General features: G+C 44.6%; 120 protein-coding genes and 1 pseudogene (2 of these 121 only partly in view). 114 read left to right on the top strand and 7 right to left on the bottom strand.

Translation table 11 applies throughout. The annotated features are described in order from the left end of the window. From fliI to SFC25_RS04010, 93 genes and pseudogenes are all read left to right on the top strand, one after another. Positions 1-179, top strand: partial view of a flagellar protein export ATPase FliI gene (gene fliI / locus SFC25_RS04470; protein WP_411214120.1) — the 3' portion only. The gene continues 1132 nt to the left of window position 1, outside the view; 179 of the gene's 1311 nt are visible here — the last part of the coding sequence; the start codon falls outside the window, past its left edge; its stop codon occupies positions 177-179. Between the two features lie 4 nt (positions 180-183). After that, on the top strand, positions 184-630 hold the full coding sequence (gene fliJ / locus SFC25_RS04465; protein ID WP_095217659.1) for a flagellar export protein FliJ: 447 nt from the start codon (positions 184-186) through the stop codon (positions 628-630). A gap of 3 nt (positions 631-633) precedes the next feature. Continuing rightward, on the top strand, positions 634-1278 hold the full coding sequence (locus tag SFC25_RS04460; protein ID WP_411214119.1) for a MotE family protein: 645 nt from the start codon (positions 634-636) through the stop codon (positions 1276-1278). Then, positions 1271-2650 (top strand): flagellar hook-length control protein FliK, encoded by a 1380-nt coding sequence (locus tag SFC25_RS04455; RefSeq protein ID WP_411214118.1) that lies wholly within the window; start codon positions 1271-1273, stop codon positions 2648-2650. Before SFC25_RS04460 ends, SFC25_RS04455 begins: the two co-directional genes overlap by 8 nt. Continuing rightward, positions 2647-3090 (top strand): flagellar hook capping FlgD N-terminal domain-containing protein, encoded by a 444-nt coding sequence (locus SFC25_RS04450; RefSeq protein ID WP_095223122.1) that lies wholly within the window; start codon positions 2647-2649, stop codon positions 3088-3090. The genes SFC25_RS04455 and SFC25_RS04450 overlap by 4 nt, the downstream gene beginning before the upstream one ends. Positions 3091-3113: 23 nt before the next feature. Further along, on the top strand, positions 3114-3938 hold the full coding sequence (gene flgG / locus SFC25_RS04445; RefSeq protein ID WP_411214117.1) for a flagellar basal body rod protein FlgG: 825 nt from the start codon (positions 3114-3116) through the stop codon (positions 3936-3938). 38 nt (positions 3939-3976) lie between these two features. Next, positions 3977-4195, top strand: coding sequence for a flagellar FlbD family protein (locus tag SFC25_RS04440; RefSeq protein ID WP_411214116.1), 219 nt, complete (start codon positions 3977-3979; stop codon positions 4193-4195). Beyond that, positions 4185-4598, top strand: coding sequence for a flagellar basal body-associated protein FliL (gene fliL, locus SFC25_RS04435; RefSeq protein WP_411214115.1), 414 nt, complete (start codon positions 4185-4187; stop codon positions 4596-4598). The genes SFC25_RS04440 and fliL overlap by 11 nt, the downstream gene beginning before the upstream one ends. 32 nt (positions 4599-4630) lie before the next feature. Further along, positions 4631-5632, top strand: coding sequence for a flagellar motor switch protein FliM (gene fliM / locus SFC25_RS04430; protein WP_411214114.1), 1002 nt, complete (start codon positions 4631-4633; stop codon positions 5630-5632). Beyond that, a complete protein-coding gene (gene fliY, locus SFC25_RS04425; protein ID WP_411214113.1) occupies positions 5625-6761 on the top strand; it encodes a flagellar motor switch phosphatase FliY in 1137 nt (378 codons plus the stop codon). Before fliM ends, fliY begins: the two co-directional genes overlap by 8 nt. Positions 6762-6787: 26 nt before the next feature. Then, a complete protein-coding gene (locus SFC25_RS04420) occupies positions 6788-7150 on the top strand; it encodes a response regulator (RefSeq protein ID WP_095217667.1) in 363 nt (120 codons plus the stop codon). 16 nt (positions 7151-7166) lie between these two features. Beyond that, the gene (locus tag SFC25_RS04415; protein WP_411214112.1) at positions 7167-7850 is read left to right on the top strand and encodes a flagellar biosynthetic protein FliO; all 684 of its coding nucleotides are present in this window, start codon (positions 7167-7169) and stop codon (positions 7848-7850) included. Then, positions 7843-8508 carry a flagellar type III secretion system pore protein FliP gene (fliP, locus tag SFC25_RS04410; RefSeq protein WP_095223129.1) on the top strand — a complete coding sequence of 222 codons (666 nt, stop codon included), beginning with the start codon at positions 7843-7845 and terminating at the stop codon, positions 8506-8508. Before SFC25_RS04415 ends, fliP begins: the two co-directional genes overlap by 8 nt. Positions 8509-8530: 22 nt before the next feature. Then, positions 8531-8800, top strand: coding sequence for a flagellar biosynthesis protein FliQ (gene fliQ / locus SFC25_RS04405; protein WP_038560224.1), 270 nt, complete (start codon positions 8531-8533; stop codon positions 8798-8800). A 4-nt stretch (positions 8801-8804) separates the two neighbouring features. Then, on the top strand, positions 8805-9584 hold the full coding sequence (fliR, locus tag SFC25_RS04400) for a flagellar biosynthetic protein FliR (RefSeq protein WP_411214111.1): 780 nt from the start codon (positions 8805-8807) through the stop codon (positions 9582-9584). Then, a complete protein-coding gene (gene flhB / locus SFC25_RS04395) occupies positions 9585-10664 on the top strand; it encodes a flagellar biosynthesis protein FlhB (protein WP_411214110.1) in 1080 nt (359 codons plus the stop codon). 18 nt (positions 10665-10682) lie between these two features. Further along, positions 10683-12716 carry a flagellar biosynthesis protein FlhA gene (flhA, locus tag SFC25_RS04390; protein ID WP_411214109.1) on the top strand — a complete coding sequence of 678 codons (2034 nt, stop codon included), beginning with the start codon at positions 10683-10685 and terminating at the stop codon, positions 12714-12716. Further along, positions 12713-13816: a flagellar biosynthesis GTPase FlhF gene (gene flhF, locus SFC25_RS04385; RefSeq protein WP_411214108.1), complete on the top strand. Its 1104-nt coding sequence runs from the start codon at positions 12713-12715 to the stop codon at positions 13814-13816. Before flhA ends, flhF begins: the two co-directional genes overlap by 4 nt. Beyond that, on the top strand, positions 13809-14693 hold the full coding sequence (locus SFC25_RS04380; protein WP_411214107.1) for a MinD/ParA family protein: 885 nt from the start codon (positions 13809-13811) through the stop codon (positions 14691-14693). The genes flhF and SFC25_RS04380 overlap by 8 nt, the downstream gene beginning before the upstream one ends. Further along, positions 14665-15741 carry a protein-glutamate methylesterase/protein-glutamine glutaminase gene (locus tag SFC25_RS04375; protein WP_411214106.1) on the top strand — a complete coding sequence of 359 codons (1077 nt, stop codon included), beginning with the start codon at positions 14665-14667 and terminating at the stop codon, positions 15739-15741. Before SFC25_RS04380 ends, SFC25_RS04375 begins: the two co-directional genes overlap by 29 nt. After that, positions 15732-17732, top strand: a complete 2001-nt coding sequence (locus SFC25_RS04370) for a chemotaxis protein CheW (protein WP_411214105.1) — start codon at positions 15732-15734, stop codon at positions 17730-17732. The genes SFC25_RS04375 and SFC25_RS04370 overlap by 10 nt, the downstream gene beginning before the upstream one ends. Before the next feature lie 12 nt (positions 17733-17744). Further along, on the top strand, positions 17745-18215 hold the full coding sequence (locus tag SFC25_RS04365) for a chemotaxis protein CheW (protein ID WP_411214104.1): 471 nt from the start codon (positions 17745-17747) through the stop codon (positions 18213-18215). Next, positions 18215-18859: a chemotaxis protein CheC gene (locus tag SFC25_RS04360; RefSeq protein WP_411214103.1), complete on the top strand. Its 645-nt coding sequence runs from the start codon at positions 18215-18217 to the stop codon at positions 18857-18859. Before SFC25_RS04365 ends, SFC25_RS04360 begins: the two co-directional genes overlap by 1 nt. After that, entirely contained in the window at positions 18849-19346 is a 498-nt protein-coding gene (locus SFC25_RS04355; RefSeq protein WP_411214102.1) for a chemotaxis protein CheD, read from the top strand. Before SFC25_RS04360 ends, SFC25_RS04355 begins: the two co-directional genes overlap by 11 nt. Before the next feature lie 50 nt (positions 19347-19396). Continuing rightward, a complete protein-coding gene (locus SFC25_RS04350; protein ID WP_411214101.1) occupies positions 19397-20173 on the top strand; it encodes a FliA/WhiG family RNA polymerase sigma factor in 777 nt (258 codons plus the stop codon). A gap of 37 nt (positions 20174-20210) precedes the next feature. Continuing rightward, a complete protein-coding gene (locus SFC25_RS04345; RefSeq protein ID WP_411214100.1) occupies positions 20211-20654 on the top strand; it encodes a DUF6115 domain-containing protein in 444 nt (147 codons plus the stop codon). Between the two features lie 190 nt (positions 20655-20844). After that, positions 20845-21585 carry a 30S ribosomal protein S2 gene (rpsB, locus tag SFC25_RS04340; protein ID WP_095223141.1) on the top strand — a complete coding sequence of 247 codons (741 nt, stop codon included), beginning with the start codon at positions 20845-20847 and terminating at the stop codon, positions 21583-21585. Between the two features lie 82 nt (positions 21586-21667). Continuing rightward, entirely contained in the window at positions 21668-22549 is an 882-nt protein-coding gene (gene tsf, locus SFC25_RS04335; RefSeq protein ID WP_411214099.1) for a translation elongation factor Ts, read from the top strand. A 65-nt stretch (positions 22550-22614) separates the two neighbouring features. Beyond that, on the top strand, positions 22615-23340 hold the full coding sequence (pyrH, locus tag SFC25_RS04330; RefSeq protein ID WP_411214213.1) for a UMP kinase: 726 nt from the start codon (positions 22615-22617) through the stop codon (positions 23338-23340). Further along, positions 23340-23897 (top strand): ribosome recycling factor, encoded by a 558-nt coding sequence (gene frr, locus SFC25_RS04325; RefSeq protein WP_411214098.1) that lies wholly within the window; start codon positions 23340-23342, stop codon positions 23895-23897. The genes pyrH and frr overlap by 1 nt, the downstream gene beginning before the upstream one ends. A gap of 146 nt (positions 23898-24043) precedes the next feature. Beyond that, positions 24044-24808, top strand: coding sequence for an undecaprenyl pyrophosphate synthase (gene uppS, locus SFC25_RS04320; protein ID WP_411214097.1), 765 nt, complete (start codon positions 24044-24046; stop codon positions 24806-24808). A gap of 15 nt (positions 24809-24823) precedes the next feature. Beyond that, positions 24824-25648, top strand: a complete 825-nt coding sequence (locus SFC25_RS04315; RefSeq protein WP_411214096.1) for a phosphatidate cytidylyltransferase — start codon at positions 24824-24826, stop codon at positions 25646-25648. A gap of 25 nt (positions 25649-25673) precedes the next feature. Further along, on the top strand, positions 25674-26819 hold the full coding sequence (dxr, locus tag SFC25_RS04310) for a 1-deoxy-D-xylulose-5-phosphate reductoisomerase (protein WP_411214095.1): 1146 nt from the start codon (positions 25674-25676) through the stop codon (positions 26817-26819). 15 nt (positions 26820-26834) lie between these two features. Beyond that, positions 26835-28091, top strand: a complete 1257-nt coding sequence (gene rseP / locus SFC25_RS04305; protein WP_411214094.1) for an RIP metalloprotease RseP — start codon at positions 26835-26837, stop codon at positions 28089-28091. Positions 28092-28106: 15 nt separating this feature from the next. Then, positions 28107-29804 carry a proline--tRNA ligase gene (locus SFC25_RS04300; protein WP_411214093.1) on the top strand — a complete coding sequence of 566 codons (1698 nt, stop codon included), beginning with the start codon at positions 28107-28109 and terminating at the stop codon, positions 29802-29804. A gap of 80 nt (positions 29805-29884) precedes the next feature. Then, entirely contained in the window at positions 29885-34177 is a 4293-nt protein-coding gene (locus SFC25_RS04295) for a PolC-type DNA polymerase III (RefSeq protein ID WP_411214092.1), read from the top strand. 280 nt (positions 34178-34457) lie between these two features. Next, positions 34458-34931 (top strand): ribosome maturation factor RimP, encoded by a 474-nt coding sequence (rimP, locus tag SFC25_RS04290; protein WP_411214091.1) that lies wholly within the window; start codon positions 34458-34460, stop codon positions 34929-34931. A 14-nt stretch (positions 34932-34945) separates the two neighbouring features. After that, a complete protein-coding gene (gene nusA / locus SFC25_RS04285) occupies positions 34946-36052 on the top strand; it encodes a transcription termination factor NusA (RefSeq protein WP_411214090.1) in 1107 nt (368 codons plus the stop codon). A 15-nt stretch (positions 36053-36067) separates the two neighbouring features. Then, positions 36068-36340 (top strand): RNase P modulator RnpM, encoded by a 273-nt coding sequence (gene rnpM, locus SFC25_RS04280; protein ID WP_411214089.1) that lies wholly within the window; start codon positions 36068-36070, stop codon positions 36338-36340. Then, positions 36337-36654 (top strand): L7Ae/L30e/S12e/Gadd45 family ribosomal protein, encoded by a 318-nt coding sequence (locus SFC25_RS04275; RefSeq protein WP_411214088.1) that lies wholly within the window; start codon positions 36337-36339, stop codon positions 36652-36654. Before rnpM ends, SFC25_RS04275 begins: the two co-directional genes overlap by 4 nt. A gap of 4 nt (positions 36655-36658) precedes the next feature. Next, positions 36659-38815 carry a translation initiation factor IF-2 gene (infB, locus tag SFC25_RS04270; RefSeq protein ID WP_411214087.1) on the top strand — a complete coding sequence of 719 codons (2157 nt, stop codon included), beginning with the start codon at positions 36659-36661 and terminating at the stop codon, positions 38813-38815. Then, positions 38812-39090, top strand: a complete 279-nt coding sequence (locus SFC25_RS04265; RefSeq protein WP_411214086.1) for a DUF503 domain-containing protein — start codon at positions 38812-38814, stop codon at positions 39088-39090. The genes infB and SFC25_RS04265 overlap by 4 nt, the downstream gene beginning before the upstream one ends. A gap of 30 nt (positions 39091-39120) precedes the next feature. Beyond that, positions 39121-39471: a 30S ribosome-binding factor RbfA gene (gene rbfA / locus SFC25_RS04260; RefSeq protein WP_411214085.1), complete on the top strand. Its 351-nt coding sequence runs from the start codon at positions 39121-39123 to the stop codon at positions 39469-39471. A 74-nt stretch (positions 39472-39545) separates the two neighbouring features. Beyond that, positions 39546-40466 carry a tRNA pseudouridine(55) synthase TruB gene (gene truB / locus SFC25_RS04255; RefSeq protein ID WP_411214084.1) on the top strand — a complete coding sequence of 307 codons (921 nt, stop codon included), beginning with the start codon at positions 39546-39548 and terminating at the stop codon, positions 40464-40466. After that, positions 40453-41391: a bifunctional riboflavin kinase/FAD synthetase gene (locus SFC25_RS04250; RefSeq protein ID WP_411214083.1), complete on the top strand. Its 939-nt coding sequence runs from the start codon at positions 40453-40455 to the stop codon at positions 41389-41391. The genes truB and SFC25_RS04250 overlap by 14 nt, the downstream gene beginning before the upstream one ends. A 138-nt stretch (positions 41392-41529) precedes the next feature. After that, complete coding sequence (rpsO, locus tag SFC25_RS04245; RefSeq protein WP_366249628.1) at positions 41530-41799, top strand: 30S ribosomal protein S15; 270 nt, start codon at positions 41530-41532, stop codon at positions 41797-41799. Between the two features lie 137 nt (positions 41800-41936). Next, positions 41937-44063 (top strand): polyribonucleotide nucleotidyltransferase, encoded by a 2127-nt coding sequence (gene pnp, locus SFC25_RS04240; RefSeq protein WP_411214082.1) that lies wholly within the window; start codon positions 41937-41939, stop codon positions 44061-44063. Positions 44064-44178: 115 nt separating this feature from the next. Next, positions 44179-45132: a polysaccharide deacetylase family protein gene (locus SFC25_RS04235; RefSeq protein ID WP_411214081.1), complete on the top strand. Its 954-nt coding sequence runs from the start codon at positions 44179-44181 to the stop codon at positions 45130-45132. A 40-nt stretch (positions 45133-45172) separates the two neighbouring features. Then, on the top strand, positions 45173-46387 hold the full coding sequence (locus SFC25_RS04230; RefSeq protein ID WP_411214212.1) for a M16 family metallopeptidase: 1215 nt from the start codon (positions 45173-45175) through the stop codon (positions 46385-46387). A 16-nt stretch (positions 46388-46403) separates the two neighbouring features. Further along, positions 46404-46634 carry a YlmC/YmxH family sporulation protein gene (locus SFC25_RS04225; protein ID WP_038560328.1) on the top strand — a complete coding sequence of 77 codons (231 nt, stop codon included), beginning with the start codon at positions 46404-46406 and terminating at the stop codon, positions 46632-46634. 152 nt (positions 46635-46786) lie between these two features. Next, positions 46787-47665 carry a dipicolinic acid synthetase subunit A gene (gene dpaA / locus SFC25_RS04220; protein ID WP_411214080.1) on the top strand — a complete coding sequence of 293 codons (879 nt, stop codon included), beginning with the start codon at positions 46787-46789 and terminating at the stop codon, positions 47663-47665. A gap of 14 nt (positions 47666-47679) precedes the next feature. Next, a complete protein-coding gene (locus tag SFC25_RS04215) occupies positions 47680-48270 on the top strand; it encodes a dipicolinate synthase subunit B (RefSeq protein WP_095223164.1) in 591 nt (196 codons plus the stop codon). A gap of 118 nt (positions 48271-48388) precedes the next feature. Next, positions 48389-49438, top strand: a complete 1050-nt coding sequence (locus SFC25_RS04210; protein ID WP_411214079.1) for an aspartate-semialdehyde dehydrogenase — start codon at positions 48389-48391, stop codon at positions 49436-49438. Between the two features lie 9 nt (positions 49439-49447). Further along, positions 49448-50659, top strand: a complete 1212-nt coding sequence (gene dapG / locus SFC25_RS04205) for an aspartate kinase (protein ID WP_411214078.1) — start codon at positions 49448-49450, stop codon at positions 50657-50659. Positions 50660-50694: 35 nt separating this feature from the next. Next, positions 50695-51558, top strand: a complete 864-nt coding sequence (gene dapA / locus SFC25_RS04200) for a 4-hydroxy-tetrahydrodipicolinate synthase (RefSeq protein WP_411214077.1) — start codon at positions 50695-50697, stop codon at positions 51556-51558. Positions 51559-51657: 99 nt separating this feature from the next. Continuing rightward, positions 51658-52392, top strand: a complete 735-nt coding sequence (locus tag SFC25_RS04195; RefSeq protein ID WP_411214076.1) for a ClpP family protease — start codon at positions 51658-51660, stop codon at positions 52390-52392. Further along, complete coding sequence (locus tag SFC25_RS04190) at positions 52389-52598, top strand: YlzJ-like family protein (RefSeq protein ID WP_411214075.1); 210 nt, start codon at positions 52389-52391, stop codon at positions 52596-52598. Before SFC25_RS04195 ends, SFC25_RS04190 begins: the two co-directional genes overlap by 4 nt. Positions 52599-52750: 152 nt before the next feature. Next, on the top strand, positions 52751-55063 hold the full coding sequence (locus SFC25_RS04185; RefSeq protein WP_411214074.1) for an FtsK/SpoIIIE family DNA translocase: 2313 nt from the start codon (positions 52751-52753) through the stop codon (positions 55061-55063). A 214-nt stretch (positions 55064-55277) separates the two neighbouring features. Next, complete coding sequence (locus tag SFC25_RS04180; protein ID WP_411214073.1) at positions 55278-56357, top strand: BMP family lipoprotein; 1080 nt, start codon at positions 55278-55280, stop codon at positions 56355-56357. A gap of 152 nt (positions 56358-56509) precedes the next feature. Continuing rightward, positions 56510-58042: an ABC transporter ATP-binding protein gene (locus tag SFC25_RS04175; RefSeq protein WP_411214072.1), complete on the top strand. Its 1533-nt coding sequence runs from the start codon at positions 56510-56512 to the stop codon at positions 58040-58042. Continuing rightward, positions 58042-59085, top strand: coding sequence for an ABC transporter permease (locus tag SFC25_RS04170; RefSeq protein WP_411214071.1), 1044 nt, complete (start codon positions 58042-58044; stop codon positions 59083-59085). The genes SFC25_RS04175 and SFC25_RS04170 overlap by 1 nt, the downstream gene beginning before the upstream one ends. Before the next feature lies 1 nt (position 59086). After that, positions 59087-60040, top strand: a complete 954-nt coding sequence (locus tag SFC25_RS04165; RefSeq protein ID WP_411214070.1) for an ABC transporter permease — start codon at positions 59087-59089, stop codon at positions 60038-60040. A gap of 163 nt (positions 60041-60203) precedes the next feature. Beyond that, positions 60204-61490, top strand: a complete 1287-nt coding sequence (gene yfmF / locus SFC25_RS04160; RefSeq protein ID WP_411214069.1) for an EF-P 5-aminopentanol modification-associated protein YfmF — start codon at positions 60204-60206, stop codon at positions 61488-61490. Continuing rightward, positions 61483-62772, top strand: a complete 1290-nt coding sequence (gene yfmH / locus SFC25_RS04155; RefSeq protein WP_411214068.1) for an EF-P 5-aminopentanol modification-associated protein YfmH — start codon at positions 61483-61485, stop codon at positions 62770-62772. Before yfmF ends, yfmH begins: the two co-directional genes overlap by 8 nt. Before the next feature lie 2 nt (positions 62773-62774). Then, positions 62775-63488, top strand: coding sequence for an elongation factor P 5-aminopentanone reductase (gene ymfI, locus SFC25_RS04150; protein WP_411214067.1), 714 nt, complete (start codon positions 62775-62777; stop codon positions 63486-63488). A gap of 78 nt (positions 63489-63566) precedes the next feature. Next, positions 63567-63827 carry a DUF3243 domain-containing protein gene (locus SFC25_RS04145; RefSeq protein ID WP_095223178.1) on the top strand — a complete coding sequence of 87 codons (261 nt, stop codon included), beginning with the start codon at positions 63567-63569 and terminating at the stop codon, positions 63825-63827. 162 nt (positions 63828-63989) lie between these two features. Next, positions 63990-64745 carry a DUF3388 domain-containing protein gene (locus SFC25_RS04140; protein WP_038560384.1) on the top strand — a complete coding sequence of 252 codons (756 nt, stop codon included), beginning with the start codon at positions 63990-63992 and terminating at the stop codon, positions 64743-64745. 28 nt (positions 64746-64773) lie between these two features. Then, positions 64774-65709 (top strand): helix-turn-helix domain-containing protein, encoded by a 936-nt coding sequence (locus SFC25_RS04135; protein ID WP_411214066.1) that lies wholly within the window; start codon positions 64774-64776, stop codon positions 65707-65709. A 74-nt stretch (positions 65710-65783) separates the two neighbouring features. Continuing rightward, complete coding sequence (pgsA, locus tag SFC25_RS04130) at positions 65784-66362, top strand: CDP-diacylglycerol--glycerol-3-phosphate 3-phosphatidyltransferase (RefSeq protein ID WP_411214065.1); 579 nt, start codon at positions 65784-65786, stop codon at positions 66360-66362. A 1-nt stretch (position 66363) separates the two neighbouring features. Continuing rightward, positions 66364-67611 (top strand): competence/damage-inducible protein A, encoded by a 1248-nt coding sequence (locus SFC25_RS04125; protein WP_411214064.1) that lies wholly within the window; start codon positions 66364-66366, stop codon positions 67609-67611. A 165-nt stretch (positions 67612-67776) separates the two neighbouring features. Continuing rightward, entirely contained in the window at positions 67777-68820 is a 1044-nt protein-coding gene (gene recA / locus SFC25_RS04120; RefSeq protein WP_411214063.1) for a recombinase RecA, read from the top strand. Between the two features lie 218 nt (positions 68821-69038). Next, positions 69039-70601 (top strand): ribonuclease Y, encoded by a 1563-nt coding sequence (gene rny / locus SFC25_RS04115; protein ID WP_411214062.1) that lies wholly within the window; start codon positions 69039-69041, stop codon positions 70599-70601. Positions 70602-70678: 77 nt separating this feature from the next. Beyond that, positions 70679-71476 carry a TIGR00282 family metallophosphoesterase gene (locus tag SFC25_RS04110; protein ID WP_411214061.1) on the top strand — a complete coding sequence of 266 codons (798 nt, stop codon included), beginning with the start codon at positions 70679-70681 and terminating at the stop codon, positions 71474-71476. Between the two features lie 155 nt (positions 71477-71631). Then, a complete protein-coding gene (locus SFC25_RS04105; protein ID WP_093726526.1) occupies positions 71632-71892 on the top strand; it encodes a stage V sporulation protein S in 261 nt (86 codons plus the stop codon). 104 nt (positions 71893-71996) lie between these two features. Beyond that, complete coding sequence (gene miaB, locus SFC25_RS04100) at positions 71997-73556, top strand: tRNA (N6-isopentenyl adenosine(37)-C2)-methylthiotransferase MiaB (protein ID WP_411214060.1); 1560 nt, start codon at positions 71997-71999, stop codon at positions 73554-73556. After that, entirely contained in the window at positions 73556-73918 is a 363-nt protein-coding gene (locus SFC25_RS04095; RefSeq protein WP_411214059.1) for a YlbF/YmcA family competence regulator, read from the top strand. Before miaB ends, SFC25_RS04095 begins: the two co-directional genes overlap by 1 nt. 176 nt (positions 73919-74094) lie before the next feature. Beyond that, positions 74095-74670, top strand: coding sequence for an outer spore coat protein CotE (cotE, locus tag SFC25_RS04090; RefSeq protein WP_366249648.1), 576 nt, complete (start codon positions 74095-74097; stop codon positions 74668-74670). A gap of 114 nt (positions 74671-74784) precedes the next feature. Beyond that, on the top strand, positions 74785-77379 hold the full coding sequence (mutS, locus tag SFC25_RS04085) for a DNA mismatch repair protein MutS (protein ID WP_411214058.1): 2595 nt from the start codon (positions 74785-74787) through the stop codon (positions 77377-77379). 12 nt (positions 77380-77391) lie between these two features. Beyond that, positions 77392-79227 (top strand): DNA mismatch repair endonuclease MutL, encoded by a 1836-nt coding sequence (mutL, locus tag SFC25_RS04080; protein WP_411214057.1) that lies wholly within the window; start codon positions 77392-77394, stop codon positions 79225-79227. Between the two features lie 110 nt (positions 79228-79337). Further along, positions 79338-79733 (top strand): annotated as a pseudogene (locus SFC25_RS04075) (M23 family metallopeptidase); the annotation flags it as partial. Beyond that, positions 79728-79964 (top strand): peptidoglycan-binding domain-containing protein, encoded by a 237-nt coding sequence (locus SFC25_RS04070; protein ID WP_411214211.1) that lies wholly within the window; start codon positions 79728-79730, stop codon positions 79962-79964. The pseudogene SFC25_RS04075 and the gene SFC25_RS04070, both read left to right, overlap by 6 nt. Positions 79965-80000: 36 nt before the next feature. Beyond that, entirely contained in the window at positions 80001-80456 is a 456-nt protein-coding gene (locus SFC25_RS04065) for a Dps family protein (protein WP_411214056.1), read from the top strand. Between the two features lie 64 nt (positions 80457-80520). Further along, positions 80521-81477 (top strand): tRNA (adenosine(37)-N6)-dimethylallyltransferase MiaA, encoded by a 957-nt coding sequence (gene miaA, locus SFC25_RS04060; protein WP_411214055.1) that lies wholly within the window; start codon positions 80521-80523, stop codon positions 81475-81477. A 35-nt stretch (positions 81478-81512) separates the two neighbouring features. Then, positions 81513-81746, top strand: coding sequence for an RNA chaperone Hfq (gene hfq / locus SFC25_RS04055; RefSeq protein ID WP_038560416.1), 234 nt, complete (start codon positions 81513-81515; stop codon positions 81744-81746). A 142-nt stretch (positions 81747-81888) separates the two neighbouring features. Then, a complete protein-coding gene (locus SFC25_RS04050; protein ID WP_411214054.1) occupies positions 81889-82809 on the top strand; it encodes an AAA family ATPase in 921 nt (306 codons plus the stop codon). 152 nt (positions 82810-82961) lie between these two features. Continuing rightward, on the top strand, positions 82962-84560 hold the full coding sequence (locus tag SFC25_RS04045; protein ID WP_411214210.1) for a spore germination protein: 1599 nt from the start codon (positions 82962-82964) through the stop codon (positions 84558-84560). Positions 84561-84572: 12 nt separating this feature from the next. Continuing rightward, positions 84573-85685: a GerAB/ArcD/ProY family transporter gene (locus SFC25_RS04040; protein ID WP_411214053.1), complete on the top strand. Its 1113-nt coding sequence runs from the start codon at positions 84573-84575 to the stop codon at positions 85683-85685. Then, positions 85660-86805 (top strand): Ger(x)C family spore germination protein, encoded by a 1146-nt coding sequence (locus SFC25_RS04035; RefSeq protein ID WP_411214052.1) that lies wholly within the window; start codon positions 85660-85662, stop codon positions 86803-86805. Before SFC25_RS04040 ends, SFC25_RS04035 begins: the two co-directional genes overlap by 26 nt. A 127-nt stretch (positions 86806-86932) precedes the next feature. Next, a complete protein-coding gene (gene hflX, locus SFC25_RS04030; RefSeq protein ID WP_411214051.1) occupies positions 86933-88174 on the top strand; it encodes a GTPase HflX in 1242 nt (413 codons plus the stop codon). Positions 88175-88176: 2 nt separating this feature from the next. Then, entirely contained in the window at positions 88177-89424 is a 1248-nt protein-coding gene (locus SFC25_RS04025) for a methionine gamma-lyase family protein (protein ID WP_411214209.1), read from the top strand. Positions 89425-89521: 97 nt separating this feature from the next. Next, entirely contained in the window at positions 89522-89914 is a 393-nt protein-coding gene (locus SFC25_RS04020) for a MerR family transcriptional regulator (protein WP_411214050.1), read from the top strand. A gap of 16 nt (positions 89915-89930) precedes the next feature. Further along, positions 89931-91265, top strand: a complete 1335-nt coding sequence (gene glnA / locus SFC25_RS04015) for a type I glutamate--ammonia ligase (RefSeq protein WP_411214049.1) — start codon at positions 89931-89933, stop codon at positions 91263-91265. Between the two features lie 175 nt (positions 91266-91440). Beyond that, entirely contained in the window at positions 91441-92091 is a 651-nt protein-coding gene (locus SFC25_RS04010) for an alpha/beta family hydrolase (protein ID WP_411214048.1), read from the top strand. A gap of 110 nt (positions 92092-92201) precedes the next feature. On the opposite strand, the gene SFC25_RS04005 is transcribed toward SFC25_RS04010, so the two are convergent. Next, positions 92202-92582, bottom strand: a complete 381-nt coding sequence (locus SFC25_RS04005) for a TetR-like C-terminal domain-containing protein (RefSeq protein ID WP_411214047.1) — start codon at positions 92580-92582, stop codon at positions 92202-92204. 144 nt (positions 92583-92726) lie between these two features. Between SFC25_RS04005 and SFC25_RS04000 the strand changes: the two genes are divergently transcribed. Continuing rightward, positions 92727-93485 carry an SDR family oxidoreductase gene (locus SFC25_RS04000; protein ID WP_411214046.1) on the top strand — a complete coding sequence of 253 codons (759 nt, stop codon included), beginning with the start codon at positions 92727-92729 and terminating at the stop codon, positions 93483-93485. An 86-nt stretch (positions 93486-93571) separates the two neighbouring features. On the opposite strand, the gene SFC25_RS03995 is transcribed toward SFC25_RS04000, so the two are convergent. Further along, a complete protein-coding gene (locus SFC25_RS03995) occupies positions 93572-93793 on the bottom strand; it encodes a DUF2188 domain-containing protein (RefSeq protein ID WP_411214045.1) in 222 nt (73 codons plus the stop codon). A gap of 186 nt (positions 93794-93979) precedes the next feature. Here SFC25_RS03995 and SFC25_RS03990 point away from each other — a divergent pair, with 186 nt between their 5' ends. Continuing rightward, entirely contained in the window at positions 93980-94366 is a 387-nt protein-coding gene (locus SFC25_RS03990) for a hypothetical protein (RefSeq protein WP_411214044.1), read from the top strand. A gap of 387 nt (positions 94367-94753) precedes the next feature. Here SFC25_RS03990 and lexA read toward each other — a convergent pair whose 3' ends face one another. Next, a complete protein-coding gene (lexA, locus tag SFC25_RS03985) occupies positions 94754-95383 on the bottom strand; it encodes a transcriptional repressor LexA (RefSeq protein WP_411214043.1) in 630 nt (209 codons plus the stop codon). A gap of 282 nt (positions 95384-95665) precedes the next feature. Between lexA and SFC25_RS03980 the strand changes: the two genes are divergently transcribed. From SFC25_RS03980 to SFC25_RS03920, 13 genes are all read left to right on the top strand, one after another. Further along, complete coding sequence (locus SFC25_RS03980; RefSeq protein ID WP_411214042.1) at positions 95666-96325, top strand: YneB family resolvase-like protein; 660 nt, start codon at positions 95666-95668, stop codon at positions 96323-96325. A 42-nt stretch (positions 96326-96367) separates the two neighbouring features. Then, the gene (locus SFC25_RS03975; RefSeq protein ID WP_411214041.1) at positions 96368-96592 is read left to right on the top strand and encodes a DUF896 domain-containing protein; all 225 of its coding nucleotides are present in this window, start codon (positions 96368-96370) and stop codon (positions 96590-96592) included. A 126-nt stretch (positions 96593-96718) separates the two neighbouring features. Beyond that, positions 96719-98722 carry a transketolase gene (tkt, locus tag SFC25_RS03970; protein WP_411214040.1) on the top strand — a complete coding sequence of 668 codons (2004 nt, stop codon included), beginning with the start codon at positions 96719-96721 and terminating at the stop codon, positions 98720-98722. A 157-nt stretch (positions 98723-98879) separates the two neighbouring features. Then, complete coding sequence (gene sirA / locus SFC25_RS03965) at positions 98880-99278, top strand: sporulation inhibitor of replication protein SirA (RefSeq protein WP_411214039.1); 399 nt, start codon at positions 98880-98882, stop codon at positions 99276-99278. A gap of 43 nt (positions 99279-99321) precedes the next feature. Next, positions 99322-99543, top strand: a complete 222-nt coding sequence (locus SFC25_RS03960) for a YneF family protein (RefSeq protein ID WP_095223217.1) — start codon at positions 99322-99324, stop codon at positions 99541-99543. 378 nt (positions 99544-99921) lie between these two features. Beyond that, positions 99922-100332, top strand: a complete 411-nt coding sequence (locus tag SFC25_RS03955) for a YndM family protein (RefSeq protein WP_411214038.1) — start codon at positions 99922-99924, stop codon at positions 100330-100332. Positions 100333-100735: 403 nt separating this feature from the next. Further along, positions 100736-101491 (top strand): nucleotidyltransferase domain-containing protein, encoded by a 756-nt coding sequence (locus SFC25_RS03950; protein WP_411214037.1) that lies wholly within the window; start codon positions 100736-100738, stop codon positions 101489-101491. Positions 101492-101693: 202 nt separating this feature from the next. Then, positions 101694-102107 (top strand): YndM family protein, encoded by a 414-nt coding sequence (locus SFC25_RS03945; RefSeq protein ID WP_411214036.1) that lies wholly within the window; start codon positions 101694-101696, stop codon positions 102105-102107. A gap of 88 nt (positions 102108-102195) precedes the next feature. After that, entirely contained in the window at positions 102196-102891 is a 696-nt protein-coding gene (locus SFC25_RS03940; protein ID WP_411214035.1) for a cytochrome c biogenesis CcdA family protein, read from the top strand. A gap of 54 nt (positions 102892-102945) precedes the next feature. Beyond that, the gene (locus SFC25_RS03935; RefSeq protein WP_411214208.1) at positions 102946-103419 is read left to right on the top strand and encodes a Na(+)/H(+) antiporter subunit B; all 474 of its coding nucleotides are present in this window, start codon (positions 102946-102948) and stop codon (positions 103417-103419) included. Continuing rightward, complete coding sequence (locus tag SFC25_RS03930; RefSeq protein ID WP_411214034.1) at positions 103388-103753, top strand: response regulator; 366 nt, start codon at positions 103388-103390, stop codon at positions 103751-103753. The genes SFC25_RS03935 and SFC25_RS03930 overlap by 32 nt, the downstream gene beginning before the upstream one ends. 29 nt (positions 103754-103782) lie before the next feature. Continuing rightward, positions 103783-104256 (top strand): CcdC family protein, encoded by a 474-nt coding sequence (locus SFC25_RS03925; RefSeq protein WP_411214033.1) that lies wholly within the window; start codon positions 103783-103785, stop codon positions 104254-104256. A gap of 187 nt (positions 104257-104443) precedes the next feature. Next, a complete protein-coding gene (locus tag SFC25_RS03920; RefSeq protein ID WP_411214032.1) occupies positions 104444-105550 on the top strand; it encodes an ATP-binding protein in 1107 nt (368 codons plus the stop codon). A 40-nt stretch (positions 105551-105590) separates the two neighbouring features. On the opposite strand, the gene SFC25_RS03915 is transcribed toward SFC25_RS03920, so the two are convergent. Beyond that, positions 105591-105716, bottom strand: a complete 126-nt coding sequence (locus SFC25_RS03915; protein ID WP_095217759.1) for a small acid-soluble spore protein P — start codon at positions 105714-105716, stop codon at positions 105591-105593. A 245-nt stretch (positions 105717-105961) separates the two neighbouring features. Between SFC25_RS03915 and acnA the strand changes: the two genes are divergently transcribed. From acnA to SFC25_RS03890, 5 genes are all read left to right on the top strand, one after another. Beyond that, the gene (gene acnA / locus SFC25_RS03910; RefSeq protein ID WP_411214031.1) at positions 105962-108670 is read left to right on the top strand and encodes an aconitate hydratase AcnA; all 2709 of its coding nucleotides are present in this window, start codon (positions 105962-105964) and stop codon (positions 108668-108670) included. A 91-nt stretch (positions 108671-108761) separates the two neighbouring features. Then, complete coding sequence (locus SFC25_RS03905; protein WP_411214030.1) at positions 108762-109205, top strand: TlpA family protein disulfide reductase; 444 nt, start codon at positions 108762-108764, stop codon at positions 109203-109205. Positions 109206-109270: 65 nt separating this feature from the next. After that, entirely contained in the window at positions 109271-111523 is a 2253-nt protein-coding gene (locus tag SFC25_RS03900) for an AAA family ATPase (protein ID WP_411214029.1), read from the top strand. Beyond that, on the top strand, positions 111520-111939 hold the full coding sequence (locus SFC25_RS03895; protein ID WP_411214028.1) for an acyl-CoA thioesterase: 420 nt from the start codon (positions 111520-111522) through the stop codon (positions 111937-111939). The genes SFC25_RS03900 and SFC25_RS03895 overlap by 4 nt, the downstream gene beginning before the upstream one ends. A 3-nt stretch (positions 111940-111942) precedes the next feature. Then, positions 111943-112260 (top strand): hypothetical protein, encoded by a 318-nt coding sequence (locus SFC25_RS03890; RefSeq protein WP_411214027.1) that lies wholly within the window; start codon positions 111943-111945, stop codon positions 112258-112260. A gap of 11 nt (positions 112261-112271) precedes the next feature. Here SFC25_RS03890 and yidD read toward each other — a convergent pair whose 3' ends face one another. The 3 genes from yidD to plsY form a co-directional block, all read right to left on the bottom strand. Further along, complete coding sequence (yidD, locus tag SFC25_RS03885; protein WP_411214026.1) at positions 112272-112517, bottom strand: membrane protein insertion efficiency factor YidD; 246 nt, start codon at positions 112515-112517, stop codon at positions 112272-112274. Positions 112518-112521: 4 nt separating this feature from the next. After that, positions 112522-113454, bottom strand: a complete 933-nt coding sequence (gene folE2, locus SFC25_RS03880; RefSeq protein ID WP_411214025.1) for a GTP cyclohydrolase FolE2 — start codon at positions 113452-113454, stop codon at positions 112522-112524. Positions 113455-113568: 114 nt separating this feature from the next. Further along, entirely contained in the window at positions 113569-114171 is a 603-nt protein-coding gene (gene plsY / locus SFC25_RS03875) for a glycerol-3-phosphate 1-O-acyltransferase PlsY (protein ID WP_411214024.1), read from the bottom strand. A 154-nt stretch (positions 114172-114325) separates the two neighbouring features. On the opposite strand from plsY, the gene SFC25_RS03870 reads away from it, so the two are divergent. Continuing rightward, positions 114326-115343, top strand: partial view of an ABC transporter ATP-binding protein gene (locus tag SFC25_RS03870; RefSeq protein ID WP_411214023.1) — the 5' portion only. Its footprint extends 50 nt past the window's final position; 1018 of the gene's 1068 nt are visible here — the first part of the coding sequence; its start codon is at positions 114326-114328; its stop codon lies off the right edge, out of view.

Raw genomic sequence — 115343 nt, 5'->3', positions numbered from 1 at the left:
ACGAAGAAAACCGTGAACTGATTCAAATTGGTGCGTACAAAAGAGGTACCAATAATGAAATTGATGAAGCGATCGGATATCAAAAGCCGATCCTGGACTTCCTTAAGCAAGGAATGCATGAGTTTACTAGTCGTCCAGATGCAATTCAGCTGATGAAGCAGCTGCTTGGAAAGGGTTGATGTAATGGCTGAAGCTAAGGTATTTGAAAAGATATTGCGCATGAAAGAACGGGAAAGAAAAACCGCACAGCAAGCCTTTGCAGAGAAACAGCAACAGTTCGAGGCTGCGGCAACAACCTTGTATGAACTCCTAAAAAAGAAAGAAGACGCCGAAGAACAACTGTCCAATGGCTTAGCAGCTTCTGTTCCTATCCAGCGGCTGTCCGAACATCATGATTTCCTGGAAACAATCAACCGGCGCATCGACCGGGCTCAAATAGCTGTTCAGTTTGCTCGTAACGCCATGCTGGAAAAACAGGAACTGCTGTCGGAAGCATACATCGAAGTGAAAAAGATCGAAAAGCTTCTGGAGAAGAAGAGGCAGGAAGCATGGCGCAAGCTGCAGGAGGAAGAAAATAAGCAGATGGATGACATATCGATCCGCCAATTCTTAGCAAATGGAGCACGATAGTATATGGTAAAACAACAAAAAGACCAACAAAAGAAAAAAGGCAAAGGAAAAGGATTTATCCTTTACTTCTTATTGCCTGTCGTACTGGCAGCAGCACTTGTAATTGCGATATTGGAGTTTTCAGGTGTATCTGTTTCAAAGCTTGCTTCTGGGATTCCGGTGATTGGGAACATGGTCAAAGAAGAATCTGCCTCTACATCAGGCAATTCTGCTGACGCAGAAAAGCTGAAGCAGCAGCTGAAAGATCAGCAGGCGACCATCGATATGATGAAAGAAACAGAGGACGCTAAAAATGCTGAGATTGATGATTTAAATCAGCAAATCGTTAAGCTGGAAAATCAGCTCAATGGCACTGAACCCGAAACTGATACTACCGCATCGCAAGCAGCCTCTGCCGGCGGGGAGACAGCTGAAGAAGAAGTGGCGACTCCATATAAGGCGGCAGCTTCATCATTCAGCAAGATGGATGATGCAAAAGCAGCAGCGATCATCAGTAAGCTTGATAACGATAAAGCTTTAGGTGTCCTGCAGGAGCTTTCCGGTAAGAAACGTGGAACCATCCTTGCTGAAATGGACGCTGAGGCAGCGGCATCCTACACAAGTGCAATGGTAGATGATGCGGAAAAGGAGGGACAGGCAGTTGAATAATGTCATTATTTCAATGCTCCCGACAAGCATCACACCTAAAGTGCAACAGAGTTCATCAGCACCTTCGGATGCGTTTCAAAACTTATTCCAGCAAGTCTGTGCCGGAACGGGTGGACAAATTGCAGATGATCAAAATGGCACTGGTACGATGTTGCTAAATGTGCAAGATCAGCAAGATATGCAGGTTATTCTAGAAGCATTATTCGACAAAGTTCCCTCTGATGGCGCCTTGGAAAAGGAAGAACAGCCGAAAGATGCATGGGAGCTGATGGAACAAGTACTTGGAGAAAGTCAGCTTGCTGCATACCTGCCGCCACAAGTAAAGGAAATGGCTGAGAATGTTTTACAAAATATTAAACCGAATGACGAAGAATCAGCGGTGAGTGACCTTTTAGCACAGCTTGGACAATTGCAAGAGCAGTTGACGACTGGCAGTCGACCTGTAACTGGCCTGGCAAGCAATAATGGAAAAGAAATAGCTTCATTACAAGCTTTGCCAATAGGTTCTAACTTATTAGGCATAAACATGAAGGAAAAACAAGCTTCCAAGACGGCATGGGATACTGCTTCTTTCCAAAAAGCAACAGGAAATGAAATAGTCTCCGACACCTTGTCTGCAAAATCGGATAGACGCGATGCGTTATCTGTTTTACCGAACAGACCAGCTACTGGAACTAACTTATCAGAAATACAGACTTCTAGAAGTCAAACAGCCTTTCCGGAGAAGTCGGATCTAGAGTTAACGGAGGCTGCTAAAGCTATACGGCAGCTTGTGGACACTGCTGCTAATAATGGAAAAGAAAAAATACCGACGAACATTGCAGCGACACAGCAGCGTGATTCTCAGATTATGGATCAAAAGCAAGTCGGCATGTTCCAGATTCCAAAGCAGGAGCAGCTAGTCTTCCATTTGCAGCAGGCTGATCAGACACCAGAGCAAGCTGGTAAGGAACTTATCCAAAAGCTCGAACAAGCAGTAAAGTTCAGCGGGATTTTATCCGACAGAAATGGCTTAAAGGAATTGTCGATTCAGCTTAAGCCGGGGAATTTAGGAGACTTGCAAGTGAAATTGGTCCGTGAGAATGGAGATATCACCATTCAGATTCTTGCAACATCCAAACAATCTAAAGATTTGCTTGAATCCAATATAGCAAGCCTTAAGCATATGTTCTCTCCTCATCAAGTAACAATCTCTGAGCGAGCAGATCAATTCCAGACTGCTTCCGCTGAAAGTAATGATCAGCAAACATTCCAGGAAAAGGATGAGGAACAGTCAAATCAGCAGCAAAGACAGCAGGATAATATAATTCTTGAAGAAAACCCATCCACCTTTGCGGATATTTTACTCGAACAAAAGGAGATAAAGATATGACGACTACAGGAGCAATTGACTCCAGCTATTATCTGGACTCACAAAAAACCAGAACGCCAAGTGCAACGTTGGATAAAGATGATTTTCTCCAAATCCTAATGGTGCAGCTGCAAAACCAGGATCCTACAAGCCCAATGGATGATTCGAAGTTTGTGGACCAGATGACTTCCTTCACTAATTTGGAGCAGGTCATGAATATCTCAGAAGCTGTTCAGTCTCTTGCCGGGAATCAGACGGTCATGTCTCCTGTCCTTCAGTACAGTCATATGATCGATAAACAAGTAACGTATAACGAATACGACCTGGATACTGGTGAGATTACAGACACAATAACAAGTAAGGTAACAGCCGTGACACAGCAAGGCGGTTATGCAGTTCTGGAGCTTGAAAATGGAAAGTCGATTTATGCAGACGCTGTTACAAAAGTAAGCAACGAATAAAAATAAGAAAAGGATGATGAAGCATGTTACGTTCTCTTTACTCTGGTATTTCTGGTATGAAAGGTTTTCAGACAAACTTGGATGTAGTTGGAAACAATATCGCTAACGTAAACACATCAGGATATAAGAAAAGCAGAATTACTTTCCAGGATCTAATGAACCAGCAAATCAAAGCATCCAATGATCCTACAGCAACTACTGGCGGTACGAATGCCAGCCAAGTCGGATTAGGTTCCAAAATTGGTTCTATTGATAATGTACATACACAAGGTAACCGTCAGACGACTGACCGTACATTGGATCTAGCCCTGGAAGGAGATGGAATGTTTGTTCTATCTTCATCACCTACAGGAAATGACGATCTGAACGCAGATACAGTTAGTTTTACAAGAGCGGGCAACTTCTATCTTGATGGTGAAGGGCGAGTTGTTAACAGCAGCGGACTTTTCCTTCTTGGTACTGATGGCCAAGCAATTACGATCGATAACGAAGCTACTAATATCAGTATCAACAGTCAAGGCCAGGTACAATATAATGCAGCTGATGGAGAATTAACAACAGCGGGAACTATCGGGGTAGCGAAGTTCTCCAATCCTGACGGCCTTGTAAAAAACGGAAACAGCACATATCGTAACTCTTTGAACGCAGGTCTGTCAGAGGCAGGTATCTCTGCACCTGGTGAAAATGGGACAGCTGATATCGTTTCAGGGGCCTTGGAGATGTCCAACGTCGACCTTTCAGAGGAATTTACAAACATGATCATCGCGCAGCGTGGCTTCCAGGCCAATACTAGAATCATCACGACATCCGATCAAATCTTAGAAGAGCTTGTCAACCTGAAACGTTAAGAAGGGGGTGAAGGGAGTTAAAGGCTCCCTTTCATAGCATGATTCAGCTTACAAGATTGAATGGAGAATCATTTACATTGAATGCACTGTTTATCGAACAGATACAATCTTTTCCTGACACAACGATCACTCTGACATCGAGCAAGAAGATCATCGTTCGGGAGTCGGAGATAGAAGTGGCAAGGAAGATACGCGAATTCTATCAATCTATCGGTTTGATCGGTGTGAAGGAGAAACAAGAAAAAAATGAACGCTAAAGTTATCATTATTATTTTATCGGTTGTCATTATCTTAGGGGCTGGCGGTTTTGCAGCATGGAATTTCTTTACGAGCCCGACGTCAGAGGCTAAGGAGCCTACGGCAACCGAGCTTGCTGAGAACTCTGTGTCAACAGATGAGATCACGACTGATTTGGAGGATGGCAGCATCGTCCGCATACAATTCCAGCTAATCACAGATGGTGAGAAAGCAAAGGAAGAAGTTACAGCAAGACAATTTCAGCTGAAGAACATCGTAATTAAAGAAATGACAGAGATGAATAAAGAGGACTTCCAAGCAGGCTTGGCAGATTTGGAAGAAAACCTTAAGAATAAATTGAATGAAGAAATGCAAGAAGGCAAGATCGAAGATGTGTATACGATCAGTAAAGTACTACAATAAACCACTGAAAAGCAGGAACGGAGGTGACGTGCATGGCAGAAGAGGTCTTATCACAGAATGAGATCGATGCACTGTTATCCGCTATATCTTCCGGTGAGATGGACGCAGATGAGCTGAAACAGGATGAGAAAGCCAAAAAAGTAAAAACGTACGATTTCAAAAGGGCACTCCGTTTCTCGAAGGATCAGATCCGGAGTCTCACACGTATTCATGAGAATTTCGCCAGATTATTAACAACTTTTTATTCCGCAAGATTACGTACATTTGTCCAAATATCTGTCGCATCTGTGGATCAAGTGCCTTATGAGGAGTTCATACGTTCTATCCCGACGATGACTATTCTAAACACATATAGTTTGTCTCCTTTAGAAGGGAAGATTCTGATTGAATATGACCCCACCATCGCTTTTGCGATGTTGGACCGGACACTTGGCGGTCGCGGCAGCAGTGTGAATAAAATCAACAATTTGACCGAGATAGAAACGACACTCATGACGCAATTGTTTGAATCCGGAATGGAAAATCTAAAGTCGGCTTGGCAATCCGTTGAGGATGTCGATCCTATAATGGAGGAGTTTGAGGTCAATCCACAATTTCTCCAGATGGTTTCGCCGAACGAAACTGTTGTAGTTGTAACACTGAATTCAACAATCGGCGAAACGTCCGGCATGATCAACATCTGTATACCGCATGTTGTGCTGGAGCCGATTGTCTCGAAGCTTTCCATTCATTATTGGATGCAGGCTCCTGTAGATAAACAAGGCAATGAATCAGAAACGCGGGATTTATCTGCAAGTATTCAAAAAGCTTCTATCGATTTAAAAACCATACTTGGGGAGACATCGATTCATGTAGAAGAGTTGATGAACCTCAGGGAAGGTGATGTCTTGATGCTGAATCAACAGATCGACCGTCCTCTTGATGTGAAAGTTGACAATCAAGTGAAATTCAAAGCACAGCCAGGTAAACAGAAAAATAGAATGGCGATTCAAATAATGGAAGAGATTGAGACAGGGGGGGAAGAAAATGAGTGACAATATGTTGTCCCAAGAAGAAATAGACGCCTTATTAAACGGAACAGCCGACAATCCGAACAGCACAGATGATGAGCAGCACCTCCCTGAGGAAGATTTGGATTCTATGGAAGTAGATGCTCTTGGCGAGATTGGCAATATCTCATTTGGCAGTTCCGCAACAACATTATCGACACTTTTGAATCAAAAAGTCGACATCACGACACCTAAAACAGCCGTAATTAAAAGATCGGAACTGTATGATAAATTCCCACAGCCGAATGTAGCGATTGAAGTCAGCTATACAGAAGGATTCTCTGGGGCAAACCTTTTTGTAATCAAACAAAGAGATGCAGCTATCATAGCAGACCTAATGCTAGGCGGAGATGGAAATGCTCCAGCAGAGGAATTCAATGAAATTCATCAGAGCGCCGTACAGGAAGCAATGAATCAAATGATGGGTGCAGCTGCAACGAGTATGAGTACCGTATTTAGCAAGAAAATCGATATTTCACCGCCATCAATTGCACTGATGGATCTTTCTGAGGGTACTGGGGCGGATAAACTGCCTGAAGATGAACAACTAGTTAGTGTGTCCTTTGACTTAAAGATTGGCAACCTGATAGATTCTTCGATCATGCAGCTTTTGTCGACTGATTTTGCCAAGGATATGGTGAATGAGCTGCTGCATCCAGCTCCTGCAGAGCCTGAAGCGGCAGCTGTCCAGCAGCAACCAGCTCAGACCAAGTCTCAGCCGGCTATTCAGGAAGCGCCAGTGCAAACGATGCAGCAAGCTGCACCACAGCAGCGTGCACCACAGCCTGCACCAAATGTGCAGCAAGCAGCATTCACAAGTTTTGATACTCCAGCAGCTCCGCCAGCAGAGCAGCCGCGTAATTTGGACTTGCTGATGGATATACCGCTGAAAGTATCGGTGGAACTGGGCAGGACAAAACGCACCATTAAGGAAATCCTTGAGCTGTCTGTCGGTTCCGTTGTGGAACTGGACAAGCTTGCGGGTGAACCTGTTGATATCCATGTAAATGATAAATTAATTGCCAAAGGCGAAGTTGTCGTCATCGAAGAGAATTTCGGTGTGCGTGTTACAGACATCTTAAGCCAGACAGATAGATTGAAATCAATTAACTAATTTGACCATTGAGAGGAAGAGAAAATATGGGGAACAGAATTTTAATCGTAGACGACGCTGCATTCATGCGCATGATGATCAAGGATATTTTGACAAAAAACGGTTTTGAAGTAGTAGGGGAAGCACAAGATGGCCAGCAGGCTGTAGAAAAATACAAAGAATTGACTCCCGATCTTGTGACGATGGATATCACAATGCCTGAAATGGACGGAATTGCTGCAATGAAAGAAATCAGAAGCCAATATCCTGATGCGAAAGTCATCATGTGCTCCGCGATGGGACAGCAAGCGATGGTTATCGATGCTATCCAAGCAGGTGCAAAAGACTTCATCGTGAAACCATTCCAAGCAGATCGTGTTGTAGAGGCAATTCAAAAAGCATTAAGCTAAAAAAGGTGAGTAGGAAATGATGAAAAGAACAGTCTGGGCATGCATGCTCGTCATATTGCTGCATCTTATTCTTTCTCCCGTATCTGCCGAAGCGGCAGCAAGCGTGGAGGATTGTTTGAAAGAAGGAGCAGCTCAATCAGATGACTGCAAAGATATGAATGATGCCGGTAACCAACAAGAAAATACACCATCCGCAGATTCGGCAGACTCAGCAGCAGGAGGCACATCGACCTTTCTTAATTTGGTCAAGCTTGCTTTGGCGTTAGTCGTCGTGCTCGGACTGATCTATGTCCTACTGAAGTTTTTGAATAAACGGAATCGGCTGTTTCAGCAGGTGCGGGCTATGGAAAACATAGGTGGAATAGCACTTGGCAACAACAAATCCGTCCAGATTGTCCGGGTCGGTGAAAAAGTATTTATGTTAGGTGTGGGTGACAACGTCGATTTGCTTACTGAAATTAAGGATGAGCAGACGATCAAGGAGCTGACTGAACAAGATCAGCAGGAAATGAAGGCAACTGCATTATTGGCAAACATATTGCCCGGCAGAAAACAACAAGAAGAGCAGCAAAATGAGAAAACTAGACAAGAAGAATCCGAAAACAAATTCCAGGATTTATTCAAAGAGGAACTAGGGAAGCTGAAGCAGTCAAGAAACAGATTGAAACAGCAGCAAAGGAAGGATACAGACGATGAATGATTTTATCAATATATTTTCTGGAACCGACCCCGAGAATGTATCTACTTCGGTCAAATTGCTGTTATTATTGACTGTTTTTTCCCTGGCACCAGGAATACTGATCCTGATGACCTGTTTTACGCGGATTGTGGTTGTTCTATCGTTTGTACGAATGAGTTTAGGTACACAACAGACACCACCAACGCAAGTATTGATCGGAATTGCATTATTCATGACCTTCTTCATCATGGCGCCGACTTTCAATGAAATCAATGATCAGGCTATTACGCCACTGATGAATGATGAAATATCACTAGATGAGGCTTATACAGAAGCGAGCGGTCCAATCAAGATGTTCATGGCGGAAGAAACACGACAAAAGGATTTATCTCTATTTATGAATTATGCCGGTATGGAAAGACCGGAGTCAGTCGAAGATATTCCGCTATCAACGCTTGTACCGGCCTTTGCGATCAGTGAGTTGAAGACAGCATTTCAAATGGGTTTCATGATCTTCATTCCATTCCTTGTCATTGATATGGCTGTGGCTAGTATCCTCATGTCGATGGGTATGATGATGCTGCCGCCGGTAATCATTTCATTACCATTCAAAATCTTGTTATTCATCCTGGTGGATGGTTGGTATCTGGTCACATCCTCGTTGCTGCGAGGGTTTTAGTGAATGAAGGAGCGTAACGTTAATGAGCAGTGAATTTGTTATTTCCATCGCAGAACGCGGAATTTATACAGTGCTGATTGTCAGCGGACCTTTGCTAATCCTGGCGCTTGCTGTCGGATTGATTGTCAGCATATTTCAGGCAACGACTCAGATACAGGAACAGACACTGGCGTTTATCCCTAAAATAGTCGCTGTGTTAGTAGGTTTGGTTTTCTTCGGTCCATGGATGCTGACAAGAATGGTGGAATTCACAGCAGGTATCCTTGAGAATCTGGATCGGTTTGTGGGCTGAGTAGATGCTGTCGCAGATTGATTATACCGTTGTACCAGCATTTGCATTGATTTTAGTACGTCTTGTGGCTTTTTTTGTTACGGTACCATTATTTTCTTACCGTAATGTACCGACAACATTCAAAATCGGATTCAGTTTCTTCCTTGCTATGATTATCTTCTTTACGATAGATCGGCCGACTGTTCCTGTCGACCACACGTATTTTTTATTACTTTTTAAGGAAGCGATGGTAGGACTGTCAATCGGACTGCTCGCTTTTATCGTGATTCAAGCAATCAATGTTGCTGGAGGATTAATCGATTTCCAGATGGGCTTTGCAATTGCCAATGTCATAGATCCTGTTACAAGAGCTCAAAGTCCTCTGACAGGACAATTTCTTTATACAATTGCTACGCTGTTTCTGCTGTCCGTCAATGGTCATTTGCTCTTGATTGATGGTATTTTTTACAGTTATCAGCTTATTCCATTGGATGAGATGGTGCCATTCGGTGATCAGTCGATTGTGGAGCTTGTACTTCGGTCATTTAGCCAAATGTTCCTTATTGCATTCCAGATGAGCATTCCGCTCGTCGGCTGTTTGTTCCTGGTCGATGTAGCTATAGGGATAGTTGCAAGAACAGTTCCGCAGCTGAACGTTTTTGTTGTAGGACCGCCGATTAAGATTTTGATAGCTTTTGTGCTTCTGTTTCTATCAATTGGCATCTATATGACAGTAGTTCGGCAGCTGTTCGACTACATGCTTGTAACAATGCGCGACCTGATGGTGCTGTTTGGAGGGGCTTAAATGAAATACCGTTTGGACCTGCAATTTTTCGCTGGTGAAAAGACAGAGAAGGCCACTCCGAAGAAACAGCAGGATACTAGAAAAAAAGGACAAGTGGCCAAGAGTCAGGATGTCAATACTGCCGTTTTGCTTCTATTTTCGTTAGGTGTCTTAGCGCTGATGGGCGGTTATTTCAAAAATCAGTTCCTCCAGCTCTTTAGACATGTATTCAGTCAATATCTCAATCAGGATATTACTGCGAATACAGTCCAGACACTTCTTGTTGAGATGAGTATATCTCTTGCGAAAATAGTCGGTCCGGTGATGGGAATTGCTATTCTGGCTGGCCTGGTCTCCAATTTTGCGCAGTTCGGTTTGCTTTTCAGCGGGGAAGCAATCAAGTTCGATTTGAAAAAAATCGATCCAATCCAAGGGGCAAAAAGGATTTTTTCGGTCCGGGCTTTGGTCGAGTTACTAAAATCACTGCTTAAGATTGGACTGGTCGGGGTAGTCGCGTTCTATGTTCTTTGGCAGAACTTGGATACTGTAATGACTATGTTCACGAAATCCCCTGAAAATGCCATGCAGTTTTTTGGAAAGATCACGTTGAACATGTGTTTTGCAGCAACGATTGCCTTGTTCTTTATAGCAGTTCTGGATTATGCCTATCAGCGATTTGATTTTGCAAAGAACATACGGATGTCCAAGCAGGACATCAAAGATGAGTATAAGAACATGGAAGGAAATCCTTTGATTCGTTCCAAGATAAAAGAAAAACAGCGGCAAATGTCCATGATGCGAATGATGAGTGAGGTTCCGAAGGCGGATGTTGTCATCACGAACCCGACGCACTTTGCTATTGCTATTCAATATGACGACAAAAAGTCTGATACACCAATTGTGATAGCAAAAGGAATGGATCATGTAGCACTGAAGATCAAGGAAATCGCGAAGGCGAACAATGTAACAATGGTAGAAAACAGACCGCTGGCCCGCGGTTTATATAAGAATGTGGAGCTGAACCAGCCGATACAGGAAGAATTCTTTCAGGCTGTTGCGGAAGTACTCGCCTTTGTGTACCGCACGGAGCGTAAAATGTAAGAGAAGAGGAATTACAACATGAAATTTAAGGATATGTCAGTACTTATAGCAGTAATCTTAGTGATCGTCATGCTGATCATCCCGTTGCCGGATTGGCTTCTCAGCATACTGATCCTGACGAATATCTCACTTGCTTTAATCGTCATCCTGGTGGCGATGAATACTGAGGAAGCATTGCAATTCTCGGTTTTCCCTACCCTCTTACTTTTGCTAACGCTTTTCAGGCTGGCACTGAATATATCGACGACGAGAGCAATCCTTTCAGAAGGACATGCTGGCGGCGTTGTAGAGACTTTCGGCAGTTTTGTAATCGGAGATAATCCTCTGGTTGGTTTTGTTGTTTTTATCATCTTGGTCATCATTCAATTCCTGGTAATCACGAAGGGTTCGGAGCGAGTATCCGAGGTAGCTGCCCGGTTCACACTTGATGCGATGCCAGGGAAGCAGATGAGTATCGATGCCGATTTGAATGCGGGTATGATATCCGATATTGAAGCGAAAAAGCGCCGTGAAAAAGTAGAAAACGAAGCAGATTTTTACGGAGCAATGGACGGTGCGAGTAAGTTCGTAAAAGGGGATGCCATTGCTGGAATCATTATCGTTTTAATCAATATCGTATTCGGATTGATTATCGGGATGATGCAAATGGGAATGAGCTTCCAAGATGCCATCAATACATTTATGCGCCTTACTATCGGTGATGGACTGGTTACGCAAATCCCAGCTATTTTGATCTCTACCGCAACAGGAATCGTGGTGACAAGGGTAGCTTCAGAAGGTAATCTGGGCAGTGATGTAACAAAGCAGCTGTTCCGATACCCGACTTTGTTATATATTGCAGCAGGGGCTATCTTCATGCTCGGTTTGACACCGATCAACTTTTTCCTGACAACTACGATTGCAGCCATTCTTGCTGGAACTGGTTATTTCTTGTCCAACATTCAGAAAAAGCAGGAGAATGTGGCAGAAGTGGCAGAGGAAGTACAAGAGGAAGCAACGATGAAGTCTTCGGATAATGTTGTGAATCTATTGAGCATGGATCCTATTGAATTTGAATTCGGTTATGCGCTTATACCGCTGGCTGATACGAATCAAGGAGGCGACTTGCTGGATCGGATTGTCATGATCCGTAAACAGCTTGCAATCGAGCTGGGTATTGTTATTCCGGTTGTGCGGATACGCGATAATATTCAGCTTGGTCCAAATGAATATCGCTTGAAGATTAAAGGAAACGAAGTTGCTGCTGGTGAAGTACTGCTGGATCACTACCTGGCAATGAGCCCAGGTGTGGAAGATGACGGACTGGATGGAATTGAAACACTTGAACCAGCTTTCGGTCTGCCGGCTAAGTGGATCAGCGAGGAGACAAAGGATGATGCCGAGCTTTCAGGCTATACGGTCGTTGATCCTCCTTCTGTCGTATCGACCCACCTTACGGAAACAATTAAGCGTCATGCACATGAATTACTTGGCAGACAAGAAACAAAGCAGCTTATCGATCATCTGAAAGAATCATACCCAATATTGGCAGAAGAAGTCACACCGGATCCGCTGTCGGTCGGAGATGTGCAAAAGGTGCTTGCCAAACTGCTGCGTGAGCATGTGTCGGTAAGAAATCTGCCAGTTATATTCGAGACTTTGGCTGATTTTGGCAGGATGACAACGGATACGGATTTGCTGGCGGAATACGTGCGGCAAGCGCTTGCTCCGCAAATTACAAAGCAATATGTACAAAACAGTCAGCCGCTGCAAGTCATTACGGTATCTGGGGCTGTGGAAAAGATCATAGCAGATCATATCCAGCAAACAGAACATGGAAATTATTTATCCCTGGATCCGGAATCCCAGCAGAAAATCGTCCAGTCAGTGATGGAGCAAGCAGAACGTTTGTCGTTACGGGAAGAGACAGTCATCGTGCTGTGCTCTCCGACAATCAGGATGTATGTTCGCCAGCTGCTCGATCGCAGCTTGCCGCATGCAGTGGTTCTATCGTACAACGAATTGGATAATACAACAGAAATCAAGAGTGTCGGGATGGTGAATGTTGCATGAAGATGAAGAAATATATAGCTGCGACAATGCCCGAGGCAATGATTCAGATTAGACGTGAACTAGGTAAGGATGCAGTCATCCTTCGAACAAAAGAACTGAAAAGCGGCGGATTTCTCGGACTTTTTAAAAAGAAGCGTATCGAAGTCATTGCGGCATTGGATCAACAGGATACGGCCAGCAGTAAACGTACAGGGCCAAAGCCATCCATTTCACCCGCCGTGTCTCCTGAAAAAAAAGAGGCAAACACAGGCGGAGCAGATTTTACAGCTGAAATTGACGCTTTAAAAAAGGAGTTAAGGTCAGCGCTTTCCAGCCAGACCCGGCATTATGCTCTGCCATTGCAAGGACTGTATGATCGGCTTCTCCATAATGAAGTTCATCCTCAAATCGCTTCTGGACTTATGGAACGTGTCTTGGAAGACAGTGCGAGCAAGGAAGTCGAACAAGCACTGCTCGAAACGTTAGTAAAGCGGTTTGAAAAAGTACAGCAGCCCACAAAGTTCGAAAAGAAATTCATACATTTAGTAGGTCCTACTGGGGTAGGTAAGACAACCACGATTGCCAAGCTTGCCGCAAAAAGTGCTCTAGTCGACAAAAAAAGAGTTGCATTTATTACAACGGATACTTATAGAATTGCTGCTATCGATCAATTGCGCACATACGCCAAAATATTGGAGGCTCCGCTTGAAGTTGCTTATTCGCTTGAAGATTATCAAGCAGCAAGGGAGAAGCTTGCAGATTATGACTTGGTATTCATCGATACAGCAGGAAGGAACTTCAAAGATTCTGCTTATGTAAAAGAGCTTGAGCGCACGCTTGACTTGCAGCATGAAGCGGAGACGTATCTGACATTGGCCATAACTACAAGAGCTAGTGATCTGTCTGAGATTTATGAACAATTTGCACATTTGCCGATCAAGCAGTTCATTTTTACAAAGTTAGATGAAGCAAGCCGTTACGGAGGCATTTTGAATTTGATTCAGCAAGCACATATCGGTGTGGCCTATCTTACCCACGGCCAGGATGTGCCGGATGATATTATCGCTCCTTCAGCTTCTTACTTGGCTAAACGTGTGATGGAGGCGACAGCTCGTGCATGACCAAGCGGCTAAACTAAGGGCAAATGTGCAGCGCATGACAACTGGTCGTACGATAGCTGTTGCCAGTGGAAAAGGCGGCGTCGGCAAATCGAATTTCGCTCTGAACTTTTCTTTAGCTTTAAGCAATCTTGGGAAAAAGGTTCTGCTTATTGACTTGGATTTAGGAATGGGAAATATCGAAATATTGTTAGGTACTTCGGCCAAGCATTCTTTTGTAAAAATGATTCAAAACCGCTTAAAACTTGAACAAATAGTGGAAGCAGGGCCGGATGGTCTTGATTTTATCGCTGCTGGTGCGGCGATAAATGAACTCTTTCAGATGGACAATGCCGGATTTGTCCACTTCCAAAAAGAGTTTGAAAGAGCGCAGCAGATGTATGACTATGTTCTACTGGATATGGGTGCCGGGTTGACGGAAGAGAGTGCATCGTTCATTTTAGCAGCAGATGAAAGTATTGTTGTAACGACAACCGAACCTACAAGCATGATGGACGCATATGCATTGATCAAGCATTTGATGCAGCGGGACGCTGATTTGCCGATGTATCTACTTGTGAATCGGGCGATGGATAAGCGCGAGGGACAGGATACAGCAGCTCGGATGAAGGAAGTGATACGAACATTTCTTCATGCTGAGGTAATGCTTTTGGGTATTTTGCCTGAAGATAAGCAGGTCCCAAGATCGGTGAAAATGCAGGAGCCATTCATCAATCAAAAGGATTCAAAAGCAGGAACTAGCATCAAACAGCTCGCAGCCAGCTATCTGACACCTGCAGCAGAGACAACAGCTAAAGAAAGAACATCATTTATAGGCAGATTGAGAGATATTTGGATGGGAGGTACTCGCAATGGGAAAGATCCGCGTTTTGGTCGTTGATGATTCCGCTTTTATGCGGAAGATCATTTCAGATTTACTGAGCAGTGATGATCGGCTGGAAGTCATCGGAACAGCCCGCAACGGCAAGGATGGTCTGGAGCAAATCAGTCAACTGAAGCCGGATGTAGTGACGATGGATGTAGAAATGCCGATCATGAACGGACTGGATGCGCTGAAGCAAATCATGCTGAAGCAGCCGCTCCCGGTTGTTATGCTTTCCAGCTTGACTAAGCAGGGTGCAGATATGACGATACATGCCATGTCACTTGGAGCAGTGGATTTTATTGCAAAACCGTCTGGTTCCATATCCTTGGATCTCGATAAGGTCCGGGATGAACTGGTCGTCAAAGTTGTGGCAGCAGCATCCTCCCGACTTTCAATCAAAGAGCAAGTAAAAGCAGCGGAAGTAAGGGTTTTCGCAAAAGCTCCTGAGAAAAATCGTGCTGATCGTAGTTTGGTAGCTATCGGCACTTCCACTGGAGGTCCGCGAGCTTTACAGGAAGTTATCGGGAAACTGCCATCGACACTTGCTGCTCCTGTGGTTGTCGTCCAGCATATGCCGGTAGGGTTCACGAAGTCTTTGGCAGAAAGGCTGGATAGTCTCAGCGCAATCAAAGTCAAGGAAGCTGAACAAAATGAAACATTAAGAAATGGCGTAGTTTATATTGCACCAGGAGGATATCATCTGACTACTGTGCAAGCAGACAGCAGGCTTATTGCCAAACTGACATTGGAAGACCCTGTGAAAGGGCATAGACCTGCTGTGGACCGAATGTTTGAATCAATAAGCAGTCTGGAAAACGTGGATGTATGCACAGTCATCATGACGGGCATGGGAGCGGATGGAACAGAGGGTCTGAGAAAAATAAAGGACAAGCTGCCATCTGTCTACAGCATCGGTGAATCGGCAGAGTCTTGTGTTGTTTACGGGATGCCGAGGGCTGCTGCTGAAGCGGGGCTGCTGCACCATGTATGTCCGGTCCAGTCAATCGCCTCGGCAATCCAGCAGAGAATCAATCTATTAGAGGGGGTCAACAAATGGAAGTAGATCAGTATTTAGGTGTATTCATCGAAGAAAGCAAAGAACATCTTCAAGCCTTGAACCAGCATTTGCTGGAACTTGAAAAACAGCCGGAAGACATTGGAGTAGTCAATGAAATTTTCCGTTCCGCTCATACGCTAAAAGGCATGTCTGCTACGATGGGGTATCAGGATTTGGCCAATTTGACACATCAAATGGAAAACGTTCTTGATGCAATTCGTAATCATCAGATTAAAATCAATCCGGATATACTGGATGTAGTTTTTGACGCTGTAGATAGTCTGGAAGAAATGGTACTAGATATTGAATCCGGCGGAGCAGGAACAAAAGAGGTAAGTGAATTGGTCAATCAGCTTGCTGCAATTGAGTCTGGTGAAGCGCCGCTTCAAGCTGCTGCAGCAGTTGCAGAGGAAAAGGCAAGTGATACATCAGGACTTATATTGGATGAATTCGAACTAGCCGTGTTGCGGGAAAGCGAAGAAAAAGGATTCCAGAACTTCTATACAAAAGTCACATTGCGCGAAGATTGCATGCTTAAGGCTGCGCGGGTTTACATGGTGTTTGAAGTACTTGAGTCCTTGGGGGAAGTCGTTAAGAGCAATCCGGATGTTTCCCAGCTGGAGGATGAGGAATTCGATCTGACATTTGAAGTATTACTTGTAACAAAAGAGTCAAAAGAACTTATCGAGGAAAAGGTCCTGAAAGTATCTGAGATAGATACTGTTTCCATTCAAAACTTCTTCATCGATACATATAAACAGACGCAAGATGAAGTGCAAGAAGAAATAATTGCTTCTGTGGCTGAAGAAAAGGCAGAAGCAGCCACGCCAGAGAAAAAAGCCCAGCAAAGCAACAAGACGATCCGCGTGAATATAGAACGACTTGATATTCTGATGAACTTATTCGAGGAATTGGTCATAGACCGCGGAAGACTTGAGCAAATTGCGGAGGATGTAAAGCATCCGGAGCTGCATGAAACAGTGGAGCGGATGGCGAGAATTTCGGGGGATCTTCAAAGTATCGTACTGACAATGCGGATGGTATCCATCGATCAAGTGTTTAACCGTTTCCCGCGTATGGTGCGCCAGCTTGCAAAAGACTTGGGTAAGAAAATCGATCTTCAGATCGAAGGTGCTGAAACAGAGCTTGACCGTACAGTCATCGATGAAATTGGTGACCCGCTTGTACACTTGATCCGCAATAGTCTGGATCATGGTATTGAAACTCCGGAAGTACGACGTGAGCTAGGCAAGCCAGAAACAGGAACAATCAAACTGAAAGCCTACCATTCTGGAAATCATGTTTTTATTGATATTACCGATGATGGAGCAGGGATTAACCGGAAGAAAGTAACGGAAAAAGCAATCAAAAATGGTCTTATCACAAAAGAACAAGCAGCAATTATGAATGACAACCAAGTGTTCGGTCTTATCATGGAAAGCGGCTTCTCCACTGCTGAAACTATTTCCGATATTTCCGGTCGCGGCGTAGGACTGGATGTTGTCAGAAATACAATTGAATCCCTTGGCGGAACAATTACAATCAATTCCGAAGAAGGAAAAGGATCATTGTTCAGCATCGAGCTGCCACTGACACTATCCATCATCAGTGTCTTGCTTGTGGAAATACAAAAAGAGAAGTATGCTGTACCGCTATCTTCCATCATCGAGACAGCGATTATTCCGAAAGCGGATATCATGCATGTCCATAATCAAGCAGTAATTGATTTCCGTGGCAGGGTAGTGCCGCTTGTATCTTTGAAAGATGTTTTCCAAGTACCGGAAGTAAAAGAAGAGACAGATTATTATTCTGTCGTAATTATTAAAAAAGGCGATAAATCAGCAGGATTGATTGTCGATGGATTCATTGGTCAGCAGGAAATCGTCCTTAAATCCCTAGGAAATTACTTGACTGAGATTTTTGCTATCTCTGGAGCTACTATCCTGGGAGATGGCCAAGTAGCACTGATCATCGACAGCAATGCGCTAATTAAATAAGGAGGGTTCATCATGGCAGAAGAAATCGTACAAGATGTGAAAGTTATTGTTTTTCAGTTGAAAAATGAGGAGTATGCAGTACCTGTAACACAAGTAGGCTCTATTGAAAAGATGGAACACATTACTAGAGTCCCGAATACGGAGAGCTTCATCAAAGGTGTTATCAATATGCGCGGAGTGGTGACACCAATCGTTGATTTGAGAAGCCGACTCGGGCTTGAAGAAACGCCAGTAGATGATAATACAAGAATCATCATTGTGGATCTGGACGACACATCAATCGGTTTGATTGTGGATGCGGCCAATGATGTAGTCGATATTCCAGTAGACAAAATAGAAGAAGCTCCTCAAGTAATTGGTGCAATCAATGTTGATTATATCGATGGTGTTGTGAAACTTGAGGACAGACTTGTCATTTTGCTAGACCTTCGAAAAGTATTGAAATTCCATGAAATTGAAGCAATCAAATCTATCGAAAACTAATGTATGATCTTCAGAATATTACGGACGATCAACTGGATGCACTGAAAGAAGCAGGAAACATTGGGGCAGGCAATGCAGCTACGGCGCTGTCCACTTTGCTCCGCCAAGATATCGATATGAACGTGCCAGCTGTCCGAATCTGTCACTTTAATGAATTGATTGAATCAATTGGCGGGGCTGAGCAGCCGCTTGCCGCTATCTACCTCAGGATTCAGGGAGATGCGCCGGGAAATATGTTCTTTTTGCTCCAACCAGCTGAAGCAGAGTTATTCGTTCATTTTATAACTGGAAATGAAAGCTTTTCATGGTCTAACACGTCCAATGATGATATCAATCTCTCTGCTTTGCATGAAATGGGAAACATCCTGGCAGGAAGCTATTTATCTGCAATCAGCGACTTCGCCAAAGTGAATATGCAGCCATCGGTACCGCAAATCAGTGTCGATATGGGGGGCGCCATTTTGGCAAATGGTTTAATCGAGATAGCCCAGGAAAGTGATTATACAGTTGTCATTGATACGGTCATCTCACTGAGTGATCCGAATCAGCAGCAGCATATGGTCGAGGGGAAGTTTTTGCTGCTGCTTGATCCGGATGCATTTGGTCATTTATTTCATGCTTTAGGAGTCGAGGATGATGACTGAAGCCGAAATTTTGCATGTAGGGATAGCCGATGCAAAGATCGCCGTCTTTCCGCAGCTTCTTCGAACAGCTGGGCTTGGGTCTTGTGTTGGAGTTGTCGTATACGATAAACAAAAAAAGATTGCTGGCATGGCGCATGTTATGCTGCCTGACTCCAGCTTGGCAAAGCAGACTCAGATGAACCGTAACAAATATGCGGATACAGCCATGGACGACTTGATTGCCAATTTAGTGCGGAACGGGGCAAGCAAAAGTCGCTTTAAAGCGAAGCTTGCGGGCGGCGCACAAATGTTCTCCTTCATGTCAAGCGACGAGAAAATGAGGATAGGTCCGCGTAATATAGAAGCAGTAGAGCAGAAGCTTCGGGAATATCGCATCCCCATCGAGAGTAAGGATGTCGGGGGGAGCAATGGACGTACGATTGAATTCAATATAGATACATGTGGTTTGAGAATCAAAACAGTAAGCAAAGAGGAAGCGATCATATAATGGAGCAGCTTCATTCTTATGACGTAACAGCAAACAAAGGAGGGAGTTTCATGATCAATTATGGATCAGAAACAGAACAGCAGTATTGGAACAGCTGGTTTTATAAAAAAGATAGCGAAGCTGCCAATGAATTGATGCGGATGTATATGCATGTAGTCGATTACCATACGCAGCGCATCGCTGCGCACCTTCCCTCCAGTGTGAGCAGGGACGATGTCAGAAGCTTCGGTTACACAGGATTGTATGATGCTTTACAAAAGTTCGAGCCAAGCCGTGATTTCAAATTCGAAACGTATGCTTCCTTCCGGGTCAGAGGTGCCATCATGGATGGTTTGCGGAAGGAAGATTGGCTTCCCCGAACAGTACGTGATAAAGTGAAGAAAATAGAAGCGGCTGCAAGCCTTCTTGAGCAATCACTGGAACGGAAGCCGACCAGTAGTGAGATTGCGGAGCGGACCGGCTTGAGTTGCGAGGAAGTAGAAGAAGCGGTGCGTGATGCGTTGTTTTCAAATGTTCTCTCCATGGATGACAAGCCAGCCCGACCAAAGCAGGACAAGCAGGATACAAGCTATGTTCTTCCCGATCTCAAGACACCGCAGCCAGAAGATGCAATGCTGCAAAAGGAACTCATTCTTCAGCTGACAGACAGTATCAAGCAGCTGAACCAGCACGAACAGCTAGTTGTCAGTCTTTTTTATAAGGAAGAACTAACGTTCACGGAAATCGGACACATACTGGAATTGACAACATCACGAATTTCACAGATCCATAAACGCGCCATATTCAAATTACGGGAATCTCTAGCAAAGCTTTCAGCGATCAGCTGAAAGCTATTTCCGATTTTATATAGAAAGAAGGTTTTTCATGCTCACACTACTAGTTTGTGCCAGTCTGCTCCTCCATGTATTGACCTTCATTGCTATCCGCGCATTGCAATCAAATATCCAGCAGCAGGAAAGCCGGCATCAAAAGGACAAACAAGCGTATGAATCGATGCTCAGCTCCATACTTGAAGAGCTGAGGGAGGAAAATGATCGGCTTCTGCAAGCAGAACCCAAGTCAGGGAAACCACGTACGGAAACAGCGGAGGAGGATAAACCCGCTCCAGCTGCAGAAGAGGACATTGCTCCAGAATCTGATTACGCTCCGCCGCAGCCGATAGAAGAAGAAGATCAAGTGTCCATGTCCAATCTTGGGCGAGTCCTACAGCTTCATGATCAGGGGAAGGCTTCTGCAGAGATTGCAAAGCAGCTTGGAATGGGGAAAACGGAAGTAGAATTGATATTATTAATGAAGAAAAATGGATAAAATGCTAGAAAAAGCTGAGAAAGTTTAAAAACATGTCTAAGATGCTTGATTGATGGTTATAGCTGTGCTATATTTATTTTTGGTGTTAATACACACGTCTGCCGATTTTTACGGGAGGTGCTGATATTATGTCAGTTCCCGATAAAAGATGAAGCAGTCGGAGGAGAAAAAACCATTAGGAGGAAACACTATGTCAGTCATTTCAATGAAACAATTGCTTGAAGCTGGTGTTCATTTCGGTCACCAGACTCGCCGTTGGAACCCGAAAATGAAGAAATACATCTTCACAGAGCGTAACGGCATCTACATCATCGACCTTCAGAAAACTGTGAAGAAAGTCGACGAAGCGTACAACTACGTGAAAGAACTTGCTGCTGATGGCGGTACAATCCTATTCGTAGGTACGAAGAAACAAGCACAGGAATCTGTGAAAGAAGAAGCGATCCGTTCTGGTCAGTACTTCGTTAACCAACGCTGGTTGGGTGGTACGCTTACTAACTTCCAGACAATCCGCAAACGTATCAACCGCTTGAAATCCATCGAGCGCATGGAAGAAGACGGTACTTTCGAAGTACTTCCTAAGAAAGAAGTAGTAGGTTTGCTTAAAGAAAAAGAACGTCTTGTTAAATTCCTTGGCGGTATCAAAGACATGGAAAGAATTCCTGACGCTCTATTCGTTATCGACCCACGTAAAGAAAGAATCGCAATTGCAGAAGCTCACAAATTGAACATTCCAATCATCGGTATCGTTGATACTAACTGTGATCCGGACGAAATCGATTACGTGATCCCTGCGAATGACGACGCTATCCGCGCTGTTAAATTGCTTACTTCCAAAATGGCGGACGCTATCCTGGAATCCAAGCAAGGTGAAGAATTGGAAGACCAAGAAGCTCCAGCTGAAGAAGCTACAGAAGCTGTAAGCGAGTAATGGATGAAGGGTGATAAGGGGGGACCTTTTATCACCCTTTTTTCAAGAAATAAATTGTCCAAACCCTAAGGAGGCATTTACGATGGCAATCACGGCACAAATGGTAAAAGAATTGCGCGAAAAAACTGGCGCAGGTATGATGGATTGTAAAAAAGCTTTGACTCAAACAGATGGTGATATGGAAAAAGCGATCGACTACCTTCGTGAGAATGGTATTGCGAAAGCAGCTAAAAAAGCGGATCGTATCGCTGCAGAAGGTTTAACTTTCATCGCTACAGAAGGTAACAACGCTGTATTGCTTGAAGTAAACTGTGAAACTGACTTCGTTACAAAGAACGATCAGTTCAAAACACTATTGAACGATCTTGCTCAGCATATCCTTACTAACAAACCAGCTAGCGTAGAAGAAGCTTCAGATCAAAAAATCAACGCTGACCAAACTGTTGGTGAGTACATCAACGCTGCTATCGCGAAAATCGGAGAAAAGATCTCTCTTCGCCGCTTCGCACTTGTAAGCAAAGAAGACAACCAAGCATTCGGCGCATACTCACATGGCGGCGGACGTATCGGTGTATTGACATTGCTTGATGGCACAACTGATTCTGAACTTGGTAAAGATATTGCAATGCATATCGCTGCAGTAAACCCTCGTTACGTTTCCCGTGATGCAGTTGCTGCTGACGAAGTAGAGCGCGAGCGCGAAGTATTGAAAACACAAGCTCTAAACGAAGGCAAGCCAGAAAACATCGTTGAAAAAATGGTAGAAGGCCGCCTGAGCAAATTCTTCGAAGAGATCTGCTTGCTTGAACAAAGCTTCATTAAAGATCCAGATCAAAAAGTGAAGAAATACGTAACCGACAAAGGTGCTTCTGTAGTTAACTTTGTTCGTTATGAAGTGGGCGAAGGTATGGAAAAACGTGAAGATAACTTCGTTGACGAAGTAATGAGCCAAGTTAAAAAATAAGTACGACAAAAGAGGGGACACTTGGTGTTCCCTTTTTTACAAAATACATACCTTTGGAGGCAATGATGACTACAGCACGCTATAAACGAATCGTATTGAAACTAAGTGGAGAAGCATTAAGCGGTCAAGTCGGCTATGGTATTGAACCATCCGTCATCCGTTCCATTGCGGAACAAGTGAAAGAAGTAGCCGAAATGGGAGTGGAAGTTGCAGTCGTCGTAGGCGGCGGTAACATCTGGCGCGGAAAAGTCGGCAGCGAAATGGGAATGGACCGTGCAAATGCCGACTATATGGGTATGCTCGCAACTGTGATGAATTCACTAGCATTACAGGATAGTTTAGAGAACCTTGGTATTCCGACAAGGGTGCAGACATCTATTGAAATGCGCCAGGTAGCTGAGCCGTACATTCGACGCAAGGCGATTCGTCACCTTGAGAAAAATCGTGTTGTCATCTTTGCAGCAGGTACAGGAAACCCTTACTTCTCAACTGATACAACAGCAGCCTTGAGAGCGGCTGAAATCGAAGCAGAAGTGATCCTGATGGCAAAGAATAATGTCGATGGTGTATACAATGCGGATCCTAAATTGGTAGCAGACGCAGTGAAGTATGACTCCCTTACTTATTTGGACATCCTGAATGAAGGACTTGGAGTCATGGATGCGACAGCCTCCTCTCTATGCATGGATAATGATATTCCACTACTTGTGTTCTCTATCAGTGAAAAAGGAAACATTAAAAGAGCCGTATCCGGTGAAAGTATCGGAACGATTATCAGGGGGAATAAATAATGTCAACAGCAATCATTTCTGATGCAAAAAGCAAAATGGCACAGGCAGTGCAGGCTTTCTCCAGACAGCTGGCAACTGTACGTGCAGGACGCGCGAATCCGTCTCTTTTGGATAGTGTTTATGCAGATTATTACGGCGCTTCCACACCATTGAACCAGCTGGCAAGTATTACTGCTCCAGAAGCACGTATGCTCGTTATCACGCCTTACGACAAAACAGCAATCTCCGATATTGAGAAAGCTATCCAAAAAGCTGACCTTGGTCTATCTCCTTCCAGTGACGGTAACATAATCCGTCTTAGCATCCCTGCACTTACAGAGGAGCGACGCAAGGATCTAGGGAAAGTTGTTTCTAAATATTTGGAAGAGGCGAAAGTTCAAATCCGTAATATTCGCCGTGACAGCAATGATCAATTGAAGAAAGCTGAAAAGAATAAAGAAATTACAGCAGATGATTTAAAAGGCTTCCAGGATGAAGTGCAGACGGAAACAGATAAGCATATCAGCCAGCTTGAAGGTCTTGCTAAAGACAAAGAAAAAGAAATAATGGAAGTTTGACCCTTAACCATGTAAAATAAGTAGTACAAGACCCTCTTGCTAAAGGGGGTTTTTGCTCTTTTTGTGACATGTAAAGAGCAGTACTGCACAGGGCGCCTCTGGCTCTTTTCGGTCAGCAGAGAAAAAAGCCCAATGGAGGATTCAAAATGATTAAACTTCCTTTTTTCAATAGGAAAAGAAGAATAGAGTTACAGCCGTCGACACTAAAGCTTGAGAATATCCCGGGTCATGTGGCCATTATCATGGATGGTAATGGGCGCTGGGCCAAGAAGCGCGGCCTTCCACGGATTGCTGGGCACAAAGAAGGGATGACAACAGTTCGGCGAATTGTAAAGGCTGCAAACCGGATCGATGTGAAGGTATTGACACTGTACGCCTTTTCCAAGGAAAACTGGAAACGGCCGCAGGCGGAAGTAGACTTTTTGATGAAGCTGCCAAAGGAGTTTTTAACGACTTACTTGCCTGAGCTTATTGAAGAGAACGTAAAGGTACAGACAATCGGGGATTTGGACGGTTTGCCTTCCTTTACTAGGGAAGCAGTCAAGGAAGCGATGGAGCAGACGAAGCATAATGATGGTCTTATCCTTAACTTCGCATTGAACTACGGCGGACGATACGAGCTTGTGCATGCTGTGCAAAGTATGATGCAGGATATCTCTGACAAGAAGCTGCAAATGGGAGATATCGATGAGTCATGTATTTCCCGCTACCTGTACACAGAAAAATTAGCAGACCCGGATTTGATCATCCGTACTAGCGGCGAGCATCGATTAAGTAACTTTCTGCTTTGGCAGAGTGCTTATTCAGAGCTATGGTTCACGGAAGTATTATGGCCTGATTTCGATGAACTGCTGTTCGAACAGGCAGTCAGTGATTTCCAGAACAGAAAACGGCGCTATGGCGGTATTTGAGGTGAATAATTAACAATGAAGCAACGATTGATCACAGCGATTATTGCAGGCATATTCTTCATGATTTTCGTTTTGCTTGGGGGGGCATGGTTTGAAGCGTTCATTTATTTGATCGCTACCATTGCCTTCATTGAGCTGCTGCGTATGCGTAAAATCGCAAAATACAAGATACCATCCATCGTGAGTGTCCTGTTGCTATGGGGGCTTTTGGCCCCGGACCTGGGCATGATCAACACAATGTTCGATTTACATATCAATAAAACGGATATACTGTTATTTTCCGTTATCCTTCTCTTGAGCTACACGGTACTGGCAAAGAACCGGTTCACTTTTGAAGATGCAGGTTTCCTGCTGATAACAGTGGTATATATCGGTTTTGGCTTTCTCTATTTCATCATTACGAGGAATGCTCCCGATGAAATAATCGGTGGTCATATTGTAACGGGGTTGTCCAAGTTCATTTTTGTTTTGGTTGTCATTTGGGCAACCGATTCTGGGGCTTATTTCTTTGGAAGAGCTTTCGGTAAACATAAGCTATGGCCAACAATCAGTCCGAACAAAACAATCGAAGGAGGCATAGGCGGACTCGTTCTTGGCTGTGTGGCAGGAATTGTATTCCAATTCATTTCTCCTGTGAGCAGTTCTATTTTGATTGTTACGGGAGTGTGTATCCTGATTGCAGTATTCGGTCAGCTTGGAGATATGGTCGAATCAGCTTTTAAACGGCATTACCTTGTAAAGGATTCCGGGAAAATCCTGCCGGGCCACGGCGGAATTTTGGATCGTTTCGATAGTATGATTTTTGTTTTCCCAATCCTGCATTTAATTCAATTCATTTAATAGAGTATAAAGAGGAGCGTGTCCGATGAAAACAATCGCATTATTAGGTGCTACCGGCTCGATCGGTTTGCAGACATTGGATGTCATCCGCAATCACCCAGAAGCGTTTAAGCTGCATAGCATGGCGTTCGGCCGCAACATCGAAAAAGCACTGCCGCTAATCAAGGAGTTCGAACCTGCTGTAATAGTTGTACAGGATGAACAGACGAAAGAAAATCTTCAACAGACTCTTCCGCATGCAGAAATTCTGGTCGGTTCCGCGGGAATGGTAGCAATCTCTTCGGCAGGAGAAGTCGATGTCGTCGTAAATGCTGTCCTTGGCAGTATTGGACTGGAAGCGACGCTCGAAGCAATCCGTGCCAGGAAACAGGTAGCATTCGCGAATAAGGAAACGCTTGTGTCAGCCGGGCACCTTGTCATGGCTGAAGCGAAGAAGCACGGTGTCAATCTGCTTCCTGTAGATAGTGAACACGCAGCTATATTCCAATGCCTGAATGGAGAGAAGCTCGAGGATGTGAACAAGCTGATCATTACTGCTTCTGGCGGCAGTTTCCGTGATAAGACGAGAGATGAACTCAGACATGTCACATTGGAAGATGCTTTGCGCCACCCGAACTGGAGCATGGGGCAAAAAATTACCATCGATTCCGCAACAATGATGAACAAGGGATTGGAAGTCATTGAAGCACACTGGCTCTTTGGAATTGATTATGATGATATCGAGGTTGTCCAGCACCGCGAGAGTATCATCCACAGCATGGTAGAGTACAAGGATTACAGTGTCATTGCACAGCTTGGTACACCGGATATGCGGGTTCCGATCCAGTACGCCCTCACCTATCCTGAAAGACTTGATTTAGCTGTTTCAAAAAGGTTAAACTTAGTGGAAATAGGCAAACTCCACTTCGAAGAAATGAGTATGGAACGATTCCCTTGTTTGCGCATGGCATATGAAGCGGGCAGAGCCGGCGGCACTGCCACAACTGTATTGAATGCTGCAAATGAGGAGGCTGTAGCCCTGTTTCTTGCAGGAAAAATCTCTTTCCTGACAATTGAGGATTTTGTAGCGCGCGCATTAGATGCACATGCCTATGAATCTTTCCCTTCTTTGGAAACAATCATGGAAACAGATCGTCTCACGCGGAGTCAAGTGAGGTCCTATATCCAATAAAGGCAGGTGCCCATTGTGACAACTATTATTGCGTTTATCCTAGTGTTCGGGCTGCTCGTATTCGTGCATGAACTCGGACATTTGATTTTTGCGAAACGGGCTGGCATGCTAGCACGTGAATTCGCCATCGGTTTTGGACCGAAGATCTTTTCCTGGATGAAGAATGAGACATTGTATACGATCAGACTTCTTCCAATAGGAGGATACGTCCGCGTTGCCGGTGAAGATCCGGAAATCGTGGAATTGAAGCCTGGCCATCATATTGGTCTCGAATTCAATGACAAACAGGAAGTAACGAAGATTATCGTCAATAATAAATCCAAGCATCCGTATGCACGCGTTATTGAAGTTGAAAGTGCAGATTTAGATCATAGCCTGATGATATATGGTTATGAGATAGGGGAAGAAGAACGACTTTCCTTTCCTGTCCATGAGAAAGCGATGTACGTGATGGACGAGACAGAAACGCAAATCGCACCATATAACCGCCAGTTTGCTTCCAAGAATAAACGGCAGCGGGCGATGCAATTGTTTGCTGGTCCGATGATGAATTTCCTGCTTGCACTTGTGCTGTTTTTCATCCTTGCCCTTATCCAGGGTGTACCAGCTGATAATGCAGCTGTCGGTACAGTACAAGAGGGATCTGCAGCGCAAGAAGCGGGAATCCAATCAGGTGATGAAATCACAGCAATCGATGGAACACCTGTGCAGACATGGGATGAGTTCACAGCCATCGTTCGTGAAAATCCTGAAAAAGAGCTTGAGGCGACAATCGTCCGGGACGGTCAGGAACAGCAAATGATGATAACTCCTGCACTTGTGGAAAGCGGCGAGCAGCAAATCGGACAGATTGGTGTCACGCTTGCAATGGAGAAGAGTTTCTTGGGTGCAATTCCTTATACTTTCCAGCAGACGTGGGAATTCGGAACAATGATCATAACCAATTTGGGACAGCTCGTAACTGGTCAGCTTAGTATCGATGCGCTATCTGGACCAGTAGGTATATATGATGCGACAGATCAAGTAGTAAAAACAGGATTGATCAATCTTATTCAGTGGACAGCACTGCTAAGTGTCAATCTTGGAATCGTCAACCTCGTTCCGCTTCCTGCACTCGACGGAGGACGCTTGTTGTTCATCGGTGTGGAAGCACTAAGAGGCAGACCAGTTGAACCACAAAAAGAAGCAGTGGTCCATTTCATTGGATTCGCTTTGCTGATGCTTTTGATGATCGTGGTCACTTGGAATGATATACAGCGGCTATTTTTATGATGCAGAGGTGGAAGAATGCGACAAAGTAAAACATTTATACCAACGTTAAGAGAAGTTCCAGCAGATGCAGAGGCAATCAGCCATCAGCTGCTGGTCAAAGGCGGATATATCCGTCAGACAGCTTCTGGGATCTACAGCTACCTCCCGCTGGGTACAAAAGTGCTGCGAAAAGTGGAAGCGATCATCCGTGAGGAGTTGGATCGTACCGGTGCGAGTGAGATGCTCATGCCGGCACTGCAGCCTGCGGAGCTATGGAAAGAAACAGGCCGCTGGAAGGTTTATGGACCTGAACTGATGCGTCTGCATGACCGGAACAACCGGGAATTCGCGCTTGGTCCTACTCATGAGGAAGTTACGACTAGCTTGGTTCGAGATGAATTGAACAGCTACAAGAAATTACCGCTTACAGTGTATCAGATCCAAACGAAGTACCGCGATGAACAGCGTCCCCGTTTCGGCCTATTGCGCGGCCGGGAATTCATCATGAAAGATGCATATAGTTTCCATGCTGATTACGAGAGTTTGGATGAAGCTTATGAGACTATCTCTGATGCATATCACCGAATCTTTAAACGAGTAGGATTGAACTTCCGTGCAGTAGTAGCCGATTCAGGTGCAATGGGCGGAAAAGATACGCACGAATTCATGGCACTTGCTACTGTTGGGGAAGATACGATCGCCTTCAGTGATGTATCGGATTATGCCGCCAATATTGAAATGGCTGAAGTTATCGATCAAGGTCAAAAGCCTGAAACAGAAGCTCTTGCTCTTGAGAAGATTGAGACTCCAAATGTTAAGACCATGCAGCAAGTAGCTGATTATCTGGGTCATACACTTGAAGAAGGTCTTAAGGCAGTTGTATTTAAAGTGGATGACCGTCTTGTAATGGTCATTTCGCGCGGTGATCATGAAATCAATGACATTAAGGTGAAAAACCTTTATCAAGCACAAATTGTTGAACTTGCTGCTGAAGCGGAAGTAAAAGAACTTCTCGGCGCAGGTTTTGGATCTCTTGGTCCGATCAATGTACATGAAGATATCGATGTTATTGCGGATAATGCTGTTAAATATGTAGCAAATGTCACTTGCGGTGCGAATGAAGATGGCTTCCATTATAAAAATGTGAATCCAGAACGTGATTTCCAAGTGAAGCAATATGCTGATCTTAGATTCATCCAAGCTGGCGATCCATCTCCAGATGGACAAGGTACCATTCAATTTGCAGAAGGTATCGAGATAGGTCAGGTATTTAAGCTTGGTGAATTTTATGCAGGAAAAATGCAAGCTAAATTCCTTGATGAACAAGGAAAAGCTCAGAACCTGATTATGGGATGTTATGGAATCGGCGTGTCACGTACACTTGCTGCTGCTGTTGAACAGCATAGCAAGGAAGGTGCGATTGTATGGCCTAAATCCATCAGTCCATTCCAAGTACATCTGATCAGCCTTAACCCGAAAAAAGACGAACAGCGTGAACTGGCTGATCGTCTATATGAAAGATTACTTGAAGCGGGCGTCGATGTGTTGTACGATGATCGTAAGGAACGTGCCGGTGTCAAATTCGCAGATAGCGACTTGATTGGTATTCCAGTTCGCGTCACTGTAGGTAAACTTGCCGCTGATGCCCAAGTGGAAGTGAAGTTCCGTGATACAGAACAAGAAGCAGTTTCACATGAGAATGAATTGCTCGATCAAATAGCTGCTTACCTATAAAAATGTACAAGCCCTTGTCAATCCTTTGACAGGGGCTTTCGCAAGACCGCAGTACCAATAGCGGGGGAGGAGAAGTCATAATGAGTTTAAGCCGTAATGAGAAAATGGACATGCTCCTTGAGCAGATCCACTTAGATGAAGAAACCATCGCAGCTCATTTCAAAGAGAGTCAGCTGGAGAAATTGGAAGTCGACCCGAAAGAAAAATCCTGGCACTTTCATTTTCGATTGGCTAATCTGCTGCCTCCAACAATATATAAAATCTTCACTGCTAAGCTGACAGAAGCCTTTGCAGACATCGCTGTTGTGAATTGGTCGATTCGATGTGTCACAAACACAATGGAAGGTGACCACATCCAGGATTATTGGAAGGATTTCGTGCTGACTTATCCTAAACTGTCACCTGCCTATAAGGATCTTGTCCAAACACAGGTTCCAATGGTTAACGGTAATAAGATTATGTTAACTGCCAGGAATGAAGCAGAAGCAAGCGCTCTGAAAAAAAGACTTGAACCCGCTTTTCAAACGTATTGTGAGAAAATCGGTGCAGGACTTTACATGCTTACAGTTACTGTACAAGAACAAAACATGGAAGAACTGAATAAATTCCGTGAGCAAAAAGCACTTGAAGATAGCCTTCTTGTCCAAAAAGCGATCAAGGATTCTGAAGACCGTGCGAAGAAGCAGGATGAGGCTCCTCAAGGTCCTGTTATGATCGGTTATGCTATCAATGACGAAATCACACTTATGCAGGATATACAGGATGAAGAACGCCGCATGGCAGTTCAAGGGTATGTTTTTGATGTGGATATACGCGAGCTGCGCTCTGGACGTCATTTGCTCATCGCAAAGGTAACGGACTATACAGACAGTTTCCAAATCAAAATGTTCTCTAAAGGCAATGAAGATGCTGATAAATTCAAACAGCTCAAAAAAGGCATGTGGATAAAAGCACGAGGAAGCATCCAGACAGACAACTTCACAAATGAATTGACTATGATGGCAAACGATATCAATCAGATCACAGTCACCCTTCGCCGTGATGATGCCGAAGAAGGGGAGAAGCGTGTCGAACTGCATGCACATACGCTGATGAGTCAGATGGATGCTGTTACATCGGCTAGCCGTTTGATTGAGACCGCAGCTAGATTCGGACATGAAAGTATCGCGATCACGGATCATGCTGTCGTGCAGAGTTATCCGGAAGCCTTTGCTGCTGGTAAGAAAAATAATGTTAAAGTTATCTATGGATTGGAAGCCAACCTTGTAGATGATGGAGTTCCGATTGCTTACAACAGCAAAGATATTGACTTGGAAAAAGCGACTTATATTGTGTTTGACGTAGAGACGACAGGTCTATCTGCATCATACGATAAAATAATCGAACTGGCTGCGGTAAAATTCCATGACGGGGAAATCGTTGACCGTTTTGAACGATTTGCCAATCCGCACCAAAAGCTTAGTCAGACAATTATCGACCTGACAGGCATTACGGATGATATGCTCGTGGATGCACCTGAAATCGAGGATGTTCTGAATGATTTCAACGCCTGGATGGGTGACGATGTGTTGGTTGCCCATAATGCAAGTTTTGACATGGGCTTTTTGAATCAAGGGTTTAAGCGAATTGGTTTGAAGAAGGCGTCGAATGCCGTTATTGATACACTGGAGCTTGCCAGGTTCCTGTTTCCGCAGCTGAAGAACCACCGTCTGAATACACTATGTAAATTCCTTGATATCGAATTGACACAGCATCACCGGGCTATTTACGATACCGAGGCTACTAGCTACTTGCTTTGGCGTTTATTAAAAGAAGCATTCAATAAAGAAATCATGAATCACAATCAGCTTAACAACTATATGGGAGAAGGAAATGCCTACCAGCGTTCCCGTCCATATCATTGCACAATTTATGTACAGAATGAAACCGGCTTAAAGAATATGTATAAGCTCGTCAGCATGTCGCATGTTGATTATTTCTATCGTGTTCCGAGAATTCCTCGCTCGAAGCTGGAACAGCATCGGGAAGGCTTGATTATAAGCTCCGGCTGTGACAAAGGTGAAGTATTCGAGGCAATGATGCAAAAATCGAAGGAAGATGCAGCAGAAGCCGCAGCTTTCTATGACGTGATTGAAGTGCAGCCGCCGTCTAACTATTACCACTTGATTGAGAAAGAGCTCGTGCAGAATGAAGCCCATCTGTTTGACATCCTTCGCAACATTGTCGAGCTGGGCGATGATCTGGATAAACCAGTGGTAGCAACAGGAAACGTGCACTATATCGAGGAGCATGAAAAACAGTACCGAAACATTCTGATCAAGACACAAAATGGTAACCCGCTCAGCAGGCAGACATTGCCAGATGTCCATTTCCGTACGACAGCAGAGATGTTGGCATGCTTCGATTTCCTGCCTTCCGATAAAGCGAAAGAAATCGTTGTGACGAATACGAAAAAAGTGTCTGATATGATGGAAGATGTGAAACCGGTAAAAGAAGATTTGTATACACCTAATATTGATGGTGCAGAGGACGAGATGCGCCAGATGAGTTATGACCGTGCCCGAAGCATCTATGGTGATACATTACCGGAGATAGTTGAAAAACGTATCGAGAAGGAACTGAAAAGTATCATAGGTCACGGCTTTGCGGTTATTTATCTTATCTCTCATAAGCTGGTGAAGAAATCCCTGGAAGACGGATATTTGGTTGGTTCGCGGGGTTCTGTCGGATCATCATTGATTGCGACGCTTACGGATATTACCGAAGTTAACCCGCTGCCGCCGCATTATGTATGCCCAGGCTGTAAATATAACGAGTTCTTCAATGATGGGTCTGTCGCCAGCGGTTATGACTTGCCCGAGAAGAATTGTCCATCATGCGGCGAACCACTAAAGCGGGATGGACAGGATATACCGTTCGAGACTTTCCTTGGTTTCAAAGGAGACAAAGTTCCCGATATCGACTTGAACTTCTCCGGAGCTTACCAGCCGCAAGCCCATAACTACACCAAAGTGCTTTTCGGGGAAGACAAAGTCTATCGTGCCGGTACAATCGGAACTGTAGCAGAAAAAACAGCTTACGGTTATGTGAAAGGCTACGCCAGCGATAATCAGCTTCATATCCGCAACGCGGAAGTCGATCGTCTTGTGCAAGGTACGACAGGTGTGAAAAGGACAACAGGTCAGCACCCAGGTGGTATAATTGTTGTACCTGATGACCAAGATATATATGACTTCACACCTATCCAGTTCCCGGCTGATGACCGTAATTCAGAATGGAAGACGACCCACTTCGACTTCCACTCGATTCACGATAATCTGCTGAAACTGGATATACTCGGACACGATGATCCGACCGTCATCCGAATGCTTCAGGATTTATCCGGTATCGATCCGAAGACGATTCCGACGAATGATCCGGAAGTAATGAAGATCTTTTCCGGACCAGACGCATTAGGTGTGACGGCAGAACAAATTATGTGTAAAACAGGTACTCTCGGCGTACCAGAATTCGGTACCCGTTTCGTCCGCCAGATGCTGGAGGATACGAATCCATCCACTTTCGCAGAACTAGTTCAGATTTCCGGATTGTCCCATGGTACAGATGTATGGCTCGGCAATGCCCAGGAACTGATCAACAGTGGTATTTGCACATTGCCTGAAGTAATTGGCTGTCGTGATGACATCATGGTATATCTGATGCACCGGGGCCTTGATTCATCGCTTGCGTTCAAGATCATGGAGTCTGTGCGAAAAGGGAAAGGACTCCAAGATGAATGGGTCGAAGAGATGAAGAAAAACAATGTGCCGGATTGGTATATCGATTCTTGTTTGAAAATCAAGTACATGTTCCCGAAAGCCCACGCAGCCGCATATGTTCTCATGGCCGTACGGATTGCTTATTTCAAGGTCCATCATCCAATCCTCTTCTACGCTGCGTACTTTAGTGTACGTGCCAGCGATTTCGAGCTTGATACGATGATAAAAGGATCGGATGCGATCCGCCAGCGTATCAACGAAATCAATCAAAAGGGCCATGATGCTTCTCCAAAAGAGAAGAACCTTGTAACTGTATTGGAGCTTTCCCTCGAAATGTGTGAACGAGGCTTCCACTTCCAGCGCGTGGACTTGTACAAATCCAGTGCAACTGACTTTCTTGTTGACGGAGACAGCTTGATTCCGCCGTTCAATGCAATTGACGGATTAGGTACCAACGCTGCGCTCAATATCGTGAAAGTGCGGGAAGATGGGGAGTTCTTATCAAAAGAGGACTTGCGTGAAAGAAGCAGGATAAGTAAAACGGTATTGGAATATATGGATCAGCATGGCTGTCTGGAAGGAATGGCTGACCAGAACCAGCTTTCGCTATTCTAACAGGATTCTTGCCTAAATAAGAAACTTGTGGTATATTATCCAATAGCGGTATTGATACGAACCAGATCAAGAGTGGGATTACCCACTCTTTTTCATACCCATGGATTCGGCATCAAGTTTGTAAGGGGAGCGCCTCTTCGTTATTTTGTAGCAAAAAGCACATGATAAACATTGTTCCCTTGCTTCCATTTCGGGCAAGGGTTTTCTATTGAGAGGCGCACACTTACCCATTTTAAAAAGTAATATTCGCCTGAAAGCGTGCAGTAAAGGAGGAAGCATTTTGGCAGCCAATATAACGGAAGTTACGGAAAGCTATCTACAACCGATCGTGGAAGAGCTGCAGCTTGAGTTGGTTGATGTGGAATTCGTCAAGGAAGGCAAGAACTGGTTCCTGCGTGTTTATGTCGACAAAACGGAAGGCATTGATATCGAGGAATGCGCCATCGTCTCTGAGAAGTTGAGCGCCATTTTAGATGAGAATGATCCGGTTGATTTTCCATACTTCCTGGAGGTTTCTTCACCAGGAGCGGAAAGACCGCTGAAAACGAAACAAGCAATCACGAAAAGCATCGGTAAGACAGTATATGTAAAGCTATATGAGCCGATCGATAATGAGAAAGAGTATCAAGGTACATTGAAGGCGTTCGAAGACGATGTATTGACATTGGAAGTCATGATCAAAGCGAGGAAAAAGGAAGTGTCCCTTCCATATGAGAAAATCGCGAAGGCACGTCTGGCTGTAACGTTTAACTAAAGGGGGATATACGAGTGAGCAGCGAGCTTTTTGATGCCATTACTTATTTGGAGAAAGAGAAAGGGATTAATAAGGACGTCCTGATCGAAGCGCTGGAAGCAGCCTTGATCTCCGCTTATAAAAAGAATTTCAAATCTGCTACGAATGTACGTGTTGATTTGAATGAAACAACTGGGTCGATGAAAGTATTCGCCCGTAAAGATGTCGTCGAGGAAGTCGAGGACAGCCAGCAGCAAATGACACTGGATGAGGCTCGTGCTATTTCCGGTACGTACGATATTGGCGATGTCGTTGAAATTGAAGTGACACCGAAGGATTTCGGCCGTATCGCAGCGCAGGCAGCGAAGCAAGTCGTTACACAGCGTGTACGTGAAGCAGAGCGCGGTGTCATCTTCAGTGAATATGCCGATCGGGAAGAGGATGTCATGACTGGTATCGTTTCCCGCAATGATCCTAGATTCATCTATGTGGATCTTGGCAAGATCGAAGCGAAATTACCGGAAAGTGAACAGATGTCTACTGAGAAGTATGAAATCCATGATCGCTTGAAGGTATATGTAACGAAAGTAGAGAACACGAACAAAGGACCGAGCATCTTCGTTTCACGAACACACCCAGGTCTTTTGAAGCGATTGTTTGAAATGGAAGTGCCAGAAATTTATGATGGTACTGTGGAGATTCGTTCTGTGGCACGTGAAGCTGGAGATCGTTCGAAGATTTCTGTCTACGCATCCCAAGCGGAAGTCGATCCGGTCGGTTCTTGCGTTGGTCAGCGCGGTCAGCGTGTCCAAGCAATCGTGAATGAATTGAAAGGTGAGAAAATTGATATCGTTGAGTGGTCGGAAGATCCGGTCGAATACGTGTCAAATGCGCTTAGTCCTTCCAAAGTCATTTCTGTACTTGTTGATGAAGAAGAAAAGGCGACAACAGTCATCGTACCTGATTACCAGCTTAGCCTTGCAATCGGGAAACGTGGTCAAAATGCCCGTCTGGCAGCGAAATTGACAGGCTGGAAAATCGATATTAAATCTGAAACAGAAGCGATCGAGCTTGGCCTATTGACAAAACAGGATACAGAAGCTGACGACTTCGACGATTTTGACGACGAAGACACATATTGATAAGGGGCGCTGTATATGAAACAAAAGAAAGTTCCGCTTCGAAAATGTGTGGTTTCCAACGAAATGAAACCAAAACAGGAATTGATCCGGGTTGTCCGCAGTAAGGAAGGCGAAGTCTTTGTGGATGAGACCGGCAAGAAGAACGGTCGTGGTGCGTATGTCTCCAAGGATGCGGCAATCATAGAAAAGGCGAAGAAACAAGATACGCTGGCGCGCCACTTGAGTACACAGATCGATGATTCTATTTATGAAGAACTTGAGCGATTAGCGAAAGGTCAGCACTCATGAGTAAAAATTATTTGAATTTGTTAGGCTTAGCTGTACGTGCTGGACAGTGCACCTTCGGAGAAGATGCCATTGTCCGGGATGTCCAGCGGCAGAAAGCAAAGCTAGTAATAGCTGCCAGTGATGTCGGTCCCCAAACCTTGAAGAAACTTCGCAACAAGACCGATTTCTACAACATCGCCTTTTTACAGGTAGAGGAGGACCGGGATCAATTATCACAAGCGATTGGTAAATCCGGCAGAGTCGCAATTGCCATTTTGGATCAAGGCTTTGCAGACAAATTGAAATCTTTGCTCACTGAATCCACTCGGAGGTGAACGTATGTCAAAGATTCGTGTTTATGAATACGCAAAAGAAAAGAACGTTTCCAGTAAGGAAATCATCACTAAATTGAAAGATATGAACATTGAAGTATCCAATCATATGTCCATGATTAATGAAACGGCAAAGGACAGACTGGATAAAAGCTTCACAGCAAAAAGCGCGGGTAGCGAGAAAGTAGCGATTAAAACGGGGAACTCAGCAAACACAACCAACTCAGCAAATAATAGCGGACAGAACAACAAGCCGAAAAGCAAGAGTGGCGGCGGTGCACAAAACCGCAACCAACAGCAGCGCAATGGTAATAAAAAACCAGGCAAAGGCGGACAGAACAACAACAGACGCGGCGGCCGGAATAATAACCGGAATAAAGCTCCGCAGCAGAAGCGTCCGGAAATGCCGACTCCAGATAAAATCACCTTCAAAGAGTCTTTGACTGTCAGCGAATTGGCAGCAAAACTTCATAGGGAGTCCACAGAAATCATTAAAAAGCTCTTCCTTCAAGGTGTTATGGCAACAAAGAACCAAGACTTGGACAAAGATGCAATTGAGCTAATCTGTGCAGAATACGACGTCGAAGTGGAAGAAGAAGTAGATGTTGATGTAACAGATCTGGATAACTACAAAATCGAAGATAAAGAAGAAGAACTGCAGGAACGTCCTGCGGTAGTTACAATCATGGGTCACGTTGACCATGGTAAAACAACATTGCTTGATTCTATTCGTGATACGAAAGTGACCGAAGGGGAAGCTGGCGGGATCACACAGCATATCGGTGCTTACCAAGTCGAAGAGAATGGCAAGAAAATCACCTTCCTTGATACCCCAGGTCACGCAGCTTTCACAAGCATGCGTTCCCGTGGTGCACAAGTAACGGATATCGCGATCCTGGTTGTAGCTGCCGATGATGGTGTTATGCCGCAGACAATCGAGGCTATCAACCATGCGAAAGCAGCTGAAGTACCGATCATCGTAGCGGTAAACAAAATTGATTTGGAAGGTGCTAATCCCGACCGAGTTATGCAGGAGCTTACTGAGCACAGCCTGATTCCTGAGGATTGGGGCGGTGATACAATCTTCGTTCAGCTTTCTGCGAAAAAACGTGAAGGTATCGATGATTTGCTTGAAATGATCTTGCTTGTAACAGAAGTTGAAGAACTGAAAGCAAATCCGAACCGTTCAGCAGAGGGTACTGTAATCGAAGCGCAGCTAGATAAAGGTCGCGGCCCAGTAGCAACATTGCTTGTACAAAATGGTACGCTCAATATCGGTGACAGCATTGTTGTCGGTAATACATTCGGCCGTGTACGTGCAATGGTAAATGATTTGGGACGCCGTGTGAAGGTAGCTCCTCCTTCCACACCAGTTGAGATCACTGGTTTGAACAGTGTGCCGAATGCAGGTGACCAGTTCATGGTATTCGAAGACGAGAAACAAGCTCGTCAAGTAGGGGAAGCAAGACTGCAGAAGCAAGTAGAAGAAAAACGTTCCACTGGTGCTCGTGTCAGCCTCGAAGATCTGTTTAACCAGATCAAGCAAGGGGAAGTAAAAGATATCAATCTAATCGTGAAAGCGGACGTTCATGGTTCCGTAGAAGCGATGGCTGCTTCCTTGGAGAAAATTGAAGTTGAAGGCGTAAAAGTCCGCATCATTCATACTGGTGTAGGTGCTATTACAGAATCTGATGTCATCTTGGCATCTGCTTCAAATGCAATTATCATCGGTTTCAACGTACGTCCTGATAATAATGCGAAAAAAGCTGCGGAAACTGAAAACGTAGATATACGTCAGCACCGCATCATCTATAAAGTAATCGAAGAAATCGAATCTGCAATGAAAGGGATGCTTGATCCTGAGTTCGAAGAGAAAGTCATCGGACAAGCGGAGATCCGTCAAATCATCAAAGTATCCCGTATCGGTACAATTGCCGGTAGCTATGTAACGGAAGGTAAAATCACTCGTGATGCTAGCATCCGTGTCATCCGTGACGGTGTTGTAATCGTAGAAGACGAAATTGATTCCTTGAAACGTTTCAAGGATGATGTACGCGAAGTTGCTACAAACTATGAGTGTGGAATCACATTGAAGAACTTCCACGATCTTAAAGAGGGCGACACCTTCGAAGCATATGTAATGGAAGAAATCGAAAGAAAATGATTCTCGCTGCCGTTGTAGAATGTATGATCTATGACGCGCATTCTCTCAAAGATAAGCGTTCGGTCGTAAAGCGGATCACCACACGAATTGGAGGATCCTTCAATATTGCTATCAGTGAAGCAGACTACCATGATTTATGGCAGCGCACATGCTTTGAGCTGGTGACGACTTCACCTGATCGTGTTCGTGCTGAACGTGTCATGGACCAGGCGCTTGCTTTGATTGATTCTTTTCCGGAGATCGAGAGAACAGCTACTGATAAACAGTGGCTTTAGCATCCCTCCGAATGATGATGAGGTGATTATATGAGTGAACTACGTGCAAATCGTGTCGCAGAGCAAATGAAAAAAGAACTGGGCGACATTATATCAAGAAAGATCAAAGATCCGCGGGTAGGCTTTGTAACGGTAACTGATGTCGAAGTGACTGGTGACCTGCAGCAGGCAAAAGTCTACATTTCCGTCCTTGGAGAAGAGAAGCAGAAGCATAATACGCTTCTTGGACTTTCAAAGGCAAAAGGATTCATCCGTACCGAGATCGGCAAGCGCATCCGCTTGCGTAAAACACCGGAACTGGCATTTGAATTCGATGAAGCGGTTGATCAAGGAAATCGTATCGAGCATCTTTTGAAAGAGCTTAACGATTCCGACAGATAAGAAACAATGGAGAATCCCTTCGCCCTTCATGGGAGGAAGGGATTCTTTTTTACATAGTAAAAGGGGTGCTGGCATTGAATGGGATCCTAGCCTTATGGAAACCAAAGGGAATGACTTCCCACGATTGTGTGTTCAAAGCACGCAAGATTTTACAAACGAAGAAAATTGGGCATACAGGTACACTGGACCCAGACGTCGAGGGTGTATTGCCGCTCTGTATCGGTCAGGCAACAAAGGTCGTTCCTTATTTGACGGACACATCCAAAACCTACGTGGCGGAAATCACATTAGGTACTGCGACAGAAACGGAAGACAAAAGCGGTGAGGTGATTGAGGAAAAACCGGTAACCGAACCTATTCCTCTGCAGAGTATCGAAGACGTGCTCAAGGCTTTCTCTGGAGTAATCGAACAAATACCTCCAATGTATTCTGCTGTTAAAGTAGACGGTCGCAAACTATATGAATACGCTCGAAAAGGGCAGCAGGTCGAGCGTCCGGTACGACAAGTGACGATCCATGAAATCATTTTGGATAAAGCATCTGTAAACGAAAATGGTAGTGTGTTCCGATTTACGGTTAGCTGCTCGAAAGGAACCTACATCCGGACTTTGTGTGTCGATATAGGTAAGGCGCTGGGATACCCGGCACATATGAGTAATCTGGAAAGGATCCAGGCTGGAGCATTTCGTACACAGGATACAGTCACTTTTGCTAAAATGGAAGAGGCAATGGAGGCAGGTAGTATAGAACAATTGCTGCAGCCGGTCACAAAAGCGATTGAATTTATGCCGCTGATCGAGGCAGATGACGAAATTGAACTAAAAGTCCGGTACGGCCAAAGACTGAAAAGGCCGGCGGATGCAGATCTCTACCGTGTGCAAAGAGCTGATCAGCTTCTCGGTATATACGAGACACACCCTGCCTATCCGCATTTACTGAAGCCAAAACGAGTATTCGTATCAGGGAAAGCAGGTGACACAGATGCAAACGATTAAATTGAATTACTCAGAAACAATGAAACTGGATGACATGCCAGCTGTAAGTGCGGCAATCGGATTTTTTGATGGCATTCACCGCGGGCATCAAGAGGTTATCAAGCATGCGATAGATGCTGCACAAGAGCATCAGCTTAAAAGTGCTGTCATCACCTTTCATCCGCATCCATCCGTCGTGTTGGGGAAAGCGGACACGAGAGAGGATTATCTGACCCCGCTCCATGAAAAGGAAGCGATTCTGGAGAGCATGGGCATTGATTATCTTTATTTGATCGGCTTTACGAAAGAGTTAGCCGGCCTCAGTCCGGAAAACTTCATCGACCGGTTCATCAATGGATTGGCTGTGCGTCATTTAGTATCGGGATTTGATTTCACATACGGCAAAAAAGGTGCAGGTAATGCGGATACCCTTCAAGAAGCCGCCGCACAGCATACTTTTACGTATGAGGCGGTAGCGAAAGTGGAAAGTGCCGAAGAGAAAATCAGTTCGACAAAAATCCGCCAGCTTGTAGCAAATGGAGACGTCAAAGCTGCCGTTGATTTGCTTGGACATCCGCTGACTTTGACTGGGGAAGTGATCACAGGTGATCAGCGAGGCCGCACCATTGGCTATCCGACGGCCAATATCCGTATCGCTGAAGAGTATTTCCTGCCAAAAGTGGGAGTGTATGCTGTCGAAGTGCTGGTAAAAGGCAAGACATATGCCGGCATGGCGAACTTGGGCTTCAAGCCGACCTTCCAGCAGGATGCGGCCGTTCCGAATCTCGAAGTACACATCCTAGACTTTGATGAACAAATCTATGGTGAAGAAGTGACTGTCTCCTGGCGTAAATTCATCCGGGAAGAAGTCAAATTCAGCGGAATAGATGCGCTTGTCGCACAGCTGGATCGAGATAAAGAGCAAATTGGCGCATATTTTGCATAGAATCTTGTTCCAGAGACTTGCAATCTGTCTGTAAAAAGTGTAATCTGGACTATGGAAAACCTTCGCTTGGCAATTTGCTGCTCCGGCGATTGCTCGGGGAATGGGGTTTACAAATAGAATTTTCAGGAGGAATAACGAATGGCAATTACAAAAGAACGTAAGAATCAACTTATCGCAGAATACAAAACACATGACACTGACACTGGTTCACCAGAAGTACAGATCGCTGTTTTGACGGAGGAAATCACTACACTTAACGATCACCTTCGTACACACAAAAAAGATCACCATTCACGTCGTGGCCTATTGAAAATGGTTGGTCGCCGTCGTAACTTGTTGAACTATCTTCGCGATAAAGATGTTACACGTTACCGTGAACTAATTCAAAAACTTGGCCTACGCCGATAAGATTGACTAAGAAGCGGGAATTATTCCCGCTTTTTCTATAGGAGAAAACCTATTTTACATAGTGTGATAAACGTTGCCTGAACTGGAGCATAATACAGACAGGACATGATGCAAGATAAATGAGAGGGGCTTTATTCATGGCAGACCAAAAACAAGTGTTCTCCACTGAGATTTCCGGACAGACTTTCTCTGTTGAAATTGGAGAACTTGCCAAGCAAGCGAACGGCGCTTGTCTCATCCAGTACGGTGATACATCCGTACTATCCACAGTTACTGGTTCGAAGGAACCGAAGGACCTACCTTTCTTCCCGCTGACAGTGAACTACGAAGAAAGACTATATGCTGTAGGTAAAATACCAGGAGGTTTCATCAAACGGGAAGGACGTCCGAGTGAGAAAGCAGTACTTGCTTCACGTTTGATTGACCGTCCAATTCGTCCTTTATTCCCGGATGGATTCCGTAATGATGTACAAGTGATCAGCATGGTTATGAGTGTGGATCAGGATTATTCTTCTGAAATTGCTGCAATGATCGGTTCTTCCATCGCTATCAGCATTTCCGACATCCCATTCCATGGTCCGATCGCTGGTGTAGTAGTCGGCCGTGTAGATGGTGAATTCATCATCAACCCGACGAAAGAACAGCAAGAGAAAAGTGACATCGATTTAACTGTTGCTGGAACGAAAGATGCAATCAACATGGTAGAGGCAGGCGCGCAGGAAGTGCCGGAAGACATCATGCTGGAAGCAATCATGTTCGGCCACGAAGAGATCAAACGCCTTGTCGCTTTCCAGGAAGAAATCGTTGCTGCTGTCGGTAAAGAGAAGATGGAAGTCAAACTCTTTGATTTGGACAAGGAATTGACAGAAGATGTGAAGAACCGCTGCTACGATCAGCTGAAAGCAGCAATCGAAGTGCATGAGAAAAAAGCACGCGAAGCTGCCATTACTGATGTGAAAAATGAAATGGTTGCGTTCTATGAAGAACAAGAAACCGATGATGATACAATCAAGCAAGTGAAGGGCATCCTTGATAAGCTTGTGAAGGAAGAAGTTCGCCGTGCTATCACGAAGGACAAGATCCGCCCTGATGGACGCGGAGTGGATGAAATCCGTCCATTGTCTTCCCGTATCGGTGTACTTCCTCGTACACACGGATCTGCTTTGTTCACACGCGGTCAAACGCAGGCACTAAGTGTTTGTACACTAGGTGCACTGGGCGATGTACAGATCCTTGATGGTCTGGATACAGAAGAAACGAAGCGCTTCATGCACCATTACAACTTCCCGCATTTCAGTGTCGGGGAGACTGGGCCAATCAGAGGACCAGGACGCCGTGAAATCGGTCATGGTGCACTTGGTGAGCGTGCTTTGGAGAAAGTTATCCCTGATGAGAAAGATTTCCCTTACACAATCCGTCTTGTGTCTGAGATCCTTGAATCGAATGGATCCACATCACAGGCTAGTATCTGTGCCAGCACAATGGCTATGATGGATGCGGGTGTACCAATCAAAGCACCAGTTGCGGGTATCGCAATGGGTCTGGTGGCTTCTGGTGAAGATTATACAATTCTTACCGATATCCAGGGTATGGAAGATGCGCTGGGCGATATGGACTTCAAAGTTGCCGGTACGGAAAAAGGTGTAACAGCACTGCAAATGGATATCAAGATCGAAGGCTTAAGCCGTGAGATCCTGGAAGAGGCACTTACACAAGCACGTAAAGGCCGTCTGGAGATCCTTGGCCATATGATGTCAACGATCAGCGAACCGAAGCAGGAACTTTCCGCTTATGCTCCTAAGATCCTGACGATGACAATCAATCCGGATAAGATCCGTGATGTAATTGGACCAAGCGGTAAACAAATCAACAAAATCATCGAAGAAACTGGCGTCAAGATCGATATCGAACAAGATGGTACTGTGTTCATTTCTTCTACTGAATCTGAGAAGAATGAACAAGCAAAGCAAATTATCAGTGACATCGTGCGCGAAGTTGAAGTTGGCGAAGTTTACGACGGTACAGTGAAACGAATCGAAAAATTCGGAGCCTTCGTTGAATTGTTCAAAGGAAAAGATGGCTTGGTTCACATCTCTGAGCTTGCTGAAGAACGTGTAGGCAAGGTAGAGGATGTCGTGAAGATCGGTGATAAACTGAAAGTGAAAGTGAAGGAAATAGACCGTCAAGGACGGGTAAACCTTTCTCACAAACAGTTATTGATCGAAGCTAAGAAAGAAAAAGAAGAGCAGGAAGCTGCAGAATAATATGCATGAGAGAAGAAACTGGTTTAGCCAGTTTCTTTTTTTTAGCGGATAAAGATGCTAAGCTTGTTCTTCCTTGTCCTACCCCCTCATAAGCTAGATTAGAGGAGGGATGGGAATGCACCGGATTATCATACACCTGGTCGTATTTATCACACTGCTGTTTCTGCTCATAGATAGCGGGCATATGCCATTTCAGGCAGCGTCTGTCAACCATCATCCAGTTTTTTCTGATATAGCAGTGCGGGCAGATGAACAGGAGCTGCGACAGGAAATAGAAGCTGTGCGCAAAGACGTCGAACAACCGGCTGAAAATGCGCGAATCGATAGGATATGGAAAAAGGTGCCCGGAAAGGCTGGCATCAAGGTAAATGTGGACGCTTCTTTGGAAAAGATGAAGAAGGCAGGTATATTTGATCGGGAGCTGCTTGTAGTGGAAGAAGTGAAGCCTGAAATTACGCTGGATGATTTGCCAGCATCGCCAATATACCGTGCCAGGGAAGATCAGGAGCAGGTTGCCTTATTGATCAATGTCTCTTGGGGAGAAGATCATATTCCTGCAATCCTCCAGACATTGAAGGATGCAAATGCCAAGGCAAATTTCTTTATTGAAGGTAAATGGGCGAAAGAGCATAACCAGCTAGTCGAGATGATCAAAGAAGAAGGACATGTCATCGGGAACCATGCATATAACCATCCTGATATGAGTCGAATGAGCAAGACAGATTCAGCGGAACAGATAAGCCAGACGAATGAAATCATCCATGCCATAACAGGTGACAAACCAGTCTACTTTGCACCGCCAAGCGGGAGTTTTAATGATGGGACCATTCAGTCTGCCAATGAGCAGGGGATGGAGACGATTCTTTGGTCTGTCGATACCATTGATTGGCAAAAGCCGACAGTTCCTGTTATGATGAAACGCGTGACCGAAAAACTGCATCCTGGAGCTTTCATCTTGATGCATCCCACTCCTGTTGTAGAGGCTGGGTTAGCTGATATGTTAAATGCGATTAAAGAAAAAGGGTACAGTGTATCGACTTTGGATACGATATTGAATGAAGGAAGATAATGGTACAGCGAGATATACTGCTGATTGGGAGGATTTGAATTTGCTGCAAACGCACACTTGCAAAAACGGACTACGAGTTGTAGTAGAAAATATGCCATCGGTACGTTCCGTTACGATCGGTATTTGGATTTTGACAGGTTCAAGAAATGAAGAAGAAAAGAATAATGGATTGTCCCACTTTTTAGAGCATATGTTTTTCAAAGGAACGAAAAATCGTTCTGCCAAAGAGATTGCAGAAGCTTTCGATGCCATCGGAGGCATGGTCAATGCTTTTACCTCCAAGGAGTATACTTGCTATTATGCTAAAGTGCTGGATACACATAAAGAATTCGCACTGGAAGTATTAGCTGACATGTTCTTTGAATCTCAATTTGCACAAGAAGAGATTGAGAAGGAACAAAAAGTCGTCTTGGAAGAGATCAAGATGGCAGAAGATACGCCAGATGATATTATCCATGATTGGCTGGCAGAAGCTGCGTACGGAAAGCATCCGCTTGGATTGCCTATTCTTGGTACAGAAAGCACACTTATGAGTTTTACTAGTGAATCTGTAAGAAATTATAAAGAGTCGCATTATGTACCGGAGAAGATGGTTGTTTCTGTCGCTGGTAATGTGGACGAATCTTTCATCAAGACTGTAGAAGATCAGTTTGGAACGTTCCAAGCTGCATCCGCCCACAGAACACTTGATGTACCGCCATTCATGCCAAATACGATCAGCCGGTCCAAGGAAACAGAACAAGCTCATGTAACAATTGGATATCGGGGCTTGAAACTGGATGATCCAGCGAGCTACAGTCTGATGGTAGTAAATAATGTCTTGGGCGGCAGTATGAGCTCAAGATTATTCCAGGATGTGCGGGAAGAGAAGGGATTAGCTTATTCCGTGTATTCCTACCATAGTACGTACCTGGATAGCGGAATGCTTACGATTTATGCAGGAACAGGCAAAGAACAGCTGGATGAGCTGCAAGAAACAATCCGTTTGACACTGGAGAATTTAAAAGCAAATGGTATTACGGACAAAGAGTTCCGTAATACGAAGGAGCAGCTGAAGGGCAGTTATATGCTCGGACTGGAAAGTACAAACAGCAGAATGAGCCGAAATGGCCGTAATGAATTGCTGCTCGGCAAGCATCCATCCCTGAACGAGCTGATAGAAAAAATCGATAGCGTGACGATGGATGATGTCAATGCCGTTATCCAGGAGATTTTCGGCAAAGAACAAGCAAGGGCGATTGTTGCACCAAAATAAAAGGAGCTGATCTGCTTTGCGTTTCAAGGACATAGGTGATAAAGAGATCATTGATGTGAATAATGGCGAACGTTTAGGTGTGCTCGGTCAGACTGATATAGAGTTCAACCCTGTCACAGGTAAAATCGATGCATTTCTCATACCGAATTACAAATGGTTCGGGTTGCGCAAAGAAGGCAGCGATAATCGTATTGCCTGGGAGGAAATCCAGACAATCGGAAAACATATGATTTTAATACGGACGTAAATGTTGCCAGTGCATACAGCACTGGTTTTTTTTTATGCTTACACGATGCCCCAATTCAATCACTCCTGGCAGTAATCCTCATATGATAACTCGAAAGCAACTAATTTCTTAATGAAGATCGAATAAAATACGCTGCAGAGCGAGGTGAGAGTTTGACCACTGAATTGACTATCGCTGTTCTTGGCGGTGATGCCCGCTACCTGGAGATGATTCGCAGCTTGCAGTGCAGTGCGAATGCATCTGTATTTGCGGTGGGCTTCGAACAAATCAGTCAAAGCTTCACCGGCGGTATCCAGCGGGATTTGGAGGACATAGATCCGCAAAGTCTTGATGCGGTTATTCTTCCGATTCCCGGAGTTGGCTCTAACGGACAGATCGAAACAGTATTCTCCGATAAGAATATTCAGCTGACTGAAAGCTGGGTAGATCAACTGCCTAAGGATTGTGTCATTTTCACAGGTATCACAAATGACTATCTGACTGAATTATGCGAGAAACGAAATTTGCGTCTGGTTTCCTTGTTCGACAGAGATGACGTCGCAATTTATAATTCGATCCCCACTGCCGAAGGTGCCATCATGACTGCAATAAAACATACCGATTTCACTATTCACGGCTCCAACGTCGTTGTACTCGGATTCGGCCGAGTAGGCATAAGCGTGGCAAGTAAATTCGATGCACTTGGTGCCAATGTGCAAGTCGGATCGATCCACGATGCCGATATTGCCCGGATAAGTGAAATGGGAATGCAAGCCTTTTTCCTCGACCGTCTTCCGGAAATGGTAAAGGATACAGATATCCTGATCAATACCATACCAGCACTTGTAGTAAAGAAAGCAATCATTGAACAGCTGCCTGTCCAGACGCTGATCATCGATCTTGCTTCCAAGCCGGGCGGAGTGGATTTTGAATATGCCAAAAAACGAGGTATAGAAGCGATCCATGCATTGAGCCTGCCAGGTATAGTAGCCCCGAAAACTGCCGGAAATATATTGTCCGTCGTCATTATACAGATTTTAACCAACAGCTGAAGGAGGAGTAACTTATGAGTTTAGCAGGAAAACGGATCGGTTTTGGCATCACAGGCTCCCACTGTACGTACAGTGAGATCTTTCCGCAAATCGAACAGCTGGTGAAACTTGGAGCGGAAGTGGTTCCGGTTGTCAGCAATACGGTTCAATTCACAGACACATATTTCGGAGATGCGAAGGATCACTTGCAGAAAATCAGCGATCTGACACAAACGAAGATAATCAAAACGATTCCGGAAGCTGAGCCATTAGGTCCGCGGGAGCCACTTGATTGTATGGTCATAGCTCCTCTTACGGGAAACAGTATGTCGAAGCTTGCCAATGCGCTTACGGATAGCCCTGTATTGATGGCGACAAAAGCAACATTGCGCAATGAGAAACCGATCGTACTGGGAATCAGTACGAATGATGCCCTTGGATTGAACGGAGTTAACCTGATGCGCCTGATGGCAGCAAAATATATGTATTTCGTCCCGTTCGGACAAGACGACCCGTATAAGAAGCCAAACTCCCTTGTTGCCGATATGACAAAACTTCCGGAAACGATTGAAGCCGCATTGCAATACAAGCAGCTGCAGCCCGTGCTGGTCCAACGTTTTTCCTAAACTCCCTAAACGGTAACCTATGATAGAAAAATTGTGATAGAATAGTGCTAGCGTTAAAATCAAATAGTGTACCAACCAGTATACGTATCCATTTAGATAGACAGGGAGAGGGTTATTCATGACACAGCAAGGTTATCATATCGCAGTAGTAGGCGCGACAGGCGCTGTAGGCCAAAAAATGCTGGAAACTCTCGCAGAACGCAATTTTCCGATCAGCGAGCTATCCTTATTATCATCCAGCAGATCTGCTGGACAGCAAATAGATTACAAAGGTAAAAGCTATACAGTAAAGGAAGCCAAACCGGAAAGCTTTGAAGGTGTGGATATCGCATTATTCTCTGCAGGCGGCTCTGTATCCAAAGCATTGGCACCGGAAGCAGCGAAACGAGGAGCAGTAGTTGTCGATAACACAAGTGCATTCCGGATGGATCCGGATGTGCCTCTAGTAGTACCTGAAGTAAATGAAGGTGATTTGAAGCTTCATAAAAGAATCATCGCTAACCCGAATTGCTCCACTATCCAGATGGTGGCGGCGCTTGAGCCGTTGAAAGAAGCTTATGGCCTTTCCCGAATCATCGTCTCAACTTACCAAGCTGTATCCGGAGCTGGAGCAGTGGCAATTGACGAATTGAAAGATCAGGCACAGCAATTCCTGAACGGTGAAGACATGGAAGCAAACGTCCTTCCGGTCAAAGGAGATAAACGCCACTTCCCGGTAGCATTCAATGCGCTGCCGCAAATTGATGTCTTCCAAGACAATGGTTACACATACGAAGAAATGAAAATGATCAATGAAACGAAAAAAATTATGCATGCTGAGGATCTTCATGTTTCGGCAACTTGTGTACGACTGCCGGTATTTACTTCCCATGCAGAAAGCGTCTATATCGAGCTTGGCCAAAACGGTCTCACTGTAAAAGATATTCAGGAGAAACTGGCTGCGGCTGAAGGAATCGTGCTGGAGGATGATCCAAGTACACAGACTTACCCAACACCGCTTTCTGCAGCAGGCAAGAAAGAAGTATTTGTAGGAAGAGTGCGCAAGGATCCGGATCATGACAACGGATTCCACCTGTGGATCGTTTCCGATAACCTTTTGAAAGGTGCAGCGTGGAACAGCGTACAAATCGCAGAACGCTTGATCCAACATAACTTGCTTACAGTCTGAGGTGTAGAAATGAAAGTGTTAGTCCAGAAGTTTGGCGGTACGTCTGTTAGGGATAATCAGGCAGAAGCCATCCAGCATATCGAAACAGCGCTCCAGGAAGGAAATAAAGTAGTCGTCGTTGTATCTGCGATCGGGCGATATCCTGATCCATACGCAACTGACTCCTTATTGCAATTAATAGGTATTCCAGGTGAGACGCATATATCCAGACGGGAGAAGGACTTGCTGCTATCATGCGGTGAGGTCATCTCCTCTGTCGTTTTCTCAAATGCCCTTAATGCAAAAGGAATCCGAGCTGCTGCATTGACTGGAGCACAGGCTGGATTTATTACAAATGAAGAATTTACAGCTGCAAAAATCAAAGAAATGCGAGTTGAACGGGTTTGGAAGGAGCTGGAGACACATGATGTTGTTGTCGTAGCTGGCTTCCAGGGCATGACAGAGGATGGAGAGATCACGACAATCGGCCGGGGCGGAAGCGATACTTCTGCTGCTGCACTCGGCGCTGCTTTACAGGCGGAGTACGTCGATATCTTCACGGATGTGGAAGGAATCATGACTGCAGATCCGCGCGTCGTGGAAGAAGCAAGGATGCTCGATGTCGTCACATATACAGAAATATGCAACTTGGCATATCAAGGGGCAAAAGTGGTACATCCCCGTGCTGTAGAAATAGCGATGCAGGCAAAGGTTCCGATGCGTGTCAGATCTACTGGTTCTTTATCAGAAGGGACGCTGGTGACGTCATCCAGGGACAATTTTGCAGGTAAGGATATTCCTGACCGGCTGATTACAGGTATCGCTCATCTTGCTGGAATTTCTCAGATCAAGATCGAAACAGATTCTGATGCTTACAAAACACAGTCACGTGTTTTCAAAGCAATGGCCGAAGCAAATATTTCGGTAGACTTTATCAATATCTCGCCGAATGGTGTCGTCTATACGATCGCTGCGGAGCAGGTAATGCTTGCACAGGATATCCTTCGCGGGCTTGGACTGGAGCCGAAGGTGATCAATAACTGTGCCAAAGTATCCCTAGTCGGTGCGGGTATGACGGGTATACCTGGTGTGACGGCAAAAATTGTCCAAACATTGACGGATAAAGAAATCGATATCCTCCAATCAGCGGATAGTCATACGACTATCTGGGTGTTGATTAACGAAAAGGATCTTATAGAGGCAGTGAATGCGCTCCATGCGACATTCGAACTTAGTCTATAAGATATGATAATTGTTGAAGGCAGAGGAGATTTACTATGAGATTCGGTAAAGTTATTACAGCAATGGTAACCTCATTCGATAATCAAGGTCAGATCGACTTTGATGCGACTACTCGTTTACTCGATTATTTGATCGAGAATGGAACAGATGCTGTTGTCGTAGCTGGTACAACAGGCGAATCGCCAACGCTTTCCCATGAAGAAAAGCTTGCTTTGTTCCGTCATGTAGTGAAAACGGTAGGCGGACGGATTCCGATCATAGCTGGAACCGGCAGTAACAACACGCAAGCAAGCATCGAGCTTACAAAAGAAGCTGAAGAAATTGGTGTCGATGCGGCACTAGTCGTAGCGCCGTATTACAACAAACCAAATCAGCGCGGATTATATGCACACTTTGAAGCAATTGCAAATAGCACAAAGCTGCCGATTATGCTCTATAATATCCCGGGACGCTCTGTTGTTAAGATAGAACCGGAAACGGTCATCAAGCTGTCGAAAATTGCGAATATCGTTTCTGTGAAAGATTCCACTAGTGACTTGAGCAGTATGACGAAGGTCATTACAGGCACAGCTGATGATTTTAGTCTGTACAGCGGTGATGATGATTTGACCCTGCCGATAGCTGCTATCGGAGGGGATGGAATCGTATCCGTTTCTTCCCACATCGTAGGGAATGAGCTGCAGGCGATGCTGCAAGCATATGAAGCTGGAAATGTCGCAGAAGCTGCGCGAATCCACCAGCAGATCCTGCCGGTAATGAAAGGATTGTTCCAGGCACCGAACCCGGCACCGGTGAAAGAGGCATTGAACCAGAAAGGTGTCGCAGTAGGCGGTGTCCGTTTGCCGCTTGTTGAATTGACGGAAGAAGAAAAAGAGGATATCGGTAAACTATTGCCATAAATGACGAAAAAAGCAGGGGGCTCCTCCTGCTTTTTTGTTTATGTATGGCGCCTGGCTCACTGTCCATACTAAAAGCAAGTATGGAAAGGAGCTAGGAATATGGCAAAGGAACGTAATGATAACCAAGAGAATGAAAATGAAGAATCCGGCGGAAAATCATCCATTATTGAAAAAATACAGCAGCTCGGGCAGACATCGGTTGCCCAGGCACCTGATTCACGTATCCATGTGCTTTCAATCATTGGTCAGATCGAGGGACATATGCAGCTGCCGCCGCAAAATAAAACAACGAAATACGAGCATGTCATTCCGCAGTTGATCGCGATCGAGCAGAATCCGAAAATAGAAGGATTGATCGTGCTGATGAATACAGTCGGGGGAGACGTCGAGGCAGGTCTTGCACTTTCAGAGATGATTGCATCGCTCTCCAAACCATCCGTTTCAATTGTCCTCGGTGGCGGACATAGCATCGGGGCACCAATAGCCGTAAGTACGGATTACAGCTTTATCGTTCCGACTGCGACCATGACCATCCACCCAATCCGGCTGACCGGTCTTGTGATCGGTGTTCCTCAAACTTTTGAATACTTGGATAAGATGCAGGATCGTGTTATCAGCTTCGTCACCTCGCATTCTTCGATAACAGAAGATAAATTCAAGGAGCTTATGTTCGCGAAAGGGAACCTGACACGTGACATCGGTACGAATGTCGTCGGTACCGATGCGGTCTCTTACGGGCTTATCCATGAAGTCGGCGGAGTGGAACATGCGATGAAAAAGCTGAATGAACTGATGGACCAGCGAAAAGCATCTCTGAACGGGGAATTACAATGATTTTATACACGCCACTTGCTGCAGAAGATATTTTCCCTGTTGATGCAGCTCAATTTGAAGCTCACCAAATAATGCAATACAACGGAAAAACAGTTCAAGCAGAACACTTGGGGAATGGAATGTACCGTGTCCACCAGTTGATGTCGACAGATCCTGCAGATTTTCTGGATGAAAACTGTGCACCAGGAAAATTGTTTTCCTTATAAATGAATACGTACGTTCGTCTTTTTGTTAGCTATGTTATACTGAAATCAGATGGCAAATTGATGCACGAATCAGAAAACCCTTGTCGTTGGCAGGGGTTTTCTTCACATCTAAAGAAGTACATAAGCAATGCAAAACAAGGAGATTCTCTACAATGGCTAAAAGAAAAACAAAAAAACGACAAACCAAGTTCAAGCAAGTGATGAGCTTTGAAGTAATCGGACTATTATTCGTATTCCTTGCTGTATTCGGCAGCGGTGCAGGAGCAATCAGTGATGGAGCGATACCGAACGCACTTGAGCATTTGTTCCGCTTCTTCTTCGGAAGCTGGTATTTCCTGCTTGCCGTTTTCATGGGTGGAGTAGGTATTTATTTAATGGCCAGATGCAAAAAACCTAACCTGCTACATAAGAAATTGGTTGGATTGTATTTGGTAACCGCCGGTATATTGCTGTTCACCCATATCCAGGCGTTTGAAGATAAGCTTGGCCAGGTGGAACAGCCATCGATCATAAAGACCAGCTGGAACTATTATTTGGCTTATGTACAGGAGACGATTGATCCAGCTGCACTTGGCGGAGGAATGGTTGGAGCTATCCTTTTCGCATTGAGCTATTATCTGCTGTCTGCAACAGGGGCTAAGATTATCGCCTTTTTCCTAGTAGTAATCGGAATCTTGATTTTGAGCAATACGTCCCTTAGCTCTGTCCTGGAGAAACTGTTCGCACTTCTTAGAAAAGGAGCAAGTGCTTCTTCCGATAAAATGAAAGACAAGCTTGCGGAAACGAAGGAGCGTAAAAAATCAGAACGACCGCAGCGTAAGCAGAAACAGAAACGTCAGCAAGTATTGGCTGAGAAGGAAGAAGCAGCAGAGGCAGAACCAGAGCCTGTTCATGAGGAGCCAATCATCCAGGACTTCACGAATATCGCCTACGCAGATCCGGAGCCTGAAATTATTGAACCAAAACCAGAGAAGCCGAAAGAGACAGAAGAGGAGCCTTCTGATGAGAAAGAAGCACTGCCGGCATCTGAGCTGGAAAACAGGGACTATCAGCTTCCTAGCATCACTTTGCTGAAGCAGCCGAAGAAGAACAGCCAGAAACAGGAACGCTCCCAGATTCAAGCAGTTGCACGCAAGCTCGAGCAGACGTTCCAAAGCTTTGGAGTCAAGGCTAAGGTCAGCAAAGTACATGTAGGACCAGCAGTAACAAAATACGAAGTCTATCCGGACACTGGTGTGAAGGTGAGTAAGATCGTGAATCTGCACGATGATTTGGCATTGGCCTTGGCAGCGAAGGATATCCGTATCGAAGCGCCTATTCCAGGTAAATCAGCTGTCGGTATTGAAGTACCGAACAAAGAAGTAGCAAGTGTGTCGCTGCGGGAAGTGCTGGATAACAGTCAGGTGAAAACTGGTTCCAAGCTGAGCTTTGCTCTCGGCCGTGATATATCCGGCGAATCAGTAGTGGCAGAACTAAATAAAATGCCCCATCTGCTTGTTGCAGGTGCTACCGGAAGCGGAAAGAGTGTATGTATCAACGGTATCATCACAAGTATCCTGATGCGTGCGAAACCGCATGAAGTGAAGATGATGATGATCGATCCGAAAAAAGTGGAGCTGAATGTTTACAACGGCATTCCCCATTTGCTGACACCAGTTGTGACAGATCCGAAAAAAGCATCCAGGGCATTGAAGAAAGTTGTAGCAGAAATGGAGCGCAGGTATGATCTGTTTTCTGATTCCGGTACCAGAAACATTGAAGGGTACAATGCTTATATCCAAAAACAGAATGAATTGAATGATGAAGAGCAGCCTTTCCTGCCATTCATTGTCGTACTCGTTGATGAGCTTGCCGACTTGATGATGGTTGCCTCTAGTGAGGTAGAGGATGCCATCACCAGGCTGGCACAGATGGCACGTGCTGCAGGGATTCATTTAATCATCGCTACCCAACGTCCCTCAGTAGACGTTATTACTGGCGTCATCAAGGCAAATATCCCTTCACGTATTGCCTTTAGTGTAAGTTCCCAGATCGATTCCCGGACAATATTGGACGGCGGCGGTGCAGAAAAACTGCTTGGAAGGGGCGATATGCTGTTCATCCCTGTAGGTTCTTCCAAGCCTACACGTATCCAAGGCGCATTTCTGTCCGATGAAGAAGTGGAAAATGTCGTCAATCATTGTATTGAACAGCAAAAAGCACAATATCAGACAGATATGATTCCAGATGAGGAACAAGAAGTACAGTCAGAAGTGGAGGATGAACTATATCATGATGCAGTCTTCCTTGTAACAGACATGCAAAGTGCCAGTGTATCCATGCTGCAGCGCAGATTCCGCATTGGTTATACGAGAGCGGCCAGGCTGATAGATGCAATGGAAGAACGGGGTGTCGTAGGACCTTATGAGGGTAGTAAGCCACGGCAAGTTTTAGTGTCGAAGTCAGCGGAGGACAAACTATCGTAGGACATAATTTTCAAGAAAAAGTCCCAAAATGTAGGTGAATTAGCTCGAAAAAAACGAAAATATTCGTGTTTTTTGTAAAATAAGTATTTATTTTCTGTAAAAAGCATGATATATTATGTTCGAGTGAAGCGGATTGTAGTAATTATGTCCTATTAATCTACTAATTATGTATCAAGCTTCAACTTAGATTAATCTATATTTGGGGGTTACTATCTTGAAAATGCGTCGTTATGCAACACTTTTAGGTTTGCTTCTTGTCGTAAGCATCGTGCTTAGTGCATGTGGTTCTGGCGGCAGCTCCGAGCAGAGCGGAAGCAGCAGCAACAGCTTTAAAACAGCTATGGTTACAGATACTGGCGGTATTGATGATAAATCATTCAACCAGTCTGCTTGGGAAGGTCTTACACAGTTCGGTGCAGACAACGACCTAAAAGAGAAAGAAGGATATGACTACCTTCAATCTAACAGTGCATCTGATTATGCAACAAACTTGAATCGCCTTGTGCAATCCAATACGGATCTGATCTTCGGTGTCGGTTTCAAACTTGCAGAGGATATTACGAAGGTTGCTGATCAGAATAAAGAAACGCATTTTGCCATCATCGACTCAGTCGTTGAAAAAGATAATGTAGCGAGCATCGTATTCGAAGAGCAGCAAGGCTCTTTCCTAGCAGGTGTAGCTGCAGCGACGAAATCCGAATCCGGTAAAATCGGCTTCGTTGGTGGAGAAGAAAGTGAATTGATTAAAAAGTTTGAAGCAGGATACGTAGCTGGTGCGAAATCAGTCAATAAAGATATCGAAGTGGATGTACAGTACGCTGGTTCCTTCGGTGCACCTGATAAAGGTAAATTGATTGCATCCAACATGTACAACTCTGGCGTTGATGTTATCTATCATTCTGCCGGCGGTACTGGTAACGGTGTATTCGCACAAGCAAAAGACTTGAAAAACAATGATCCAGAAGGAAACTACTGGGTAATCGGTGTTGACCGTGACCAGTATGATGAAGGCCAAATTGGAGATAACAACGTAACGCTTACAAGCATGCTGAAAGCTGTTGATGTTGCAGTAGCTGATGTTGCGCAGAAATCCAAAGATGGTGAATTCCCTGGTGGAGAAATCGTATCTTACGGTTTGAAAGATGATGGAATCGGTATTGCAGAAACAAACAAAGAAGCATACACAGACGATATCAAAACAGCTGTAGACGAATGGAAACAAAAAATCATCGATGGTGATGTGACTGTTCCGACTACGGATGACGAACTGAAAGCATATGTAGATTCTCTATAAGAAAACAGAAGGGCTAGAGTACGCACTCTAGCCCTTTATAAAAAAATCTTCAACTGAAGCGTCTTTTAATTAGACAATTCCCCGCTTCATTTGACGATTTTTTTTTGAACAGAATCAAAGAAAGTTCGTAATTCCGAGAAGGAGTGTAAAATATGGAGAATTATGTAATCGAAATGCTGAACATTCGCAAAGAATTTCCCGGAATTGTCGCCAATGACAACATCACGCTTCAAGTGAAAAAAGGAGAAATCCATGCGCTGCTAGGAGAAAATGGCGCAGGAAAATCCACACTGATGAACGTCCTGTTCGGTCTTTATCAGCCGGAAAAGGGAGAAATCCGCGTAGACGGAAAGAAAGTCGAAATCAATGATCCGAATGTTGCCAATAGATTGGGTATCGGAATGGTGCATCAGCACTTCATGCTTATTGACACCTTCACAGTTGCGCAAAACATAGTTCTAGGCAGTGAGCCGAAAAAAGGTCTTAAGATCGACATGAAAAAAGCGGTTCGCGAAGTGCAGGAACTTTCAGACCGTTACGGTTTGCAAGTGGATGCCACAGCGAAAATCAGCGATATTTCCGTTGGTATGCAGCAGCGGGTGGAAATCCTGAAAACCCTGTATCGCGGTGCAAATGTTGTCATACTGGACGAGCCTACAGCTGTTTTGACACCACAAGAAATAAAAGAACTTATTGTCATTTTGCGGACATTGATCAAAGAAGGCAAATCCATCATTTTGATCACGCATAAATTGAAAGAAATCATGGAAGTGTGTGACCGCTGTACAGTAATCAGGAAGGGACAGGGTATCGGGACAGTTGACGTTTCGGAAACGAATCCGAATGAACTTGCTTCCTTGATGGTAGGTCGTGAAATACGCTTTTCTACCGAGAAGAAACCTGCAGAACCAAAAGAAACAATTCTTTCTATTGAAGGTCTGACAGTACAGGATTCCCGCCATGTGGATATGGTGAAACAACTGGATCTTGAAATCAGAGCAGGCGAAATTGTCGGAATTGCCGGAGTTGATGGAAATGGTCAAACAGAATTAATTGAGGCAATTACCGGACTTCGAAAAAAATCGGCAGGAAAAGTGACGCTGAAAAATCAGGACATAACCAATATGCCAGTTCGTGCGATTACAGAGAGCGGAGTAGGGCACATCCCGCAGGATCGCCACAAGCTTGGTTTAGTACTCGATTACTCCATAGGGGAAAACATCGTGCTGCAAACTTATTATCAAAAGCCTTATTCAACCGGCGGCTTCCTGTCCTTCAAACGGATTTTCGATAAAGCGAAAGCGCTGATTGCAGAATACGACGTTCGTACTCCTAGTCATCTATCGAAAGCACGTACATTGTCCGGAGGAAACCAGCAAAAAGCAATCATAGGCCGCGAAATCGATCGGAACCCGGATTTATTAATTGCAGCGCAGCCGACACGCGGTCTTGACGTGGGGGCGATTGAATTCATCCATAAGCGTCTGATCGAACAGCGTGATCAAGGAAAAGCTGTCCTGCTCGTTTCATTCGAATTAGATGAAATCTTGAATGTAAGTGATCGTATTGCTGTTATGTTCGATGGGAAAATCATTGCAACAGTAAATCCGAAGGAAACAAACGAACAAGAGCTCGGATTATTGATGGCAGGTTCAAAGCTTGAGAAAGAAGGGGCGCAAAACTAATGTTTTCCAGCACAAAGTTCAATTTCATCATACCAATCATCTCGGTCATCCTTGGTTTGGTTGCCGGTGCAATTATCATGCTCATTTTCGGTTATAATCCGATTCTCGGCTATCAAGCACTATGGAATGGCGTTTTTGACAGCCCGTTCTTCATGTCGGAAACAGTAAACCGCATCACACCATATATATTGACCGGTTTGGCAATCGCATTCGCTTTCCGTACCGGCTTGTTCAACATCGGTGCAGAAGGTCAGGTGTTAGTCGGCTGGGTTGCAGCTGTTTGGGTAGGTACTGCAGTTGATGCGCCTGCTTTCATTCATTTACCGCTAGCACTGCTCGCAGCAGCGGCGGCTGGAGCAGTTTGGGCTTTTGTACCAGGTATCCTGAAGGCAAAGCTTGGTGTACATGAAGTTATTGTAAGCATCATGATGAACTACATTGCACTTCATATTACAAACTATTTGATCCGCTCTGTGCTGACAGACAATCAGGAGACAACAGAGCCAGTTAAGCAAACTGCATCTCTTACAAATGACTTCTTGATCGGATTAACAGGTTCCCGCTTGCACCTTGGCTTCATCGTTGCTTTATTGATGGTGCTTGTTATGTGGATCATCCTGGAACGCACGAAGCTCGGGTTTGAATTAAAAGCTGTTGGTTACAATCAGCATGCCTCCAATTATGCAGGGATGAAAGTGGAACGAAACATTGTCATCTCTATGCTGATCTCAGGTCTATTCGCGGGTCTGGCTGGTGCAATGCAAGGTCTTGGAAGCTTCGGTAATGCATTCACAAATACAGCATTCTCAAACCTTGGTTTTGATGGTATCGCTGTAGCACTTCTAGGAGGAAACAACCCATTTGGAGTTGTGCTGTCAGCAAGTTTATTCGGATTCCTGAAAGTGGGCTCGCTTAATATGTCCACAGCGGGTGTACCGAATGAAATCATCGAAATTGTCATTGCATTGATCATTCTTTTTGTTGCTTCCGGCTTCATCATCCGCTGGGCACTGCTGCAATTGAAAAAAGGGGAGAAAAAATAAAATGCTGGATATCCTTTATTCTATTATTCCGCAAACGCTGTTCTTTGCCGCTCCTCTTATTTTCACCGCATTGGGCGGTGTGTATAGTGAGCGATCTGGTGTCGTCAATATCGGTTTGGAAGGTCTCATGGTCATCGGGGCATTTTCTTCGGTAACGTTCAATTTGCTTTATGCTGATGCCTTAGGAACGGCCACGCCATGGATTTCCATATTGGTTGCTATGGTTGCCGGTATGCTGTTCTCTTTGATACATGCTGTTGCTACGATCACTTTCCGTGCAGATCAGACGGTTACAGGGGTAGCAATAAACATGCTGGCACTTGGATTTGGCGTTTTCATGATCAAACAGATCTTTGGAAAAGGCCAGACCGATTTCATTTCACAGCCGATTTATACAACAGACGTTCCATTCTTAGTTGATATTCCAGTAATAGGGAATATGTTCTTCAACAATATGTATATTACGTCGTATGTTGCTATTGTTCTTTCTTTCCTTGCATGGTACGTGCTGTTTAAGACTCCATTTGGTCTTCGCATCCGTGCGGTCGGGGAGCATCCTATGGCTGCAGATACGAATGGTATCAAAGTTTATACGACAAGATATATCGGTGTCATCATTTCCGGCGCACTTGCCGGAATCGGCGGTGCGGTGTTCGCTATGACGATATCTCAAAACTTCTCTGTATCTACAATTGCTGGACAAGGCTTCATGGCCATTGCAGCAGTCATTTTTGGGAAGTGGAATCCGCTTGGGGCAATGGGGGCAGCTTTGTTCTTCGGTTTCGCCCAATCTTTAAGTGTAGTCGGTTCTTCCATTCCATTGCTTGAAAATGTACCGCAAGTTTACTTGCTGATTGCACCTTATGTGCTGACTATTCTGGCTTTGGCTGGATTCATCGGCCGTTCGGTAGCTCCAAAAGCAAGCGGTGTACCATACATTAAAGGAAGCCGCTAAGACGAAAGACCCGATGCTTTTTAAGCATCGGGTCTTTTTGTGCAAACCGATTCGTTTACTTCTGGGCGTTTTTTCATTAATATGGTAATCATAGCGAGGATTGTCGGATATATATAAGCAAAACTAGAGAAGCTATACATAACAGAAGTCAGGGAGGTTCCTCATGAAAATCGCAGGTGAAAAAATCATCACAGGAAAAGGTGCAACGCTGCATCTTATTCCGACTAAAAAATATAAGACAATCAGCATAGCAGTGAAATTGCAGGCGCCGCTTGTGCGGGAGACCATTACAGCCAGGGCGCTGCTTCCATATGTACTGCAGCAGGGCACAGCCAATCTATCGGATGCGCGTGCATTGCGACTCAAACTCGACGACTTGTATGGTGCTATCCTGTCTATATCAGGTACAAAAAAAGGAGAGAAGCATATCATCACGCTTCGTCTCGATGTTGCTAATGAAAATTATTTAAGTGACCGGACTCCTTTATTCGAAAAAGCAGTTGATCTGCTGCGTGAGATCCTTTTTGAACCGAAAACTGAAGATAAAGCTTTCACTGATTCCATCGTTTCACGCGAAATACAGACACTGAAACAAAAGATGGTGGCGTTAAAGGATGACAAGATGAGCTATGCAAATATGCGTCTCATCGATGAAATGTGCAAAGATGAACCGTACAGCCTCCATGTGCATGGGTATGAAGAAGATCTGGAAGACATGAACGGAAGCAAACTGTATGGTTTTTATGAAAATATGCTGAATCAAGATAAAATGGATATTTATATTCTTGGCGATGTAGAGAGCGAAATAGCTGAAAAGGCCGTCCAGCCATTCCTGGAAAGGGAAGTTACTGTCCTTGAAGAACAAGCTGCATCTATTCATCCAGCTTCTGCTGATGTCAAGGAAGTAATCGAGACACAGGACGTACAGCAAGCCAAGCTCCACCTTGGTTATCGTACGAATATCCGTTATGATGATCCGGATTATGCTGCGTTGCAGGTGTTCAATGGTTTATTCGGCGGATTCCCGAGTTCGAAGCTGTTCCGGAATGTGAGGGAAAAGCACAGCCTGGCATATTATGCTGCTTCACGTTTTGAAAGCCACAAAGGCCTATTATTCGTTTTCTCTGGAATCGATCCGAAAGATTATCAGAAAGCGAAGGAAATCATCGATGCCCAGCTTGATGCCATGCAAGCTGGAGAATTCGAAGGTTCTGAAGTCGAAGAAGTGAAAGATCTTATCGTCAGTCAAATTTTAGAGACTATCGACAACCCCGCAGGCCATATCGAAACGCTATACCAGCAAGTGATGGGGAACAAAAACATAACTATTGAACAGCTGCTGGATACAATCCGTCAAGTAACACTGGACGATGTGCTGCAAGTAGCGAAAAAGGTTCAACTGGATACCGTGTACCTGCTGACGAATAAGGAGGCCGATAAGAATGCATAAGAAACAATATGAACAATTACAGGAATCAATTTACGCAGAAACGCTTCCGAATGGTCTGAAGGTATTCTTGCAGCCCAAGCCGGAGATGGCGAAAACATATGCTATTTTCTCAACAAATTATGGATCTATCGATCAGACCTTCGTTCCGCTTGAGGGTAAAGAGAAAATCACCGTACCAGAAGGCATTGCGCATTTTTTGGAGCATAAGCTTTTCGAGAAAGAAGATAGGGATGTGTTCCAGGATTTCACCAAGCAAGGTGCATCTGCGAATGCTTTCACTAGCTTCACACAGACAGCTTATCTGTTTTCAGCAACTTCTCATATAGAAGAGAATGTGACGACATTACTTGATTTCGTACAGGACCCGTATTTCTCTGATAAATCGGTCGAAAAGGAAAAAGGAATTATCGCCCAGGAAATTCGCATGTATGATGATCAGCCCGATTGGCGCTCCTTCTTTGGCACTATCCAAAGCCTATTCCAATCGCATCCTGTGAGGATTGACATTGCCGGAACGGTTGAATCCATTCAGGAAATTACAAAGGAAGACCTTTATACTTGCTATAACACGTTCTATCATCCTTCGAACATGACACTATTCGTGACAGGTAATATTGATGAAGAGAAAATGTTGGAACTTATCCGGGCAAATCAGGATAGCAAGACATTCGCACCGCCTGCTGAGATCGAGCGCTTCTTCCCTGAAGAGCCAGAAACTGTGGCAGAAAAGAAAAAACAGGTCCGAATGCCTGTCAGTGTGTCGAAATGTATGGTCGGGATCAAAGAGAACACAGATTATGCATCTCCGGAAGCATATCTGAAACAAGAATTATTAACAGATATGGTACTGGATTTTTATTTCTCTAAGAGCGGTGTCTATTATGAGGAATTGTACAAAAATGATTTGATTGACGACAGCTTCGGATTCGAAACAAGTCTGGAGAAAAACTTCGGCTTCTCCATCATCGGCGGTAATACGAAAGAGCCAGATCGCTTTGCTGATACTGTCAAAGGAATGCTGCAGCGTATGAAGGACCATACTGTTACCAGAGATGAAATGGAACGTATGAAGAAGAAAACAATCGGTCAAATGCTTAGAGCGATGAACAGTTTGGAGTTTGTTTCCAACCGTTTCATCCAATATCATCTTGCTGGAGTGGATTTGTTCGATATCGTACCTGCAATCGAAAAACTGACTGCGGATGATGCGAATGATTTTCTCAAAGAGTGGTTCAATGAAGACCGTTTGGCTGTCTGCCAAATCCTCCCTCAGGAGTCTTAAACATGGGCAAGGTTATTTTCATCACGGGCGCAAGCGGGGCTATAGGCTCTGCTTGCGCCCGTCAGCTTGCCAGTGAGGGACACCAGTTATTGCTTCATTACAATCGAAATGATCAGGCGATGGAAGTACTGAGCCGTGATATATCGGAAAGCGTGTTAGGTACGATCAAGGCTGATTTGACGAATGAAGCCGATTTGTCAAAGCTTCTCCGTTTTCTGTCTTTCCCGATCGATCAGTTCGTTTATGCTGGCGGTATGGCCCACTATGGCCTGTTCCAGGATATGACGAGCAAAGAAATGGATGATCTGCTCGCTGTTCATGTAAAAGCGCCATGGCGAATATGCCAGCATATTCTGCCGTCGATGCTTGCACGAAGAAAAGGTGAAATCGTTATTGTCTCCTCCATTTGGGGAGAACGAGGTGCAAGCTTTGAAGTCGCGTACTCGAGCGTTAAAGCTGCTCAAATCGGGTTTGTCAAAGGTTTGGCCAAGGAAGCCGGGACAAGCGGTGTACGAATCAATGCTGTAACACCCGGAGCGATTGAAACAGTGATGAACAGCCATCTATCTGAAGAAGAGAAAGCGCAGCTGTCAGAAGATATCCCGATGAACCGTTTCGGACAAGTATGCGAAGTAGCGGATGCGGTCAGTTACCTGCTCAGCAATAATGCCGCATATGTGAACGGACATGCTCTCCAAGTAAACGGCGGCTGGTGAAATTAAGTCATATTTTTTGTATAAGGAAACCCCTTCTGTCAAAAGCTAAGATGCAAGCTAATGAAGGAGGAATACACCATGTCTGTTCTTGATAATTTTGATTCTTGGAAAGACTTCCTAGGTGATCGCCTGCATCAGGCGCAAAGCAAAGGGATGGAGAATGATACTGTCTCTGGCATTGCATATGAAATCGGGGATTATCTTGCGACGAAAGTTGACGCAAAGAATACGGAAGAAAAAATTCTTCGTGACCTTTGGACTGTCGCATCCCAGGATGAGAAGCAAGCAATCGCCAACATTATGGTAAAGCTTGTCCAAGACAATGGCCACACACGCTGAATAAGCGGCCAACTTCATTGAAGCCTGCTTCTTTTAAAGAAGCAGGTTTTCTTTATAGTTACACATAAGCTTGTTATGGCTTTTCTAATCTATCGTTTTCCTTTATAGTAAGAATAGGTTTTCGTTATATAAGACGCTATTTTCCTGTAAAGGAGCTTTTCTATGGAAACATTGGAATGGTACTTGGAATATGAAATACAGCATAATCGGCCGGGATTATTAGGGGACATTTCTTCTTTGCTCGGTATGTTGTCCATCAACATCAAGACGATCAATGGAGTGGAGAACCAACGGCGCGGTATGCTGCTTTCAGCAGAAAAGGAATTACAAATCATTCGTCTCCATTCCATTCTGCGGACAATGGAACATGTACATATCACAAAGTCTCGGGAGCCAAAGCTTCGAGATAGGCTTGCTGTCAGGCACGGAAGATATATACATAGGGATGTGGATGATAAGAAGACATTCCGTTTTGTCCGGAGTGAAATCGGACTTCTGGTCGACTTCATGGCAGAATTGTTTAAACAGGAAGGCTCTAAGGTAATAGGAATACGTGGGATGCCTCGTGTCGGGAAAACAGAATCGATTGTTGCTGCCAGTGTCAGTGCCAACAAACGCTGGCTGTTCGTCTCCAGCACCCTTCTGAAGCAAACAGCAAGGAATCAGCTGCTGCAAGATGAATACAATGAGGACAACCTCTTTATCATCGACGGAATTGTTTCGACCAGCCGAGCGAGTGAGCGTCATTGGGAGCTTGTGCGCGAAGTGATGCGGCTTCCTGTAGCAAAAGTAATCGAACATCCAGATATATTTGTCCGGGATACGGAGTTTACATTGGATCATTTCGATTATATTATTGAACTTCGGAACCACGATGATGAAAAAATCATCTATGAGCCGGAATTCAGACAGATTTAAGCAATTTTAAAGATGGATGGTGGTAGTAATGGACATTGGTGCTAAGCTCAGGGAGGCAAGAGAATCCAAAGGAATGACTTTGGAGGACGTACAACAGCGCACCAAAATTCAAAAGCGTTATCTGAAAGCAATTGAGGAAAATAACCACAGCGTCATGCCGGGGGAATTCTACACACGCGCTTTCATCAAGGAATACGCGCAGACAGTAGGACTTAATCCAGATGAAGTGCTCGAGCCGAAGCAAGAACAGCAGCAGGAAGTTACAGCTGCCGCACCGGTTCAGGGAGAGAATGAGGCACCTTCCCGTCAGGAACGCAGCCGCGTTCGGGAAAATGACAGGCCTCCACGCAAGGAACGCAAAGGCATCCCATATTTATCTTCCATTATCATTGGACTGATTGTATTGGCGGCTATCATTGTTGTTGTCTTCCTTTATGCAGGTGGATCTAATGATAACAATGGTAATAATTCAGCCAATCAGCAGCAAAATGAGGATCAAGTAACCGATAGCAATCAGTCAGCAGAGCAGGAATCTGATGCTGATAGTGCTGAACAGTCTGCTGATTCCGAGGAGCAAGCGAATGACGCTGCAGAAGAAGAGCAAGCAAAGCAGGAAGAGGAGCAGGCAGAAGAACCTAAATTATCTGTGGATGAAGAAGGTACTGCCAGCAATCCCGTTACGACTTATACGCTTGAAAATGCTGGTGATGAAGTAACGCTGAAGCTTTCTGCAGAAGATGGAGATGCATGGCTGCAAGTCGGCGATGGCAATAATGCTGGAAATGTTTACACTGGCACTATCGCTTCCGGCAGTGAGCCTGTGGAGCAGGATGTAAGTGATTTGGAGACAGTCTCTGTCAAGACTGGTTTTGCAAGAGCAACAAAACTGGAGATCAATGGTCAGGAACTGACATTCCCGATTGATAACGATGTTCAGACCATTACAGTAAATATCAAGAAATAATGAACAAGTTAAACCCTTTACGTTTATGGAAAGGGTTTAACTTATGTTTATCTGTACATACATAGGAGGCAGTCATGAATATACCCAATAAAATTACTTTATCCCGAATTTTCCTGATTCCGATCTTCATCATCTTGTTGGCAGTTCCATTTGATTGGGGAACACTTGATATCGGTGACACAACACTGCCAGTGAACCATTTAGCTGGTGCGATTCTATTCATCATTGCATCATGTACCGACTGGGTGGATGGGTACTATGCCCGTAAATATAATCTGGTGACGAATCTTGGTAAATTCCTTGACCCGCTAGCGGACAAGCTACTTGTTTCAGCTGCACTCATTTTACTGGTACAATTAGACTTAGCGCCGGCTTGGATTACGATCATCATCATCAGTCGTGAATTTGCTGTTACAGGATTACGTCTTGTTGCCGCAGGTGAAGGTCTTGTAATGGCTGCAGGTAAGATGGGTAAGCAGAAAACAGCGGTGCAAATCGTCGCTATCAGCGCATTGCTGCTGCATAACTGGCCATTTTCATATCTCGGATTTCCATTTGCGACAATTTGCCTGTATGTGGCACTGATTTTGACAATCGTATCCGGAGTCGACTACTTTGTAAGAAACTGGAGTGTCATGAAGGAGTCGAAATAAAATGAAGCAAATCAATGCAGAAGTGATAGCTGTAGGTACGGAAATCCTCATTGGCCAAATTAACAACACGAACGCGCAATGGATCTCCAAGCAGCTTGCCGATCATGGAATCAACGTATTTTACCATCATGTAGTAGGCGACAATCTTTCCCGCGTGCAATCGTCGTTCGCAAAAGCACAGCGTGACGCAGATCTTGTCCTTGTAACCGGCGGACTTGGCCCGACTGAGGATGATCTGACAAGGGAAGCATTTCAGCTCATATCCGGTTTGGAAATGCATGAAGATAAAGTTTCCATGGATCGGATCAAAGAGTTCTTCGTTAAGCGAGGACGCACAATGTCTCCGAACAACCATAAGCAAGCGCGCGTATTCGAAGGGGCAAAAGTGCTGGAAAACACAGTAGGAATGGCACCTGGCATGCTTGTAGAGCATGATGGCGTGGTGTGGGCGTTTATGCCGGGAGTACCACGTGAAATGAAACAGATCATGTCTGATCATGTTTTGCCTTATGTACGGGAGAAATATCAGCTTCAGTCTGTTTTGCAGTCCCGCCTGCTTCATTTCATCGGAATTGGGGAGTCACAATTGGAAACGGATTTGCTTGATTTGATTCAGGTACAGGAAAATCCAACGATCGCAACGTATGCCTCTGAAGGGGAAGTTGCTGTACGGCTTACTGCCCGTGCTGAAACGAAGGAAGAAGCAGACCGTTTGATCGATGTTGTAGAGAAAGAAGTAATGGAGCGCGTCGGCGAGTATTTTTATGGGTACGACGAAACATCTGTACAGCAGCAGGTGTTCGAGTTGCTGAAGAAACGGCAGTTTACATTGGCTAGTGCAGAAAGCCTGACAGGCGGCCTATTCGCCGATGCGCTTGTTTCCTTGAGCGGTGCTTCCGAGGTCTTTCTTGGCAGCTTCGTCACCTATGCCCCTAGCATGAAACAGCATGTGCTGGGTGTGAAGGAAGAAACGATCCAAAATGAAGGTACAGTAAGTGAGCAATGTGCCATCGAGATGGCTGAGAACGCGGTGCGCTTATCAGGTGCCGATATCGGTATCAGTTTCACTGGTGTTGCCGGTCCGGATGGTTCCGAAGGCAAGGATCCCGGCACTGTCTTTATCAGTCTTCATGAAAAAGGCAAGCAAACGCGTACTACCGAGCTATCCATTCGAAGCTCGCGTCAGGGTGTTCGGGCTCAGGCGGTGAAAAAAGGCTTCGATATGCTGTTCCATTACTTGAAATCATGATTTGACTATTGTTTGAAGCGAATAAATGCTCTTTTTGCCTGGATGAATTGTCTTTATCGATATGTTCGGGATAAATAAAAAAGGGAACATTTATTCGCTTTTTGCTTGTTATATCTCAAAAAACAAGTTAAAATAGATATAGATAATCCAAAGGAGGAAATACATTTGAGTGAGCGTAAACAAGCCCTTGATATGGCTTTGAGACAAATAGAGAAACAATTCGGTAAAGGTTCCATCATGAAACTAGGCGAAAGAGCAGAACAGAAGGTTTCCACTGTATCCAGCGGTTCTCTTGCCCTTGATATAGCCCTTGGTGTAGGCGGATATCCAAAAGGCCGTGTTATTGAGATATATGGTCCGGAATCCTCTGGTAAAACAACAGTTGCCTTGCATGCAATTGCGGAAGCACAGCGCAATGGCGGACAAGCAGCTTTCATCGATGCAGAGCATGCACTTGATCCAGTTTATGCACAGAAGCTTGGCGTCAATATTGATGAGCTTTTGCTTTCCCAGCCGGATACTGGAGAACAAGCATTGGAAATCGCCGAGGCGCTTGTACGAAGCGGTGCGGTTGACATCGTTGTTGTCGACTCAGTAGCTGCACTTGTACCAAAAGCAGAGATCGAAGGGGAAATGGGAGATGCTCATGTTGGTTTGCAGGCTCGTTTGATGTCCCAGGCACTTCGTAAATTGTCCGGAGCTATCAACAAGTCCAAAACGACTGCTATCTTCATCAACCAGATTCGTGAGAAAGTCGGCGTTATGTTCGGTAACCCGGAAACAACACCAGGCGGACGCGCACTGAAGTTCTATTCCTCAGTTCGTTTGGAAGTGCGCCGTGCGGAGACTCTCAAACAAGGTAATGACATGGTCGGTAACAAAACTAGAATCAAAGTAGTCAAAAACAAAGTGGCACCGCCTTTCAAACAAGCGGAAGTAGATATCATGTACGGCGAAGGTATCTCCAGAGAAGGGGAACTCATCGATATCGCGAGCGACTTGGATATCGTTCAGAAAAGTGGAGCTTGGTACTCCTATAATGAAGAGCGTCTTGGCCAAGGCCGTGAAAATGCGAAGCAGTTCTTGAAAGAGAACCCTGAAATTGCTACAACAATTCAGATGACTGTACGCGATCACTATAATCTCGATGCAGATAAGAAGCTCCCTGAAGAAGCGTTGTCAGAAGAACAAGAAACACTTGATATGTAAGACAAAGCCTTCGGTTACAGCCGAAGGCTTTTTATATACGGTAATTTTCTAGTACTTTCCATGTTTTCTTGACAACATGCGAACACAGGATTAAAATTGATTTGTATAATTTTCTTTTTTATTATACTTCTCAAAGGTTACCATAGGTTTTTTTATGAAAAACATTGTGCATGCCGACAGACATGTTTGTACAATTTCATAGCAGGGGAGGTGAAATCATGGAACTATTTTACCTAATCATCTCCATTTTGCTTGCTCTAATCGTCGGTGGTGTTGTTGGTTATCTTGTTCGCAAATCTATTGCTGAGAAAAAAATCTCCAGTGCGGAGGAATTGGCGAAGCAAATAGTAGAAGAAGGCCATCGCAATGCGGAAACGTCTAAGAAGGAAGCACTTCTCGAAGCGAAGGATGAGAACTTCAAGCTGCGTCAGCAGACGGAGCAGGAATTACGTGAGCGTCGTCTTGAACTGCAGAAGCAGGAAAACCGTCTGATGCAAAAAGAAGAGAATCTGGACCGTAAAAGCGATACGCTTGATAAGCGTGAAATTACGTTAGAGAAAAAGGAACAATTATTAGCAGAAAAACAACAACAAATTGAAGAATTGGAAAGCAAAGTGGAAGTCTTGGTGAAAGAACAGCAGCTCGAATTGGAGCGGATTTCCGGCTATACGTCTGATGAAGCACGTCAAATCGTGCTGGACAAAGTCGAGAAGGAAGTTGCCTTCGATGCAGCTGTCATGATCAAAGATGCGGAACATCGTGCCAAAGATGAGGCCGATAAGAAAGCGAAGAGCATTCTTTCCCTTGCACTTCAGCGCTGCGCAGCCGATCACGTTGCGGAAACGACTGTATCAGTCGTGAACTTGCCGAATGACGAGATGAAAGGACGCATTATCGGACGGGAAGGCCGTAACATTCGTACGTTAGAAACGCTTACGGGAATTGATCTGATCATTGATGATACACCTGAAGCGGTCATCCTGTCTGGTTTTGATCCTGTCCGTCGTGAGATCGCACGAATCGCACTCGAGAAACTTGTACAGGATGGACGTATCCACCCAGCTCGCATAGAGGAAATGGTGGAGAAATCCAGACGTGAAGTGGATGAGTATATTCGCGAGATTGGTGAGGAAACGACCTTCGAAGTTGGTGTCCACGGCTTGCATCCGGACCTTGTCAAGATACTTGGAAGATTGAAGTATCGCACAAGTTACGGCCAGAACGTATTGAAGCACTCGACTGAGGTCGCTTACCTATCAGGATTACTTGCAGCTGAACTGGGCGAGGACGTTACCTTGGCCAGACGTGCGGGACTCCTGCATGATATCGGTAAAGCAATCGACCACGAGGTTGAAGGCAGCCACGTTGAAATCGGGAAAGAACTCGCAATTAAATACAAAGAGCATCCAGTCGTCATCAACAGCATCGCTTCCCACCACGGGGATGAGGAAGCAACATCGATTATTGCAGTGTTAGTCGCTGCAGCAGATGCCCTTTCCGCAGCCCGTCCGGGAGCGAGAAGCGAGACACTGGAAAACTACATCAAGCGTCTGGAAAAACTGGAGGAGATTTCAGAATCCTTCCAGGGTGTGGAGAAATCCTTCGCCATTCAGGCTGGACGTGAGATTCGCATCATGGTGAAGCCGGATGAAATCAACGACTTGGAATCCGTCAAAGTCGCACGGGATATCCGGAAACGAATTGAAAGCGAGTTGGATTATCCGGGACATATTAAAGTTACGGTTATCCGGGAAACACGCGCAGTTGAATATGCAAAATAAGAAAGCGGCCCTGTGCCGCTTTTTTTAATGGTAGACTATACTTACTACAAGTTTGAGATGCAGAGAGGGATTTGATTATGAAGTTATTATTTATCGGAGATGTTGTCGGTGAGCCGGGACGTCAGATGGTACAGGAATATTTGCCGCGCTTGAAGCAGCGGTATCAGCCGCAGCTTACCATTATAAATGGGGAGAATAGTGCGGACGGTAAAGGAATCAATGAACGGATATACAAACAGTTCCTGGAATGGGGAGCACAAGCAATCACAATGGGGAACCACACATGGGATAAGCGGGATATCTTTGAATTCATAGATGATGCGAAATACCTTGTCCGCCCATCGAATTTACCGCCAGGTACACCTGGTAAGGGGATTATTTATGTGAAGGTGAATCAGCATGAAGTAGCAATCATCAATTTGCTGGCAAGAACGTTCATGATGCCTGCAGATGATCCATTCCGTGAAGCTGACCGCCTTATCGAAGAGGCACGTAAACGGACGAATTTGATTTTCGTCGATTTCCACGGAGAAGCAACAAGCGAGAAGCAAGCTTTTGGATGGTATGTCGATGGACGTGTCAGTGCTGTTGTTGGTACCCATACACATACGCAGACAGCTGATGAAAGGATATTACCTGCAGGCACAGCATATATTTCGGATGCTGGTATGACGGGTCCGTATGAAGCGATCCTCGGAATGGAACGGGAAGCAGTCATCAAAAGATTCCTTACAGGTCTCCCGGTACGTTTTGAAGTACCAAAAAAGGGTAAATCACAATTAAATGGAGTAGTAATCGATCTGGATCCGCAAACGGGGAAGGCTTCTTCCATCAAACGCATCCTGATCAATGATGACCACCCGTACATGGATTGATCTTTGCTGCTCCTTCACTAGGTCTTTTGTTTACAGTATGAACCAGGACAGGCCGTATCACTTTTTTCAGACATCGCCCGAAATGGGCATATCTACTATCTTGCAGAAATATAGTAAAAAGGAAAGTAGTCCAGTAAACGAAGGAGGTACCAGTGTTGGATATACTAAAAGTTTCAGCGAAATCCAATCCAAACTCAGTAGCAGGCGCACTTGCGAACGTATTAAGAGAACGCGGCTCAGCAGAAATCCAGGCAATAGGAGCAGGAGCACTCAATCAATCAGTGAAAGCTGTTGCCATTGCGAGAGGCTTTGTTGCCCCGAGTGGAGTCGATCTGGTTTGTATCCCGGCATTTACGGATATAATGATCGACAACGAAGAACGGACTGCCATCAAGTTGATTGTGGAACCACGATAAGTCCCGCCAAAGGCGGGGCTTTTTTATTTCCAATACTTGGACACTGCAATAGGCATTGGTATAATGTAGACAAATGAAAGCAATGAATGGGGGAGCAGGAATAAGTGAATGAAGAACAGCGTAAATCCGTGAGTTTGATAGCTGCAGAACAGACAAAACCAGTTGAGAAGCCGCTTCATGAGAAGACCACAGCAGATTTCGCAAAGTATTTCCAGTCGACGTATCAGCCACCAGATTTAAAACAGGCGAAAAAACGGCGAAGGGAAGATGTCACATTCCATTATGATTTCACGATTCCCCCAGAAATGCAGGATGCGGGTCTTGGCAAGAAGTTCCTCATCCGAACGTACGGATGCCAAATGAATGAACATGATACCGAAGTTATGGCTGGTTTGCTGCTGGAAATGGGATATTCCCCGACAACCGATACAAACGAGGCCGACGTGATTCTCCTCAACACTTGTGCCATTCGAGAAAATGCAGAAAATAAAGTGTTTGGTGAGATTGGGCATCTGAAGCCATTGAAGCTTGAGAAACCAGGTTTGATTCTGGGAGTTTGCGGCTGCATGTCCCAGGAGGAAACAGTTGTAAACCGAATTTTGAAAAAGCATCATCATATTGATTTGATATTCGGGACGCACAATATCCACCGGCTTCCACAGCTTTTAAAAGAAGCACAATACAGCAAGGAAATGGTTTTGGAGGTATGGTCCAAGGAAGGCGATGTCATTGAGAACCTCCCCAAAGCGCGGAAAGGCAAGATAAAGGCTTGGGTCAATATTATGTATGGCTGCGATAAGTTCTGCACATATTGTATCGTCCCTTACACACGTGGCAAGGAGCGGAGTCGTCGTCCGGAGGATATTATCCAGGAAGTGAGACAGCTGGCTGCTCAAGGGTATCAGGAGATTACGCTGCTGGGTCAGAATGTGAACGCGTACGGTAAAGATTTGCCTGATCTTGATTTTGGCCTTGGGAATCTTATGAATGAAATCAGGAAGATTGATATACCGCGAGTGCGTTTCACGACTTCCCATCCACGGGACTTTGATGATAAACTAATAGAGGTACTAGCCCAAGGCGGGAATCTTGTCGATCATATACATTTGCCTGTTCAATCCGGGAGCAGTGAGATACTCCGGGTAATGGCCCGGCGTTATACAAGGGAGGAGTATCTGGATCTGGTGAATAAAATCAGACGTTCTATCCCGAATGTGACACTTACGACGGATATCATCGTAGGTTTTCCGAATGAGACCGAGGAGCAGTTCCAAGAGACATTGACTCTTGTGGAAGAAGTCGGTTTCGAGGCAGCTTATACGTATATTTATTCTCCTCGCGAAGGAACACCAGCAGCCAGATGGGAAGATAATGTCCCTATGGAAGTGAAGAAAGAGCGTCTGCAGCGATTGAATAGAGTGATAGATGAACACGCGGCGTTATCGATGCGTGCTTACGAAGGTAAGATTGTGCATGTGCTGGTAGAGGGGGAGAGCAAACGTAACCCCGACGTACTGGCAGGTTATACCGAGAAAAACAAGTTAGTCAATTTCCGGGGACCAAAATCGGTGGTCGGCAAGATCGTCCCTGTTCGGATAAAACGAGCGAAAACATGGTCGCTCGATGGTGAATTGGCAGAAACAACAGCGGAGGTAAACATATAATGAGTTATTCCACCGAAGACATTCTCAAGCAAGCCGAAGTATTGGCTGAAGATATGGGCAATCTGGATGAGATTGAACATTTTCATCAGCTGGAAGCGAAGCTGAATGAGAACAAGAAGGTGCAAACATATATCAACCAAATCAAAATGAAGCAAAAGCAGGCTGTTAATCTGCAGGCTTACGGCAAGCGGGAAGCACAGCAGCAAATGGAAAAGGAAATCGATGAGATCCAAGCGAAAATCGACAGCATCCCAGTTGTACAGGAATTCAAGGAATCCCAGGTGATCACGAACCACATCTTGCAGAGCATTTCACAAAATATCCAGCAGACGGTATTTCAGGATGAAGAAACGGACAAATAAGTCCGTTTCTTTTTTTACTTTTGGGCTCTCCAGTCGAGATGCTTTCAATAACCTCTTTTTAGGCAGGTGCATAGAATGGAGGAGCGTCCAGCTATGGTAAGAGATGTATTTTATCTGACACCATAGGTGAACACCCTGCATAACATGACTATGTAAAAAGAGGAGGTTTTTGCAAGATGGGTTTTCTAGAGCAGAATTACCGTGAGATCATCACGAAAGCGGTCATCGGCCGCGGACGTAAATTCAGCAAGAATATCGATCATATCCGACCGGAACACAAACCATCAAGCATCCTTGGCTGCTGGATCATCAACCACCGCTATCACGCAAAAAAGAAAGGCGATAAAGGGGTGGAAGTAGTCGGTTCCTATGATGTTAACGTTTGGTATTCGTACAATGATAATACGAAAACGCACGTTGTTTCGGAGAAAGTCGAGTATAAGGAATTGGTCAAATTAAGCATCAAAGACGAGAACTGCCTTGACGACGATTATGATGTTTATGCGAAAGCAATTCAGCAGCCGAACTGCCTGGAATGTAAGATAGTACAGCACGGACAGAAAATTTTCGTTGAAGTGGAGAAGGAATTCCTTGTGGAAGTTATCGGAGAAACGAAGCTTTGTGTAAAAGTAGATCCTGATGGCTGTCTAGTGGAGGATGTAGAAGAAGACTGGGATTACGAGCTGACGGAAGATGATTTCAAAGATGTAGATCCGGACTTCTTGGATAAAAAGGATGACGATGAAGACTGAACGAGAGCAGATGCTCTCGTTTTTTTGTATTTTTCAGAATGACACTGCAGAGGAAACAGAGAAAACACGTGTGTTATAATAGAACTAATTGCAATGAAACAGGGGAGTAGGAAAATGGCAGGTTACACACCGATGATGCAGCAGTATTTAAGAATAAAAGCAGACTATAAGGATGCATTCCTTTTCTTTCGGCTTGGGGATTTCTATGAGATGTTCTTTGATGATGCGCTGAAAGCGACAAAAGAACTGGAAATCACGTTAACAAGCAAGAATGCAGGTGTCGAGGAAAAAGTGCCAATGTGCGGCGTTCCGTATCATTCGGCTGATAACTATATAAGAATACTAGTTTCGCGCGGCTACAAAGTGGCTATCTGTGAACAGGTAGAGGACCCGAAGACAGCCAAAGGGGTTGTAAAACGGGAAGTAGTCCAATTGATAACACCGGGGACCGTTATGGAAAACGGTATGCTGGATGAAAAAGAGAATAATTACTTGGCAGCAGTACACGAAAACAAGGACCGTTCATACAGTCTTGTTTATCATGACCTTTCCACGGGTGAAAATCGTGCAGCATTGCTGGAAGATGGATTTGATAGTCTTTTAAGTGAGCTTTACAACCAGCCGGTACGGGAAATCGTTATTAGCGAAGAGCTGGATCAACAGCTGCAGGATGATTTACGGGTTCGTCTTGGTGTCACATTATCCTATCAAGAGAACAACAGCACAAGTGCGTCACTGGAAAAACTTACTGGGAACGTGACAGATGCAAGATTGCTGGATTGCTTCAGCATGCTGTTAAACTATGTGGAACGAACGCAGAAGCGGGGCTTGGATCATTTGAAGCCGCTTCAAGTGATGGAGCTTAAACACTTCATGACACTGGACATGTATTCCAAGCGGAATTTGGAGCTGACAGAGACGATTCTGAAGAAGGGCAAGCACGGAAGCCTTCTATGGGTGCTCGATGATACAGTTACGGCAATGGGAGCGCGTATGCTCAAGAAGTGGCTGGAGCGTCCGCTGCTTAAGAAAGAAGCGATCACAAAACGTCAGGATTTAGTCCAAGCCTTTCTTGATCATTTCTTCGAACGTGATACAATCCGTCAGCATTTGCAATCTGTTTATGATATCGAAAGACTTTCCGGCCGGGTCGCTTTCGGAAATGTGAACGCCAGGGATCTTTTGCAGCTCAAACGGACACTTGAGAAACTGCCTGAATTGAAGCAAGTTTTATCAAGTTTTGAAGAAGAAGAAGTGCTGCGTATGGGCAGGGAGCTTAATCCGCTGCCAGAACTGAGCGAATACCTTGAGAAAAGCTTACATGAAGATGCCCCGATTGGTGTCCGAGAAGGCGGTATACTGAAGGACGGCTTCCATGAACAGCTGGATACGTACAGGGATGCTTCAAGGAACGGAAAACAGTGGATTGCGGCGCTGGAACAGCGAGAGCGTGAGGAGACTGGGATCAAATCACTCAAAGTCGGCTATAACAAAGTTTTCGGTTATTATATCGAGGTGACACGGGCGAATCTGCAGATGCTGCCTGAAGGGAAATACGAGCGCAAACAGACACTCAGCAATGCAGAGCGCTTCATCACACCAGAATTGAAGGAAAAAGAAGCACTCATTTTAGAAGCGCAGGAAAAAAGCGTGGAGTTAGAGTATAACTTGTTCATGGAAATCCGGGATCATGTCAAAACATATATCCCTGATCTGCAGCTTCTTGCTGACCAAATAAGTCAATTGGATGTACTGCAAAGCTTCGCGGAAGTGAGTGAAAAGCAGCGGTATGCCCGTCCGACATTCAATTTGGATCGTTCCGTAGCGATAACAGAAGGGCGTCATCCTGTCATTGAGAAAGTGATGAAAACTGGACAGTTCGTGCCAAATGATGTGCAAATGGGAAATACATCTGATATTTTGCTGATCACAGGTCCGAACATGAGCGGTAAAAGCACCTATATGCGCCAAGTGGCATTGACAAGCATCATGGCACAAATCGGCTGCTTCGTTCCATGTGAAGCTGCTGATCTCCCGCTGTTTGATCAAATTTTCACTCGTATCGGTGCAGCAGATGATCTTGTTTCTGGCCAGAGTACATTTATGGTCGAAATGCTGGAGTCGAGGCATGCCTTGGAGCACGCCACTGATAGGAGTCTTATTCTGCTGGATGAAATCGGCAGAGGGACCAGCACATATGATGGAATGGCATTGGCGCAAGCCATCATTGAGTATGTTCATAACAATATCCATGCCAAGACATTATTCTCTACTCATTATCATGAGCTAACGAGTCTTGAAGAGGACCTGGATAAACTCCGAAATGTCCACGTACGGGCAGAAGAACATGATGGCAATGTAGTATTCCTGCATCAAATCCGTGAAGGAGCAGCAGATGAAAGCTATGGCATTCACGTTGCGAAATTGGCTAAGCTTCCTGACAGTCTCATTCAGAGAGCTGCCCATATTCTCAACGAACTAGAAGGACAGGGAGAAAAGCCAGCTGTCTCCAAGCCGGCAGCGAAAGAACAGGAGGACTTCCAGCTTTCGTTCTTCTCAGAGCCTGAACCAGAAAAGAAAAAAACAAAACAAGATAATAAAGCTGATAAAGTGATAGCAGAGCTTGCATCAATCAATCTGATGGAGCAAACACCGCTTGAAGCTATGAATCTATTATATAAATTACAGCAAATGGCTGCGAAAAAGTAAGGAGGTTCCCACATGGCGATTCAATTGATGCCGGATGATTTAGCGAATAAGATTGCAGCGGGTGAAGTGGTCGAGCGACCGGCTTCGGTCGTCAAGGAACTGGTAGAAAACAGTATCGATGCCGGCAGTACGGTTATCAAGGTGGCGGTACAGGAAGCAGGGCTGACTGAAATCAAAATCGTCGATAACGGTGATGGTATGGAACCGGATGATGTAGAGCGGGCGTTTTTCCGCCATGCCACAAGCAAGATACGGAATGAGCATGATTTGTTCCATGTCCGCACACTTGGATTCAGAGGAGAAGCGCTGGCCAGTATTGCAGCAGTCAGCCAGCTTGAAATCAAGACAAGCACGGGTGAGAATGCTGGTGTAAAGCTTGTCATGGATGGCGGTACAATCAAAGAAAGAGGCAAATGTGATGCGCGTAAAGGAACCGAGATGACGGTGCGGCATTTGTTCTTCAATACGCCGGCCCGGCTGAAGTATATGAAAACAATCCACACGGAGCTTGGGCACGTATCAGAAGTGATCAACCGGCTTGCGCTTGCTCATCCGGAAATACGTTTTGAGCTGACCCATAACGATAAACCGATGTTTCAATCATCTGGCCGAGGAGATATGCTGCAGATCGCTGCCCAGATTTACGGTAATTCTGTCGCAAAAAAAATGGTCAAAGCATCACACGAAACATTGGATTACAAGCTGGAAGTATTTGCTGCCAAACCAGAAATAAATCGTGCGTCCCGCCAATATGTATCGTTTATCGTCAATGGCAGATACATTCGGAATCCAGTTTTGGCGAAAGCGGTCATGCAGGCATACCATACGCTGCTTCCTATCGGGAGATTTCCGCTCGCTGTCATAACTATTGAGATGGACCCAGTCCTAGTGGACGTCAATGTACATCCAGCAAAGCTGGAGGTTCGTTTCAGCAAAGAAAAGGAATTATTTGATGCTGTTGAGCAACTTGTCTCAAAAGCGCTCCGACAGCAGCGGCTTATTCCGGAAGCTGTCGCACCTAAACAGAAGAAAATACAAGAAAAAAGTGAACAGCAAAGCTTCACTTTCTTTGAAAGTAAACCAGCTAAAGAACCAGAAATACAACAAGAGCAATGGTTCTTTGATAAAGTAAAGGAAACTGTTCCTCCAATCATTGAGGAGAAGCAGCCGGAGCCGGAAACAGAGACGGTCATCGATTCATCTGCTCATATAGTCCAGGAAACAGAGTATGAAATACCGGTAGAGAATGAAACCGAGCCGGAATATGCTGTACCGGCGATGTATCCGATCGGCCAGCATCATGGCACGTATATTCTTGCTGAAAATGAAGAAGGTCTTTTTCTCATCGATCAGCATGCTGCGCAGGAACGTATTAAATATGAATATTACCGGGAAAAAATCGGCGAAGTGGAAAAGGAATTGCAAGAGCTGCTCATTCCGCTTACATTTGATTTTACCCAGCAGGAAGCATTGATAGTCGAACAACACAAGACAGAGCTTGAAGCAGTCGGTTTGTTTTTCGAATCGTTCGGGGGTCACACATATATCGTGCGTTCCCATCCGCAATGGTTCCCCAAAGGCTTCGAAGAGGAGATCATTCGGGAAATCGTCGAACAAGTGATGCAGGAAAGTAAAGCAGACATCCGAAAGCTGCAGGAAGAAGCAGCGATCATGATGTCCTGTAAGCGATCGATCAAAGCGAACCATCATCTGAATTATGACGATATGTCCCATCTCTTGGAAGAGCTCCGCACATCACAGGATCCGTTCACCTGTCCGCATGGGCGGCCGATTATCATCCGTTTCACTTCCTATGAACTGGAGAAGCTTTTCAAACGAGTACAATAGGCGCAGGCAACTGCGCCTTTTTTGCTTGTCTAGGTGTTCACCGCTCCGTCACTCATAAAGCTTGCTTATACTATCCTGTAACCTAAAAATTGACAGGGAGGAGTATTCGTATGGCATTATTCATCCAACCGACCACAGGAAGGCTGACTAGCGGTTTTCGTGGTGCAAGATCGGACCATAATGGTGTCGACTGGGCTCAGTCTGGGACGGTGCGTATAGTCGCAGCGGCAGCAGGTACTGTCAGCAGGTCCTATGTATCAACATCATATGGTGAAGTTGTCTTCATTGTGCATCAGCTGAATGGTCAAACGTATGAAACAGTATATGCTCACATGCGATCGGGATCTCGGCAAGTTCGTGCAGGTGATACTGTCAGACAAGGACAATTCATTGGCTATATGGGTAATACAGGTGATTCCACTGGTCAGCATCTGCATTTTGAATTGCACAGGGGCAGATGGAATGTGGAAAAATCAAATGCAGTCAACCCGCTTAACTATATCGGTACAACAGCAGCAAGCAGTGCGCAGCAAACTGCAAGTACCCGATACCCAGGAAGCTATATCCGGACAGGTTCACGGGGTGAAAACGTCCGCCGCATCCAGCGGGCGTTAGGTATAACAGCAGACGGGATATTCGGACCAAATACAAGGCAGGCCGTCATCAATTTCCAGCGCAGCAACGGACTTGGAGTAGATGGCATTGTCGGTAGGGAAACTTGGAATAAATTGTTCTGATTTTGGGCATGCTGACAGCCAGAGGAGGCGTTAGCCATGCACAATCAGCATCTTGTAGATTTTCTTAACCAGCAAATAGCCAATGTAAGTGTACTGCATGTCAAACTGCAGCGTTACCATTGGTATGCAAAAGGTCCCTATGGCTATTTAATGGAGCAATATACCGAGGATTTGCACAATCAGCTGGATGATATAAAGAAAAGCTTAGGGAAACGAGTGCTTGCGATAGGCGGCCGGCCAATAGCGGTCATGAGCAAATTCCTGCAGGAGGCAACCATAAAAGAAGCCGAAGCAGATGATGAGGATTATGAGGTAGTCAAGACGATGCGTCATGATTACAGCCAGCTGGCACAAGAGATTAAAATCACGGGCATACCGCTTGCAAAAAGGCAGGAAGACGATGCGACCGCCGGATTGCTTGTTGATATACTTGGAAGACTTGAATATGAGGCAATCCGCTTGTCGAAATATCTTATTGATGCCGATCGATAAGCTGTGCGTGGTGCGCACGGCTTTTCGTTTATCTTTCTTTGCAGTGTTATGCTAAACTAGTGACATGTTAAAGAAGGAGAATGACATGGACAAGCAGAAAGTAATCGTCGTTGTCGGGCCTACTGGTGTCGGCAAGACACAGCTGAGTATCGAAATTGCCAAAAGATTTGGCGGTGAGGTGATCAGCGGCGATTCCATGCAGATATACAGAAGCATGGATATTGGAACGGCAAAAGTAACCAAAGAAGAACAGCAAGGAATACCGCACCACTTGATTGATATCCGAAATCCGGATGAAAATTATTCAGCTGCTGATTTTCAAGCTGATGTAGAGGCCTGTGTTCAAGATATTGCAAGCCGAGGGAAACTGCCTATCATTGCAGGTGGGACCGGCTTATACATACAAGCAGCCCTTTATGCTTATGATTTTTCAGAAGCAAAACGAGACGACAGCTATCAACAGGAGCTGGAGCAGGAAGCCCAAACGCATGGCCCGCTGCATTTGCACAAACAACTGCAGGCAGTCGATCCCGTGCAGGCGGAGCGTATCCACCCGAATAATGTCCGCCGCGTCATCCGTGCGCTGGAAATATTCCACCGTACCGGTAAAAGAATGAGTGATCACGAAGAAACAGAGCCGGATGCTCGCTATGACACTACTATGATTGGGTTGGAGATGGATCGGGATCTTCTTTATGAGCAGATCAATCTGCGGGTGGATAAAATGCTTGCTGAAGGCTTGCTGGAAGAAGTCAAGCGTTTGGTCGGAAACGGAATCCAGGATACCCAGTCGATGCGGGCGATCGGGTATAAGGAGTTTATCCCTTATCTGGAAGGGAAAATGGACTGGGAAGATACGGTTGACCAGCTGAAACAAAACAGCAGACGATATGCCAAACGGCAGTATACCTGGTTCCGCAATAAGATGCATGTGGACTGGTATACGATCACACCTGCGACAAAAAATGAAAAATTTAGAATTATTTTAGAAGAACTTGCAGGAAAGCTGGAACAAAGGTAGAAATAGGAACCGTATAGAAATTAGGAGGGGAATAGATGTCTCAATCTGTTAATATTCAAGATCAATATCTGAATCAGCTACGCAAAGAACGTATGCAAGTCACTGTCTTCCTGACAAATGGCTTTCAAATCCGCGGAACGGTGAAAGCTTTTGACAATTTCACTGTATTGTTCGAAACGGAAGGCAGACAGCAATTAATCTTCAAACATGCGATTTCCACATTCTCCCCAGTGAAGAATGTATCGCTGGATTATAAAGAACAGAGCTAAGTCAAAGCGGGCGCCATATGGCGCTCGTTTTGTTTTGTGGTTTTAAACCGCATCACTGCTGAATAAAGTAGAAAAAGACCATTGGGCATTTGTCACGGCCTACCCGTCTTGAGCGTAGACTACAGCAGTGAGGGGTGATCATGTGGAAGCTCAAGTTACGAATGCAAAAGGGAAAATCAATATCGTCCTGAAAAACAGACAGCAGGAAACGGAACAACTGCAAAGCAGTACTGTCAAGCGCGATATCGACCCATTCCGTCATATTGACCAGGAATTCTCCTCCTTTATCGGAATGGAGAAGCTCAAGAAAACAATCAAAGAAATTTATGCTAATGTCCATATCAGCGGCAAACGGGAAGCGGCGGGGTTAAAACAGGAAAAGCAAGTGCTGCATATGCTGTTTGAAGGCAATCCCGGAACTGGAAAAACGACAGTAGCCCGTAAGCTTGCATCCGTCTTCCACGACATGAACGTCTTGGATAAAGGCCATTTCATCGAAGCGGAAAGAGCAGATTTAGTTGGAGAATATATCGGGCATACTGCTCAGAAAACGCGGGCACTTGTCCAGCGTGCCATGGGTGGGATCCTGTTCATAGACGAGGCTTATTCACTTGCTCGGGGCGGAGAAAAAGACTTCGGTAAAGAAGCGATCGATACACTTGTCAAACATATGGAGGATGCCTCCAACCGCTTCATACTTATCCTGGCCGGATATCCCCGGGAAATGGGACATTTCATGAGCTTGAATCCTGGTCTTCGATCACGATTCCCCATCCAGCTTGAATTTCCTGATTACAAATCCGAACAGCTAATGGATATTGCAAAAGGGATGTTAACAGAAAAAGAGTACCAGCTGACAAAAGAAGCAGAGTGGAAGCTTAAAGAAATCATCGTTCAGCAAAAGGCAAAACGGACAGCTGATTTTTCAAACGCCCGGTTTGTGCGGAATATTATTGAAAAAGCAATTCGGATGCAGGCTGTCCGGCTTGTACGCCACGATCATCATCTGTCGACTGAGGAATTGATGAAGGTGACGGTTGCTGATTTGAATCAAGAAGAATAAAAGAAGCCCAGAGTGCGTGCTGAACATGCACTCTGGGCTTCTTTGTGCTGGAAACGATTTTGTATAGCTGCATTTTACTGGGGCACCATACTTAGCAAGGAGTGCACATTATGGGAAATATACTTGATTTTCTAATGCGAATAGAAGTTTGGATGGGGACAATTGTGGTAGTCCTTTTTCCAATTCTGCTGACCTTGTTAAGTAATAAATTAAAAGAAGTCCGTATAAAAAGCTATACACGAAGAGAGCAGCATTTCATTCCAGAGCCTTTCAAACTCACTACGAAAGTATCAGCCAACTTACAGCAGCTGAAAGCGATAGTTGGTGACAGCTCGGATATCATATACCGTCAATTTAAGCTGGGAATGGATAATCGCAGCTGTGCTATTGTCCACATTGATGGTTTAGTTGATCAGCAGCTGCTGCAGCAATCCATCCTGCATCCGCTGCTGCAGGCAAAGCAGTCCAAGTCAGGTTTGAACTTTTTCAAAACAGAGAGCATTAAGGATTATCTAATGCATCATGCGATAGAAGTGAGTGATGCAGAAGCCTTGAAAGACTCAAATAAAATAGTAAGGAAGCTTTTATCTGGAGCAGTGCTGCTTTTCGTCGACGGGCTTGATGAGATACTAGTTCTAAGTGTGAAAAAATGGATTTCCAGAACCGTGGATGAACCAATTACAGAAGCTCTTGTCAGAGGACCACGATTGAGTTTTATCGAGAATATTCGTGATAATACTGCCTTGCTCCGCAGGATGACAACAGATCCCAATTTAACATTTCAAGACTTTGAAGTAGGAGAACGTTCAAAAAGGCAGCTGACTATTGCGTATGTAAAGGACATTGCCAATGATGAGCTGCTCGGAAACGTAAAGAATAGGATTAATACGCTTGATATTGATCATGCAGCTGAGTCAGGATATATTGAGCAGCTTATTGAGGATGACTATCTGTCTATTTTTCCTCAAGTGCAGTCAACGGAACGGCCAGATCGTGTGATGGGAGCTATTTTAGAAGGAAGGGTTGCTATTTTGCTCGATGGTTCCTCTTATGCTTTGATCGTGCCGGCAACTTTTTCCATGATGGTACAGTCACCGGAGGATTATTACGAGCGCTGGATTCCGATGTCCCTTATTCGGCTGCTACGTTATGCAGCAGCTTTTTTAAGTATTTTTCTTCCTTCGTTTTATATTGCTTTTGTTTCCTTTCATCAAGGTTTGATACCTACTGATTTAGCTCTAGCCATAGCAGGAACTAGAGTAGGTGTCCCCTTTCCGACGATCATCGAAGCACTATTAATGGAAGTATCCATTGAACTATTAAGAGAAGCCGGTCTGCGACTCCCGCGGCCAGTCGGCCAGACTGTCGGCTTGGTTGGTGCTTTGATTATTGGGGAAGCAGCGGTACAAGCAGGGCTGGTGAGTCCCATTATGGTAATCGTTGTGGCTGCAACTGCTATCGCATCCTTTGTCTCTCCCCATTACGGTGCTGGGATAGCGTTAAGAATGCTTCGCTTCCTTGCAATGTTCTCAGCAGCTTTCTTAGGGTTATATGGGATTAGCTTATTCTTTGTATCTCTTTGTGTCCATGCCGTGAAGTTGCGGAGTTTTGGGGTTCCGTACGTAACACCTGGTACGCTTTATAGCTTAAGCGATTGGAAGGATTTCTTCTTCCGGCTGCCTTTATTTACGATGAGAAATCGACCTACCGAATATTTTCCAAAGGATCGGGTCAGAAGGAAGAAGTATTAGGAGATGCAGCGTATGAAAATGGGAACGACAAGAATTACTACGGTACAAATGACAGCTTTGCTTTGTTCAACCTTAATTGCTGCTGGTATCTTTACCCTTCCGAGAAACCTGGCAATGGAAGTGGGTACTCCAGACTTATGGGTATGTGTATTGCTGGGCGGCGTATGCGGTTATCTTTCTTGTCTTATCATAATATCCTTAAGCCTTCGCTTTGAACGTCTAACCTTTTTTGAGTTCAACAAGATTATTGTTGGAAAGTGGGCAGGTTCAATAATAAGCTTCGGTTTTATCGCCTACGCACTCGTGATAGGAGCATTTGAAATTCGATCAATGGGTGAACTGACGCAATTTTATTTGCTGGAAGAAACACCGATATCCGTCATTTTGATCAGTATGTACTGGATTGCAATTTATTTGCTGGTTGGCGGTATTAACCCGATAGCACGTTTAATCGAGTTATTGACACCTGCTTGCATCATAATATTTATACTCGTATTTTGCCTCGGTTTTAAAGTATTTGAGATAAGCAATTTGCGACCAGTATTCGGACTTGGTTTCACGCCTGTTCTGAAAGGTCTGACACCGACATTTTTAACTTTTAGCGGATTAGAGTTTTTGCTCGTATTCATAGCAATGATGCAAAAGCCAAAGCAGGCAAAAAAAGTGGCAATGATAGGGTTAGGAATACCTGTATTTATATACCTGCTGGCAGTGGTCATCATTACGGGAGGGCTATCTGTTGATAGAATGACGCATCAGAAATGGCCTACTTTTGCTCTGATTCAGGAATACGAATATGAGGGAATCCTGTTTGAGCGTTTTGACGCTTTGTTTTTAGTTGTTTGGCTGATTCAAATGTTTACGACATATGTGATCTGCCAATATGTTGCGGCAGAAGGTATCTCTACCTTGACACGTTTATCTTATAAGAAGGCAAACTATCTACTTCTAGCTGTTGTATACATTTTCTGTTTGATTCCTCAAGATTTGAATCAACTTGAGAAAATGGGGACAATTATCGGCTGGACAAGTTTTGCTTTCTCTTTTGTAATACCATCCATACTGCTGATAATTGCTATGGCAAGGAGGCTTAGGCGGGTTGAAGAGGAAAAAAGTGAAGCGTAAGCTTTTGGTATGTTTGTTCTTATTGCTCTTCTTTTGTGGAGGCTGCTGGGACAGCGCAGATATAGAAGACATGTCATTTGTAATTGGTTTTGGACTTGATAGCAGTGAAAATGAAAAGAGCCCGATTAAGCACACGACACAGCTTGCTGTCACAAAGAAGAAAGGGGAGCAAGGTGCAGCACCCCAAGGTAAGATGTATCAGGATATTACGCTTGAAGGGAGATCGATCCAAGATATTCTCCGCAGCCTCGCTTTACAGCTGCCTTATCCGGTATATACAGATCACCTGGAATCCATCGTGATTAATCAAGAAACAGCCAGTACGTATGACCTTTCCATCCTGCTCGACCAAATGCTGCGTGATAACACTACACGTTTAAGTCCGCTTGTCGTTCTCAGCAAGGAACAGGCGAGTGATATATTGAACACAAATATAGAGGGAGAGATACCAAGCAGTTATATAAGCAGCATTTTTGAAAATGAGACAAGTACGCTAAAACTACTGCCTGGGGTACGGTTGGGGCAGGTTGCTTCAAACCTTTCTTCACAAAAAAGCTTTGTTCTGCCAAATGTAAAAAAACTAAAAAATACAGTAAAGGTGGATGGAGCTGGAGTTATAAAAGGGAAAGACGGAAAACTCAAGGGGTTTTTGACGATTAAAGAAACAGAGGGCATCAACTGGCTCTCAGGAAAAGGAAAAGCTGGTCTGCTGGAATTCAAGGACGATAAGGGAAATACGATTGTTTATGAAGTACAGAACTATAGGACAAAGGTGAAGCCAAAATTCCAAAATGAACATCTGTCGTTTCAAGTACAAGTTAAAGCACAAGGATGGATAAATGAAGATTGGTCGAGGTCTTCTCACAATATGTCTGAACAATACGTGAAAAAATTACAATATTATGCAGAAAAAGAAATAAAAAAATTGATGGCAAGTTCGTTAGAAAAGCTTCAAAAGGATTATAAGACAGACGTAGTTGATTTCTCTGACAGTTTCCGAATAGCTTATCCTAGAGAGTATAAAACAATGAAGAAAAACTGGGATGAATTTTTTTCTAAAGCAGATGTCAGCTTTCGCACGGATGTACAGATCATTAACACTGGAGATGTGGTGAAGTAGTCGATGATGAATTTCAATTTTTTGAAATTAACTTTCATGTAAACATGAAAATCTTGAAAGCTTTCGTATAAAGCGAAGGCTTTTTCCTTGTCTGATAGGGTATAATACATATGGAAAGGGTGACAGTATGGAACGTGTATTATTGATGGCAGTCCATCACCAGAATCAGACATTAGAGCGATTTCAATCGTCGCTTGATGAATTAGAAGCATTAACGCAGACAGCAGGCGGAGAAGTGGCAGGAATTGTCACACAGAAACGGGAACGTCTGCATCCTGGTACATATTTCGGATCAGGGAAGCTGGAGGAACTTGCTGAGCTAGTTGAGCAGGAAGAGCCGCTTCTGGTCATATCAAACGATGAATTATCGCCAGGGCAATTGAAAAATATCAGCAACCGAATCGGCGTTCGTGTAATCGATAGAAGTCAGCTGATTCTTGATATATTCGCAACACGTGCACATACACGTGAAGGTAAACTGCAAGTCGAATTGGCGCAGATGCAATATTTGCTGCCTAGACTGTATGGACAAGGTACGGAAATGAGCCGGCTTGGTGCTGGTATCGGGACAAGAGGACCCGGTGAGACGAAGCTTGAAACAGACAGAAGGCATATCCGTCGCCGGATCGATGAAATCAAGCAGCAGCTAAAAGCGATCGTCTCACATCGTTCACGATATCGCGAGCGGCGTAAAGCGAATCAGGCTTTCCAGATTGCCTTGGTTGGCTATACGAATGCGGGTAAATCGACAATCTTCAACCGGGTGACTGGAGTTGACAGCCTGGAGCAGGATCAGCTGTTTGCGACACTGGATCCGATGACACGCCGTATGCGTCTCCCATCAGGTTTCCAAGCATTGCTGACAGATACGGTTGGTTTTATACAGGATCTGCCGACGGCTCTTATCGCAGCGTTCCGTTCGACACTGGAGGAAGTGACAGAGGCTGATTTTATCATCCACATGGTGAACAGCGCGCATCCAGATCATGAACAGCAGCAAGCGACTGTACTGAAGCTGCTTCATGAACTAGAAGCTGATCATTTGCCGATATTGACTGTATACAATAAAAAGGATTTGCTTACAGAAGATTTCATTGCCAGCGCACATCCATACGTACAGATTTCTGCGTTTAAAGAAGAAGACCGCAGACTAGTGATGGAAAAAGTGCAGGAAATGGTCCAGGAAGCGAGTGAATTTTATGATACAATCGTACCTGCCACTGGCGGACGATTATTGGATAAACTAGCACAAGAGACGATTTTAACAAAAAGGGAATACAACGAGGAAATGGATGCCTATGAAGTAAGCGGGTATGTAATGCCGAATCATCCACTTTTCCATCAGTTGAAAGGAAAGAACGAAGCATGATAATGGAAACAGCAAGAAGAACAGAAGAAGAAACAAGCGCTGAACGCGCTAAAATAGATCGTATCGTGGAAAAAAACCAGAAACGTGTAATGGATGCATTCCGCCATCAGCGTGTAAGTGACAGCCATTTTAATCCTACCACAGGATATGGCTATGATGACTTTGGCCGGGAGACACTCGAACAAGTTTATGCAGAGGTATTTGGCGGGGAGGATGCGCTAGTCCGCCCGCAGATCGTTTCTGGTACGCATGCGATAACTACCGCACTATTTGGCGTTTTACGACCGGGTGATCAGCTTCTCTATATAACTGGCAAGCCATACGACACACTGGAAGGTGTCATCGGGAACAAAGAAGAAGATACAGGTTCGTTAAAGGATTTCGGTGTCGCATACGATGCAGTAGATTTAACAGAAGATGATGCAATTGACTATCCTGCTGTAGCAGCAAAGCTTACCGAGAAAACGAAGGTGGTGGCAATCCAGCGTTCGAAAGGATATGCCGACCGGCCTTCTTTTTCTGTTGCAGAGATAGGCGAAATGATCTCATTCGTAAAAGAGAAGTATCCTGATGCTATTATTTTTGTTGATAACTGCTACGGGGAATTCGCTGAAACAGAGGAACCGCTTCATGTTGGTGCGGATTTGATAGCTGGGTCACTTATCAAGAACCCAGGGGGCGGTATTGTCCGTGCGGGCGGTTATATTGCTGGGCGGGCTGACTTGATCGAGCTATGTGCCAATCGCTTGACTGCGCCAGGTCTCGGAAAAGAGACAGGAGCATCACTTGGGATGCTGCAAGAGCTGTTCCAAGGATTCTTCCTGGCACCTCATGTTGTTGGTGAAGCGCTAAAAGGAGCAATCTTTACTTCAAGATTTTTGGAACTGCTTGGCTTCTCGACTTCACCGCAATTCGACAGCAAGCGTGTTGACTTGATTCAGTCGGTGAATTTCCACTCAGCAGATCAAATGATTGCCTTCTGTCAGGCAATCCAGCATGCGTCACCAGTCAATGCACATGTAACGCCGCATGCAGCGCCGATGCCAGGCTATGAAAGTGATGTCATCATGGCGGCCGGGACATTCATTCAAGGGGCCAGCCTGGAGTTGACAGCGGACGGACCGATTCGCCCGCCTTACACGGCTTTTGTCCAGGGTGGTTTGACTTATGCACATGTGAAGCTCGCTATTATCGACGCAGCTCAAAATCTATTAGAAAAAGGCTTGATATCAACGAATCAAGCAGACTAAAAAATTTCATGTCAACTAAGCTAACACGTGTTGACATTTAAAATTACCTACGTTTATAATAGACGTAGAGTACATAAGGAAAGGGGATGGACGATAAATGAGTGACATGAATCGCCGATCTATGCCCTTGTTCTCTATTGGTATTGTAAAATCACTTACTGCATTAACAGCGAGACAAATCCGTTATTATGAAGACAACGGACTGATTTTCCCAGCAAGAACAGAAGGCAATCAGCGTCTTTTCTCATTCAACGATGTGGATAGACTGCTGGAAATCAAGGAATTGATCGACAAAGGAATCAACCTTGCCGGAATCAAGCAAATGCTGCCGTACAGAGAAAAATCGACAGCAGAAATGCTTGATACACCGATTGAACCGGAAATCTCTGATAAAGCACTAAGACAGATGCTGCGTCAGGAACTAATGGATACCGGCCGATTGGGCAAAGCTTCGTTACGTCAGGGAGAGTTATCACGATTCTTCCATTAATAGAGGAGGAGAAAGAATGGCGAAATTTACTAGAGAAGATGTAATCAAGATTATCAAGGAGGAGAACGTAAAGTTCATTCGTTTACAGTTCACCGACTTGCTTGGCACAATTAAAAACGTGGAAATCCCGCTTAGCCAGCTGGACAAAGCATTGGACAATGAAATGATGTTCGACGGATCTTCCATCGAAGGTTTCGTACGCATCGAAGAGTCCGACATGAAGCTTTACCCGGACTTGGATACTTTCGTCGTATTCCCTTGGACAAGCGAAAAAGGCAAAGTGGCACGTTTCATCTGTGATATCTACACTCCAGAAGGAGAGCCATTCGAAGGCTGCCCGCGTTACAACCTGAAGCGTAACCTGAAAAAAATGGAAGAGCTTGGATTCAGCGCATTCAACATCGGTACAGAGCCGGAATTCTTCTTGTTCAAACTTGATGAAAAAGGCGATCCAACATTGGAACTGAATGATAAAGGCGGATACTTCGACCTTGCACCAACTGACTTAGGTGAAACTACTCGCCGTGATATCGTATTGGAACTGGAAGAGATGGGCTTTGAAATCGAAGCTTCTCACCACGAAGTGGCTCCAGGCCAGCACGAGATCGATTTCAAATATGCTGATGCACTGAAGCATGCTGACGATATCCAAACATTCAAGCTAGTAGTAAAAACAATTGCTAGAAAGCACGGTTTGCATGCAACATTCATGCCGAAACCACTATTCGGTGTAAACGGTTCTGGTATGCACTGCAACATGTCTCTATTCAAAGACGGCAAAAACGCATTCTATGATGAAAGCGGCGAATTGAAGCTTTCTGAAACAGCTTACCAGTTCATCGCAGGTACATTGAAGCATGCTGTTAACTTCACTGCGGTAACTAACCCGACAGTTAACTCTTACAAGCGTCTTGTACCAGGTTATGAAGCACCATGCTACGTAGCATGGTCCGGTAAAAACCGCAGCCCGCTTATCCGTGTACCATCCGCTCGCGGAGCAAGCACACGTATCGAAGTGCGCAGCGTTGACCCATCCGCAAACCCGTACCTAGCAATGAGCGTATTGCTTGCTGCAGGTCTTGACGGAATCAAGAACAACCTTGAAGCACCAGCTTCCATCGACCGTAACATCTACGTGATGGACAAAGCGGAAAGAGAAAAGAACGGCGTAGCAGATCTTCCAGCTACACTATACGATGCTCTTGAGCAGCTTAAATCCGACGATATCATCGTTGAATCTCTAGGCGAGCACCTATTCGAACACTTCATCGAAGCGAAAGAAATCGAGTGGGATATGTTCCGCACACAAGTTCACCCATGGGAACGCGATCAGTACATGGAGAACTTCTAATAAGTGAAAAAAACCCCTGATACCTTTGGTGTCAGGGGTTTTCTGTAGTTGAGTTAAGGTAGTGTTATATGTAGATAACAATTTCGTACTAAGTTTTAATTAAATTTTTCTCTATTTTATTTAAAAAATATTATGGTAAAATATGTTATAAGATAGAAGCTCTAGGGGGAAAGTCATGAATGTGAATAGAAGAAAAATCCAAGCAAATCACAATTCAATTGAATATACGTATTTAAAATCAAACTCCAGAACGATTTGCTTTATGTTTTCAGGATCAGGTTACAATTACGATAAGCCTCTTTTTTATTATGCAACGATGACAATGCTTCAAAACAAAATAGATATCGTACATATGCATTATGCTTATGAAAAAGATCTCTTAAGTAAGCCTCTTGAGGAAATTACGAGAACAATGATAGATGATATTAATCCTGTAATTTCAGATGTCCTCAAAAATAATCAATATGATGAGGTGATTTTCTTAGGAAAATCGCTCGGAACCATACCTATTGTAAATGACTTAATGAAAAGAGAGGGATTTTTTACGGCAACAGTTATACTACTTACGCCACTGTTAAACTTTGATTCAATTCTGGACTCTATTGTGAATAGTAGACACAGAGGGCTTTTAGTCATTGGAGATAAAGACCATTTTTACAATCCAGATCAAGTTGACCATTTAGGTATATCAAAATTACAAATAGAACTGGTTCAAAATGCAAATCATTCTTTAGATATTGGACAATACGAGACTACAAATTCAATTTTAGCTCTATCAAAAGTGATGGGAAAAATCCAAGAAACTATTGATGGAATTACGAAATAAATGGTGCTTAATTAAAAGTGAACCGATTTGCACTCATAAGGGATGTATATAATTATTGAAAAATCCTTGATATAAAATATTAGGTATTTTTGTTTTGTATACTATCACTCTCAATATAGTTTAAGAATATTAACCAAATGTATATTCATTTCATCAGCGGATTCTTGACAATCACCACGATGCCATTCAATTATCAACCCAATTATTGCATTTGAGGAATAGGAATATAAATAGTCTTCTTTAAGATGCGCTGTATGATGATAGGGTGCATTATATGATTCTCGTAAATCCATCATAATTTCTTCAAAAAGTTCTTTAAAGACATCCCCAAGATCTTGATAATGAAAATTGAATGTCCCTCGATTTATATTTGCCAGTTTACAGAGTTCAGTAACTTTTATTCGAGGTAAGGGTTTATTCTTAAGCAGGTTTGTTAATGCGAAATGTATATGTTGTTTTGTTTTTACTACACGCAAATCATTTTTATTCAAAGAAGAACCCCCTTTAATAGACACTTTTTAAAAAATTGTCCCATATTGTACAGTTTTACTTTTATTGCTGATTGAATGCGTTTACAATCCTATATTATTATTTTTTTGAACTAATGTACATGAACTATAGGGGGAATCTTTGATATGAGATTAAAAGATAAGGTCGCAATCGTTACAGGGGCAGCTTCAGGTATGGGGAAAGCAATAGCTGAACTTTACGCAATAGAAGGAGCAAAAATGGTTGTATCCGACTTTGATTTTGAAGGAGCACAAGCAGTTGCTGAGGCTATTAAGGAGAAGGGTGGCGCAGCAATTGCTAACCGTACAAATGTTGCAGAATCAGCGGACTTGGAACGATTATTCGCAGAAACTAGAGAAGCATTTGGTAAATTAGATATCTTAGTTAACAATGCGGGTATTATGGACGGGATGGAGCCGGTCGGAGAGATTGCCGATGAGAAATGGGATCGTGTCTTTGCTGTGAACACTACTGGTGTCATGCGGGCAATGCGTATTGCTGCGAACATTTTCTTGCAACAAGGCCATGGTGTGATCGTCAATAATATATCAGCAGGCGGGTTGCGCGGTGCGCGCGCAGGTGCAGCATATACAGCTTCCAAACACGCAGTAACTGGATTGACGAAAAACACGGCATATATGTACGCACAATCTGGTATCCGGTGTAATGGTATAGCCCCGGGTGGTGTCGAAACGAACATAAGTGCATCTATTACGAATATTTCGGAATTTGGAGCTGGCCGCCAAATGACTGGCAATGAAACAATGCCTCGTGTAGGGAAACCAGCTGAAATAGCGCAGCTTGCTCTTTTCTTAGGTTCTGATGAGTCAAGTTTCGTCAATGGGCAGGTCATAGCAGCTGACGCAGGATGGACTGCATACTGATAGAACGCAGAAGATGTATAACAAAACCTGAAAATAATTCAGGTTTTGTTATCTTTCTGAAGTTTAGCTTCTTCTGATTTCCTAAATTAGCCTCTCGGAGGAAAAGGATCATTACCATAGGAATCGCGTTCCCGAAATCTGCCGTCCCTGCCATGAATAAAATGTTCCCCTTTCGCCTGCTTCGCCAGCTTCTTACCATAGTCCATTGCTTCTTTCTGTGTGTCAAAACTGCCCGAAGCACGTTTTGCACCTTCTTTTATAACCTTCCAACCGCTGTTTCCATCTGGGGTAGTGTGATAGTTGGACAATACGTCACCTCCAATAGTTCTCTTATGATGTCTATACCACATAATTGCTAGGTTTAATGCACACTATAAAAGTTCATGCTTATTCGTTCTCTAACTTGTCACTCATTTGTGAAATAATGTACAAATTTTTTGATAACTAAAATACGGTTCTGTGAAATAATAGAAATATAATAAGGAGGAGATCACATGCCAAAACTACGCGTTACGTTATTTCATGAAATATTGGAACAGTTAGAAGCAGACCAACTCCAAGGAACGAAAGCAAGAGAGTACCGATGTGCTGCAGGGACATGCACACCATACGATGTCGTACATCATGCAGAAGTGCTGCTGCAGGAAGGATTCATTTCAGGTGTTGTAACAAACTCTAAGGACTATAGAGATGTTTTTATTGACGATATATTAGTAAAAGGACATGAGCTGTTAGCTTTGATGGGTAACCGGCGAATTCTGGATGGTGCCAAGCAGCTGCTGGGGGAGACATACGAGAAGGCTACACCTGGTATTTTGCTGCAAGCGCTGCACTTAACCTTAAAACAGAGTAATGATTTGGGAGAAGGGCTTGCCGTTTAGGCAGGTCTTTTTTATGACATTGAAACTTATAGATACATGTTTCGTTTTTTCTTGGCAGTAGAGAAACAAGATAATAATAAAAGAGGAGCTTGCCGTATAAGCAAGCTCCTTATCATTACACTGTGTTTAGCGTTCTTTGAGATAATAATCATCCATACTATGTTGTTCTCTTCGGTAGCTTCTAGTATATCCGCACTTACACGAATCAGTAACACTATCAATCTTATGACGGCCTCGCAACTTGCAGACAAGCTTGTAAAACAGCTTCACGATACCACCTGCTTTCTAACTTTTGGTAATAGCATAATCTAATATACCCAAAAAGTATGTCGAAAGACGGCAGAAAGTGTGTAAATTCTATGAAAAAAATCGGCCGGAGCCGATTTTTTATTGAATGGAGCGATATAAACCGATTACTTTTCCAAGAATGCTAACATTATCCAAAATAATGGGATCCATTGTGCTGTTTTCCGGCTGCAGCCGGATTTGATTTTCTTCTTTGAAGAAGCGTTTCACCGTAGCTTCATTGTCTTCTGTCATCGCTACAACAATCTCTCCATTTTGAGCGGTCTGCTGCTGTTTGACGATAACCATATCCCCATCTAAAATACCAGCTTCTATCATACTCTCTCCAACAATGACCAATACAAAGATATTGTCATCCGGACCTACTAGATGGCTTGGTACAGGTACATATTCTTCTATATTTTCTACCGCAGTTATAGGAATACCAGCGGTAACTTTACCGATTACCGGTGCATAGTTAGCTTCTCCCCGAGGGATATCTGTGTGTTCATCGCTATCCAATGATAACACCTCGATGGCGCGCGGCTTTGTCGGGTCACGGCGTATCAGGCCTTTCTTCTCCAAGCGGGAAAGGTGGCCGTGAACGGTGGAGCTTGACGCCAAGCCGACTGCCTCGCCGATTTCCCTGACGGATGGCGGGTAGCCTTTATCGAGTACCTGCTCCTTTATGTATGCTAGAATCGCTTCCTGTCTTTTCGATAGTTTTATCATGTATCGAACACCCCGTGCATATATTTTTATTACATACAGTATACCATGATAGATTGCAATATACAAACATCCGTTCGAAAAAAGCCTTGACTAGAACCTATGTTCGTATATAATGGAATTAACAAAGAGAACGCACGTTCTTAATAACGGAGGGGTCTACCATGTTCAAAAAACTAGCGAAATCAGATCTATTCTATTATGTGCTTTTCGGCTTCACGCTTTTCTTCTTATACTTTACACTTATAATGAGCGTCTAATTAGTCGAAGTGAGAGGGTACATCAATGAAAGCAGTCATCTATTGCAGAGTAAGTACAGAAAAGGACGAACAAGCAAGCTCGATTGAGCGGCAGCGCGAGGAGCTTATCAGTCTTGCAGCGTCCTCCGACATAGAGGTCATCGATATCATCGAAGAAAAACAGAGCGGTTATGACATTGAACGGCCAGGAATTTTTCACATGCTGGATTTGTTTACAGCAGGGGACGCGGATTGTCTCCTAATACAGGATGAGACAAGATTAGGACGAGGCAACACGAAGATAGCCTTGTTCCACCACCTTCAAAAGCTGGAGGTCAAAGTCTATACATTGAGCCAGCATGGCGAATTCCAGCTTTCGGAATCCGATGGCATGGTACTCCAGATTGTTGGGATAGTCGAGGAGTATCAGCGGAAGATTCATAATATGAAAATCAAACGAGGAATGAGAAGGGCAATCGAGGCCGGTTATGATCCCAGTAAGAATTTGAGCAACCAACAGGCTGCACCAGGCAGGGAGCGGATTGACTTTCCGATTCAAGAAGTGGTCAGGCTGCGGAACAACAAGCTTACTTTTCAGGAAATCAGCTCTGTTTTGCGCGGTATGGGCTTTCATGTGTCAAAGGCTACCGTACATAGAAGGTACCAGGAATATCTTTCGCTTGAATCGGAGGACGCTAGCGGGTAACATAGTGTATACGAACTCTAATGCTTAAAGGAGCATATACACATGTTAACTAAAGATAAATTAGCACGCTTAAATGCGTTGGCAAATAAAGCCAAGGCAGAAGGTCTCAGCCTTAGCGAACAGAAAGAGCAGAAAGAACTAAGACAGGAATATCTGGGAAATGTACGCTCTTCATTCAAAAACCAATTCAAGTCAATGACGGTTATGGATCGTGAAGGCAATGACGTAACACCAGAAAAAGTAAAAAAATTACGTGATGAGAAATAAGAAGGGACGGCTGGCTTCATGCACAGCCATTCCCTTCTTTTTCTATATATAAATCCTTGTCTATCGAAGGATTTTTGTATACGATGAACAAGAGTACATAATTTGCTAGATGAAAGGGATGTTTACATGGTTCAGACTACAGAATTGCTTTCCATCAATACAATTCGTACGTTATCAATCGATGCAATCGAAGCAGCGAATTCCGGCCACCCAGGTATGCCGATGGGTGCAGCGCCGATGGCTTATACGCTTTTCACCGATTTTATGAGTCACAATCCGAAGAATTCCCATTGGTTCAACCGCGACCGCTTCGTTTTATCTGCAGGACATGGTTCCATGCTATTGTATTCCCTTTTGCATTTGTCTGGATACAAAGTATCCATCGATGATTTGAAATCCTTCCGTCAATACGGATCCCGTACACCAGGACATCCGGAAGTCCACCACACAGATGGTGTTGAAGCAACAACTGGCCCACTTGGACAAGGTATCGCGATGGCTACAGGTATGGCGATGGCAGAGGCGCATCTTGCAGCAAAATATAATAAAGATGGCTTCCCTGTCGTAGATCATTACACATATGCTATTTGCGGTGATGGTGACTTAATGGAGGGTATTTCACACGAGACGGCTTCCCTAGCAGGCCATCTTGGCTTGGACAAGCTGATTGTACTGTATGATTCCAACGATATTTCTCTTGATGGTGATCTTCATCACAGCTTCTCTGAAAACGTGGAGGATCGCTTTAAAGCTTATGGCTGGCAGGTTATCCGTGTCGAAGAAGGCAAGAATGTCGATGCTCTTCGCGAAGCAATCAAAGAAGCGAAAGCGAATACGACACAGCCGACTTTGATCGAAGTGAAGACTGTCATCGGATATGGTTCCCCGAACAAGTCAGCAAAAAGTGCTTCCCATGGCTCCCCGCTAGGTGTGGATGAAGTGAAGCTTACGAAGGAATATTACAAATGGGAGCATGAAGACTTCTATGTTCCGGAAGAAGTGTATGCTGATTTCGAAGAGAAGGTCATAAAAAAAGGTGCAGAAGCAGAAAATGCTTGGAATGAGCTATTTGCGAAATACGAAGAAGCACATCCTGAACTTGCTAAAGAATTATCAACTGCAATCACAGGTGAATTGCCAGAAGGATGGGCAGATACGCTTCCAACGTATGAGGAGGGCAAAGACAAGACTGCTACTCGTTCCGCTTCTGGTAAAGTATTGAATGCTATTGCAGATGCTGTACCTAGCTTATTTGGCGGAAGTGCCGACCTTGCAGGGTCGAACAAAACATTGCTTGCAAAAGAAGAGAACTTCTCCAAAGCAAACTACAGCGGACGCAATATCTGGTTCGGTGTGCGAGAATTTGCGATGGGTGCTGCATTGAACGGTATGGCACTTCATGGCGGATTGAAAGTGTACGGCGGTACATTCTTCGTCTTCAGTGATTACTTGCGCCCGGCTATCCGTTTGTCTGCATTGATGGGAACTCCTGTGACATATGTATTGACACATGATTCTATCGCAGTCGGAGAAGATGGCCCAACGCATGAGCCAATCGAGCAGCTTCCATCTCTTCGTGCAATGCCAGGTTTGAGTGTTGTTCGTCCAGCAGATGGCAACGAAACACAAGCTGCTTGGAGACTTGCACTTGAGTCTGAAAAAGTTCCAACGGCGCTTGTATTGACACGTCAAGATCTTCCTACACTTCCATCCACGCAGCAAGCTGCATATGAGGGAGTGAAGAAAGGTGCTTATGTTGTAAGCCCTGCCCAGAAGGAAACAGCGGATGTCTTGCTTCTGGCAACTGGTTCAGAGGTTCAATTAGCTGTACGTGCACAAGAAGCACTTCGTGAACAGAACATTGAGGCTTCTGTTGTGAGCATGCCTTCTTGGGATCGTTTCGAGCTGCAAGAGCAATCCTACAAGGATAGCGTCCTGCCTCCAGCAGTGAAGAAACGCGTTGGTATCGAAATGGCTTCTCCGCTTGGCTGGGAAAGATATGTCGGCGATGAAGGCAAAGTTATCGGAATCAATACTTTCGGTGCTTCCGGAAACGGCGATAAATTGATTGAAGCATTCGGCTTTACTGTCGAGAATGTAATTGAAAAAGTAAGGTCTATCTTAGACTAAAATGAAAGACCGGCCATCCTAATGGTCGGTCTTTTTCTTATCTGACAAAATTCGAGCAAACCCTTTCAACTTCGTGTCTCTTTGCTACAAGTTCCGAGGGATTAAGCAGGCTGGCTCCCGTATACTATTGTTTCAAAGGAGAAGGAGGGACAAGCTTATGAAAGAATACTTTGTCTATTGGGTGAAACATGAGATCTATTTCCGCTATTTCTATAAATCGGATATCCTCTATCGCTTTTTCCTCTCCAGTCAAGTGGAGAATACTGTGCATGTGCAGGAGCAGCTGGATTATATCACCTATGATTTTCCCCCAGGAGCATCACTGCAGCAAGCGCTTCATCAGGATGATAGCGTCCATATCGAAACGGATCAGCACTATATTCGAGTGGTATGCGATTCCTTGACGACTGCCGAAGAGACTGTCTTCTCAGAGCTCCGCCACTTCGATTCTTCTTTTTTTATCATCGAGCCAGCAGCCAACAACTGCGGCTGGATTGCACCTATCATAAAAAATGACCTGCAATCACGGGTTCATCTATTGTATTCTTCCTTTTGATTGTCTATACTAGATTAGAGATATTTTGAAGGAGGAAGCCAATATGAGTCCGATCTGGGTCGTACTTATAGCACTGGCTGCATTGATTATCGGCGTTGCGCTTGGATTTTTCATCGCCAGAAGATACATGATGAACTATCTTAAGAAGAACCCGCCAATTAATGAACAGATGCTTCGTACAATGATGATGCAAATGGGTCAAAAACCATCACAAAAGAAAATCAACCAAATGATGCGCGCAATGAATAACCAACAAGGTAAATAAGCAATTATTTCTATATAGCTTTGACGTTTCAAGTTGGCGATTTGGCATTGCAAACAAGTGATTTGATTAATCAGGTTGATCTCTCTTTGATTTTATAGGCGACTTGGTTAATTAAATCTGGAAACCACTTTTTCTGCTGGAAAATTAAGCGGAGAGGGTGGTTTTTTTGTTGTTTAGCGATGCTTTAAAGGAGTATGAAAATCATTGATTAGCTAGGGGTGATATTAAAAGACAATGATAGGTAAGAGGTAAGATATACGACTTCAATTGGGGAAATTCAAGTTGTTTAGAGTCTGATAATATCCACACAATGCAAGAATAAAGGTTTAGAAAAGCTACCCTCATGGTATATAGATAAAAAAGAAGGAGTGAGCAAAAATGAAACACGTGAAAGCACTAGTGATCAAATTCATCATGATTTTAGCTGTTTTATGGATTGTATTCACCCTTATGTTTGACACGGCATTCAGCGATACACTTCTGATGAGTATTGTGTTGACGGTGGCTGCATATGTAATCGGAGACTTAATGGTCCTAAGGAAAGCTGGTGACCGCGATAAATCAGATGGCGATTTTAAAAAGCGGAATATAATTGCGACAATCAGCGATGCTGTGCTGACGTTTATCGTTCTATGGGTGCTGGGGGAAGCATTGTTAAGCCCGGATAATAACGTTGTGTTGGCATCCTTGATAGCTACCGTTGTAATTGGCATTGTAGAATGGTTCTTCCATCGTTATGTCAATAATAAAGTGATCCGGGACCGGCATACACAAACGGCTGCGTACTGACCTGGCGTCCATCAATTAAAATAAGTTAATCAAAGGAATCCCTGTTCGGGGGTTCCTTTTCTTTGATGACTAATTGACCAAAAATTATCTGTTTCAGAGAGAAGAAATTTAACTATAATAATCAATGATAAAAAAAGTTCATTCACGTCGTACTTTTTTTTATATTAGTTATTGTATTCCTGCTACTCAACTTGGTGCGTGCCAAGAATAAAGAAGGTATATAGGTGATTATAATGTTGTTTTGATGTTTCAGGTGGTTTTAGCATTGCAACAAGGGATTTGATTACTGGATAGAAGTGATTAAAATCCCGGAACTGCTTTGCTGGTGAGGAAAAGCATGAAAAAAATTTCTGCGGTTTATTGTGCTTAATTGGAAAACACTATCTATTGATAGAAGAAAGGGATGGTTAAAAAGTTGCAATCCAGCGGTCATGATTGGCTTGAAGAAAGAACCATCATCCTAGCACCAACTGGCAGCCATGCTTATGGTACAAATACGGAGGACTCGGATAAGGATTACAAAGGCATTTGCATACCGCCGGTAAGTTATTTCTTGGGTCTGGAATCATTTAATGAATACAACAGCAGCGGCGGCAAGAACTTTAAAAATACGAAGGACGATGTAGATATCAATATCATACATATTACAAAGTTTGTTAAGGATGCTATGGTCGGTGTGCCAAATAATATTGAAATATTGTTCTTGAACAAAGATCAGTACATAAAATTAACAGATTTAGGACAACAATTGATAGACAACCGACATCTATTTCTTTCCAAAGCAATACAAAAGAAGTTCGGAGGATATGCTAAATCCCAGATTCAAAAGCTCAAGCTTAGGAATGATAGCAGAGCTGGCAGACAAGACTTAATTGACCTTTACGGATATGACACGAAGTTCTTCATGCATAGTGTGAGGTTGCTGACAAGCGCTATTGAGATACTGGAGACAGGCGACTTTAGCACCTACAGGCCAAACCGCGGTTTCCTCCTGGACTGCAGGAATGGTAAATACAACTTTGGTGAAGCTGTGGAGCTTATAGAGTCACTGGACGATGATCTTAAAAAGGCAGCAAATAATTCCGCACTTCCTGAGATGCCGGATTATAATGCGATAAATCAGCTTTTGATTCGTATCAATTCTGCTGCAATCAATTAATCGATAAAGAACGTACACATGTCTCCCAGGCACTATAATTCCTCTAATATTGGAAACGATTCGGGTCGTCCGCCTCAAGGGGTAAACAACTTTTGATTCGCTGAGGGTATAAAATAAGAAAAGCCGGTAACACTCATAATGCAGACAAATAGGTTTGGTTCTGCCGTTTTAATGGTACTTGTATGAAAAAGGAGTGAACAAAATGAAACATGTAAAGGCACTACTGATTAAATTCATCATGATTTTAGCTGTTTTATGGATTGTCTTCACCCTTATGTTCGATGCAGAATTCAGTGATACACTGATTATGAGTGTTGTATTGACTATTGCCGCATATGTGATTGGTGACTTGCTCATATTAAGCAGAGCTGGTGACCGAAGTAAGCCTGATGGAGACTATACAAAGCGGAATGCTATTGCGACAGTTAGTGATGCAATCCTGACTTTCATCGTTCTTTGGGCTTTGGGTGAAGCTTTATTGAATCCAGATGACAATGTAGTAATGGCATCCTTGATTTCCACGGTTGTGATTGGCATCGGGGAATGGTTCTTCCATCGCTATGTGAATAACCAAGTCCTCGAGGATCATAACGCCCAAACTGTTGGGATGTCCTGATCTGTGCTATAGTGTAAAATAACTAAGAAAGGAATCCCTTTTAGGGATTCCTTTTGCTTATCGATATTTCAGCAATGGAGGATATCTCGTGGAAGTAACAATAGTGCTTGCTGTAGCTGCTGGATTCCTTTCTTTTCTTTCGCCATGTGTACTTCCGCTATATCCGGCATTTTTGTCCTACTTGGCAGGTGTCAATCCCACCTCATCCGAAAAAGAAAAGCATGCTTCCGGTTGGTTTCTGCATACAATTTTCTTCCTTCTTGGCTTTTCGTCAATCTTTTTACTGCTTGGCTACAGCGCCTTGGCGTTATCAGAATGGCTTTTTACATACCAATCATACATACGAGTAATCGGCGGAATCATTTTAATCCTGCTCGGCGCTGTCCAGATAGGGTTGCTTGGGGGAAGGTGGCAGACTTCCACAACCTTGCTTCGCTTAAAGAAAAGGCCGCCTGGATATGCAGGTTCATTCCTGATCGGGCTTTCCTTCGCAATGGGTTGGACGCCTTGTACGGGTCCGATTTTAGCGGGCATCATGACCACTGCTGCATTGCAGCCGCTCGGAGCTGTGCCGCTTATGGCAGCTTATGTATTAGGCTTCAGCATACCTTTCTTTATCTGGGGATTCTTCGGATCTCGATTGCATAGACTGAAAAAAACCGGAAAGATGCTGCATGAAATAAGTGGATATTTCCTGATTCTGATAGGCATTCTGCTATTGTTTGATCTTACGACAAAGATTACTTCCTTTCTGGCCAGTTTTTTCGCGTTTTACGGTTTTTAAATCGTGAAAAAAGGAGAGAAGTAGTTTAGAATATGAAGGGAAAGGGTGTCGAATGTGGAATTTTCACCGAATAATCTTATCTTCAAAACAACAACCGTGCTTATCTCTTTTCTGTTGCTTGGATTTTCGGTCTATCTATTCTTTTCAGGCCATAATTCTCCCGGAGGAGGATTCATAGGAGGACTAGGGACTGCAGCTGCTTTGGTGCTCATGTATATGGCCTATGGTTTCAAGACGGTCAGTAAGATCTTACCGATCAACTATCGTGTTTTGACAGTAACAGGTGTGCTTATCGCCGTCCTGACTAGTGCAGGATCATTCCTATTTGGACAGCCATTCCTGAGCCATACGTTCACGTATATCCACTTGCCTGTTTTAGGGGAATTGGAATTGGCTACAGCGACGTTTTTTGATCTAGGGGTGTATCTTACCGTTGTTGGTATAGCTCTGACGATTATCCTGTCAATCGCACAAGATCGTTCAAGCAGTGAGGAGAATGCAAGTGGCAAAGATACTAATAGTAGATGATGCAAAATTCATGCGAAAAACATTGGGTGGCCTGCTTACCGAAAACAATTATGAGATTGTCGGGGAAGCAGCAGACGGACACGAGGCAGTTTCTCAATTTCAGAAAACAGAGCCTGATGTCGTCTTTATGGACATTACAATGCCGCACATGGATGGGCTTGCAGCTTTAAAAGAGATTATCACGCAGGATCCGAATGCAAAGGTGATCATGTGCTCTGCCATGGGGCAGCAGCGCATCGTCATGCAAGCGATCGAGCTTGGCGCAAAGGATTTCATCACAAAGCCTTTCGAGGATGCAAGGGTTTTAGAGACTGTTGAACGCATTCTCAATTAAAGAAATGTAAATTGAAAGAAGGTAAGGGTATGACATTACCTGTTATCATCAGTACCATCCTGGTTGCTTGCATGGGCCTTGCTGTTGCAATGGTCCGCATGCGGGCAGCTGCCAGACCGGTAACAGCAAAGAAAATCATCCTGCCGCCGTTATTCATGAGCACCGGTGCATTGATGTTCCTTTTTCCGGTGTTTCGTGTTCCATGGTGGGAAGTCTGGTTTTCGCTCGGAGCTGGAATCATCTTTTCCAGTCTATTGATCCTCACTTCTAATTTTGAGGTACGGGACGAAGAGATTTTTCTGAAGCCTTCAAAGGCATTTGCAGTAATCATTGTCGGGCTCGTGTTCGTTCGGGTCTTGTTGAAGGTTGCAATCGGACAGACGATTGAAATCGGGGAGATGGGCGGTGTATTCTTCCTGCTGGCGTTTGGTATGATTGTTTCCTGGCGGATTGCGATGCTTTGGAAGTACAAACGGCTCGAGAGACGCTTGCAAATTACCTGATGGTTGTCAAAAGACTTTCTTCCAGTAAGAAGGTCTTTTTTCATATAATTGTTTTGTCTATACAAGTTTTAGGAAAATCGTGGAATGGACGTTTTGTTTTTTCTATAATTGTAGTAACATACTTAACAAAAGGACTTATACATACATAGATGCACGAACAAGGTCACATAAAAGGGGGCGAAGGAGCTTGAACGAAGACGACTATAAGACAGAGAAAAAGAAAGAAGCGGCTTCATTTAATCCGACTGGCTTTGATCCAAATTCTTTGGCTGAACTTCCCGCACCGATGCTGCAATGGATCGATCAAAACGGATTTGATATAGTTTTCGTCTGTGACTATGAAGGAATGATTCACTATACTTCCTCATCGATTACAAGGCTGCTTGGCTATTTGCCGGAAGAAGTGGTCGGTACATCTTCTTTGGCATATTTGGATGCATGTGACGTGCCTGTCCTGCGTAATAGGTTCGAGGCGACGACAGAATGGCCGCAGCGGTTCCATCTGACAGTACTGGATAACCGCGGTAAGCATATTTGGATGGAAGCGAGTATCTCTTTGATAGAGGAACAGGGCGTGCCTTTTTACGTCGGGGTAGCGAAGGATGTATCTGATAAGAAAGAAATAGAAGAGATGATGTTCCGTTCAGAGAAGATGAGTGTTGCCGGTCAGCTGGCGGCAGGAATAGCACATGAGATTCGCAATCCGCTTACCAGTCTGAAAGGTTTCCTGCAGCTCATTCAGGCCGGAATCAGCCGCAAAGAAGAATACTACAAAATTATGGTTGATGAAATTGAAAAAATCGAAACAATCACATCTGAGCTTCTATTCATTTCAAAGCCGGTAGCAGAAAATAAAGAACCGGAAACGATCCATGAAATGCTGCAGGATGTCATTACACTGCTTTATTCCCAGGCACGTCTGCAGAATGTGCAAATTGGTTTTGAAAAAGGGGAAAATAGCAAACTGCTTTGTGATCGTTCCCAAATCAAACAGCTCTTTATCAATCTTATAAAGAATGCGCTTGAAGAAATGCCTCATGGCGGTAAGATTGATATTCGCCAGCGTCAAGTGGGCAGGGATTGTATAGTAGATGTAGTGGATGAGGGACCTGGAATTCCGGATCAGGTGCTTGCCAAGCTCAAGGAGCCTTTCTTTACGACAAAGAAAGAAGGAACGGGACTGGGATTGATGATTTGCACCCAAATATTGGATAAGCATAACGGCGCACTGGATATCCTTCGAAATGAAACGATAGGGAGTACCTTTAGGGTGTCCCTGCCGATTACCTTATAATATTTATACATGGCCTCTTTTATAAGAGGCCATGTTTCTTTTACATGTCGTGATGACTATTATGTTTCTGTCTGCTATGATTTTTGTTTTTCACTTTCTTTGACCCGCTCAACGGCTCATTCACTTTCTCTGGGTGTTTGCGTTGTTTCCCTTTCTGATCTCCCATTTTCTCACCTCCACAGTACCTATTATCCCTTGAGCGGAAGGCCTTATGCGAGCGTTATCAAAATCTATAGGTTGAGAGCAAAATGCGCTAGTATTCCCCATTTTACGCGTGTTTTTTGCTCTTAATTAATTTACTTATGAATCGTTTTCATTTAGAATAAAAAGTGCAAATCGATGTTAGCTCGTGCTGTTCTATCATAGAATTGTGATAGAGCAGGCTAATTCACAAGGGGGTTTGTTCATACGATGGTGGGAAATAATTCATACAACGCAAAGAAACAGTTTGAATTAAACGGAAAGACGTACAATTACTATCAATTGAAAGCGCTTGAAGAGAAAGGGCTCGGAACAGTCTCCCGTTTGCCATTCTCTATCCGAGTACTGCTTGAATCGCTGATTCGTCAGCATGATGGCTTTGCAATCAAGGACGAGCATGTAGAAGGCTTAGCAAACTGGGGGAATGGAGACATCACTGATGTACCATTCAAGCCTTCACGTGTTATCTTGCAGGACTTTACCGGTGTGCCGGCAGTCGTGGATCTCGCTTCCCTTCGGAAGGCGATGGTCGATCTTGGAGGAGATGCAGATAAGATCAATCCGGAAATCCCGGTAGATCTCGTTATTGACCACTCTGTACAGGTTGACAAGTATGGTACGCAAGACGCGCTGAAAGTGAACATGGAATTGGAATTTGAGCGAAACAAAGAACGTTATGAATTTTTAAATTGGGCGCAAAAAGCATTTGACAACTACCGTGCAGTTCCGCCTGCAACAGGTATCGTCCACCAGGTTAACCTGGAATACTTAGCAAATGTTGTCCATGGCAACGAAGATGCAGATGGTTCTTATACTGCTTATCCTGATACATTGGTTGGTACCGATTCCCATACAACAATGATCAATGGACTTGGTGTCCTTGGCTGGGGTGTCGGAGGTATCGAAGCAGAAGCAAGCATGCTGGGACAACCTTCTTACTTCCCGGCTCCGGATGTAATCGGAGTCAAGTTCGTTGGTACGATGCCAGCTGGTTCCACTGCGACTGACTTGGCACTGAAGGTGACACAAGTACTCCGCCAAAAGAGCGTGGTAGGAAAATTCGTGGAATTCTTCGGTCCTGGACTGGCGGATATGCCGCTTGCTGACCGTGCGACAATCTCGAATATGGCACCGGAATACGGTGCAACATGCGGTTTCTTCCCGATTGATGAAGAAACACTGAACTACATGCATTTGACAGGCAGAAGCAAGGAGCAAATCGATCTAGTCGAGAAATATGCGAAAGAGAACGACTTCTGGTATTCTCCGGATGTACGTGATCCTGAATATACGGAAATCGTTGAAATCGATCTTTCTGCTTTGGAGCCGAACCTTTCTGGTCCGAAGCGCCCGCAGGATTTGATCCCGCTTTCCGGTATGCAGAAATCGTTTGTTGATTCCATTACAGCACCATCCGGCAACCAAGGATTCGGGCTTGATAAGAGTGAATTCGACAAGTCAGTTGATGTGCACCATCCGGATGGCAAGACATCCACGATGAAAACAGGTGCTGTCGCAATTGCTGCGATTACTTCCTGTACGAATACATCAAACCCATACGTAATGCTTGGAGCTGGACTTCTTGCGAGGAATGCGGTTGAAAAAGGACTGAATGTGCCTGCATATGTGAAAACATCTCTTGCACCAGGTTCTAAAGTAGTAACACGCTACTTGGATGATGCAGGGCTGACGCCTTATCTTGATCAGTTAGGCTTCACGCTTGTAGGTTATGGCTGTACGACATGTATCGGTAACTCCGGACCGTTGTCTCCTGAAATCGAAGAAGCAATATCTTCAAGCGATTTGACGGTTGCATCCGTACTTTCTGGCAACCGTAACTTCGAAGGTCGTATCCACCCGCTTGTGCGTGCGAACTATTTGGCTTCACCGCCGTTAGTCGTGGCTTACGCGCTTGCAGGTACAGTCGATATCGACTTGGATAATGATCCAATCGGAACAGATAAAGATGGAAAAGCAGTTTATTTCAAAGACCTATGGCCATCTCCTAAAGAAATCCGGGATGCAGTCGCAGAAGTTGTGACACCGGAAATCTTCCGCAAGGAGTATGAGGATGTCTTTAATTCCAATGCCAAATGGAATGAAATCGACACAACAGACCAACCGCTTTACGAGTGGGATGCGGATTCTACTTATATCCAAAATCCTACCTTCTTCGAGAACATCTCTGGAGGAAGCGGCACGGTGCAGCCTCTACAAGGGTTGCGTGTTATCGGGAAGTTTGGCGACTCCGTGACAACGGACCACATTTCCCCGGCCGGAGCAATCGCGAAAGATATGCCAGCAGGTAAATACTTGCAGGACAAAGGCGTTACACCTCGCGAGTTCAACTCCTATGGTTCACGTCGTGGTAACCACGAGGTAATGATGCGCGGTACATTTGCGAACATCCGTATCCGCAACCAGCTTGCACCAGGTACAGAGGGCGGTTATACAACTTACTGGCCGACAGATGAAGTGATGCCGATTTATGATGCAGCAATGAAGTATCAAGCTGATCAGACAGGACTGGCTATCTTTGCTGGGGAAGACTACGGTATGGGAAGCTCTCGTGACTGGGCAGCCAAAGGTACGAACTTGCTTGGTATCAAGACTGTTATCGCGCAGAGCTTCGAACGGATCCACCGTTCCAACCTTGTCATGATGGGTGTGCTGCCATTGCAGTTCCAGCCTGGCGAAAGTGCGGAATCACTTGGCTTGACAGGCCGCGAGAGCATCGACGTAGCAGTTGATGAGAATGTTTCCCCTCGCGATATCGTCAAAGTTACAGCGACTGCCGAAGACGGTAAAGTAACCGAATTCGAAGCGGTTGCTCGTTTCGACAGTGAAGTGGAGATTGATTATTATCGTCATGGCGGTATCTTGAACATGGTATTGCGTGACAAACTGCAGCATGCATAAAAGCTTAGGAGAAGCAGCCGATACGGCTGCTTCTTTTTTTGGTTAGTTTGGTCCTTTTTAGCCTAAAATAAACGGCGAAGGGGGAATTTTTATGAAGCGATGTTTAGTCCTTTTATGTCTTATGCTTTTCATACTTCCGTCATTTGTCCGAGCTGACACAGTGGATCTGGATACAGTTGAAGCTCTAATTGAGCGTGCGGATGGGAAGCCTGTAGTCATTATGTATTGGGCCACATGGTGCGATACATGCTTGTCGGATTTATCGGAACTGGAGGAGTTTTATGCAGCGGCAGGGGAAAAGGTGAGCGTATATAGCATCAATGCCACAAAGAGTGAGCGAAGCGAAAAGCAGGTAAAAGCCTTTGTGGAAAAAAGTGCCCTCCAAGTACCAGTTTATTTAGATAAGGAGGGTGCTGTCGCGCATCAATTCCGGCAAGTTGCGGTACCTTTTACTATTGTTGTCGACAAAAGGGGTAAACAGCGGGTCATCCCTGGCCCTGTGTCAAAGAAACAGCTGGAGGAATGGGTCAAATAAAGTCCCGCCAGTTCACCTGTCTGGCTGTAGTATGCTAAAATGATGGTAGAAAAGGGGGCATACTTGTGGCACTGACAGAGAAAACCCTGACCGAACAAGTGATTGCTTGGAGTTCAATGGACATCTCACCGCCTCTATCCGAGATAGAGGCGTTACGTATGGCATCAGAGCTTGATGCTGAGGAAGAAGCCTTAAAACAAGGCTTGTATCGGATCATCGCTTTTTACCGGATCATGCGTGTGCATAAACAGGATCCAATAAGCAGACAGCTGCTCGCCACTTCTGAGCGGACTCATCCAATCGTGATGGAGATCGACCAATTCGCACAAGTGAATCAATACTACCAGGCGTTGATGAACACAGATTTGCCAACATGGTCGGTAAGGGAAACGGATTTCGATCCTGCAAAATTGAAGAAATCACAATCCTTACACACACAGCTGACAGATGTAATGCAGGCATATCCACGCCGAATAAATGGTGCGAGCAATATTGCATCGGCATATAATCTTTCCTATGAGGAATTGGAGGATTTGCTGGTCCTGCTGGAGCAGACAATCGATACGATCGAAAATAGGAAGACAGGTTCCCCAGTTACGGCAATGAACGCGACTGTTCTGCAAATATTAAAATCGCTGACTGCTGTAAAAGAAGCACTGCCTGATGTGTTGAGCCAGGCGAGCGAGAGCCGTCCGCTGGAAGTGCTGGATCAGCTGATCGGGCTGCAGGATGTAAAGACGTATATCCATGACTATTACCATTATCTGCGCTATCAGCAGGAGAGAAAGCAATTCGGATTTCAAATGGTGGATGAACCGGGTCTCCATATGGTTATCACAGGAAATCCAGGAACAGGCAAAACGACAATAGCTCGTTTACTGGCTAAGCTGTATCATCAGCTCGGACTACTGGAATCTGATCACGTGGTCGAAGTAAACCGTTCCCATTTGGTTGGTTCATATCTTGGTCAGAGCGAGGAAAATACGACGAATTATGTGCGTCAGGCAATCGGCGGCGTGCTGTTTATAGATGAAGCATACAGTCTGAAACGAGAAGGACAGAGTGGAAATGATTATGGACAGGCTGTAATTGATACGCTTGTATCCAGTATGACCAGCAGTGAATACGGTGGCAAATTCGCCGTTATCTTAGCTGGTTATCCAGAAGAGACGCGTCAATTTTTGTTTGCCAACCCTGGTCTTCGCAGCAGGATACCGGATCAGAATTATATAGAGCTTCCCGACTTCGAGACAGAGGAGCTTTTGCAGATCGCGGAGAATACGGCGCTCGCAAATGATTTTTTCTTTACAGAAGAGGCGCTGCGTCTTGTAGAGGATAATATCGAACAAGCACGCGTAGATGATACTTTTGGTAACGCCCGGACAATCCGGGATATTGTGCTGCGCATCATTTTCCAAAAAGGAGCAGATCGAAAGCTAACGACGGACTCCTGGATCGATCATATGACACTGTCCGCACAAGATGTGAAAGATCCAAAACAGAACGAAAGTGAATCGCAGCCCTTGCAGCAGCTGGAGCAGCTGATTGGTCTGCAATCGATAAAGGAAGAAGTGAAAAAGTTATCATCCTTTGTTCAAATCCAGCAGGCAAGGAAAAGTAAAGGAGCTCCTGCTGTTCCAATTCAGCTGCACGCTGTTTTTACTGGTAATCCCGGAACGGGTAAGACAACAATTGCTAAAATCTATGCGGATATTTTGAAGGAACGCGGCTTACTGAAGCGGGGACATTTGGTTGTAGCTTCGCGCAGTGATCTGGTAGCTGGTTACGTGGGACAAACCGCTGCAAAAACGAAAACAGTCATCCGTGATGCGCTAGGCGGCGTGCTATTCATTGACGAAGCATACAGTTTATTCCGTGGTTCACAAGACTTTGGTAAGGAAGCAATTGATACGCTGGTAGACGAGATGACGAAGCACAATGAAAACTTGGTCGTCGTCCTTGCAGGTTATCAGAAGGAGATGAAGCAATTTATCGACAGCAATCCTGGGCTTGCTTCGCGTTTTAAGAAGTATTTCATCTTCCCTGATTACAATAGTGAAGAGCTCGTCGCCATCTTTAAGCATGCGATGGAAAATTATGCGTATACCCTTTCAGAGGAAGCGGAAGCTTTCCTGAAGGATCGTCTAAATGCAATAACCGTAACAGGAAATGCCAGATTCGTTACGAATCTCTTGGACGAAGCAATCCAGTTCCAATCACTACGCCTTGTAGAAGAGGAAGAGCAGGCAGAAATGGATGTGCTCGAGAAGAAAGATATAGAAAATGCTTGGGAAATGGTTAGGAGAAGTGCTTTATGAAGAAATCAACATCAGAAATAAACGTAAGATACGGGGAGACCGACCAAATGGGTGTTGTGTATCATGTGAATTACCTTGTTTGGTTTGAGATCGGCCGAACCGACTTTATTGAGACATTAGGTCTGCGCTATGCGGCAATGGAGAATGACGGCTTTCTTTCCCCGGTTGTAGATGCAAACTTGAAGTTCCATTATCCTGTCCGGTACGGTGAAAAGCCGGTAGTGGAAACATGGCTTCATTCTTATGATGGTATTCGGACGATGTATCGCTATGAGATCAAAAATGAAGATGGTAAGCTTTGCGTTTCCGGAACATCGACTCATACAGTTGTGAAAAAGGAAACCTTCCGCCCGGTATCCATTCGTCGTGCCCTTCCGGAATGGCATGCTGCATATTCGAAGGCATTGGAAGCATAACAGATGGCATTTGGAGTCAGACGTGATGAACTGAAAGTATGGAAAGAGCGTGTTCGCCAAGGCGAGATCGCTTTTTTGACTCATTATTGGCTGGACCCGCGATTTCCGGAAGCAAAAACCGTAACGAAAGCAGGCTGCGCCGACCGGCAAAAACTGATTGATTGGGGAGCACAGTATGGCTTGCAGAAAGGTTGGATTGATGAGCATGAAGATCTGCTGCATTTCGATCTGATCGGGGATTATCAGCTTCGTATACTCCAAGCTGAACAGCAATGGGAGCAGCTGGAGAGATTTGAGCTCTTACCAAATAAAAAGCAGTAATCCGAAAAGGATTACTGCTTTTTATCATGATGATGCTCACATGTGGTGCCAGGTACGGGGTCGAAACCGCCCCGGTGAAAAGGCTGGCATTTCGCTATCCGCTTAATGGTGAGCCAGCCGCCTTTCCATGCCCCATGCCGCTGGATTGCTTCCAGTCCGTATTGGGAGCAAGTCGGATAAAAACGGCAGGACGGCGGTGTTACAGGACTTATGAATCGGCGATAGAAACGGATCAAGGCTAAAAATACCTTGTCCATTTGCTTATTCCTCTTCGTCGCGTTTGTCGTAGCTTAATGTAGCCACCGCGTCATGCAAGTGGATGGATTCCTCGTTACTGCAGGATACAGTGAATTTTTCCACATAATCGAGCTCATACAAATCAGCTGCAACCAGGCGGACCATATCCTCGACAAAGCGCGGGTTTTCGTAGGCAGTTTCCGTAACCATTTTTTCATCCGGGCGCTTCAGAACAGGGTGGATACGGGCACTCGCATTGCTTTCAGCAGCTTCGAGCAAGTCTTCCTTCCAGTCACGCACGTCTTCATCAAACGCATCTGTCAGCTGCACTTCCATGGAGACGATACCTCGCTGGTTATGTGCACTGTACTCGCTGATTTCTTTCGAGCAAGGGCATAATGTTGTAACAGTGCCAGAAAGCTTGGCAGTCGTGCGGAAGCCAGTCTGTTTATCATATGCTACTTCCAGGGTAGCATCGGCATGATTCAAACCAGTCATGCCGGAAGCAGGGCCGCTTCGCTCAAAAAACCACGGGAATGTCACTTTGACGCGTGCATCCTCTTGCTTCAAGCGGTCTGCAAGCTCCGCAACGAATGTCTGCAAGCTTTTTACGGAAACAGTGAATCCATTTTTATGATACAAATCCAGCTGTTCAGTGAAACGGCTCATATTAGTACCTTTGCTGTCCTGCTGGATGCTGGAGGTGAATTCGAACGTTCCGATTGTAGTCTGCATAGCAGGACGTGTGTTGCTGATCACTTGGATTGGATGTTTTACTTTCGCAATGCCGACTGCATCTATATGGAAAAGAAAGTTCTTTTTCGTATTTTGTAAATCAGCCATATCGGCTTTGTTTTCTGGTTTCGTCTTCTTGCCTGGCGCAACAGAGCCGAACAATTTATGACGTTCTGCTTTTGATGGCAGCTGTTTTCTAGTTGGTATGTGTAGGTGTTGCATAATTGTACTCCTTTCAAAGTCGCATGGACTAGCTTAAAGTATACCCGATGCTTAGCTCGTAATTCAATTGTCTGAACCGAGTTAATCCCGGGGAAATGAAAAAAACAATCCCGCTTACCTGGAATTGTTTTTCACGAGGAAGGACGCTTTCGGTTCCTCACGCCTGATGATCCGGACGATATTTTGTCTATGTTTATAGAGGATAAATATTGCCAGCAATCCAAGGACGATCGATAGGACGATATCCTGTGCGATGAAGATCGAGACGATAACGCCTACAACGCCTGCAGTCATGGATGCGAGTGACACATATTTACTGATAAGCAGCACAATGACAAAACTTGCAATGATGATGGCAAAAAGCAGGGCATTTACGCCAAGAATGATTCCAGCTGAAGTCGCTACAGCCTTTCCGCCTTTGAAACGTGCGAATATCGGATACACGTGCCCGATGACAGCTCCAAGACCGATGACGAGCAGATATAAGTCGAACCCGAACAGAACGGGCAGGATGGTTGCGATTGTTCCTTTTAAGATATCCGCGATCAGAACGATGATACCGGCTTTCTTGCCGAGTATCCGGAATGTGTTCGTCGCACCAAGATTACCGCTCCCGTGCTCTCGTACGTCTATATTGTAGCCTACTTTGCCGACAATCAGGGCAGATGGTATCGAACCGATCACATAGGCGAGCAGGATGAATAACACGTATTCCATTTACATTCTCCTTTAACAACAAAACGTTCCTATTACTTGCTTATCCATTTTAGCACGAAGTATCATGGAAAGGCATAACTTTTTACATAGTATAGGATTAAATCCCTAGGTGCAAGGGTAAGGGAACATTTAGTACAAAATACGAGGTGAAGGTATGATTGAATTCAAAGGCGTACATAAAACTTACCCCGATGGAACGGAGGCTATTAAAAACCTCAATCTGGAAATAAAAGAGGGAGAGCTTCTAACACTCATCGGACCAAGCGGATGCGGGAAGACAACGACGATGAAAATGATCAATCGGCTTGTTGAACCAACCGCCGGAGAGATATACATAAATGGGAAGCAACTGAAAGAATACAACATACACGAACTGCGATGGAATATCGGCTATGTGCTCCAGCAGATAGCGCTGTTTCCGCATATGACAGTCGAGGAGAACATTGCTGTTGTGCCGGAAATGAAGAAATGGAAGAAAAAAGAGATCCAGGAGCGTGCCAAGGAACTGATGCAGATGGTGGGGATGGAGCCTTCCATCTATATGAAAAAGAAACCTTCAGAACTATCCGGCGGCCAAGCGCAGCGTGTCGGAGTGATCCGCGCCCTCGCCGCTGACCCGCAAATATTGCTGATGGATGAGCCTTTCAGTGCCTTGGATCCGATCAGCAGAGAAGGGCTGCAAAAGGATATCCGTAAATTGCAGCAGCAAATCAAGAAGACGATTGTCTTCGTAACCCATGATATCGACGAAGCAACAGCATTAGGTGATCGGATCTGTCTCATGAATTCCGGTGAAATCATCCAAGTGGATACGCCGCAGAAGTTGATACTTGAACCGCGGGATTCCTTCGTCCGCAGCTTTATAGGAGATAAGAAATCACCATGGCAGACTGCGGTAGATATTGTTGCTTCTCAAACAGTCTCACGAATTCTGACACAATCAGCATACGAAGAAGGCAATTTCGAACATGATCAAGCCTATATTCTTTCAAGTGACGATGGCCAGGTACTGTGTGCAGTGGAACATGGCAAACAGCAAAATGTCATTGAAATTCCAAACGATATGAATGTATTGGAAGCAGTCAGAGTATTTGAGAATACTGGTACAAGCATCCTGCCGGTTATGAAAGACAGTGAGCTGATCGGTACACTTACCCAGCAGGAGCTATTGA

The organism is Terribacillus saccharophilus, assembly GCF_046592595.1.
In the GTDB taxonomy this organism is placed as follows: domain Bacteria; phylum Bacillota; class Bacilli; order Bacillales; family Amphibacillaceae; genus Terribacillus; species Terribacillus saccharophilus_C.
This window is presented reverse-complemented; position numbering and strand designations above follow the sequence as displayed.

What these genes read in the sequence shown, in the direction of transcription:
- SFC25_RS03890 (WP_411214027.1), top strand. Translation starts at nt 111,943, where the DNA reads ATGGCATTTGGAGTCAGACGTGATGAACTGAAAGTATGGAAAGAGCGT.
- SFC25_RS04450 (WP_095223122.1), top strand. Translation starts at nt 2,647, where the DNA reads ATGACGACTACAGGAGCAATTGACTCCAGCTATTATCTGGACTCACAA.
- SFC25_RS03895 (WP_411214028.1), top strand. Translation starts at nt 111,520, where the DNA reads ATGAAGAAATCAACATCAGAAATAAACGTAAGATACGGGGAGACCGAC.
- SFC25_RS03990 (WP_411214044.1), top strand. Translation starts at nt 93,980, where the DNA reads ATGCCAAAACTACGCGTTACGTTATTTCATGAAATATTGGAACAGTTA.
- fliL (WP_411214115.1), top strand. Translation starts at nt 4,185, where the DNA reads ATGAACGCTAAAGTTATCATTATTATTTTATCGGTTGTCATTATCTTA.
- SFC25_RS04175 (WP_411214072.1), top strand. Translation starts at nt 56,510, where the DNA reads ATGGAGAATTATGTAATCGAAATGCTGAACATTCGCAAAGAATTTCCC.
- SFC25_RS03905 (WP_411214030.1), top strand. Translation starts at nt 108,762, where the DNA reads ATGAAGCGATGTTTAGTCCTTTTATGTCTTATGCTTTTCATACTTCCG.
- SFC25_RS04025 (WP_411214209.1), top strand. Translation starts at nt 88,177, where the DNA reads ATGGAAACAGCAAGAAGAACAGAAGAAGAAACAAGCGCTGAACGCGCT.
- SFC25_RS04135 (WP_411214066.1), top strand. Translation starts at nt 64,774, where the DNA reads ATGGACATTGGTGCTAAGCTCAGGGAGGCAAGAGAATCCAAAGGAATG.
- pgsA (WP_411214065.1), top strand. Translation starts at nt 65,784, where the DNA reads ATGAATATACCCAATAAAATTACTTTATCCCGAATTTTCCTGATTCCG.
- fliJ (WP_095217659.1), top strand. Translation starts at nt 184, where the DNA reads ATGGCTGAAGCTAAGGTATTTGAAAAGATATTGCGCATGAAAGAACGG.
- SFC25_RS04370 (WP_411214105.1), top strand. Translation starts at nt 15,732, where the DNA reads ATGGAAGTAGATCAGTATTTAGGTGTATTCATCGAAGAAAGCAAAGAA.
- SFC25_RS04170 (WP_411214071.1), top strand. Translation starts at nt 58,042, where the DNA reads ATGTTTTCCAGCACAAAGTTCAATTTCATCATACCAATCATCTCGGTC.
- SFC25_RS04215 (WP_095223164.1), top strand. Translation starts at nt 47,680, where the DNA reads ATGAGTTTAGCAGGAAAACGGATCGGTTTTGGCATCACAGGCTCCCAC.
- frr (WP_411214098.1), top strand. Translation starts at nt 23,340, where the DNA reads ATGTCAACAGCAATCATTTCTGATGCAAAAAGCAAAATGGCACAGGCA.
- SFC25_RS03915 (WP_095217759.1), bottom strand. Translation starts at nt 105,716, where the DNA reads ATGGGAGATCAGAAAGGGAAACAACGCAAACACCCAGAGAAAGTGAAT.
- SFC25_RS04265 (WP_411214086.1), top strand. Translation starts at nt 38,812, where the DNA reads ATGATTCTCGCTGCCGTTGTAGAATGTATGATCTATGACGCGCATTCT.
- SFC25_RS03960 (WP_095223217.1), top strand. Translation starts at nt 99,322, where the DNA reads ATGAGTCCGATCTGGGTCGTACTTATAGCACTGGCTGCATTGATTATC.
- rpsB (WP_095223141.1), top strand. Translation starts at nt 20,845, where the DNA reads ATGTCAGTCATTTCAATGAAACAATTGCTTGAAGCTGGTGTTCATTTC.
- flhB (WP_411214110.1), top strand. Translation starts at nt 9,585, where the DNA reads ATGAAATACCGTTTGGACCTGCAATTTTTCGCTGGTGAAAAGACAGAG.
- SFC25_RS04125 (WP_411214064.1), top strand. Translation starts at nt 66,364, where the DNA reads ATGAAGCAAATCAATGCAGAAGTGATAGCTGTAGGTACGGAAATCCTC.
- sirA (WP_411214039.1), top strand. Translation starts at nt 98,880, where the DNA reads ATGAAAGAATACTTTGTCTATTGGGTGAAACATGAGATCTATTTCCGC.
- SFC25_RS04190 (WP_411214075.1), top strand. Translation starts at nt 52,389, where the DNA reads ATGATTTTATACACGCCACTTGCTGCAGAAGATATTTTCCCTGTTGAT.
- tsf (WP_411214099.1), top strand. Translation starts at nt 21,668, where the DNA reads ATGGCAATCACGGCACAAATGGTAAAAGAATTGCGCGAAAAAACTGGC.
- pyrH (WP_411214213.1), top strand. Translation starts at nt 22,615, where the DNA reads ATGACTACAGCACGCTATAAACGAATCGTATTGAAACTAAGTGGAGAA.
- SFC25_RS04415 (WP_411214112.1), top strand. Translation starts at nt 7,167, where the DNA reads ATGATGAAAAGAACAGTCTGGGCATGCATGCTCGTCATATTGCTGCAT.
- plsY (WP_411214024.1), bottom strand. Translation starts at nt 114,171, where the DNA reads ATGGAATACGTGTTATTCATCCTGCTCGCCTATGTGATCGGTTCGATA.
- SFC25_RS03925 (WP_411214033.1), top strand. Translation starts at nt 103,783, where the DNA reads ATGACATTACCTGTTATCATCAGTACCATCCTGGTTGCTTGCATGGGC.
- SFC25_RS03980 (WP_411214042.1), top strand. Translation starts at nt 95,666, where the DNA reads ATGAAAGCAGTCATCTATTGCAGAGTAAGTACAGAAAAGGACGAACAA.
- SFC25_RS04350 (WP_411214101.1), top strand. Translation starts at nt 19,397, where the DNA reads ATGATCAATTATGGATCAGAAACAGAACAGCAGTATTGGAACAGCTGG.
- SFC25_RS04440 (WP_411214116.1), top strand. Translation starts at nt 3,977, where the DNA reads ATGATTCAGCTTACAAGATTGAATGGAGAATCATTTACATTGAATGCA.
- infB (WP_411214087.1), top strand. Translation starts at nt 36,659, where the DNA reads ATGTCAAAGATTCGTGTTTATGAATACGCAAAAGAAAAGAACGTTTCC.
- folE2 (WP_411214025.1), bottom strand. Translation starts at nt 113,454, where the DNA reads ATGCAACACCTACACATACCAACTAGAAAACAGCTGCCATCAAAAGCA.
- SFC25_RS04065 (WP_411214056.1), top strand. Translation starts at nt 80,001, where the DNA reads ATGCACAATCAGCATCTTGTAGATTTTCTTAACCAGCAAATAGCCAAT.
- SFC25_RS04040 (WP_411214053.1), top strand. Translation starts at nt 84,573, where the DNA reads ATGAAAATGGGAACGACAAGAATTACTACGGTACAAATGACAGCTTTG.
- SFC25_RS04010 (WP_411214048.1), top strand. Translation starts at nt 91,441, where the DNA reads ATGAATGTGAATAGAAGAAAAATCCAAGCAAATCACAATTCAATTGAA.
- lexA (WP_411214043.1), bottom strand. Translation starts at nt 95,383, where the DNA reads ATGATAAAACTATCGAAAAGACAGGAAGCGATTCTAGCATACATAAAG.
- rbfA (WP_411214085.1), top strand. Translation starts at nt 39,121, where the DNA reads ATGAGTGAACTACGTGCAAATCGTGTCGCAGAGCAAATGAAAAAAGAA.
- SFC25_RS04110 (WP_411214061.1), top strand. Translation starts at nt 70,679, where the DNA reads ATGAAGTTATTATTTATCGGAGATGTTGTCGGTGAGCCGGGACGTCAG.
- mutL (WP_411214057.1), top strand. Translation starts at nt 77,392, where the DNA reads ATGGCGATTCAATTGATGCCGGATGATTTAGCGAATAAGATTGCAGCG.
- SFC25_RS04460 (WP_411214119.1), top strand. Translation starts at nt 634, where the DNA reads ATGGTAAAACAACAAAAAGACCAACAAAAGAAAAAAGGCAAAGGAAAA.
- SFC25_RS04315 (WP_411214096.1), top strand. Translation starts at nt 24,824, where the DNA reads ATGAAGCAACGATTGATCACAGCGATTATTGCAGGCATATTCTTCATG.
- SFC25_RS04250 (WP_411214083.1), top strand. Translation starts at nt 40,453, where the DNA reads ATGCAAACGATTAAATTGAATTACTCAGAAACAATGAAACTGGATGAC.
- acnA (WP_411214031.1), top strand. Translation starts at nt 105,962, where the DNA reads ATGGTGGGAAATAATTCATACAACGCAAAGAAACAGTTTGAATTAAAC.
- fliR (WP_411214111.1), top strand. Translation starts at nt 8,805, where the DNA reads ATGCTGTCGCAGATTGATTATACCGTTGTACCAGCATTTGCATTGATT.
- SFC25_RS04000 (WP_411214046.1), top strand. Translation starts at nt 92,727, where the DNA reads ATGAGATTAAAAGATAAGGTCGCAATCGTTACAGGGGCAGCTTCAGGT.
- fliQ (WP_038560224.1), top strand. Translation starts at nt 8,531, where the DNA reads ATGAGCAGTGAATTTGTTATTTCCATCGCAGAACGCGGAATTTATACA.
- SFC25_RS04420 (WP_095217667.1), top strand. Translation starts at nt 6,788, where the DNA reads ATGGGGAACAGAATTTTAATCGTAGACGACGCTGCATTCATGCGCATG.
- yfmF (WP_411214069.1), top strand. Translation starts at nt 60,204, where the DNA reads ATGAAAATCGCAGGTGAAAAAATCATCACAGGAAAAGGTGCAACGCTG.
- SFC25_RS04165 (WP_411214070.1), top strand. Translation starts at nt 59,087, where the DNA reads ATGCTGGATATCCTTTATTCTATTATTCCGCAAACGCTGTTCTTTGCC.
- uppS (WP_411214097.1), top strand. Translation starts at nt 24,044, where the DNA reads ATGATTAAACTTCCTTTTTTCAATAGGAAAAGAAGAATAGAGTTACAG.
- tkt (WP_411214040.1), top strand. Translation starts at nt 96,719, where the DNA reads ATGGTTCAGACTACAGAATTGCTTTCCATCAATACAATTCGTACGTTA.
- SFC25_RS04095 (WP_411214059.1), top strand. Translation starts at nt 73,556, where the DNA reads ATGAGTTATTCCACCGAAGACATTCTCAAGCAAGCCGAAGTATTGGCT.
- SFC25_RS04195 (WP_411214076.1), top strand. Translation starts at nt 51,658, where the DNA reads ATGGCAAAGGAACGTAATGATAACCAAGAGAATGAAAATGAAGAATCC.
- dapA (WP_411214077.1), top strand. Translation starts at nt 50,695, where the DNA reads ATGAGATTCGGTAAAGTTATTACAGCAATGGTAACCTCATTCGATAAT.
- SFC25_RS04345 (WP_411214100.1), top strand. Translation starts at nt 20,211, where the DNA reads ATGCTCACACTACTAGTTTGTGCCAGTCTGCTCCTCCATGTATTGACC.
- mutS (WP_411214058.1), top strand. Translation starts at nt 74,785, where the DNA reads ATGGCAGGTTACACACCGATGATGCAGCAGTATTTAAGAATAAAAGCA.
- ymfI (WP_411214067.1), top strand. Translation starts at nt 62,775, where the DNA reads ATGGGCAAGGTTATTTTCATCACGGGCGCAAGCGGGGCTATAGGCTCT.
- SFC25_RS04140 (WP_038560384.1), top strand. Translation starts at nt 63,990, where the DNA reads ATGGAAACATTGGAATGGTACTTGGAATATGAAATACAGCATAATCGG.
- SFC25_RS04275 (WP_411214088.1), top strand. Translation starts at nt 36,337, where the DNA reads ATGAGTAAAAATTATTTGAATTTGTTAGGCTTAGCTGTACGTGCTGGA.
- rpsO (WP_366249628.1), top strand. Translation starts at nt 41,530, where the DNA reads ATGGCAATTACAAAAGAACGTAAGAATCAACTTATCGCAGAATACAAA.
- SFC25_RS04355 (WP_411214102.1), top strand. Translation starts at nt 18,849, where the DNA reads ATGATGACTGAAGCCGAAATTTTGCATGTAGGGATAGCCGATGCAAAG.
- yfmH (WP_411214068.1), top strand. Translation starts at nt 61,483, where the DNA reads ATGCATAAGAAACAATATGAACAATTACAGGAATCAATTTACGCAGAA.
- pnp (WP_411214082.1), top strand. Translation starts at nt 41,937, where the DNA reads ATGGCAGACCAAAAACAAGTGTTCTCCACTGAGATTTCCGGACAGACT.
- rny (WP_411214062.1), top strand. Translation starts at nt 69,039, where the DNA reads ATGGAACTATTTTACCTAATCATCTCCATTTTGCTTGCTCTAATCGTC.
- SFC25_RS04020 (WP_411214050.1), top strand. Translation starts at nt 89,522, where the DNA reads ATGAGTGACATGAATCGCCGATCTATGCCCTTGTTCTCTATTGGTATT.
- SFC25_RS04235 (WP_411214081.1), top strand. Translation starts at nt 44,179, where the DNA reads ATGCACCGGATTATCATACACCTGGTCGTATTTATCACACTGCTGTTT.
- hflX (WP_411214051.1), top strand. Translation starts at nt 86,933, where the DNA reads ATGGAACGTGTATTATTGATGGCAGTCCATCACCAGAATCAGACATTA.
- fliM (WP_411214114.1), top strand. Translation starts at nt 4,631, where the DNA reads ATGGCAGAAGAGGTCTTATCACAGAATGAGATCGATGCACTGTTATCC.
- SFC25_RS04295 (WP_411214092.1), top strand. Translation starts at nt 29,885, where the DNA reads ATGAGTTTAAGCCGTAATGAGAAAATGGACATGCTCCTTGAGCAGATC.
- flhF (WP_411214108.1), top strand. Translation starts at nt 12,713, where the DNA reads ATGAAGATGAAGAAATATATAGCTGCGACAATGCCCGAGGCAATGATT.
- hfq (WP_038560416.1), top strand. Translation starts at nt 81,513, where the DNA reads ATGTCTCAATCTGTTAATATTCAAGATCAATATCTGAATCAGCTACGC.
- dxr (WP_411214095.1), top strand. Translation starts at nt 25,674, where the DNA reads ATGAAAACAATCGCATTATTAGGTGCTACCGGCTCGATCGGTTTGCAG.
- SFC25_RS03975 (WP_411214041.1), top strand. Translation starts at nt 96,368, where the DNA reads ATGTTAACTAAAGATAAATTAGCACGCTTAAATGCGTTGGCAAATAAA.
- SFC25_RS04210 (WP_411214079.1), top strand. Translation starts at nt 48,389, where the DNA reads ATGACACAGCAAGGTTATCATATCGCAGTAGTAGGCGCGACAGGCGCT.
- flgG (WP_411214117.1), top strand. Translation starts at nt 3,114, where the DNA reads ATGTTACGTTCTCTTTACTCTGGTATTTCTGGTATGAAAGGTTTTCAG.
- SFC25_RS04365 (WP_411214104.1), top strand. Translation starts at nt 17,745, where the DNA reads ATGGCAGAAGAAATCGTACAAGATGTGAAAGTTATTGTTTTTCAGTTG.
- SFC25_RS04360 (WP_411214103.1), top strand. Translation starts at nt 18,215, where the DNA reads ATGTATGATCTTCAGAATATTACGGACGATCAACTGGATGCACTGAAA.
- SFC25_RS03955 (WP_411214038.1), top strand. Translation starts at nt 99,922, where the DNA reads ATGAAACACGTGAAAGCACTAGTGATCAAATTCATCATGATTTTAGCT.
- SFC25_RS04300 (WP_411214093.1), top strand. Translation starts at nt 28,107, where the DNA reads ATGCGACAAAGTAAAACATTTATACCAACGTTAAGAGAAGTTCCAGCA.
- SFC25_RS03950 (WP_411214037.1), top strand. Translation starts at nt 100,736, where the DNA reads ATGGTTAAAAAGTTGCAATCCAGCGGTCATGATTGGCTTGAAGAAAGA.
- glnA (WP_411214049.1), top strand. Translation starts at nt 89,931, where the DNA reads ATGGCGAAATTTACTAGAGAAGATGTAATCAAGATTATCAAGGAGGAG.
- SFC25_RS04045 (WP_411214210.1), top strand. Translation starts at nt 82,962, where the DNA reads ATGGGGACAATTGTGGTAGTCCTTTTTCCAATTCTGCTGACCTTGTTA.
- fliY (WP_411214113.1), top strand. Translation starts at nt 5,625, where the DNA reads ATGAGTGACAATATGTTGTCCCAAGAAGAAATAGACGCCTTATTAAAC.
- rnpM (WP_411214089.1), top strand. Translation starts at nt 36,068, where the DNA reads ATGAAACAAAAGAAAGTTCCGCTTCGAAAATGTGTGGTTTCCAACGAA.
- SFC25_RS04145 (WP_095223178.1), top strand. Translation starts at nt 63,567, where the DNA reads ATGTCTGTTCTTGATAATTTTGATTCTTGGAAAGACTTCCTAGGTGAT.
- SFC25_RS03930 (WP_411214034.1), top strand. Translation starts at nt 103,388, where the DNA reads ATGCAAGTGGCAAAGATACTAATAGTAGATGATGCAAAATTCATGCGA.
- SFC25_RS04185 (WP_411214074.1), top strand. Translation starts at nt 52,751, where the DNA reads ATGGCTAAAAGAAAAACAAAAAAACGACAAACCAAGTTCAAGCAAGTG.
- fliP (WP_095223129.1), top strand. Translation starts at nt 7,843, where the DNA reads ATGAATGATTTTATCAATATATTTTCTGGAACCGACCCCGAGAATGTA.
- SFC25_RS03945 (WP_411214036.1), top strand. Translation starts at nt 101,694, where the DNA reads ATGAAACATGTAAAGGCACTACTGATTAAATTCATCATGATTTTAGCT.
- flhA (WP_411214109.1), top strand. Translation starts at nt 10,683, where the DNA reads ATGAAATTTAAGGATATGTCAGTACTTATAGCAGTAATCTTAGTGATC.
- cotE (WP_366249648.1), top strand. Translation starts at nt 74,095, where the DNA reads ATGGGTTTTCTAGAGCAGAATTACCGTGAGATCATCACGAAAGCGGTC.
- miaA (WP_411214055.1), top strand. Translation starts at nt 80,521, where the DNA reads ATGTTAAAGAAGGAGAATGACATGGACAAGCAGAAAGTAATCGTCGTT.
- dapG (WP_411214078.1), top strand. Translation starts at nt 49,448, where the DNA reads ATGAAAGTGTTAGTCCAGAAGTTTGGCGGTACGTCTGTTAGGGATAAT.
- yidD (WP_411214026.1), bottom strand. Translation starts at nt 112,517, where the DNA reads ATGGACAAGGTATTTTTAGCCTTGATCCGTTTCTATCGCCGATTCATA.
- SFC25_RS04375 (WP_411214106.1), top strand. Translation starts at nt 14,665, where the DNA reads ATGGGAAAGATCCGCGTTTTGGTCGTTGATGATTCCGCTTTTATGCGG.